The sequence below is a fragment of the Paenibacillus sp. LC231 genome, from assembly GCF_001860525.1.
GTDB lineage: Bacteria > Bacillota > Bacilli > Paenibacillales > Paenibacillaceae > Paenibacillus_AQ.
The window spans coordinates 1-115,343 of record NZ_JFOM01000037.1 but is presented as its reverse complement, the minus strand read 5'-3'; the positions used below and the strand labels follow the sequence as shown (position 1 = coordinate 115,343).

Below are 115,343 nucleotides of genomic sequence, written 5' to 3'. Positions count from 1 at the left end.
CGATACGTACGCGGTTTCGTAAGCTTGCCACGATGCGGTTCATGTAGCGCATCCACGATTTCCTCAAGTTTCTCGCGGGCATCGTTGAGCAATGTAATATCTGTAGGATAAGCAATATCCGCTGGCGCGCAGGTTGCATCAAGTAACAGCGTTCCTTGGTTTGGATCTTCCTTGGAGTTGTCCGACTGCGTTCGTTTTGCTGATTTACCGGAGCCCGCTGCGCTGTCGTCGTTATCATGATTGTGATCATGCTTCGTTGATTCGACCGCGATCCACTCATTAATCTCTTGAAGCACTTCCGCGGTTAGGCGTTTCCGAAAGTGAGTCATCAAGGAGTGATGAAACGGCGGCCGACGATCTTGGAATCCAGCAAGACCAATGAAGTATTGCAGATATGGATTCTCTGTCAATTGATCCAGCGTTTCGCGATCGGAAAGTTGTAGACGCTCCTGTATGATCAGAGCTCCAAGCGCCATACGAATGGAGACTGCGTGTTGGCCGCGAATCGACTTCTTGAACGACTTGGCATATTTATGATCGACCTTCGCCCAGGGGATCAATTGGGCTAACTTGCACCAGCGATTGTCGGGATTTAATTTCCCGCCAAAGGGAAGAAAGAAGTCGCCTGGCATCAATATTTGATTCACTTCTACATCGTATGGTTTATACAATTTGGCTCACTCCGCATGCAAGGAATTTTGCACTAAATATTCAATATCCTTGCATACTAATTCGACATAAACAGTCGAAATCCCTTGTCGTTACGCAGTTTTTTTATCATTCAGCAAGCCCTAAGTATTAAAACAAGAATATTAATGAAAATACGTAAGAGGTGAAGGTTGAAAACTAAATGGCGTAATTTGGTTTAGTTTAGGGAACCCTTTATTTCGAGCGATAAATCGTGTAGATACACTATAGCATAAGGAGTTGAAATCAATGGGACAAAAAAGCGTTTCACTTCAACAATCGAATCATGATGGCCACTCCCAAGAGGGGGGGCATTCACATAGTCATGGTAAAAACGTGAATAAACAAGCCTTAAGACTTTCTTTTATTCTCATTACAGCATATATGATTGTTGAAGCCATTGGCGGTTTCATGACGAACAGCCTTGCTTTAATTTCTGATGCAGGTCACATGCTGAGCGATGCTGCTGCACTTGGATTAAGTTATTTTGCCATGATATTTGGGGAGCGAAGAGCCAGTAAATATAAAACCTTCGGATACAAAAGGTTCGAGGTTTTAGCTGCATTTATTAATGGAATTACTTTAATCGTAATTTCTTTATACATATTCTGGGAAGCTTATAAACGATTTTCTGAGCCACCCGAAGTAATGAGTTCAGGAATGATCATTATCGCTTCCATTGGCTTGATTGTTAACTTAGCTGCGGCCTATATTCTGATGAAGGGTGACAGGTCCGAAAATCTTAACATAAGGAGTGCTTTTCTTCACGTAATTGGTGACTTGCTTGGCTCCATTGGAGCCATTATTGCTGCTTTACTGATTATGTTTTTCGGCTGGAACTTAGCGGATCCGATTGCCAGCGTATTGGTGTCCATTCTTATCATCGTGAGTGCTTTCAGGGTGACTCGAGATTCAATCCACATTCTCATGGAAGGGGCACCATCCAATATTAATGTCAACGAAGTTCGAGATCTGCTTAGTTCCATTCAACATGTGATCGAGGTACATGATCTACATGTCTGGACTATTTCTTCAGATTTTCCTTCACTTAGCTGTCATATCGTCGTGAATGATATACAAAATAGTGCCGTGGTCCTTAAAAAGGCTGAACGCATTCTAGAGGAACAATTTAAAATTAAACATACTACGATTCAAGTTGATGGTCCGGAAACACAGTGTGATATTGAGGAGCATTGAGGATAACACAACAAATATGGTTTCTCTATTTTCGAGAATAAATCAAACAAAAAAACAGTGAAGAAGTAAGCTTTGCTTTACTTTCTCTGTTTTTTGTTGTCTCCCATAATTTATCATAAGAAGGCGGCAGGGTCGTGGTCGAAGTACTACAATAGTTTAAAGCTGTTGTCGCCGGCTAAATATTCATCCCTACCCGAACTATCCATACCGTCTCCATGTGACCGATACCTTAATCGAGATGAATTGCCTTCCATCAACGTGTTGAGCAAGTTTCTAAAGAATCAGGTGTTTTCAAGTTCGTACGACTAGGGGAGAAACATATACTGCACGCAATGTGATCTGCGCTACCGGTTCTTTTAACAAGCCATATATCCCATCGATACAGGGTCAGGAAGATTTCAAAGGTACAATCGTACATTCCGCTTTTTATACGACACCGGATGCCTTTCGAGATCAATCCGTTATCGTCGTTGGTAGGGGGAACTCAGCCGTACAAATCGCGATGGAGTTAGCAGATATAGCCAATACCATGTTAGCTGTTCGTGAGCCGGTCTCGCTTGTTTCGCAGCGTTTTTTAGGAAAAGATATTCACTTTTGGTTTATCATCACCGGTATCGATTCCCGCTGGCGAATAGGGAGGGCGCTAGCCAACGCATCTTCCGTTATGGACCTGGATGGGTACAAACAAAGATTGAAGGATGGCAACCCAAAGCAAAAGATCATGTTTACTTCGTTTTATGAAGATGGGGTGATTTGGCCAGATGGTTCAAAAGAGAAGGTGGATAGCGTAATCTTTGCAACTGGGTTTCGTTCCAATCTTTCCTTTATTAAGGATCTAAGAGGACTTGATGCTAAGGGAGATCCATTACAAGACCGAGGCATAAGTGCGGTTGTACCTGGTCTATATTTTGTGGGGCTGTCCGGGCAGCGAACCTTTGCTTCGGCGACCCTACGTGGTGTTGGTCCTGATGCAAAGTATATCGTGAAACATATTCAGAAAAGTGCTAAGTGAGACGGATGGTTTCTTATGCGGAAAAGTTATTTTTGCTTTCGTCAATGTGACTTGTTTAGGTTCCTTCGACGCCACGCTAATGTTATATATATTTGTAATTGCAGACATTCTAATTTTAACTGGTAGGAATAAAAAACAGTGAGTAATCAATGGCTACTCACTGTTTATTGTATTGTTATAATTCCTAATTAACTTGTATAAAAAACTATTTATTATTTAGTTTTACTTCAATAAATGAAATGATTTCATTTTTATCCTTCGAGTCGAATGTCTGAGATACGATCATGGAGCTGCTGGGAAAATGAGGATCACTTTCTGGAATATTGGTAATCATCATGACATTATTTTAGAGAAGGCTACTTTTTCAGAAGAAAGTCAGCAAACGAATACCAAGAGAAAAGAAATTAACTCAGATAAAGGAAGTATGTAAGAAATATATTGCAACAGAAATGGATATAAGTTTGAAAAACGTAGCAAAAGAAGTAGGAGTCTCCACGAGAAAATGGAACGAAAAATTAGGGAATGGGACTCAAGTGAGGCGACCGATGTATCGGGTGCTAGATTAGCATATACATTGAGCCTGACAGAAGGTTGGGGATAGAGCACTTCAATATTCTTTGTAGAGGAGATACTCGGTTATCAAAAATAATACGTATTAGAAGATCTCTGGCAAACTAATGTCAGAGGTTTTTGTTATAATTAGGAATATCATGTGGAATCAGGTATCAGAGTATTAACAAACAAAAATTATGGGCCAGAGAATATGAAAATGAGACTTAAGAGGGTTAATTAATAATAAGCAATTTCCGTTGTTATGGGCGAACAGAGACAGTAATAACTTTTGAGGATATTACTACTTTATCGGAGCATAGCAGCGGAAAGAGCGCTGCGCTTCAATTATATTGAGGCGAATTTTTCTTTTATTGAAGAAGAGAACAGTAATGGAGAAATTAATTATGCCATACCTACATACTATGAACACTTTGTTGTTGATCAACCAGGCGAGCCTCCCTATTTAAGGATCCGATTGCAGGCTACATGGGAGCAAAGATACCGCAGATGGTATGATCGAAAATAAAATATACTATATGTCAATGTCAGAGGATGGAGAACAACATGATACAAGGGTGCCAACAAGTGACCTCTCTTAAATTAAAATATTTATGTGCCTGCAATTCGAAATCTTTAGACATTATTATAGAGGTTAGTGCAGTGGACAATCCCTTTTGGAGATGAAATCTTATGGATCTTATTGCTCACAATGATAGTGTTGCTCTAATGAAGCGTAAGCTTTGTGATTTTCAAGATTTATTTGGATCTGATAATATCCGGATTTATGAAGAATACTATTCCGCATTTTCTCACCGGAATCAGCAATGGTTGTTCTCCGCATTGCATTATGAATTGAATGGGCTGCTTCGCTATCTGTTTACGAAACTTCTAGGGAACCGCCACTATAATGCAGATGAAAGCCGGAAGCTTTTAGCCATAATTCAAATGATTGGATCTCTAAAAATGAATTTGAAAACTACCGAATTTGAATTTGAGTTAGACCCATCCTATGATGAGTTGTTAAAGAAATGCAGAACTTTTTTGAAACCGACCAATGGCAGCCCCATCCCGGATGATCTAGGAGAGATCGAACTAATCGATCATCGGAACATTTTCCATTTTAAACAGTCAGTCTCGGTACCGAACAATCCATCGAGAGCGTATCCGTTAATTTTCGTTGGGGAAGGTTCCTACTCACAAGTCTTTAAATATAGAGATGAAAGCTATGACCTGTGGATCGCTCAGAAACGAGCATTAAATAACTTGACTACTGCAGAACTCGTACGGTTCCGAAACGAATTTGACGACCTGAAGAAATTCGACTCTCCTTTCATTATCAAAGCATACGAGTACGATAATCAAAACAATTCGTACACAATGGAATTTGTCTCTCTAACACTCGATACATACATCTTCAAAAGGAATGATCGACTTTCCATAAATGAAAGAATTCGACTCATTACACAACTTTTCCGGGCATTTTCATATATCCATCATGAAGGTCTTTGGCATCGGGACATTTCATATACCAACATTCTTGTCAAGCAGCATATTGATGGCAGTGTATTCCTGAAGGTTGCTGATTTTGGCTTGGCGAAACACCCGCATATCCGACTGACACGTCCTGGAACCGAGTTTAAAGGTTCACTGAACGATTCAAATTTGAGAATTATCGGGTTTGAAAACTATGAAGTTCGTCACGAAGTCTTTGCACTTGCTTTCATCATCTGCTATATACTTACTGGAAAAAAAGAGCTCTCGGCTATAAAGGACGATACCGTATTCGAATTTTTTGAAACCGCAACAAGCCCTGATCTTAATCGTCGATTTAATTCCGTAAACGAGATGGCTCAAGCCTTTCAACGGTTAATACCTCATATACGGGAATTAAGTTCACGAAAACTCTAAAAGGTTGAAGGTGAAACCGCCAGGGACCTTAATTACGGCCATGTCGCCCTCGAATCTGTCTAAAAAACTTATAATTTCACCGGCGCCCGTCGAATGGCGTTCGTCGTTTTTTCTTCGTGAAAGGGTAGTTCCTCATTGCGGCCTCTCAAAAAACGGTTTAAGAAGAAAATCGTTAAATACTGATGTAACGACTATTTTCTTCAGTGTCTCAACGTAATCTTTTTACCGTCGCTGATCGTGTGATCGAGCCTTACAGGTCGGTCCGGTAGACCGTAACCTTGGCCGCTATGAGGAGGTCGATTATGTGGGGTACTATTTATATTATCGTACACAATCTTACTTTTCCCTCAATATGGGGGAGAATTGAAGGATTACGAGGAAAGGTCGTAAAAGTGAATTCGATGCTAAACGTCAAAATTGTGAAGGGCGTTTTTCACTTTTTATATTGTATGCAGGTTAGCTCTATAGTGACAGATTATAGTTATTGTGGGAAAATAGTCATGGTAACAGGGTCTCTAGCTTTGTGCTCATTAATTTGAGTGGACTCTTCGGGGTAAACCTAGTTAAAAGGCGTCAAAAAGCTTTTGTCTTTGCCTCATCCTGACCTGTTTACAGGTGTCATCCTTTATCCTCTAGAGACCCTGTTACTAATACATTAAGCAGGTGACGTTTTATGAGTAATTCGGATCTCTTATCTGAAAAACTTCAACTTAAGCATTTGAGAGATGTTTATAATTTGAAAATTTCACATAAAGCAAATCCTGGACTGGATAGGATGAATCGAAATGCATTTGAAAAAAATTTAGATGAACATTTGAATGTAATTAATTATAAAATACATAACGGCACATATAAATTTACTTATTTTAAGGAAAAGCTTCTTTCTAAGGGGAAGGGTAAGCTACCGAGGGTAATTTCTATTCCAACAATTCGGGACAAAATTACACTTAGCGTGCTAAATGAAATACTTACTGAAGTTTTCAAGGATGAAATTGAGGGGAAATTGACTCAAACAATTATCGATGAAATAAAAAATGCAGTAAATTCCGGAGAATACAATTACTTCATTAAAATAGATATTAAGAATTTTTACGGTAATATTAACCATCCAATAATCCTTAAGAAAATCCAAAGGAAGATTAAGGATAAAAGTGTCTTATCTCTGGTTGAAAAAGCTTTGATAAACCCTACAGTTACGGAAGGAAAGAGAAATGTTGAACCGGAAGTGCCTTCAGTTGGGGTTCCGCAAGGTGTTTCAATTTCGAATATCTTAGCTAACATTTATTTATTAGAAGTCGACAAGAGAATCGGCAGTTTTAAAGGTGTTAAGTATTTTCGCTACGTAGATGATATTTTGATCCTTTGTAAAACTAGCAATAAGAAAAGAACCTTTAAGTCTATTGAAAATGAGCTATGTATCAAACTAAAACTCGCTATAAATAGTAAGAAGGACGAGGGCCTACTTACAAAAGGTTTTGATTATCTTGGATATGCCTATAAAAAGTTAAATGAATACAAGTATGGTTTTAGCGTTAGACCAAACAATCTCTTGAAGTTAGAAACATCAATAATTGAAATTTTTTCGGAGTATAAAAAAAATAAAAGTAGTGAACAGTTTTTGTGGGATATAAACAATCGGATTACTGGTTTTGTACTTGAGGATAATAAGTACGGATGGTTGTTTTTTTACTCGCAGATTGACAACGTCGCGATATTGTATCATTTAGATTGGTTTGTAAATAAAATGTGTGGTGTGTACAAAGTTAAGCCAGCTTTACAGAAACAGATAAAAAGATTCGTCAAAGCGTACTTTGAAATTATTATGAAAAGAGGAAAATCAGCTTACATACCAAATTCAAAGGGATTTCCCCTAGATGAGAAAAAAAGAATTCTTCAAACAATATACAACATTAACAGATCAGAACTTGATAAAATGCCTAATAATGATGTAGACAAACTATTCAAAAGAAAAGTGTACATCTCGGTAAAAGAACTTGAGAAAGATGTGCAAAATATTTCGTAGATTGGGATGGAAACAATGGATGATATTTTAGATCAGATAAAGCGTTTTGCTGATGAACGAATCTGGAAAACAAAGAAAACCAGAATGGAGGCTGAGGCTAGATTAAAGTTTAATCACTTGATATCAAATTTATTAATCAATTATTACACTTTTACAGTGTTAACGTTCTCAATTTGGGCATTGTTCTTAGACCCAGAAAGCGAAACAGTTAGGTATGTCACACTTATGACACTTATAACTTCAGTTGGGCTATTTGGAGTTACTCTACTTATCTCAACTTTAGGTTATAGAGAGAGGGCCGTTCAATTTAAGGATTCATATATTAAACTAGATATTTTAGAAAGCGAGTTCAAACATTTAATTCGAACAGCATATAAACTTCAAAAAGAGGAAGTTATTGATCAGTTTCATAAACTTGAGAAAAAATATTTTGATGTATTAACTTTGTCAGATAATCATGACCAGGTTGATATAGAAAAAATGGCCATTGATAGAAAGTTGCCTGGATTTGAAAATATGATTGACAGTTATAGATGGAAAAAATGGCTGAAAAGAGTTGTGATCACCTTGCTGTTTGTTTTTCCGCTAGTCCTCGTATTTATAGTGACAAGAATTCAATAAAAGAAAAGGGATCAAACTGGATATATTCAGCCCCGTATGTATAGATACTAACCAGGAAGTCTCGTACACAAGAATACAATTCGGCATAGCAATAACAAGTTTAACACTAATATCTTAAAAACTATGGGCGAGTTGAGAAAGTCTCAGTTATAAACATGCAAATTATGGAATGTCTCAATTGAAATTATAAGAAGTCTTGTTTGTAACTATTAGAACGACAGATTTGATCGATTTCTAGTCTCATTTGTAACCATTACTCACAGATTTTCAATTTTAATGGATGTCTTTAAATCTGATACTGATCCTTAATAGCGAGGTTGTTAAAATGACCAAAAGTACTAGCTCGAAATTATTAATGTTTTTAAGCGCTGCTGCAGTCGTGATTTTGTTCGGCTTCATGTTCAACACGGAAGGTTCTGCGCTAAAGGATGCCATGCAAGAAGGATTAATGGGAGCAGTTGCCGTGATCGCTGTAGCAGGCTTATGGGCTGCTGGAGCAAAGAAGTAGAAGATATGGGGGGCGCCATACCGACAGCGGTATGGCGAACATAACCCCATAAAATAAGTAGTTTGGTGCACGGCTATTCTTCATCGCACCCGATTACACCAACATAAAGGAGATTACATAAATGAAAAATTGGAAAAAAGTGATATTGTCCCTCACGATTTCGGTAGGTTTGCTTGCTTCGGCAGTGCCTGCCATGGCTGCTCCACAGCAGCCAGCAGTAAAAGTGGATAACGAAGTGGTTAAGTACTCGCTTGGCACACCGGTTATTGATAAGGGCACAACGCTCGTTCCGCTCAGAACAACGCTCCAGGCGATGGATGTGAAACTGACGGATGCTGCAGATGACACGATCCATGTGGTTGTGGACGGCAAAACCATTACGCTGAAAAGCAAACTGAAACGAATCAATGGCGTGACGTATGCGCCAATTCGGGTTGTTGGGGACGCTGCGGGTTATAAGGTTAGCTGGGATGCGAAAACACGCACCGTTGTGTTGGTTTCCAAAGAAACGGAGGTCGCTCAAACAGGTGGCCGCGGCTTCATGTGGGAAGTGGAGAGCAATGGGAATACCGTTTATCTGGTAGGCTCCATGCACATCGCGGATGACAGCTTCTACCCGCTGCGTCCGGAGTTTGAAGAAGCATTTGCCGAGGCTGATTATCTGGGCGTCGAGATTGATATCAGCAAAGCGGCTGATGAGGAGCAGCAGAAGCTGATCATGGATCTGGGAATGTATCAGGATGGGACAACCTTGAAGGACCATGTATCCAGTGAGACCTATGCCAAGCTTGGGGAAATTCTGAAGCAAAGTGGCATGCAGCCGAACGCACTTGATGCATTCAAGCCTTGGGTTGCCGAAACCACGATTAGTAGTCTGAAATCCGTGAAAGCCGGGTACGACGCATCAGCTGGAATCGACCTGTATTTCATCCAGAAGGCCATTGAACGAAAAGTGCCGATTCTGGAACTGGAGACTTATGGATCTCAGCTGGGCATGTTTAATAGCTTCTCCAAGGAGCTACAGGAGAAAAACCTTAAGATCGCCCTCGATAACTTCGACGTGCTGGACGAGAGCGTGAACCAGATGGCCGAAATGTGGAAAACGGGGAATGACGAGCAGCTGCTCGAGTTCACCAACAGCATATCGGGTGACGAGGAATATAACAAAGCGATGCTGATCGATCGTAACATCGGCATGGCGGACAAAATCGACGGATATTTGAAAAATGGCAAAAACGAAGAGTATTTCATTGTGGTTGGGTCAGCCCATTATCTGGGCGAGCATGGCATCGTGAAGCTGCTGCAGGATAAAGGCTATACTGTCGTTCGCAAATAGATAGCCGCAGGGTTGTGGATAGGGCTGTCAAGAAGTGTGATGCCGACGATTCAGAAAAAAGTCATGGAAATTATCAAACGTTAATGCAAACTATCGCACCGTCCCGAAAGGGGCGGTGCTTTTGTTAAATTAGCTTCGCGGCCAGGCTCCGTACATGTATACTAGTGTTAAGTTAATGTAAACGTACGGAAAATATGCCGCAAGGAGTATAAACAATGAAGGTTAGTATATTTGACGTAGCCAAAAAATCAGGACTGTCCGTCGTGACGGTTTCACGTGTCTTAAACGGTGCCGAATCCGTTCGAGAGAAGAACAGACTAAAGGTTCTGGAAGCCATCAAGGAGCTTGATTACCGTCCCAATGCAGCTGCCCGGAGTTTAGCACGCGGTAAGACAGGAATCGTTGGGTTGATCGTAACTACCCTTCAGGACTCTTTCTTCGACGCTGTGGTCAAGGAGCTGAATGAGGTGCTGGCACTGCACGGTTATTTCCTGGCCATTTCGGTCTCTATGGGTATAGGCTCCGACGAGGCCCATTATCTGATTCAGGAAGACCGCGTGGACGGACTGATTCTGCTCTCGCCGCTAGAAGAAGACAACTATATCGTGGAAATGAAACGCCGAAATATCCCTTATGTCCTGATAGACAACCAGAAGCCGGATAATGACGCTTATTCTGTCACCATAGACAACTACAAAGGCGGCTATACCGCAACGAAGCACCTGCTCGATCTCGGCCATACCTCCATTGCGCATATCAGCGGCCAGGATATGTTCCGCAGCACGAGGGAGCGTCGCAGCGGCTTTCTGCAGGCGCTTGAGGAAAAGCGCCTGGCGCCGTTCGAAATGATTACGGGCGATTTCGAAATCGACTTTGGCTATGATGTCTGCCGCAAATGGCTGCGGGAGGGACGGCTTCCTGCCGCCGTATTCGCAGGCGATGACAATATCGCGCTCGGGGTCCTGAACGCTCTTTTGGAAGAAGGCATCCGGGTTCCGGAACAGGTAGCCATTGTCGGCTATGATGATCAGTATATCTCATCCAAGCTGCGCCCCCATTTGACAACGGTCCGGCAGCCTGCTGACCGGATTGGGCTTGCGGCAGCGGATATGCTGCTGAAGCGCATGGATGGAACGATGAAACGCGGGGGCAATGTTCGAATTGACCCTGAGCTCATCGTGAGAGAATCTACGGTTAGACCTGTGCAAGGTACGTCTGAATAAACAGAAATACATTTTTATATAGGAATAACTTAGAGTGCCTGGTCCCCGAATTAACGGGGACTTTTCTTTTTCTATGGACTGTATAAACAGATGAGCATGAATGGTTGACGACAAACCATAATGCATTCGCAAGCCGTAGGCCCGCTTTCGCCCCAGCAGCTTCAAATACCATACATCGGTTAATAGAACAATGACTCGATAGAGTGATTTTCTTGATTTTCACCGAGTTGTCGGAAAGATTCGATTGTTTATTGAACGAGAGGCTTTCGTGATTCATTTGAGATATTCCTTCGTTATAATAACGTTTAAATATCGGGTATGTACTTATTAGGATTAATCCCGATAAACGAATGAACAGGGTTTGAAAGGAGGCAGGATCTCGTGGTTATAGATACGGTGCTGTGGAGCAAATGGCTGACGGGGCTAACCTTGGCGTTTCACGTCATTTTTGCCACGGTCGGCGTCGGTGTTCCGTTAATGATTGCCATTGCCGAATTCGTTGGTATACGTAAGAAAGATCCTCATTACATGCTCATGGCCAAAAGGTGGACACGAGGATTCGTTATTTCGGTGGCGGTTGGCGTAGTGACTGGAACAGCGATTTCCCTGCTGCTTGCGCTTGTATGGCCGAACTTTATGCAAGTGGCGGGGAATGTCATCGCGCTCCCGTTATTTATGGAGGTTTTTGCATTCTTTTTTGAAGCCATATTCCTGGGGATTTATATGTACACCTGGGATCGGTTCCGCAATCCGTATACTCATTGGCTGCTGACGATTCCGATTGTTGCCGGGGCAGGCATGTCCGCAATTTTTATTACGACGGTGAACGGATTCATGAATCAGCCTGGAGGCTTTGTCATGGAGGCAGGCCACTTTACGGCGGTTAACCCGCTGCAAGCGATGATGAATACGGCGACGCCTTCAAAAGTATTCCATGTACTAACCTCGGCCTATTTAACGGGCGCTGCCCTGCTGGCGGGTATCGCAGCCTACGTTATTCTCAGAAAAGGGGCCTCGGCATATTACAAAAAAACATTGAAACTTATGATGGGGGTTGTTCTGGTGTTCAGCCTGCTGACAACCTTAGCCGGGGATATGTCGGCCAAGTTTCTGGCAGAGCATCAACCGGAGAAGCTGGCCGCCGCAGAATGGCATTTTGAAACGGAAAGCGGTGCAGTTCTGATATTACTGGGCTGGCTTAATGCGGAGCAGAAGGTCATGGGAGCCATTCACATTCCGAAAGCGCTCAGCTTCCTGGCCTTTGGAGACTTTGATGCCGAGGTAAAAGGGCTGGAGGAGTTTCCGCTGGATGAAAGGCCGCCGCTGCTTGTCCACTATTTGTTTGATTTCATGGCCGGGATCGGTTTTGTTCTGTTGGCCGTTGCGGTCCTGTATTTCCTGTTTTTGTTCTGGAAGAGACGCAATGAGCTCAACAAGTGGCTGCTTCGGGCCATTGTTTTTAGTGCGCCCCTTGCATTTTTGGGCGTTGAAATGGGCTGGTTCTATGCGGAGCTCGGGCGGCAGCCGTGGATAATCCGCGGATATATGCGCGTAGAGGAGGCAGCTACGACTTCACCGAATGTGAGGATTCTCTTTTTCCTCTTCCTGCTGCTGTATATTGTGCTGGGGACCATGTGTGTCTTTGTACTGAGACGGTTGTTCCGTAATAAACCGGCGGAAGCCGAGCTGGACGAGATTGTGAAAGAGAAACGCTCCACGGGAAAGGGTGAGCCAGTATGATCGATTACGAGTTGATAGGCATCTCCGTCCTTTGGCTGTTTTTATACGGCTATTTAATTATAGCCTCCATTGATTTCGGCGCTGGTTTTTTTGCCTTCTATGCCCGTTTGACGAAGCAGGACCACCTGATCAATCGATTGATATCCCGTTATTTATCGCCGGTCTGGGAAATTACCAATGTGTTTTTTGTCTTTTTCTTTATCGGCATCGTCGGGTTTTTCCCGGACACGGCCTATTATTATGGCTCTGCGCTGCTTATACCGGGAAGCATCGCCATTATTCTGCTGGCAATCCGCGGCTCCTTTTATGCGTTTGAAAATTACGGCTCCAAAGAAAACATTGTGTATCTGTTTTTATACGGGGCCACAGGTTTGCTGATTCCGGCTTCCTTGTCGGTCGCATTAACGCTTTCCGAAGGCGGTTTTATTGTGGATAGAGGGGGGTCTGTTTCTTTGGAATATGGGACGCTCATAACCAGTCCGTTGTCGTGGAGCATCGTTGCATTGGCCATCGTATCGGTGCTGTTTATAAGCGGATCGTTCCTGGCCTTCTACGCCTCCCGGGCGGACGATCAGCCAGCGCTAAAGCTGTTGCGCACATATGCCTTGTTTTGGAGTACGCCCACCATTATTGCCGCGCTCACGGCATTTATTTTCCTCAGTCAGCATAATGAGCGGCATTTTCAAAACATGATGGATTTATGGTGGCTGTTGGCGCTTTCCGTTGGTTTTTTCATGTCAGCCATATGGCTGCTGTACAAAGGACGCCGCTACGGACTGGCTTTTATTTGTGTCATGCTGCAATTTTTCTGTGCATTTTTTGCATACGGCATCGGGCAGTATCCTTATATTCTGGATCCGTACATTACCATTCAGAGCGGGGCCACGCATGAGTCGATGGGCGCTGCGCTTGTGGCAGCCTTTATCGGCGGCCTATGCCTGCTGATACCGTCCCTTATACTGGTCTTCAGGCTATTTCTGTTTGATGCGGATTATGTAAAAGGCAAAAAATAATCGGGGCTTGGGTATCTTCATGTAAGGGTACTTGCATCGGTTTAGTATAAAGGAGGGGAGTTTATTTGAAGGGGAAAACCAGTCTGTTGTCCCAGCAAATGTCCGCACAAAGGAAACGGTTGATACTCTTGGGGTTCATGTCGCTTGCGCTCGGTGCTGCCATGACAGGCCAGGCCGCACTGCTCGCCGAAGCGGTTCAGCGGATTTTTGTGCAGCGGGCTTCCTTTTCGTCGGTAGCTGCCATACTTGGCGCATTGCTGGCCGTGATGGCTGCAAGGACGCTGCTGTCTTATGGAAACGGGATCATCGGCTTGCACATGGCTGCCAGTGCCAAGACGGAGATGCGAGCAGCGGTGCTGCGTAGGCTGGCTAACGCTTCCGTAGCTTCAACGCTTCGTGGACAAACGGGCGGAAAAGTCAGTGTAGCACTGGATGCCGTGGACGAGGCGGACAGTTATTTCAGCCAATATATGCCGCGTATGATAGAAGCCGCCATCATTCCTGTCCTGATTCTGGTCATTGTTTTTACGGAGCATATGAATTCCGGCTTGATTATGCTGGTTACCGCTCCCTTTATCCCGATATTTATGGTGCTTGTGGGTCTGAAAACGAAGAACAAATCAGAGGAAAAATTCGCACAGCTGGCCGAATTTTCCGGTACGTTTCTCGACTCTCTTCAAGGGCTGGTTTCGCTGAAGCTGTATGGCCGGACAGATCATCAGCAGCAGGAAATTGAACGCAGCAGCCTTGGCTACCGGGATGCAACGATGGGCATTTTACGGATTGCATTTACCAACACCTTCATGCTGGAATCCATCGTCATGCTTAGCATTGGTGTTGTCGCGCTTGAGCTGGCGCTGCAGCTGCTGGTTTTCAAGTCGCTTTCCTTCCACACCGCCTTTTTGATCCTGCTGCTGGTGCCCGAGTTTTACAGCCTGTTAAAAAACACCGGAACTGCCTTTCACAGCGGTCGTACCAGCATGGGGGCTATCCGAAAAGTAGAGGAGATGCTCACGGAAACAAGGCAAGCAGGAGCAGTGACAGATGGGAAAGAGGAGGCCGGGAAAAAGGACAGAACACACCAGGCCGATCCGATAGATATGGCGGATAAGCCTGGGACAGCCGATTTGGGTTTGATTCGGATGCCGCCAACCATCGAACTGAGGGATGTCCGGTTTCGGTTTGGGACGGATTCGTTCGAGCTTGCTGCCGGCTCCATGTCGTTTGGGCCAGGGGAGCAAATCGCCATCGTCGGTAAAAGCGGATCCGGCAAAACCACCTTGCTGCAGCTCTTTGCCGGGCTGCTTGCGCCAACGTCGGGAGAAGTGCTGGTGAACGGACGTCCGCTCACAAAATACGATGAGGCTTCATGGTTTGAACATGTCAGCTACATTACCCAGCATCCGTATATTTTTGCCGGCACGTTTGCCGACAATATTGCGATTGGCGCGGGCAGGGACGTCACCAGGGAAGAAGTCGTGCAGGCGGCAGAGGCCGCCGGACTTGCTGCGGTTGCAGCCGCGTTGGAGCAGGGCTATGACACCTTTGTCGGCGAAGGAGGCCGGGGATTGTCAGGCGGAGAGAAGCAAAGGCTGGCGCTGGCCCGTGCTTTTTTGAAGCGGCCTTCTGTTATATTGTTTGATGAGCCCACCGTCGGATTGGACCTGCACACCGAACGTGTTCTGCAGCGGTCCATTGCCGAGCTTGCAAGCAAGGCGACCATGATTACTGTGGCGCACCGCTTGTACACGATACGGCATGCCGATCGGATATTGTTTATGGACAACGGAGCGCTGCTGGACAGCGGGCGCCATGATGAGCTGCTAGCGCGTCTGCCCCAATATGCTGACCTGGTGGATGCGCAGCGGAAAGGGGGACTCGCATGAATGAGCTGGCTATTTTAACCAAGGCGATGATTCAGGAACGGAAGGATATTGCCATCGCCATCCTCGGAGGATTCGTTGCCGGCATCGCAGGTGTATGCCTTTTTGCCGCAAGCGGGTATGTGATCTCCCAGACTGTATTTGCTCCGCCGCTTTATACCTTGATTGTGCTGACGTCCCTGGTAAAAATACTGGGTCTGCTGCGGGCGGCAAGCCGCTACGCGGAACGCTTGTATTCCCATCGGGCGACATTCTCTCTGCTCAGCCGTTTGCGGATATCCTTTTTTGCCAAGCTGGTTCCTTTGACGCCGGGGATATTGGGTAAAAAGCGGAGCGGAGAGCTGCTCGCACGGATCGTTGGGGATGTGGAGAGTTTACAGCATTACTTTCTGCGCGTCGCCTATCCGCCTGTCATTGTTGTTATGGTGTTTCTGGCTACGGTTTTGTTTACTTCCGTCTTTTCATTCTGGATTGCTTGTTTGTTTGTGCTGGGGATGCTGGCAACGGCTTTTGTGGTTCCCGGACTTGTTCTCCTTGGACAGAGAAGGATACATGGCCGCGTGCGTCAAGAACGAGCGGCGCTTTCCACAGAAGTGACCGAACTGCTGTACGGGTTCCGCGATTTGAAAGTATACGGGCAAATGAATAAGCGGGAGCGGCAGCTGCAGCGTACCTCCGCCGCATTGGCAGCGGAACAGCAAGCGGCAGCCCGGCATCTGCTGCGCGGGCAATCGCTGCATGTTTTTGTAACATATCTGATTTCGTGGGGCGTACTGATTCTTGGCGCCTATTTAATTATGGATGGTTCGCTTGCCGGCGTATTTCTAGCCATGCTGGTCATGGCTTCGCTTACGGTGTTTGAAGAAGCTGCGCCAATGGCCACATTGCCTGCTTATAAGCTGGATAGCGAACATGCGGCAGCTCGGCTTGCGGAAACGGTTCATGCCCTAGATAAGCAGCCGCCGCAGCCAAGTGGCGTCCTGCCTATCGAGAAAGCCGTTTCCATTAAGCTGAGCGGCGTTTCCTTTCAATATGAAGATGAATGGCGCCCAGCGCTGAAAGACATTTCCCTCTACTTACCGCCGGGATCTAAAACCGCCATTGTCGGTCCGAGCGGATCAGGGAAAACCACCCTCATCGAATTGCTGCTCAAGCTGCGCACGTCGACAGACGGCCAGATTCGTTTAAATGATACGTCGGTTATGGAACTGAATGAAACGAGCATTTGGCAAGCCTCAAAGGTTGTGCTGCAGCACAGTCATTTCTTTCGGGGCACCATTCGGGACAACCTGCTGCTGAACGAGGAACCTCATTCTGATCAAGTGTTGTCGGATATACTGGATAAAGTGCAGCTGCCGAACAAGTCCCTGGACGATAGGGTGTATGAAAAGGGGGAGAACTTGTCGGAGGGAGAGAAGCAGCGCTTAGCCTTGGCCCGGGCGATGCTCCGAGAAGGACGGTTATGGCTGCTGGACGAACCGACGTCTTCGCTGGATTACGTTACGGAGCAGCGTGTTTTTCGGCAGCTGCTGGCGCAAGCGGTTAACGATACGCTTGTTCTCATTTGCCATCGGCTGACCGGCTTGGAAGAGATGGACCGGATTCTGGTCATGGAACAAGGCAGGGTTATTGAAGCGGGAACGTATTCAGAGCTGATGGAGCAGCAGGGATATTTTTATGAAATGAAACAAATTGAGCTGCAAATGATCGGCGAAGACGGATAAAACGAATGTGTTCGCTGGAAACGCTGCGTTCAGGTCATGACTGGGAGATTGCGCGGCAATTCACATAGAGATCATATTTGCTCATTCCACTCCCTGACGGGTTGGGCAAACTCTAGAGCAATAGAATGGCGGCACCCATCATTGGGGTGAGGACCATGCAGGTTTTCAGCCAGACAACGGGTACCCGCTTCGTAAACTTTGCCCCCACATACGAGCCGGACATCGTACCGATCACAACAGCGGCGAGCAGTTGAACATCCAGGTACCCGATCGAGAAGTACCCGGCTCCTCCTGCCAGAGCGATTGGCATAATGACCAGCATGGTCGTGCCGGCGGCAACACGCATCGACATGCCGAGGATCAGCATAAGCCCTAACTGGATGAAAGGGGTGGAGCCGATTCCGAACAGCCCCGATAAGGAGCCGGTTATGAGTCCGATTAACAGCGCCTGCAGCCAGTATCGGAAGTCATGGGTGCCGCCGGGTGGCACAGAGTCCCCGGAAGCCTCCGACCGACGTGAAACGTACAGCATCCTGAACCATAAGGCTAGTCCAGAGGCGAACAGCATACCGGATGTCATGAAGCCCAGCTTATCCTCGGGAATAAGCGAGGACCAGCCCGAGCTGACCCATGCCCCTGCCGCACCGGCCAAGCCGACGACGGCCCCCGTCTTCAGTGCCATGTTCCCTTCCCGGTAATGGCTGACAGAACCGGAAAGCGACGAGAAGAACATCGCCGCCAGTGCCGTACCCAGCGCGGTATGAATGGGATAACCGAATACGACGGTTAGGATGGATATAATGAAACCTGAGCCGCCTGCACCTACAAAACCGAGAAGGAGTCCGAGCAGCACCATAACGAGGGCGATATCGACCAACTGCATCAGACTATCCTCCAAACCTGATGAGGAACGCCGATCCCGGCCGGAACCGGCAGGTCATCGCGAACGCAGCAAATCTTGTCCAGAACCATGGTGGCGTGCCCGCTTCCATAGACGGGCCAAGCCGGCAGCGCATGGATATTCGGATCTCCGCTTTGTATAAAGGCAACCCATGCTTCCCGCATGGCGGTTGCCAGTGCATAACTCTCAGCTGCTACAGCATATGGATCCTCGTTGCTGGGTATTTCGGACATGGGATTGCGGATTAACGCCGCATGGATGAGACTGCCTTCATAACCGTGTATCGCGCCGAGTGTGCCGCCGCATTGAAGCCGATACATCCACACCAATGTTCCGGACGATGCCACGGCTTCTGCGAACTGCATCGCTCCAATCGTATATAGATGCTCGGTTAACGCTTTGTTCCAAGCATCACTCGATGACATCGATTGGTTATAACGACCATAGGCATCTCGCACGACAGCGGCATTCGCTCCGAAGAATCGTTCAAGCGTCTCGAAGGCCGGTGATTGAAGCACGGGATCATCTTGAATGAAGATGGCTGCTTCATCCTCATTCGTGCCGATCAGCAGCGGCGGCAGACCGATGCTGCCGGTTAGGCTCGCCAGGGGATCTACGGGGATAACATGGTCATCGGATACCGGGCCGAACATATGCAGGCTGCGCGAGGTATCGGAACCGATCGTTGACTGCGCTTCGATTATTTTCTCCGCAGGAAGTTCAAGCAGCTGATGCGCCTGCGCTGGAGATAATCCCAGCTCTTCTAGCAGCCGGAGAGTCGTGACATTGGCGGTTTGGCAATCCCGTATCGACTGCGTTGCGCCGCTTTGGGCTATAGCCCGGTGAAATAAGCCCTGTGCCGCTTCCATCACGTAAAGTGCGGCCGTGCATTTGGCCCCGGCAGAATTGCCGATGACGGTTACGCGCGACGGGTCGCCGCCAAAAGCGGTAATATTCAACTGAACCCATTGGAGGGCGGCCGCGATATCCAGCATGCCATTGTTACCGGAGGTTGCATATTCTTTGCCCAGCAGGTCTACCAAATACAAGAAACCTAATGCGCCGAGCCTATAATTGATCGATACGTAGACGATTTCATCCTCGGCTGCATAGCGAAATCCGTCGCACTCCGCTCCATTGCCCGATATGAATCCCCCGCCATGGATATAGACCATGACAGGCTTTAACTTATCGCCTGCGCCTGGTGTCCACACATTCAAGTTTAGGCAATCTTCGGACTGTACAAGCTCCGGCATGAAGCCTTGCGGATTATGCTTCTGCGGTGCGATTGGGCCGGATTGGCTGCACGGCCTCACGCCCGGCCAGGGTTGCGGAGGGACCGGAGGCTTGAATCTGCGCTTGCCGACTGGCGGGGCCGCATAGGGGATGCCCCGGAATACATACGCACCGTTTAAATTTTCGCCTTCAACTGTTCCTGATAATGTCTGTACGATCAAGTCGATCGTCTCCTATCCTTACAAGATGAGATTATTATATCTTGTTTGTTTAATGAGCCCTAATATATATTAGATTATATTAATTATAACTTGGGAGTTATGTATTGTAGAAAGTGGGGATCAGTATGGAACTGTTGCAATTAAAGTATTTTCAGACTGCCGCCCGAATGCAGCATATGACAAAGGCAGCCCATAGCCTGCATATATCACAGCCGGCATTAAGCAAAATGATCGCGTCGCTTGAAGCCGAGCTGGGAACCAAGCTGTTCGAACGGGAACGTAAATCTATACGGCTGAACGAGCACGGCAAGCTGTTTCTTCGCCAAGTGGATATCGCGCTGCAAGCACTGGAAGACGGAAAGCTGCAGCTGCAGGATGCTAATGGCTGCGTCTCCGCCGTTATCACGCTTGATGTTCGCGTCTCCTCGCATTTACTGCCGGACCTATTGGCCGATTTCCGCAAAGAATGGCCGCATGCAGAGTTTCAATTGCAGCAGCATGTTTCGTCATTCGAAGGCATGCCGAGCTTCGATCTGTGCCTATCCGATGGCGCAACACCACCAAAGGGAACAGCGTCGGTCTGCTTGCTTGAAGAGGAGATCGTGGTTGCCGTTCCCGCCGAGCACCCGCTCGCGGATCGGAACCATGTCAGCTTGCAGGAGCTCAAGGAAGAGAGCTTCATTACCCTGCCTCCGGGTAAATCGCTGCGGGAAACAACCGATGCGTTCTGCCGCCTTGCCGGGTTTACTCCACGCATCCGATTCGAGAGCGACGACCCCGCCACCGTCCGCGGTCTCATTCGATCGGGTCAGGGCGTCGCCTTCCTGCCGGTGGTGACATAGGGCGGGTCAACCGGACCTGATGTCGTCCAGCTCCGGCTCGAAGAAAGCTGGTGCAAACGCTCCATCTCCTTGTCTTGGCCCAAGGACCGATACCTCATGCATACGGCGGTGCTGTTTCGGGATTTTGCCATTCGGTACTTTGCTCGGCTGGCCGAATCGCACCGGCAGGACATCGCTCGGAGCGGATTCTAGCCTGTTCGGCTTATCAATGAGGAAGTTAATGTGAATTCGAAAGCGAAAAGGAGCGTCTCAAGTGGAAACCAAGCAGCCTCCCAGGCTAACCAATGAAGAGTACCGATTACAGCCCCACGCGCCTGTTCAAGTATTTCACGGCGTTCATCCGGGGAGAATCCAACTGCACTGGCATGAATTTTACGAGCTGAGTTATGTGGTCTCCGGAAAAGGGGAGCATAGACTCAACGGCTCTTCGTATCCGCTCTCTTCCGGGACCATCTTCTTGCTGACGCCAGCCGATTTTCATGAGCTGGTTTCCTTGGAAGAGGAACCACTTGAAATATATAATCTCATTTTCACCGAAGCTATGATGGATGATAACGTCTACCATTGGTTATTCGGCGGGAAACTTCTGCTGCAAGCACAGCTTGATGAGAAGCGGCTCCCGGGGGTGTTCGCCGACTATGAACGGATGAAGGAGGAGAACGGAGTCTGGCGGGAAGGCAGCGAGATCGCGATCCGGGCTACGCTTCAGCGGCTGTTGGTGGATTTGTATCGTGGCAGCGCCGCAAATCGCCTCCTGCCCGCGAACGGGACGAGAGATCGGCAGCTCAACTTAAACCTGCAAAGGGCCCTAATCTATATTCATCATCATTTCCGTGAGGATTTGAGATTGGAAGATGCAGCTAGCCAGGCCCAATACTCGGCTACTTATTTCAGCGAGTGCTTCTCCAAATCCGTGGGGCAGTCTTTTCAACGTTATCTGCAAAACGTCAGAATGCAATTCGCCGAATCGCTGCTTCAGGCATCCTCGCTGCCCGTTACCGAAATTTGTTATGCTTCCGGCTTTAATACATTGGGGCATTTTGAAAGGGTGTTTCGTCAGCGAAAGGGAATGTCCCCCCGCCAGTACCGCAACAAGGCAGAGAAAGCCGAAGATATGCAGCATTTATCCTAACGAATGCGCAGTATGGCCCTGACCCTCCGGGATATAATGACCACAGTTAACGAAATCCTTAATTGACTGGAGGTTATGATGATGACAACGCAAGCCCTTTCGAAGCAGGAGGTTGAGTTTTATAAGGAACATGGGTACTACCTGTACAAGAAGCCGCTCTTTAGTGCCGAAAAAATGCAGGTTCTGACATCTATCTTTGAAGAGCAGCTGGAGGAGAAGGGCAGCAAATTATCCGACGAGCTGGATACGCCGCATTTCCGTGACGAAAGGCTGCTCGACTTTCTGTTATCCGATGAGGTACTGGATCTGGTTGAACCGATCATCGGCCCGAATATCGGGTTGTGGTCCAGCCACTTTATCTGTAAAGATCCGTATGTGGGACGTGCAACGCCATGGCATGAAGATTCGGCCTACTGGAACGGCAGATTAAGCAGCTTCGACAAGATTATCACCGTATGGCTGGCGATCGACCGCAGCTGGAAGGATAACGGATGCATGCGGGTCATTCCGGGTACGCACGATAGTGGTTTCTCGGATTATGAGGAAGTGGACCGGGCGAGCAATTTGTTCGACACCCAAATCAAGAGCGGTTCCATCGATGAGTCTCAAGCGGTTTACTTTGAGTTGGAAGCGGGAGAGTGCTCGCTTCACGATTCGCGGATCATTCATGGCGCGGAGCCGAATACAAGCCCGTACCGTCGCTGCGGGTACACCATGCGGTATTTCTCGACGGAAGCGCTGGTCTATCCGGATAAGAACCCCGGCTTTAAGGTATGGCTGGCCCGCGGTAAGAACATAGCCGGAACGAAATTCGTCAACGAATAACCTGGATGGGGATACGCCGGGCTGCCGATTTTGATCCGAAACTGATTGTGTCCCATAGTGCCCGGGTTAAACGAGTGGATGGCCAGGCGGATTTCGGAACGGATGATACCATAGAAAAAGAAACGAAAAGAAGCCGGACCATGAAGGTTCCGGCTTCTTATTCGTGCTTTGGAAAGCCAACCTTGTCCAATCCATCACATACGGCTGACAGCCATCCAACTTATTAGAATAAAACAATACCTGCAGCACCGGCCATGAGGAGAATCAACAGGGGGTGGAGTTTATATTTCAGCAAGAGAAATAAACAGGCTCCGCAAATGAGCAGCGTAGGAATCAGGCCCTGTAGGAGCCCTTCCCCGTCATCGGGATACCCAAAGTGAATAGCTGCATATACAATGAGTCCTGTCGTTACGGGACGCAGACCGTATAGAGAAGATTGGACCCATGGATTGCTCCGCATGCGGTAGAAGAGGGCGGAGAGCAGCACGATGACGACCAGCGACGGCAGGATGATGCCCGCGGTGGAGACGGCGGCTCCGATATAGCCGGCGGACTGATAGCCAATCAGCGTAGCGGCATTGGTGGCGATCGAACCGGGCGCCATCCCGGCCAGCGCCACGGTTTGCTGGAATTCTGCGGCAGTCAGCAGCCCTTTTTCCGTTACCTCCTTCTGAATGACCGGGATTACCGCATAACCGCCGCCAAAGGACACGAGGCCTACACTTATGAACATTATGAACAAGTCCCAATACATTTCCTATCGCCCCGATTCGTTTCTCTCAAATGTAATATTCCAATTCCGGGCGGCTGTTGGACGCAGCCTTCTTCTCCGTATTCGCTTGAAAGCCCAGCCGTTTTTTGATCGGAATGACGGCCATTCCGCATAGTAAGCTTAGAGCAATGAGATAGAGAGGGTGCACGCCTGTAAACAGCATCACCGATACGGTGGCAAGCGCGGTGATCGTTGTTGTCGCATCGAAGACGGCATGTTTGGCCATCCGGTAAGCAGCGAAGACAATTAACGCAATAACGGCGCCATGCATCCCCTTTAAAGCGGCTTCAACCTTGGGTTGATCCCGAAAAAAAACGGCGCCTACGCTGATCAGAATCACGATCAAAAACGTGGGGCATGTCACTCCGAGCACAGCCGAAACAGCCCCGGCAATACCGGCTTGCCGGTGGCCGATCATCGCGGCCGCATTCACGCCGACGCCGCCGGGAGCGGAACCGGCAAGCGAGATAAGCTCACCGATTTCCTCCTCGTTTACCCACTTTTTCTTGCTCACCACTTCGCGCTCAATAATAGGCAGCATTGCATACCCGCCCCCGAAGGTGGAGGGGCCGATGCAGCAGAAGGTCCAAAAAAGCCGGGCCAGCAGCGTCAATCTTTTTTTCAGACTGCTAAAATATGCGTTTGTCCTTTTCATCAGGCGTGATGAATTCTCGGCATCGGCATCGGCTCCTTGCCAAGCTCGGCCCAGATGTATTTGAGCAGAAGCTCCGCCTTTAGCTGCTCGTACCCCGGTTCATCCCATAAATTGCGCAGTTCGCCGGGATCCGCTTCTAGGTCAAAGAGCTCGCCGTAGGTTTGATTGTAATAAACGGTGATCTTATAACGCTGCTCGATGTACGTTTTTTGATGAATAGTCGAAGGCTCGTGCCGGAATTCGCAGAGAGCATGCTGCCGCGCTGCGTCCACGTTACCTAGCCACACATCCTTTTGGTCGATGCCCGTCATCGCTGGCGGTATCGGTATATTGCAGAAGGATAAGAAGGTAGGGGCCAGGTCGACCAGAGACTGCATCGCATCTGTTCTTTTTCCGGCAGGCACCCGTCCTGGATATCGTGCAATGAATGGAAGCTTGATTAAATCCTCGTAATGGAACCCGCCCTTCGCTTGAAGGCCGTGCTGGCCGAAGAAATGTCCGTGATCGGTGGTGAAAACAACGATCGTATCCTCGGACAGCCCCAGTTCATCCAGTTTATCGAGAATGCTGCCGATATATTTATCCATCATGCTGATCATGCCATAATACACGGCGACAAGCTTCTTCTTATCATACTCCGTTAACTTGGATTTCGAGCCGTATTCGTAATAATGATGGGAACGGTAGCCGTGAATGCCGAACCCGGTTTCAGCGAGATGCGAAAAATCCGGATTTTCTTCCTGCGTCAAGCGGAAGTGCGGCGGATTGCGGTCATGCTCACCAGGCGTTAAGGATGGGATCGTGAGTTTTTCCGGATCATACATCGAATCCCATGGTTTCGGAACCAGGTATTCCGGGTGCGGGTCGAAGAAGCTCGCCCACATAAAGAAGGGGTCATCCGCCCTTTTATATTGCTCCAACAGAGAGTTGGTTCGCTCGGCGATCCAGGTATTGTAGTGGTATTGTTCCGGTATGGGCCAGGTGTACGTTTGGGTAGGATCCATAGTTCCCGTAGGGGGCAGGAAGTACTCCCGCCAATTGGCACACCCTTGCTCCTCCAGCCATAGGGCATAATGTTGTCCGACATGGGCCTCATTCGTATGGTTTCGGGCCAGCTCGACGTGATCGAATCCGTAAAAAGGTCCGTTAAAATTCCGCCAATACTCCAAATCCTGAAGAATCGGGTAGGCCTCTACGGATGGGTAATCTTCCGTGGATTTTAACGGCTGGAAGTGCGCTTTTCCCACCAGTGCGGTTCGATAGCCTGCGTCTTGGAAGCTCTCTCCTACGGTATGGCGGTCTTCCAGCAGCTTTGTCCCCAGGGTCCATGCTCCATGCTGACTTGGGTACTGCCCCGTAATGATGGAAGCCCGGCTCGGCGTACAGGTGGGATTGGGGCAATACGCCCGATCGAACGTCGTTCCTTGACGCGCAAGGCGGTCCAGGTTGGGCGTAGAGATTTCAGGCTGAAATGCTCCGATGGTATTCCAATGCTGCTGATCGCTTGTGATTAGCAAAATGTTAGGTCTTCTCGACAAGTGTAATCGCCTCCTAGTATGATGATATTGAAAATATCAGGTTATAAAAATAGCGGGGTGTTATATTTTTGTTGTCATTTTGTTATTCTGGATAGAAAAATGAAGAAAAGAGGAGGGAGCCATCATGCAGGAATATGAATATGAGTATGCGGAGTTCATCTATTACACGCCTGGATATTTGGATAAAGAGGAACAGATCTGGCCTGTCCGGGCGGGACGAAGCATAGCCAAGCCCAATTACAGGGTCGGACCGAAACGAATCGAGTGTTACAGCCTGCATTTTGTACATGAAGGCATGGTGAGGCTGGAGTTCGACGGCAAACGAGTGGATCTGCAAAAGAATGATCTGTTCTGCCTGTTTCCGGGCCGGACCTATTATTATCACATGCTGCCTGCGGATACCTCACTTCAGATGAGCTGGTTAGCAGTGGACGGGAACAGGGTCAAGCCATTGCTGGAGCTGGCTGGCTTATTTCCGGACAACCCGTTTGGCAAACAAATGATATCCTCCAAGGTCAAGGAATCCTCCGAACGCGTGATTGATGCCCTGGCCGGAGCCGAGCGCTGGAAACCGGCGGTATCGCTGGAGCTGCACGGCTTGATTTATGGACTGCTCGCCGGCATGGTCCCGGATATGGCCTCCGCGCAGCCGACGGAACTTGCGGGATGGATTCACGAGTGTTTGGATTATATGGAACTGCATGCCACCGAGGGGATTTCCGTACAGCAGGTTGCCGAATTCGCGGGGGTGCATCGGTCATACTTCTCCAATATGTTCACCCATCAGGTAGGAATGCCGCCGTTAAAATACCTTCAGCGCATTCGAATGGAAAAGGCGAAACGGTTGTTACAAGAAACAGACGCAACAATTACCGAAATTGCCTTGTCTCTCGGCTATCCGAATTTATATTCGTTCACCAGAGCTTTCAAGATCTATTATAAGGTGCCTCCCATAACGATGCGCGGAGCTCGATGCTGACCGTACGGACGGCATTTGCTTTTTTGTAAACGTTTACGATCTGGTTCTTCTGATCTGGAAAAAGGAGAGGCGCCATGAAATTCTCTACGATTCAAAGGTGGATATCACCGAGGCGAAGTATTCAGGGGAAAATCTTTATTGCGTTCAGTGTGGTAACGCTTGTGTCCATCGTCTCCATTACGGTCATCGTGTATATGAGCATGCGCGAGACGATCATGCAAAATGCGATCACCTCGGTTTCGGACAGCATCAGGCAGGCGGATGAATCGCTGAATATGATGCTGGAAGAGATCGACCGGCTGAACACCGTCGTGGTGACCAACAAAAACACGGTGATCGACACCCTGCTGAGCCCTCATGAAGAAATTAGTTATGAATGGTTTCAAGAGCAGAAACGGATCGATGAGTTTCTATCCGTTCTGATCGATTACAAGCCTTACATTTCTCGGATTGCCGTAGTCGGTTTAAACGGCAAGGTGTTTTTCTCAGGTGGTCCGTGGCTGGATAAGACGGTCTTGGGGACCGGAATGATGGATTATATGCTCCAGAATGGATCGCGTCACGCGTACTTCAAGCAAACCGGGGTGTCCGATGCCATCACGGTCGGGCGGGAGATTCGATATAACCGTGAACCGATCGGGGTTGTCATGGTGGATTTGAATTATGATTTCATCCAAAAAACATACGGCGTGAAGCCGACCACCGATAGCATGATCTACGTGCTGGACAAGCAGGGCGGGTTTGTCTATGAGGCTGAATCGGCGCCGTCCTTTGCCCCTTCGTTCGAGAAGATCCTCAACATTCATGGGGAACTCGCAGGGGATGGGGACGCCGTCAAGCAAGCCATTGACGGCAGAGACTATATCGTAGTCAGCCGCCAATCCGGTTATACGGGCTGGACCACCCTGGCTTTGATACCGATGGATTCGCTGCTTAGCGAATCAACAAAACTCCGTAAACTGTTGGCGGAGGTATCGGTTATCGTCTTCATTGTAGTCCTGATCGGTTCGCTGCAGGTATCTTCCCGAATTACCCTCAACATCCGGAGGTTGAAATCCTTAATGATGTTCGTGAAGGAAGGGAATCTGACGTTTCCGAGAAAGGAGATAACCAGCGAGGACGAGACCGGACAGCTATACCGCGTCTTTGTCAGCATGGTGGAGGAATTGAAGCGACTGCTCGAAGGGATTCGGGTCAGCGAGAAGGAGAAGCGGGAGGCCGAATTGACGGCGCTACAGGCGCAAATTCATCCGCATTTTTTATACAACTCGCTTAACACCATTAAGTATTTGGCCAAGATGAACGGCGTGCCGAATATCGAAGAGGTGTCCGGATCGCTGATTGAGCTCATGCGCGGCGTTCTGGGCAATTCGAGCGAATTTCTGACGGTGAGGGAGGAACTGGATTATGTTGAACGTTATATCTCGATCGTGAAGTACAGGTATATGGAGCCGATCCGGATGGTCACCCAGGTTGAGGACGATGCTTTGCTGGAATACCGGGTGCTGAAGCTGATGCTGCAGCCCCTTGTGGAGAATGCCGTCATTCATGGTATCGGCGCGATGGAGCAGGAAGGGCTCGTGCTGATACGCGTATGCGATGAGGGCAGCGACCTGAAGATTGAAGTGATCGACAATGGCAAGGGCATAACGGAAGGGCAAAGGGCGCGCCTGCTGGGCGAGACGGGCAAGAAGGGGGAAACCTCCCGTTTTAGCGGTATGGGCGTGCGGAGTGTGCATGAGCGGATCGTTCATATGTACGGCGATTCGTACGGCGTCAAGCTGTACAGTGAGCCGGGGCTATATACGAAGGCCGAGGTCCGGCTGCCGAAAAAAATGGAGAGTGCGGACAAATCCAGTGCGGATAAATCCCGACAAGAGGTGATATAAAGCCATGTTTCAAGTGCTGCTCGTTGATGATGAGCCATTGGTACGGCATGATCTGCGCACGTTATTGGACTGGAATGAGCATGGATTCGAATTATGCGGCCAAGCGCATAATGGATTGATGGCCTTGGCCATGATTGAGCAGTCTCCTCCGCATATTGCAATTATTGACGTAAATATGCCCGAAATGAACGGCGTAGAGCTCAATCGGGCGATCCAGGAACGGTTTCCGTTCATTCAGACGATTATGCTCAGCAGCTATGATGATTATGATTACGTCAGGGAGTGCCTGAAGAACGGCTCCATCGATTATCTGTTGAAGCATCGGCTGGACGGTGCAGCGCTGGTTGCCTTGTTAAACAAAGCAGTTCTGGAAATACGGCAGCAGGATCGGCTGGAAGAACGCAAAACTCATGAGGCCGTGGCCGAAAGGCTGAATCCCGCGCTGATCCGCGATTATATCGTGTACCTGGTTAGCGGACGGAGGGATGCAACCACGGAGGTTAAGGCTTTCTCACAAAAAAACAGCCTGTACACCCACGCGTTAAGCTATGCGGCAGCCGCCGTGCAGATTGTTCCGTTCCTGCTGCTGACGGAGTCATACAGCGACGTGCAAACGAACCGCCTGGTTCAGCAGGCGGTCGATATGATGCAGCAGAGCTTGGGGGATATTCAGGAGCGGACGGCGGCTTACGTGGAGGATGGGCGGTTTGTTGTCGTGTTCGCGTTCAAGGAGCGGAGCGAACATGCCATAAAGAACGAGATCGCCGGACGGATGAGGAAGCTTCAACATGCGCTCGAGCTTTTCCTTAATTTAAAATGCGTGGTCTCCGTCGGACATGTATGCACCAGCTTGTCACAACTCGGCTCCAGTTATAGCTCCGCTGAGCGGGTGCTCGACGCTTCCACCATGGAGCCGTCCGGAAGCAATGCGGTTTCAAGGATGCCGGGCCGGGCCGGGGGACTTGCCAGCGGAAACGATCAGCGTGTATCTTTGACGATCGAGGAACACAAGCAGCTTCTGCTTTCAATTGAAAGGCTGGATATCGATGACGTGCACGGGTTAATCTCCTCCATCTTTGCTTCGATCCGCCATCTGCCGGTCCATTCGTATGCAATCCAGATGATCGTCAGCGAGCTTATGTTAACCGGGGATAAGGCATGGAAGACATGGATGCCATCTGCGGAAGCCGTGAAGGAGAAGCTTCCTTCAAGAAGCGAGCTCGGAAGAATCGGCAGTGTCGGGGAGCTGGTGCAATGGCTGCAATTCTACTATGCGGGTTTGCTCGGCCTGCTGAAGCAGCACCGTGCGGCGGGACCGTATTCACGGCATGTCACGCAGGCCGTTCATTTTATTCTGGAGAGGTATCCGGGTTATGTCACGCTGGAGCTGGCCGCGGGTGCCATCGGCCTGAACTCTTCTTATTTAAGCAGGATTTTCAAGGAAGAGACACAGCGGACGTTCTCGGAGTATCTGAATCAGGTTCGGATTGACGCAGGGCGGAAGCTGCTGGAAAGCGGCAAATACTCGATCAAGGAAATCAGCAATCAAGTGGGTTTCACGACCCATAACTATTTTTTTAAAGTATTCAAGGAAATAACGGGGGTAACCCCGCAAGAGTATTTGAACCGTTTGGGAAGAGGCTAGGCAAAAACCCTAGTATTCGGATCGGCAGGTGAAGCATGCAGCGAAGCTTCCCTTCACAGATTCGTAAAATATGTGGAGTAAAAGGTCATATTTTTGTAATGGGCCGTCTTAAAGGGTGAATTATAATAATCACACACCAGGTGGTAAACGCTTACAAGTTACGCCTGGTGAATGAAGAGATATGGGGGTCGCTTATTTATGCGTAAACGCTGGGGAAGAAATGCGGTCATCACGATGATCGCTTCCAGCTTGATGCTGGCCGGATGCAGTTCCGATGGAGGTTCGAAGAAAGAAGCTGCACCCGAAGGTACAGAGAATGTCGTTCATACTACAGGGTTTCCAATCGTAGATCAGACCGTAGATCTCAAGATGTTCACCCGGATTGCGCCCGTGAACGGTCCGTTCAAGGAGATGCCGGTGTTCCAGGATTACGAGAAACTGAGCAATGTGAAGGTCGAGTTCATCGAAGCGCCGACGGACGGCTTCCAGGAGAAGAAAAACCTGTTGTTCGCCTCCAATGAGCTGCCTGATGCCTTGTTCCGCTCCGGTCTGTCGCCGCTTGAGGCCGTTCGTTACGGATCGGCAGGACAGCTGATTCCGCTGGAAGGCCTTATCGATGAATATGCGCCGAACCTGAAAAAATTGATGGAGGAATATCCGGAAATTCGCGCGGGCATCACGACTCCGGAGGGGCATATCTATGCGATTCCTGGCATTGTAACGCTTGGTGCGGCGCGGACGGATAAGAAATGGATCAACCAGATGTGGCTGGAGAAGCTGAATCTGGAGGTGCCGGAGACGACGGACGAACTGTATGATGTGCTGATTGCCTTCCGCGACGGTGACCCGAACGGCAACGGGAAGCAGGATGAAATTCCGATGACGGCCCGTGTCGGATTGGCGATCGTGGCTGCGATGAGCGGTTCATTCGGACTGGATACGCAGCTCGGATATAACATCAACATCGACAACGACAAAGTAAGCATCTGGATGGGCAGCGACAAGAATAAAGAGATGCTCATGTACTTAAACAAGCTTTACAAGGAGAAGCTTCTGGATCCCGAAATCTTCTCCCACACCGAAGCGCAATATTTGGCCAAGCAGGGCTCGGGAAATACGGGATTCTTCTTTGACCAGACCAACAATAACTTCTTGTCGATCCAGGACCAGTATACCGGAATCGCGCCTCCGGCTGGCCCGGGCGGAGATCGGATGCAAAGCCAGGCTTTGCCGATTGCGCGGGATTTTGGAGCTTTTGCGATTACGTCCATTAATAAATACCCGGAAGTCACGATGCGCTGGATCGATTATTTCTATAGTGACGAAGGTTCGACGCTTCTGAGGTTCGGCAGGGAAGGGGAGCACTACGAGCTCAAGGACGGAATTCCGTACTACACGGAGGATTTCCTGAAGGATATTACCAATCAGGCCAAAATCACGCCTTATGCGGGAGGAGGGGCACCTCATCTCATCAGCGAACAGGTTGCCTCGTTCATCAACCCACCGCAGGTACAGGAGGCGCAGCAGCAGCTGGATCCGTTCATGCCGAAGGTTCGTTATGCGGCTCCGTTGTTTGACGAGCAAACCGCGCAGCAGGTCAACATTCTTCGCAACGATATCGACAAATACTACGAAGAGCAAAGCACGAAGTTCATTGTTGGCGCGCTTAGCTTCGACAAGTGGGGAGAATTCCAATCCACGCTCCAGAAGATGAAAATCGGCGAGCTGGAGAAATTGTATCAGGATGCCTATGACAAAATGCAGAAATAATGCTGCTACATCATGGATAAGGAGTGGATGCCCATGAAGCGTGTCAAAGCCGATTCATCGATGGTTCTGCCTCGAAGCGATTTGAGGCGGGGTTCCCGCCTATTAAGGCAAATGGCCAAGCGATATGACCTGTATCTCATGCTGCTTCTGCCGGTCGTCTGGTATCTGGTCTTTCACTATGGTCCGCTATACGGGCTGCAAATCGCGTTTAAAAATTTCAATCCGGCAAAAGGTATCCTCGGCAGCAGCTGGGAGGGCTTCGGGCATTTCGAACGCTTCTTTGATTCGTATTATTTCTGGCGGCTGCTGTGGAATACGCTGTCCATCAATTTGTTTTCCTTGTTGATTGCCTTCCCGATTCCGATCCTGCTGGCGTTGATCATCAATGAAATACGCAGCAAGACCTTCAGCAAATGGCTGCAGAACATTACGTACATACCGCATTTTATTTCGGTGGTCGTGATCGTTGGCATTCTAAACGTGTTCCTCTCGCCCAATAGCGGTCCGATCAATCTGTTAATCGAGGCCGTCGGCGGTACGCCGATCCGTTTTCTTGAGGAAGCCGGCTGGTTCAAGACCATCTTTATCGGCTCTAACATCTGGCAGAACATGGGGTGGCAATCCATTATCTATATTGCGGCGCTGAGCGGGGTGAACCCGCAGCTCTACGAGGCGGCCAAGATGGACGGAGCATCGAGGCTGCGGCGCATCTGGCACATCTCTTTGCCAGGAATCGCGCCTGTCGTTATCATTTTGCTCATTTTGGATATCGGTCATTTCATGAACATTGGCTTTGAAAAAATATTGTTGATGCAGAACAACCTGAATCTGGAATCAAGCGACGTCATCTCCACGTTTGTCTACACGACAGGCATTTTAAAGGGAGAATACAGTTACACGGCAGCGATCGGACTGTTTAATTCGGTCATCAATCTGTTCCTGCTGCTGTTCGTAAACCGGATTGCGCGCAAGACGTCAGAGACAAGCTTATGGTAAAGGGGGGACGCGCCATGTCCAAGCCGTCGACAGTAAAAGAGGCCGCGAATGAACGGGTATTCGATGTCATCATATACGTGATCGCCGCGATCATTATCGTCATTGTGCTGTACCCGTTGATCTTTATTGTCAGCGCTTCGTTCAGTGATCCGACCAGGGTATTGAACGGCGAAGTCTGGCTGCTGCCGAAAGGCGTAACGCTGGATGCCTACACCAATATTTTGCAAAACGAAAAGATTTGGACGGGATATCGCAACACGATTATCTATACGGTCGTCGGCACAGTGATCAATATCATTATGACGATTTTGGCGGCCTACCCGCTATCAAGGCCTGACCTTCCGGGGCGAAATGCGATCATGGTGTTTATCACGCTGACGATGTTCTTCAGCGGAGGGTTGATTCCAACATATCTGCTGGTCAAGGATTTGGGAATGGTCGATTCGATGTGGGCGCTGATTGTTCCCGGCGCGATTGCCACTTACAATCTGATCGTGATGAGGACCTATTTCCAATCGAGCATTCCCTGGGAGCTGCAGGAGGCCGCCCATATCGACGGCTGTTCCAACTGGAGGCTGCTTTTCAGTATCATTCTCCCTCTATCCAAGCCGATCCTGGCGGTGATGGTGTTGTTTTATGCGGTCGGCCACTGGAATTCATTCTTTAATGCGCTCATCTATATTCGTAACGAGAATTTGCATCCGCTTCAGCTGGTGCTGCGCGAAATTTTGCTGATTAGCCAATCAGATGCCGTGGACGGCAGCGTGGGACTGGAAGAAAGCATCCTGCTTGCCGAAAGCATCAAATACGCGGTCATTATCGTCTCCAGTTTACCTGTACTGCTGATGTATCCGTTCGTGCAGCGGCATTTCGTTAAAGGCGTCATGATTGGCTCGATTAAAGGTTAATTTCCGATACCGATCGCACGGGCCAGCCTAAAATTGCTTGGGGAGGTTATATGTTGAATAAGAACGCACCGATTACCATTGATTGCAGCCGCAAGAGCGAGCATACGATCAATCCTTACCTGTTCGGTCATTTTGTGGAGGATATTCGGGATCATATGGAGGCGATGCTTGCGTTTCCACTGAGGGACATGGATTTTGAAAGCGAGGCGGAGACCAAGACGCCGGTGTCGGGAAGCTGGCGCGCCTATACCAACGGGCGCAACACCGGGTACGCCATGGAAGCCCCGGCGCCCCGGCATTCGGGACGCGCCCAGCGCATCCGGATCCTGAGCGATGACGAAGCCTATGCCGGCATCGCGCAGAAAGCGGCATTAAAGGGTCCGATGAAGTATACGGTCCGGCTTGTTGCCCGCGCTTCCATCGAGCTTCAATACGCGATGGTCGAAGCCGTGGACCGGCGTACGGAAGAAACGCTTGGACAGCTTCGCGTGGAGCTCGGCAGCCACAACTGGCATGAATACGTGGGTGAGCTGTCGATCACACGCGCTTGCAGTGATGCCGAGATCCGGGTGTATGTTCCGGCCGAGCATCCAAGGTGGATCGATCACGTTTCCACCGGCATGCTCTGGATCGATCACGCGTCCCTGCTGCCGATCGATAGCATCGCGATGGTGAAGCGTGAAGTGATCGAGATGACGAGAGCGCTGAATGCGGGCATGATGAGGCTCGCGGGCAATTACATCAGCGCTTACCACTGGGAGCATGGCATCGGTCCGGTTCTGGAGAGACCGGTCATGTACAACGAAGCCTGGGGAGGATGGACCAGCAAATATTTCGGCACGGACGAATTCATCCGCTTTTGCCGCGAGCTGCAGGTGGAGCCCCTGATTTGCGTGAACGATGGATCGGGTACCCCTGAAGAAGCTGCGCAGTGGATCGAATACTGCAATGGGAGCGTGGATACACCCATGGGCGCTTTACGTGCCCGAAACGGTTTCCCTGAGCCATACAACGTCAAGTATTGGGAGATCGGCAACGAGGTATGGGGCCAATGGCAGGTCGGCACTTGTACGGCAGAACAGTTTGCGAAGCGGACCATATCGTTTGCCAAGGCCATGAAGGAGGCGGACGCTTCTATCGTGCTGCTGGCCTGCGGGCATTACGAGCAGGAATGGAACAAGGCCGTGCTGGATCTGGCAGGCGAGTATATGGACTACTTGACGCTGCATTTATATCACGGCTACGGCCCTTTCGGCATGAACCGGGATACGCCGGCAGAGGAACGTTATAAAGCGATTGCCTCTTATCCCGAGTGGACCCGGCACCATGTCCGGAAGACAACGGAGTTGATCCGATCCCAGTCGAAGCATAGTCACGTGAAGCTGGCGATCACCGAATACAACACGATGTACTATCCGAATACGGTGCGAAAAGGGCTGCCGAACGAGCATACATTAGGTGCCGCGGTGGCCAATGCCGCCAACCTGAACGAAATGATTCGCTGCAGCGACATGGTGCATATCGGCAGCTTCTCCGATCTTGTGAATGGCTGGCTCGGAGGATGCATACGGGTCGGGGATTACTACGCGGATCAGTATTGCGGCAAGGAGCCCGGATGGAGCGGGCTTCCGCTCACGATATACGGGACGCCAACCTATGAAGTGTTAAAGCTTTACGCGAATCGCGACGTCCGTCGTCTTCTCCCCGTCCAAGCGGAATGCGGCACTTTCTCCGTGGCATCAAACAAGGAAACGCCTATGGAGCTTGATGCGCTTCCGGAGCTGGACATTGTGGCCGGGACGAATGACGACGGCAGCCAAGTCACCGTATTTATTGTTAACCGCAGCCTGGAGGAGGTAACGGCCGTACTGGATTTGCAGGCCTTCGAGGCTTCCGGGGAAACGACCCTTTATGAAATTACCGGCAATTCTTACGATGATGTGAACTCCGTGTTCCAGCCGGATTATATCGTGTGCCAGGAACGCAAAGTGCCGGCAGAGGCATGGCAGCGGGGGCACCTGTTACGACCTTCATCTGTTTACGCGCTTGAATTCAAAGCGCGCTCATAGTGTGGCGCAAGGTACAAAGGAATGAAGTAAGCTTCTAAATGAATCGATCCGCTAAAAAAGTCGGGCTGCGCTGGCAGCTTCCGGCTTTTTTTGGTGCAAGCGACGGTTAAAACTTTGTCTAATCATAATGGATGACTCAGCAAAGGAAAACGGAGTTATAAAGGATTCATCGTTTAACTTATTTATGGGAAGTGTAATTAGAGACTAAATACATGGATGGGGTGATTGAGATGTCAAACGGAACCGTAGTGAACCGGGAAGCGGTCGAGACCGTGAAGGATATTATCAAGGATATTGAAACGGCGATGTTCTCCACGATATCGGAGGGCGGGATCAACTCCAGACCGATGCAAACGCAGGATATCGAATTCGACGGCGATTTGTGGTTTTTGACGAAAAGGGACACCAGCAAATATCAAGAAATTATGGCTAATCCCAACGTCAATATTGCTTATGTCGGCAAATCCTATGTATCGATTCGGGGAACGGCCCAAGCCGTGGACGACCTAGAACGGAAAAAGGCGCTCTGGAACGCGGCATATGAGAAGTTTCTGCAGACGTCCTACGACGATCCCAACATTATTCTGATCAAGGTGGATACGGACACCGCAGAGTATTGGGAAACCGGAAACAAAACCAAAACGGTAAAAGCCTTCTTCAAGAAAATGGTGGGCCAAGAGCCGGATGGCGACTCGGATATTAACAAAACCGTTGATCTCCATTGATTACGAGGTACGATAATTAGCAGAGGGAAAACCGCAGGGTCCAGCCATGATCCTGCGTTTTTTTATAGTATGTTAAATCCGCATGCGCATATCCTTCAAGACGGCGACCTTTTGGTTTGTTTGGATAAGCACCGATATTGTGAGCATTTTAATACATAACAGGACAGATTTAACATATAAAAGAATATACCTCATCAAACAAGTGAGAATTATGTGAATTCGTATTGAAATCCGCTCCCAAACCATAACGTGCAACTGGATGGTTTGGCATCCGTTATGATATACTTTTTTCATAAATATGAAAAATAGATTCCAGGAGAGGAGGGAGTTCATTGGGAAGGCGTTATTGCAAATGGATCCAAATGCGGAATTAGGCTGTAATACTCTCATCTGCGAACTACCTCTTTTTTATGGAAATATCGTATATAGACATGACCTGTTCTGATGCCCAAACATAGGGCCTTAATTCAATCTGGAGGTGAATCCCTCTGAAGAGGGAAATTATTGGACATTATTACCATCACTAATTTAATCATTCTTGCCATACTGATTGCGTTGACCGCTTTTTTCGTGGCGTCCGAGTTCGCCGTTGTTAAAATCCGCATGTCGCGGATCGATCAATTGATTGTGGAAGGAAACAAGAAGGCGGTTGTTGCCAAAAAGGTAGCCGGCGATCTCGATTACTATCTCTCGGCCTGCCAGCTCGGCATTACGGTGACGGCGCTGGGGCTTGGGGCCATCGGCAAGCCTGCCGTTGAACGTTTCATGTACCCCGTATTCGATTGGTTTGACGTATCGGCTTCAACGGCCTCGATTGCCTCTTACGCCATTGCGTTCATTCTCGTTACATTTTTGCATGTCGTGGTGGGGGAGATGGCGCCCAAGACCTTGGCTATTCAATTCTCGGAAAAGACGACGCTGCTCCTTGCAGCCCCGCTGTATTGGTTCGGAAAGTTGATGTATCCGTTCATTTGGGCGTTGAATGGGGCCTCGCGCGTGCTGCTTCGTTCGTTCGGCGTGAAACCTGCGCCGCATGAGCAGGCTTATTCGGAAGAGGAACTCCGCATCGTCATGGCGCAGAGCTTTCAGGGCGGCGAGATCAATGGGACCAAGCTGGCTTACATGGAAAACGTGTTTTCGTTTGATGAGCGGGTGGCCAAAGACATTATGGTACCGAGAACGGATCTGATCACCCTGGATAAAGGAATGAAATACCCGGACATCGTCCGTATTCTGGATGAGCACAACTATACGAGGTACCCTGTCATCGAGGATGGGAGCAAGGACCGGGTGGTTGGCGTCGTCAACGTGAAAAAGATGCTGCCCCACATCGTGGCCGGACGAGAACGCAAGCTGGAGGAATTCGTTCGGGACCTCCCGGTCGTGCTTGAAAATACACCGATCCAGGATGCCATGTTAAAAATGCAGCAGGAGCGGATGCATATGGCTCTGGTGATTGATGAATACGGCGGTACGGCCGGGATTCTGACCCTGGAGGATGTGCTGGAAGAGATCGTAGGGGAAATTCGCGACGAATTCGACGAAGATGAAGTAGCGGATATCCGGAAGATTGGGGAACGCGAATACCTGATTAGCGGACGGGTTCTCTTGGAGGAGCTTGAGAAGCGCTTCGGCTTGGTATTCGAGGATAACGAGGAGATGGATACGATCGGCGGCTGGATACAGTACCAGAAAGGCACAACAGCTCAAGACGGCGATGAGATTCAGCATGGCGAGCATATATGGGCCGTAGCGGAAACGGATAATTTTCAGATCAAACACGTCATTCTCAGACACGGATGATCCAGGGCGGGCATGATCTCCTGTACATTCATACCATAACTTTTTTGGAGGTGAATCCCTCGCAAGAGGGAAATTATTGGACGGAATAATCGCGTTAAACTTATTTTTGGTTGCCGTGTTCATAGGACTGACTGCATTTTTCGTTGGCGCCGAATTCGCCATCTTGAAGGTGCGGCTGTCCCGGATCGATCAATTGATCGCAGAAGGGAATAAACGGGCGGTTACGGCCAGAAAGGTAGCCCATGAGCTGGATTACTACTTGTCCGCCTGCCAGCTTGGAATTACGATTACGGCCCTCGTGCTGGGCGCGCTGGGCGAGCCGACCGTCGAAAGGATGCTCCATCCGCTGTTTGAACGATTCGACGTGCCGGCGGCCGCTGCAACGGTACTTTCTTATGCCATTGCTCTTGGGATCATCACATTCCTGCACGTCGTCATCGGGGAACTGGCACCTAAGACATTGGCGATCCAATTTGCCGAGAAAATGACGCTGCTGCTGGCATCTCCCCTGTATTGGTTCGGGAAGATCATGTATCCGTTCATCTATGCACTGAATGGAGCTTCGCGTCTTCTGCTTCGACTATTCGGTGTAAAGCCGGCAGGGCATGAAACGGTCCATTCCGAAGAGGAATTGAAGTGGATCGTGGATCAGAGCTACGAGAGCGGCGAAATTAACCAGACCGAGATGGGGTATTTGACCAATATATTTGCTTTTGAAGAACGCACTTTGCGGGAAATCATGGTCCCGAAAGATCGCATCGTCACGGTAGAACGAGGGTGGCCCCTTGCCAATATCCTGGAAGTTCTCGGCGATTACGACTACACCCGTTATCCGGTGACGGAAGCGGGACCCGCGGAGGATTTCATCGGGTTTATCCATACGAAAGAGATGCTGACGGGCATAGCGGCCGGAAGAAACTGCAGCGTGAATGACTTTATTCATGACATGCCGCGTTTTCCGGAGTCGTCTTCGATTAAGGATGTCCTGATCAAGATGCAGCAAATCCGCGTTCATATGGCCGTCGTCACGAACGAATCCGGCGAGGTGATCGGTCTGGTGACGATGGAGGATATTCTGGAGGAAATCGTGGGTGACATCCGGGACGAATCGGATCGCCGCGAGCTGCAGGGTGCACAGGCCTAAGCGATGGCGAATAGCATCGGGGACGTTCTAAGAGATAATGCCTTTTGCTACCCGTTCGGTGGTGAGAGGGCATGTTCTTGCGGAATCATGAAAAGAGCAGCTTCAATACGAAGCTGCTCTTTTTTGTATTTTTCCTATTGATTAGGTTCAGCGTGCTACCCCCATCGTAAAGCCGAAGCTGTACGTACGGTTCGCAGGCAGCGTGAATTCTTCATGGATTGGCGCTCCCCAGCTGTCGTCGCCGCCTACGCCCATTTGTTTGTAGTTTATGCGCAGGACGGTTTTATCGCTTGGCGGGAGCTTGTACGCATGGTCGCTGCCCTCGAGTTCCTCTGGCGTCCACGGCAGGGCGCACAACTCCATGAGGGAGGAGCTTTCGAACCGCAGACCTTCCCCGCTGCTACTTTCGGTGAGGCTCGCGAAGCGGACATCCGTTTTGTTTCCGCATTCTTGAGGTCTCAAATAAGGAACGAACTGATCGGCGACTCTTCCCGTGTATCGACCGATTTTGGCTCCCGTCTTTCGGTCCCAATAACTATCATGAGGCCCCCGGCCGTACCAGCTGAGTATATCGAGGCCTTCATCCAGCAAGAACAGCATGCCGATTTCCGGAACGTCAGGCAGACCGCTGCCCGGGACAAAGGTTTCTTGCACGCGGATGGTTCCATCCGGGAAGATTCGATACTCCAAGGTCAGTCCGGATATAGGAGTCGTCTCGATCTGGTAGTGACTGGAGACCACGACGGCAGGACCTTCCGTATGCCAGCGCAGGGACAGCAGTTTCCGCCGGTCGTGGGCCGTTCTCCACACGCCGCAGCGTTCAGGGAGCCGGTTGCCCAGATCGTTATCAGTCACGGCTCGCCAGAAATTCGGTCTGGCCGGTGCCAGCAGGTACTCCTTGCCGGATCGCGCGTAAGATGTCAGATCGCCGGTGCCCAGGTGGAAGCGTAACGAAACGGCTGAACCCGCGATGAGAAGCTCTTCATCCGATTCGGTAACTTCCAGAGTCTTCGCGTTTGAAAGAGCGTCCGTTTCCGATCTATTCGCTATATAGGGCGTTAGCTCAAACTGTTCCCAAGCCTCTTCATGTCCTGCGGGTGCCCACTTTGCGCTCTCCCTACGAACCAGGGAGACGGTGAGCACCGCTTCCTTTCCACCGTCCTCTATAGGGGAATACGGAATCTCGATTTCGGTATGGTCACCGGGCTGGAGCGAAAGCTGGAGCGTGCCGGATTGGCTTTCTTCTCCGTTCAGCTGAATGTTCCATCTCACAAGATACTGATCGAGATTGGTGAATAAGAAACGGTTGCTGACCCGAATCCGACCAGCAGCAATGTCCAAACATTCGAACTTGACGTTCTGGTAGCATTTTTTCACTTCGTCCAGCTTGGGGGTTTTGCTGCGGTCCGCGAAGATCAGGCCGTTTCCGCTGAAATTGCCGTCATGCGGCTTTTCGTTGAAATCCCCGCCATACGCTAAATATTCGATACCGTCGGCCGTTTGGGTACGGATCGCTTGGTCAATCCAGTCCCATATAAAGGCTCCCTGTAAAATGTCATACTTCTCAAACAGCTCCCAATACAGGTGAAGACCGCCGCAGGAATTGCCCATGGCGTGACTGTATTCGCAAATGATGTAAGGCTTGCCCGGGTTGCTGGTTGCATACTTCTCCACTTCCTGAGGTTTTGCATACATGGTGGATTCCATATCGCTAGCCGCCTCGGACGCCCTGTAATGAAAGATCCCTTCATAGTGAACGAGCCGCGATGGATCGGCCTCCTTCAGGAAATCGTGCATCGCAATGAAGTTGTCGCCTCCAAAGGATTCATTGCCAAGCGACCAGATGATGACGGAGGGGTGGTTCTTGTCTCGTTGAAACATCGAATTGCAGCGATCCAAAACATTGTCGCGCCACTCGAGCTTGCTGCCGGGGACCGTATCTTTCAGTTCCTGCTGCCCATACTCCCATGTTCCGTGCGTCTCCAGATTCGTCTCATCGATCACGTATAAGCCATATTCATCGCAGAGATCATACCATGCGGATTGATTCGGGTAATGGGAGGTCCGTACCGCATTAATGTTATGCGTCTTCATCAGCTCAATATCGGTGATCATGTCTTCGCGGCTAAGCGCCCGTCCGGTATCCGGGGAGAATTCATGCCGGTTCACGCCTTTGAACAGAATGCGCTGACCATTAATCCGCATCAATCCGTCCTTCAGCTCGAAGCGGCGGAAGCCGGTGCGGCAGCTTACGGCTCCAAGGCATGCTCCGTCCGTATCCTTTAATGCCAAAACGACGGTATACAGATAAGGCGATTCCGAGCTCCATTTTCTTGGTTCGGGGACGTTCATGCTCAGGGTGAAGGTACTCTCCTCCAGAATGTAATCCGCTATGGCGAGCGTTTGTTTCCGAACCAACTGACGGTCCTGGTCGTATAGAAGCGCCTCAAGCTGAAGCTTGTCCTTATCGATGGTTTCATTAAAGTAATTCATAACGGTTGCATCGATCTCGAGCTCGGCATCCCGGTATTCGTCATCAAGAATCGGCCGCACGAAGAAATCGGAGATATGGATGGCCGGGGCGGAATAGAGGTAGACCTCGCGGAAAATCCCGCTAAGCCTCCAGAAATCCTGATCCTCCAGCCAACTGGCGTCACACCAGCGATACACTTCTACAGCCAATTTATTCTCGCCATCGATCAGATAGGGCGTAATATCGAACTCGGCCGGCGTAAACGTATCTTCGCTGTATCCGACCATCTCGCCGTTCACCCATACATAGAAAGCGGATTCAACACCTTGGAAGCTAATATACACGGGCTGTTCCTTCCAAGTGTCCGGCACCGTAAATTCACGGATGTAGGAGCCTACGGGATTGTATCGCGTTGGCGCGAAGGGGGCTTTCAATTCAGGCTCCGATTCGGACCAGGGGTATCTAACATTTGTATATTGAGGATAGTCATACCCTTGAAGCTGCCAATGGGAAGGGACGGGCATGTCGGCCCAACTGCCGGAATCATAATCGATCTCATAGAAATTCTGGATGCGCTTGTCAGGGGTTTCGGCAAACGCAAACTTCCACATCCCGTTCAATGACTGATACCAGGGGGACATGGAGTGGGCACGGTTCAGCGCCTCAGACTCCGACGGGAACGTCATCATGTATGCATGGGCTTTGTGACGGTTCAGCTGGAAAATATTAGGATTATTATTCCATTCGGGATAACCGTTTGCAGGTGCCTGGTAAATGAATTTGGTACGCAATGTGCTCAGCTCCTCCTAGATTATGGTTTCCTTCTACTGTCAGTATAGAGGTTAATTCGCTCCAAGAGTATAAAGAAGTTGCGTTTTTCTATTAAAAAAGACAGCTTGATTACTCACCAGAGTGGTCAGCGGAGGGGGACTGAGTTTTTTTGGCTGCAGGCCGTATGTTGATGTGCGAGTTCATCTCCAGGCATTTCACGGTTTACACTCGAGAAAGTTTATGAAACAATAGTTAGTAAATGACCATTCACTAACTATGGAGAGGAGATTACGCATGGTAAGACCTCGTGAATTTCGAGATGAGGCTATCTTCTACGGTGTCTACCGGGCACTGTCCAAAAAAGGATACGGACAAGCAGCATTAACCGACATCACACATGAAGTGAATATTTCACCGGCAGCCTTAATGAAGCGATTCGGTTCGAAGAAAAATTTGTTTCTGGCCTATAGCGATTATGTTATTGAACTAACCAGGCATGCCTTCCAGGAGGCTGACCTATCCGATCAATCGAGACTTGATGCACTAAAGGCCGTATTTAAGCATGCGGTTTCCCATATGAAAGATCCTGTTGAATTGGCGAACCATACTTCCTTCTATTTAGAAGGGACGAATGACCCCGATTTGTTGGAGAAAACCCGGTATCGACTGCAGCTGATTGATGCGTTTACCCGGCAGATGCTGAGCCAGGCGATCACGAACAAAGAAATCGCAGAATGCGACGTGGCTATGGTTAGCCGGGTACTGCAAGCTGCCATCAGCGGGGCTATGATGATCTGGATTAAAGAGTCAAACCGAACGTTGGAGGAACTGTTTGATGAGTGCTTTCAGGTGATATTTGCTCCGTTACGGAATGTCGGTACGCAATCTTTTTAAATATAGCAAGGAGGATGGTTATATGCCGATTTTCAAAGGAAGGGAAGTCGATCTGTACTATGAAGTAAAGGGAGAAGGAAAGCCGCTTGTTTTTACGCATGGTGCCTCATGGAATCATGAACAATGGCGGCCGCAAGTCGATTATTTCTCACGTCAGTATCAGACCTTGGTATGGGATATCCGGGGACATGGTTCCTCTTCCTTGCCGGACGGAAAGGTGGATTCGGAGGATTTCAGCAGGGATTTGGCGGATCTGCTAAGCGGACTGGACATTGAAAAAGCGATTCTTTGCGGGCTGTCCCTGGGCGGGCATATTTCGCTGCAGACGGCCGTTCGCTATCCTGAGAAGGTTGCAGCCCTGGTACTGATCGGCACGCCGTTCACGAATGCGTTCAATTGGTATGAGCGAATGTTCGTGCCGCTGAATCGCTGGTCAAATTACTTGATGCCGATGTCCTTATCGGGAAAATGGCAAGCGAAAATGCTGTCCAAGTACAACAAGAGCAACCAAGCTTATATAGAGAAGGCCTTTCGTTCCATCCCGCATTCCAACTGGGTTCGGATATGGGATGCGGTGACCCGGATGGACAGCACGCAGGATCTGCATAAGATCGATTGTCCAACCTTGCTTCTACAGGGAGAGAGCGACACAATGATCCGAAGGCAGCAGGCGTACATGCAGGAGAGATTGGCGGATTCGCGATTAAGAATCATCCGGAACGCTCACCATGCAACGAATATGGATAATCCCGATGAATTGAATGAAGCCATCACTTCATTTCTGAAGGAGAACGCGATGTAGACTTATGTCCAGAAGGGGGCTTTACAGCTTGACGCGCTCATCTGGTAATAGGTACAATATGTAAAACCTACTTTAAGGAGAGATTTATTGTTCTTAACTTTGTTTGAACCTATAGGTTCTGAGGAACGCCTGACATAGCCGCCATTGGCTAGGTTTAGTTCAAGGTGCATTCTTCAGCCGGATATGGAGGAGTTAAGAACTGCGGAGATCAAGGAAGCCTTGGGTAGGCTATCCTATTTGCGTCTTGAATCCGCGTTGCTTCTGCAGCGCGGATTTTTTATTAGATTATTGAATTTGTAAGTTTTCAGCTAAGCTGAACCATTCGATAATCGCAAGAAAACTTCATCTAAACGCGGTCTGTCATCTATGAAGTGCGTTGATTGATGTTTTTCTTATGGATGCAATTAGCATATAGACTTCATATAAAGGCGGAGAATGACTCAAGTTCATTTTCCGCCTTTTTATGTTTTCTAATAAAAATAATGTTAAGAAGGACAGGTGAACACATCATGGAACTGGAAACAAAACGTTTGCTGCTTAAAACATTGGATTTGGATTTGATTGACGCGGCATCGCGCCGGGATCCGAAGGCATTCGAGGATTTAGGATACCACAGTAACGGCGAATGGCCGGGCACCGACTTTTATGAGGCATTGCCTTTTTTCCGGGAGTTGTTGGTCAAGAATAAGGGTACGCGGGGGTTTGATTCATGGATTATGGTAGACAAGGCCACGCGCGATATTGTCGGCGGCATCGGATTCTTGGGAGATCCTGATCCGGAGGGCAGAATCGAAATCGGCTTTGCGACCAATCCAAGCCATCAGCGGCAAGGTTACTGTCATGAAGCGGCGCAGAAACTATTGGATTGGGCTTCGGGGCAGCGGGACGTCAAATCCATCATCGCTAGATGCGAACCCGGAAATGCGGCTTCCCAGCATGTTTTGCTTAAACTGGGATTCCAGAAGAGTCACGAGGATTCGGAAATCATACACTGGATATATCCGAACTAAAGGGGGGAGCGGCGATCGGTGATCCCTTCATTGACACCCCCAAATAGGGTTGCTACAATTTTAAGTATATATCCATCGGAATACAAGGGTTAGCAAGGAGGGGACGAACTTGAATCGATCCGGTTCCACAGATCCATTCATACGTAATGAACGCGAAGCCATGATCGCAGCTCGGTCCGATAAGCTTGGGGCGAAATTCGCGGAAAGAGCTCCACGGCACGATTTGGAGGGTTCGTTTCCGTTCGGAAATTTTGATGATCTAAAGGAGTCGGGTTATCTGAAGCTGACCGTCCCGGCATCTTATGGAGGAGAAGAAGCTTCCGTATACGAAATGGTGCTTGCCCAGGAACGACTCGCCAGAGGCGACGGCTCTACGGCGCTGGCGGTTGGTTGGCATATCGGGCAAATACTCCAGCTGCGCCTATCCAAGGCTTGGCCGGAACCTTTATTTGAGAGGCTGTGCAAGGACGTTGTAGCTGAAGGCGTGCTCATTAATGAACTGGCAAGCGAACCTGCGACAGGAAGTCCCAGCCGGGGTGGGAGGCCGGAGACCACGGCACGGCGAGTTTCGGGCGGCTGGCGCATTACCGGACGCAAAACCTTCAGCACATTAAGCCCGATCTTGAAGCAGTTTGTGGTTACGGCCGGTATCGAGCATAGCGAGAAGGTTGGTGCATTCCTCGTTCGAAGTGGACCCGGGGTCAAGGTCGAGGAAACCTGGAATACGATGGGCATGCGCGCTACGGGAAGCCATGACATGATTTTGGAGGACGTCTTCGTGCCGGAGGCGGAAGTGATTCGGGGACTCGATTATGAGAAGCCTGAATTTCCCGTGCCGACGGAAGGCATTCTGCTTCACATACCGGCATGTTATATGGGGATTGCTTATGCCGCGCGCAATTTTGCCATCGATTTTGCCCGTCATCATAAACCGAACTCCTTGACGGTCCCCATTGCCGAATTGCCGAATATCCAAAGACATATCGCCGAAATCGAAGTGGACCTGCTTACGGCCCGCAGTTATTTATATCAAACCGCCGACCGCTGGGACAAGGAAGTGGAGAACCGCGCTGCGCTTAAGCCTGAGTTGGGTCTTGCCAAATATGTTGTGACCAATGCAGCGGTCCGGATTGTCGATCATGCGATGCGGATCGTTGGAGGATTGAGTCTCTCCCGGCAGCTCCCGTTGGAACGAATGTACAGGGATGTCCGGGCGGGTCTTCATAATCCGCCCATGGACGATGTCGTGCTGACGAATCTGGCCAACCGGGCTATTTCGGAAGTTGAGGAGAAGGGGAAGTAAGACGCTTGATCCGATTGAATGGGAAGCATGGATTGCATATGAATTCGTGAAGGATCTATGGATAGAGAAACCGCTGGAGAGGGATGTCTCCGGCGGTTTTTTGCGCTGGATAGAGGATCTTCTTCGTGACATCTCCACATCGTTAGTCTCCCTTGCTTCATATACATACACTTGGGTTAGAATGGCGGGCTAACGGGTATAAAACCTATCAGTACGTGCTGCAACAGGGTCAATCAAGATCCGATCGTCAGGCGTTAAGATGAAAGGAGATACGGACCATGGATTCTGTACTGTATTTGGGCTTGGCCGTTGTATATGCTGCGCTGCTTCTGTATGGGTGCGTGCTGTTGAAGCGTGATTCTTCGCCGGGTCTTCGGTATTTGCTGCTGATCGTGACGGCCGGACTGGTCTGGGATAATTGCGTGATCGGCATCGGGAAATACATCGGGGAGGGGGATCTGCTGGAGGGGCTGAACGTTACGCGTTTCTGGGTGCATGCGTTGGCAACGCCGCTGCTTGTGCTTGTGTCGTTCGATCTGATCCGCAAGGCAGGAAGCCCTTGGGCCAGCAAGCTGGCCGCCGCATGGGGAGCCTGGCTTCTCACTGCAGCTCTAATCGCGCTTGAGGTGATGACGGAGACGCTGCCGCTTAAGCTCCAGCCTTCCATGGAATACGGAGCGCTTCGTTATGTTCCGACCAAATCCGGGGGGCCGCCGCTCATGGTCATCCTGATCCTGATTCCTCTGCTGATGGCAGGCGTTATCGTATGGCGGAGAGAAAGACGCCGCTGTTGTTTATCGGTACGGTGCTGATGGCTGCCGGGAGCGCCATTTCGATTCCGATCGAAAGTTCGGCTGCCACGAACGTATTTGAGCTGCTTCTCCTCTTATCCTTGTGGCTGACGGTTCGCAAGCTGGCCTCCTACCGTACGTTGTCTTTTCGGTAGTTGCTTTTTATGATGTGCTGAGGCCCGTTGGCATACCGTCACATTCAGCAAACCTTCAGCTGAGCCTAAGCCTGGCATAACGTTGCCCTAAGTTTACTTTCAGATTCCCTCTCTATACTTCAAATTGTAAGACAAACCATGAACCTACAAGGAGAGATGACGATGAATCCGATTAGTAAAAAAGTATTAGTAAGCAGTATGGCAGCAGCGATTGTGCTAGGGGGAGCCGGGTATCTTCAGAGCAAGGCTTTTGCCGCGACGAGCACAGACGCTTCCGCCTCGGTATCCGAGGATGGACAGACGGGGACAGGCTCATCAGCTGCCGATGCAGGCAAGAACCGAGATGGAAAGTGGATGGAACGTAAGGGTGGCGGTCCTCGCGGCGCAAACATCGTCAAAGAGACGGCCGAAGTTCTTGGGCTCACGGAGGCAGAGATTCGCACAGCGCTTGAAGCAGGCAGCACATTTGTTGAAATTGCTGAAGGCAAAGGAATGACCCAATCCGTGTTTGTGCAGAAGCTGATCGAGCTGGAAACCGCCAAGATCGATGAGCGCCTGAGTGAAGGCAGCATTACGGAAACCGAAGCAGCCGCGTGGAAAGAAGGGCTGAGCGACCACCTTACTCAAATCGTGGAGAGCAGCGAAGCCGGTTTTGGAAAAGGCCATGGCAAAGGCGGCCGAGGCTTCGGCAAATTCGGTAATCCGGAGGAACTCGCAGCTCTGCTTGGATTGTCTGAGGACGAATTGAAGGCAGAAATGAAGGAAGGGCAGTCGCTAGCCGAGATCGCGGCCGCGAAGGGAATTACGGAGGATCAATTGATTCAGAAGCTGAAGGATCAAATGACCGAGCCGTTGAAGCAGTGGGTGAACGAGAAGCATACGAACGCTGATGAAGCAGCCGATCCTGCGGCAGACACGGAAGCGGACGCAGACGCGGAGTAACATACTGAAGTAGATCGTTGGGGAGACTGGATGATATTCTGTTAAGAATACATTCAGTTTCTTTTTTATTTAAGAAGTTTATAATTTTTTTCACAGTGTGTTGACCTTAACGTTACGTAAAGGTGTACATTGATGTTGTCAGGAGGTGAGAAACCATGGAATACACGGTGCAGAAGCTTGGAAGGCTGGCAGGAATAAGTACCCGGACGCTCCGTTATTACGATGAAATCGGTATTCTGAAGCCGGCCAGAATCAATTCGTCGGGATATCGGATCTATGGGCAGGAGGAGGTCAATCAATTGCAGCAGATTTTGTTTTACCGGGAGCTCGGACTTCAATTGGACGATATCAAAGAGATTATGACCTCACCATCCTTCAACCGGACCAAGGCGCTCCAAGAACACCATGCCCAGCTCCTAGACAAAAGAAGGCAATTGGATTTGCTGATTACCAATGTGGAGAACACGATCGCCTCCGCCGAAGGGAGAATAACCATGAGTGACCAAGAGAAATTTGAAGGATTCAAGCAGAAGCTGATTGATGATAATGAGAAGAAATACGGTAAGGAAATTCGCGAGAAGTATGGCGATGAGATTGTAAATAAATCCAATGCCCAGCTGAAAAATATGACGCAAGAACAGCATGAGGAAGTAACGCGCCTGGCTGATGAGCTGTACGAGACGCTGGCCGAAGCGTTTAAGCAAGGCGATCCTGCCAGTGAGCTGGCCCAGAAGGCGGCTGATCTTCACAAGCGTTGGCTCACTTATTATTGGAACGATTACAGCAAAGAGGCTCACGCAGGCCTCGCCCAGATGTATGTTGACGATGAGCGCTTTACCGCTCATTACGATGAGAAGCAGCCTGGAACGGCGGTATTCCTCCGCGATGCGATTCTGGTCTATACGGGCATGAACTCTTCATCATAAACAGGCTGGTAGGGTAGGCAGCCTGACATGATGACAGGACCCTTTCCCTGTGCTTTAACACGCAGAGGAGAGGGTCTTTTTTAATTATGAATGTCCGAAAATCCCGCCCTGAGATCAACAAAGAATCGCCGCGAATAAGAAATGACGCAACCGCCCAGGTTAGGTGCAGCATTTTCCACAATTAACCTCTTGTGTTGGATGGGGAAGTAATGGTTAGATGAAACGTGGACTATTGTACACAAAACCTACACACCATGGGTGATGACTTATATAGCGAGGGTAGAATATGGATCAAATTGTACAGCATGTAGTGAATATCTTTAATGATTTTTTATGGTCTAAGCTGCTCATCGTATTGCTGATTGCCGTTGGCCTGTATTTCACGGTGGGGACCAAATTTCTGCAGTTTCGCCTGATCGGCGAGATGTTTCGGGTCATCCGCGAACCCAAGAGTAAAGCGAAGGGAAGCATTTCGCCCTTTCAGGCGTTTGCCATCAGTATGGCAGCCCGTGTCGGGACAGGGAATATAACCGGGGTGGCTCTGGCCATCTCGCTTGGAGGACCCGGGGCCGTATTTTGGATGTGGATTATTGCGCTTATCGGTTCGGCATCCAGTTTTATCGAGAGTACGCTGGCCCAGATCTATAAAGTAAAAGATGGGGCGGGTGGTTATCGCGGCGGTCCCGCTTATTACATGCAGCAAGGATTAAAGAAACGGTGGATGGGCGTGTTGTTTGCGATCCTGATCACTTTGTCCTTCGGTCTTGTCTTTAATGCGGTCCAATCCAATACGATTACGATTGCCTTTGAGAATTCATTCGGAACCGACCGATTAACCATCGGCATTATTATGGCGGTTATCTTCGCGGTTATCATCTTTGGCGGCGTGAAGCGGATTGCCAAAATGTCGGAGCTGATCGTTGTGGTATTGGCTGTCCTGTATGTCGGTGCCGCGCTGTTTATCGTATTGGCGAACATCACCAAGCTGCCGGAAGTTTTTGCTCTTATCGTCAAAAGCGCGTTCGGTTATGAGCAGGTTGTTGGCGGGTCGATCGGTGCCGCTCTCATGAACGGGATCAAAAGAGGGCTGTTCTCCAACGAAGCCGGCATGGGGAGCGCGCCTAACGCAGCGGCTACCGCAACGACAAGCCATCCAGCCAAGCAAGGGCTGGTGCAGGCGCTGGGCGTATTGATCGATACGCTGGTCATATGTACAAGCACCGCCTTCATCATTCTGTTTACCGGTGCCTATCAGCAGACCGGACTTGATGGAATCGCCCTTACGCAGGCCGCGCTGGGGATGGAGATGGGGGCATGGGCGTCCGACTTCCTGGCCGTTATGGTCTTCCTGTTTGCGTTCAGCACGCTGATTGGCAATTATTATTACGGGGAAACCAATATCGAGTTTTTGAAGTCGAATCGGGCATGGATATGGGTCTATCGGGCTTCTGTGCTGGCCATGGTTATCTTCGGTTCCGTTACCAGCGTGAAGCTGGTGTGGGATTTGGCTGACCTGTTCATGGGATTGATGGTGATTGTGAATCTTGTGGCTATCACGCTGCTATCCCGTACGGCCTTTGCCGCGCTTCAAGATTACATGAAGCAGAAGCGGGCAGGCCTGAATCCTGTCTTCACCAAGGATAGCATCAAAGGGCTTGATGATGTGGAGTGCTGGGACGGACAGAACGCCCCATTCACTGAAGGGAAATAATATACAATATTCGTCATATGGAATCGTTACGGTAGCTGCTTGTTTTTAGCTGCTGTAGCGATTTTTCTTATTTTACCGTAACATTAGCGCGATTAAACCGTTGTCTACATGAGAAGGTAGAGAGGAGATGGATACGGAAGTGATGAATCGGATAACCTGGCAGATAAGGGTGAAGCAGCTTATAAATGCTTTGTTAGCTGCGTTTCTTATTTATGGCGTGTATTATGCAGCCGTCTACATCTACCATGAAGAATCCGGCCTGAACGATAAATTCTTAAGGTCTGTCATGACAACGGTTGAATTGCATGAGAGTGGACTTATGGTAGATAAGCGCGGCTTGTATTCGGTAGAAGTGACGCCCTTCCTCACCCAGAAGAAAACGCTGAAAGTGTACAGGGATGTGGGGGAATGGCAGGTAATCGTTGGAGAGCTTCACGCGAAGAAGAGGTTATGGGGAGAATTGACCTATTCCATTGAAGAACTGGGGCCGTATCTGAACGGGGATGAAAGAAATCCCTTTTACCTGCACTCTGCCCTGCTGGAGGGTGGGAAGATTACAGACTCCCTTCATCAGAATGGTGCAATGAATCAGTTAGAAAAGCTTGAGGACGGCAACGTGGCGGAAATATTTTTCTCGCTTCGAACGTTGAAGTCGCCGGAGCAGGTCTTAAAGCTCTTGTCGGACTACGATGTTAGAGTAGCTAATATGGCTGTATATGCAGGTGAACTCAAGGTATTTAAGCCGGGTAATTACAGCTCTAGCAGTGCTGGTCACACAATCCCCCATTTTACATTGAGGCCCAAGGTTCAGTTTAGCGATAACCACTTTCTTTCTGCCTGGCATACTTACTTCTCATTGGATGCCGGGATCACGGATCATGTGCAGCAACTGATCGCCGACGTTGAATGGATGACGGACAATATCAAATATAACGGTGTGGATGAAGATAAACAGCGGCTGGCTTACCTAAAGAAAAATGGGGTTCAAGTTTACGGCGCGACCGTTACGGGACCTGTGCGTGAGCTGGAGAAGCTGAAGGAGGAGTCGGAATTCTGGGGATTCCGTTTGGGCCGCATCGAGGTATGGAATTGGAGTTAAGACAGCCAGGCTGTGCTAAACCATTACATAATATGGATGGAAAAAAGGCCTCAGCTTGAGGCCTTTTTTAAATTTAAGGAAGTGAAGGCAGACGATGTGGATCGGCAGCATGCCAAGGGGCATCTCTTCAGACCAAATGCCATGTAAGGATGCCCCTTATAAACTATGTTAAATATTTATCCCGTAGAATATTCAGGTGATGAAGCTCATGACCGGCAATGACATAGGCGGCTGCCCGGGCGGAGAGCGGGTAATTGTTGAACGTGCCCTGGCGAAGCAGCGCTTCCTCCGTCAAGCTTCCAACCAGCGTAATGGTAGACTGCCGGACGGCAGCATAATCCTTGAGGGCTTCCCGTAACGGAAGATGGCTGAAGGGAGAATTTTGGACAAAAATCTCCCGGTCGTACCCCGAGAATTCACGGGCATCTCCACGCGCGATGTAGAGAATGCGGTAGTTCCATAAGCGCTCTACATCGGCGATATGTCCGACCACCTGTTTTAGACTCCATTTCCCTGCCGCATAGCGAACATTCGCTTGTTCTTCCGTCAGATCGCTGAGCGATCGTAACGTTTCATCATGCTGCAACTGCAAAACTTCAGCAATATGGCCTTCGGGGACAAGAGAGACGTATTTTTCGGCGAGGGGCAAATATTCATTAGAATCAGGCCTTGTGTTCATAACAAGTTCCTCCAGATCAATTAATAAGAGCTTCGTTAAAATTTATGCCGACAGGTCAAAATGAATGAATGGATCAGGTTGCTTGCGCCCAGATCAGATGAACGATGCCGTTCCAATAGCGTTCTGTCTTTACGATGTTCAGTTCCGAGGCTTTCGCAATCTGGATCATGTCCCTGTTATAATGACAGCCGGATATCCGCCGTGCTGCCGGGTTGATCAGATGCTGAATAGAACCAAGGAGCCGGTTCGTGCTCATGCCATGCTCCAGTAAATAAACGCGGCCGCCGGGTTTGGCCCAGCGATTGATTTTATTCAGAGCTTTGACCGGATCCTCATAGCCGCATAGTGACAGGGTAGATACAACACAATCATAGGAACGTTCCGGCAGCTCCAGCGTCTCGATATCCCGTTCCAGGAAATGGGCCCGAATGCCAAGTTCGGAGGCCATCCGCCGTGCACGGGTTAACATCTCGGGACTGAAATCGACAGCTGTTACGTTCACCTTGTCACGATGATAGAAGGGGAAGTTCGCGCCGGCGCCGACAGCTACTTCAAGCACGCTACCCTCTACATCCTGAAGCAGCCGCTGTCTCCATTCACCGAGCCTGCGCTGTCTGGTATTCCTTTCATATATCGCTGCCTGCTTATTGAACTTCCGAATGAGGGATTGCTTATTCACGCGGGATTCTCCGGGCGACGCCGGTTTTGATCGCCGCTTTCACGACAAGCTCGCGAATGGCTTTCACGACGTTCTGGTTAAATACGCTTGGAATAATATACGACGGGTTGCGTTCCTCATCCGATACGGCGGATGCGATGGCTTCGGCTGCAGCCAGCTTCATCTCCTCATTAATCGTGGTTGCTCTGCAATCCAGGGCTGCACGGAAAATACCCGGGAAGCAGAGGACGTTGTTAATTTGGTTCGGATAATCCGAACGTCCAGTTGCAATGACGCCTACAATATCCTCGACTTCTTCCGGTTTAATCTCCGGCGTAGGATTTGCCATTGCGAACACGATCGGATCTTTTGCCATGGCTTGTACGTCTTCGCGGCGAAGCAGGCCGCCGGCGGATAGACCGATAAACACGTCGGCACCTTGGATCACTTCACGCAGGGAACCTTCAACTTTATTCGGATTCGTATGCTCTGCGTACCATTGCCACATACTATTACTGTACTCTTTTCCAGCAACCAGCGCACCCTCGCGGTCTACGCCAATGATGTCCTTGACACCGGCCGACAGGAGGATTTTGCTGCATGCCACACCCGCAGCGCCGATTCCGCACACAACGATCCTGACTTTATCGATTGATTTTCCGACAATTTTCAGGGCATTGATCAGTGCCGCATACAGAACGACCGCTGTGCCGTGCTGGTCATCGTGGAACACGGGAATATCCAGCTCATCCCGCAGTCGTTGTTCGATCTCAAAGCAGCGCGGGGAGGAGATATCCTCCAGGTTAATGCCGCCAAAAGCCGGTGCCATGGCTTTGATGCAAGAAATGATCTCTTCCGTATCCTGGGTATCCAGGCAGATGGGGAAGGAGTCTACACCTGCAAATTGTTTGAAGAGCATCGATTTACCTTCCATCACCGGCATGGCCGCATAAGGGCCGATATTGCCCAAACCGAGCACGGCGCTTCCATCCGAGATGACGGCCACCGTATTTCTTTTAATCGTAAGCGTAAAGGCTTTTTTCGGGTCCTCCTGAATGGCTGCACACACCCGGGCAACATCTGGCGTATAGACGCGCGACAGATCATCGCGGTTTTGGATCGGAATTTTGGGCTGGGTTTCGATCTTGCCGCCAAGATGCAGCAGGAAGGTGCGATCCGAAACGTTGACGAGGCGGACGCCTTTCAGATTTTTCACGGCATCTGTAATTTTTCCGATATCGACGCTGTCCGTGACCGTAATGGTAATATCGCGTACGGTAATGTGGCCGCTCGCCTGAATGACGTCGATGGCGACCATGTCTCCCCCGGCTTCAAATATGGCGGATGCTACCTGGCCGAATTTGATTTCTTGTGTATTCATTTCTAGTCTGAGGATAATGCTCTTTCCTCCGAGTCCGTTGTTTTCCATTGCTACCTCCAAATGTTTGATCGATTTCGTTATGCTAAGTGTATGTTACTGTGCAAAATGTTAACGTTATCATAGTTCGCTGAGCAGTGGTCAATTTCCTGTTTCAGTATAAAGAAACCGTGATATATATAAGAAGATTTTATTGGAAATACAAATGCTAAGGAGTATAATCGAAAGCATCTTATTGTGAAGGAGAGAGCGCCATGAATGCCAGAATCGAGGAACTTGAAAAGCGTTTGACGACCCAGCATCATAGGGATCTGTTCCTTCAGATGAAGCATACGTTGAAAGCCGTTGACGATTTGGCCGAACAGCACCGGATCTACCAGGCCGTTCAGGCACTCAGCGGCACACGCATTGTAGGATCGGAGGAGAACGTGTATTTTGACACGTTGAATCAGGTCAAGGAGCAGATCATTCATACGCTGGAGCTTACGATCGAGGACTTGGAGCATAAAGGGGATAAGCATTATCAGAAGCACTTTAAGGACGGCGTGGAATAGGAGTTGCTGCGCGGTCAAAACGGAAAGAACAGCATGGAATGAAAGCATGGTTCCCAGGGGAGGCATGCTTTTTTTGTGATTTTTTTCTGCAATTTCCGTGTGTTTTCATAACATTTCAGGTTACATATTTATCCAATTTCATTGAAATGTGTAACAAATCGTTGATTAGTGTTATGGGATAGGGCTTCCAGATGCTTTAAAATAATTATAGTACTGGTAAAGCTTGGACGATGGTTGTGGAAGATTTCCAAGTTTAGTCAAGTTATCAGTCAAATTAAGAGGGTGACTACTGTATCAAAGAAAGGGAGGTGGGCCGAGCAGCCGGAGGTTGTGTAAACGCTTTATTTATTATCTTTTATATTAAAGGAGGATTAATTGTATGACTTTAAGTTTGCCGAACAAAACTTGGCTCAAGAATCTGATCATTGCCGGTTCCACGATGTTGTTGATGACCTTGTTCATGGTATTATTTGCTGATAAAGCTTCTGCCCACGGATATGTCGATTCCCCAGGCAGCCGCGCCATTCTGTGTAAGCAGGGGCAAAATACCGATTGCGGCGCAGTTGTGTATGAGCCTCAAAGCTTGGAAGCTCCTAAAGGCTGGCCAAACGCAGGCCCTGCCGATGGCAAAATCGCCAGTGCAGGCGGCGTGTTCCCTAAACTTGACGAGCAATCCGCAACTCGTTGGAGCAAAGTAAGCATTTCCCCGGGAACCACAACGTTCCAATGGCATTTGACAGCCAACCATGCGACGGCAAGCTGGAAATACTACATTACAAAAGACGGCTGGAATCAAAATGCTCCGCTCAGCAGAGCTTCGTTTGATCTGACGCCTTTCTGCTCCATTAACTACGGCGGTGTAAAACCTCCGACAAACTATGCATCCACTTGTAACGTTCCTGCAAAGTCCGGTTACCATGTCATTCTGGCGGTATGGGAAGTAGCTGACACAGCTAACGCTTTCTATAACGTTATCGATGTGGACTTTGGAGGTGGTGGAACGCCGAACCCAGGCGTACCGGCACCGACAGGACTTACTTCCCCAGCCCAAACCAACAACAGTGTTTCCTTGGCATGGGCAGCTTCCACAGGTGCTTCCAGTTACGAAATCTACCGTGACGGATCCCTTGTAGGTACTTCCACTACAACCTCCTATACCAATACGGGGTTAGCCGAAGGAACGTCTTATACGTATACTGTGGTCGCCGTAAGCAGTACGGGCAGCAAATCATCCGCATCCGCTCCGCTTACCGTATCAACATCCGGAAGCGCAGCGACCTATCCGGCATGGAGCGCAACAGCCGTGTATTTAGGTGGCAGCAAAGTCAGCCACAACGGCGTGAACTATGAAGCAAGATGGTGGACTCAAGGCGAAACTCCTGGATCTGCCGAAGTTTGGAAGGTCATTCCTTAAATCGATCGTTTGACCGGATCCGGCGTCTAATGACTGCCGGATTTTTTTAGGCTTTAGCCAGTTGAGTGCGTGAACCGCGCGAAACAAAGACCCACCGCTATGCGGGTGGAGGTATATTTGCTTTTTTTACTTCCATTAAAAAGTGTAAAGGAAATAGCTTCTTATAAACGTAGAGGAAATAGCTTCCGTCGGCTACGCATTGTCCCTGGTGGCTCTTGGAATTACCTATCGAAATGTTGCGGGTTCACTGACTGTCGATGTTCTTCATTCGAGGATTTCAAGGCTTTCGTCAACTTTAACGGACCCTAGTTCCGTTATTTAAGATCATAACCCGATTTTTCACAATGTTCCGGACTCCAGATCCGCTATTATGAGAAATACGGGAGCAAATACCGACTAAAACCGCAAATAAGGTCCGCTGGGTCCGCTAAAGTTACTTAAAGGGCTGTTTTCTATGAAATAAGGTATTCTGAGTCCGTTAGGAATTTCTTATACCAAAGAACAAGTACATCGTCCGCACTACTCCCTGAGCGCACGGTGCGTGGTCCGGGGCATGCTTGGATTGACTGTCGACCGTTGAGTTTTGGACATATTGAATGATATGGCGATCGTATTTTTGGGCGTTCAGTGAATTTTCTGTTTATTGCTTTTGGTCTAAGCGGGGGGATCGCGAAAAAAGAGCGAGTAATGGATGGTAAACATAACAGTGGAATATAAATAAACAAGCTGCTGGCAAGCAGCAGCTTGATCAGGCACCCCTAGGGGTGCCTTTTGTGTTTTCTGCAGGAAGGATATTCAGATATGCCGAGGTACGCCAAGGTATGCATTTATGAAAAGTATGCCAAGGTACGCAAGGTGTGCAAGGTACGCAAGGTATGCCAAGGTATGCTAGGTATGCTAGGTGTGCAAGGTATGCAAGGTACGCAAAGGTGTATACAAGGTACGCAAATTGTGCAAGCCTCAAACCCTGTACACGGTAATGCCCCGTTCCTGAAACGGCTTGATATCCGAGTCGGAAGCCTCAGTGCCGGTGACAAGGGTATGTATCGCGCTGTTAGGGGCGACCGTGTGCAGAGACAGCTTGCCGATCTTGCTGTGGTCGGTGACAACGACAATTTCACCGGCGGCCTGAATCATGTTCTGCTTGGCTGGGACGAGCAGCGCTTCCGGGTGCATGAGGCCATGTTGAGGATGCAGGGCAGGGGTACCGATGAATGCTTTCTCGACATGCAGGGATTTCAGCACATGGTCGGTAAACATGCCGTTTAGCATGTAACTCGAGGGGTACAGCTCCCCGCCGGTCAGGATGACTTTGATGCCCGGAGCATCGCGAAGTTCGACGGCGACGTTCATATCGTTCGTAATGACCGTAATGTCCGAGCGGTGCACAAGATGCGTTGCAATATGAAGGGTGGTTGTTCCCGAATCAATGATGATGTTCTCCCCGTCTTCCACGAGTGAAGCCGCGAGCTGACCGATGCGTATTTTCTCGTCCCGATGAAAGTTGGTTCGCTCATTAAAGGACGGCTCGTTATGCGTCCATTGCTCCATGATGACCCCGCCATGCGTTCGCTTTAAAGCGCCTTCCTGTTCGATCTCCGCCAGATCGCGGCGGATGGTTGCCGTGTGAACACCGAATTCAGATGCCAGCGCAGCAACCGTTGCTGTTCGGTATTGCCTTACGTAATCAATAATCCTTTTCTTTCGTTCATGTGCTAGCAATCGATAATTTCTCCCTTCCTAAATAGACCATGGGCTGTGCAGGTACGTTTGTACATACAATGCGCACTTTTGCTCTTTTATGCTTAAGGATTCCATGTCTATCTAGTGTACTCCCATTATGTTAATGCCATGTTAAATCCCTTGATGCGAAGCGAATTTACAAAATCCGTACGAAGGTCTAACACTCTCCTAATATTGCACATCTACAATCGAATTAAATAAAAATGAACAAAAGTGATCATTACATGTGCATTTGATGCGTACTTATTATCAGATGCATGTAAGGGATTTCATTTCTATGGATTCATTTATTATTCGCTTGTCATGACAGCATCATTACACTTTCGTGAGGGGGATCGCTCTTGGCATCCATTGAATTTGTGAAAGTAAGCAAGTCGTTTGATCGTCAAACCGTGATACAGGACCTGGACCTTACCATAGAGGACGGAAAATTCACCGTGCTGGTCGGTCCGTCAGGCTGCGGGAAAACAACGCTCCTAAGGATGATCGCGGGCATTGACCCTCAAACCTCCGGTTCCGTACTAATCGATGGCAAGGATGTTACGCGCATTGCGCCGGGTAAACGCGGCGTGGCCATGGTATTCCAGAATTACGCGATCTACCCGACCATGTCGGTCCGCGAGAATATCGAGTTTGGTCTCGTGAACAACAAGGTTCCCAAAGCCGAGCGTACACGTTTGGTGGAGACCATAGGGGCAACCGTTGGACTGAACGATTACTTGGATCGCAAGCCATCCACCTTGTCCGGCGGACAACGGCAGCGGGTGGCTTTGGCTCGGGCGATGGTTAAGAATCCGTCCGTTTTCCTGATGGATGAGCCGTTGTCCAATCTGGATGCCAAGCTCAGGGTTCAGATGCGGATCGAGCTGATTGAGCTGCACAAGAAGCTGGGAACGACCTTTGTTTATGTGACCCATGACCAAATCGAGGCCATGTCGATGGCAGACACCATCGTGCTTATGAACAAAGGCGTCATTCAGCAGGAAGCGCCGCCTGAAGTGGTGTACCGGGAGCCCAGCAATCTGTTTGCGGCCCAGTTTATCGGGGTTCCCCCCATGAATATTGCGCCGCTTGGGGACGATCGCACGACATTCGGATTCCGTCCGGAGAGCGTCGTGATCGGCACAGAACCGGAGTCGTTTCATTATACGACCAAGGGGGAGGTCATCACGCGCGAAATGCTGGGATCCGAGACGATTTATCAGGTGAGGACAACGGAGGGCCAGGCATTCATGGTGAAGTGTCAGGATGACCAGTTCCATGTCGATCAGGAGGTACATCTCGGCGTACCGGCGGATAAATTGTTTTTCTTCGGAGCGGATGAGAACCGGATCGAAGCGCAGGACGTCCGCTATAGGGAGTTCATGGAGCGGCTGAGAGGGCTGGCTCATGGATAAGAAGCGGATCTGGGAAGGGATCAGGCCCTATGTGCTGATCGCGCCGGCCATGGCCGGTATCATACTGTTTGTGATGTATCCGGTAGGTTATCTGATTTACTTAAGCCTGTTCAAATACAACCTGATGAACAAGGACAAGAGCAAGTTTGTCGGACTGGACAATTTCACCCAGATTCTGGGCCGCGGGGACTTCTACAAAGCGCTCTGGAACACGTCCATCTATACAGTCGGCGTCGTTATTCTAACCATGCTGCTATCCTTGCTGATTGCGGTATGGCTTAACAAGAAAGGGCGTTTCAATTCGGTCGTTCAGGCCGGGATTTTTACGCCGCACGTCGTTTCGATTGTGTCGATCTCGCTGGTCTGGCTGTGGCTGATGGAGCCGAATCAAGGACTTCTCAACTATCTCTTCAAGCTGGTGGGACTCCCGCCGTCCGCATGGCTGCAGAGCTCCAAGACCGCATTGATTTCCGTCATTATCGTATCGGTCTGGCAGGCTATCGGCTATTACACCCTGATTATCGTGGCAGCCCTGCAGAGCATATCGCCAAGCATTTATGAAGCGGCGGCGCTGGATAATGCCAGCAGATTCAAGGTGTTTTATAAAATCACATTGCCGATGATTTCGCCGCAGCTGTTTTTTATCCTGATCATCATGACGATCGGTTCCTTCAAAGTATTCGATACCGTTCAGGTGATGACAGGCGGAGGACCGAATAATGCAACGACTACGCTTGTGTATTACATATACGGCTTCCGAACGACCAATATCGGTTATTCGGCCGCGACAGGCGTTGTGCTTATGGCCATTATCGGTTTGCTCACGTTCATTTATTTCCGGCTGCTGTCCAAGAAGGTCCATTATCAATAAGGCTTTGGCCATGCAGAAAGGAGGCACAGTTTGAAGACCTTTGACTTAAAAATCGTATGGACAATGCTAGGTTATTTGCTGAAAGCCGCGGTGCTCATGATATTTATCTTCCCGTTTCTGTGGATGATCTCCACCTCGCTCCAGACATTCCGGGAAACGATGACGTTTCCGCCAACGTGGATTCCAGCCTCACCGCAGTGGGGAAACTTCGCGGAGGCGATGCAGGCAGGTCCTTTTCTGACCTATTTCAGGAACTCGGTTGTTGTCACGGGATCCATCATCATTCTGCAGTTCCTGATCATGATCCCGGCCGCGTATGCATTTGCCAAGTATAAGTTTCCGGGAAAAACGCTGCTGTTCGGCATGATCCTGCTGGCCTTCATGATCCCGGGCCAGGTGACGTTCATTCCGGTCTATCTGATGATGGCCGATTGGGGATTGGTCAAAACCCTGCTGCCGCAAATTATCCCGTTCATCTCGAATGCCTTCGGCATTTTCCTGCTGCGGCAATATTTCATGCAGATTCCGGAGGAAATCATTGAAGCGGCCCGCCTTGATAATGCGAGTGAATTCAAAATCATTCGAAAAATCATGATTCCCATGTCGAAGCCGGCACTGGCTACCATTGCGCTGTTCAGCTTTGTCAGCCACTGGAATGACTATTTCTGGCCGCTCGTCATGACCGATTCTGCTGCTGTCCGGCCGCTGACCCTGGGGATCGCCATGCTAAGGGAGACTGAGGGCATCAGCAACTGGCATATCATTATGGCCGGGAATGTGATTCTGGTGGTGCCGATCCTGCTTGTGTATGTATTCTGCTCGAAACACATCGTGAAGGCTTTTGTTTATTCAGGCATTAAATAATTACAGGAAATGACAGGGTTCAGCAATTCATAATCGAATAATTAATGGAGGAATGAGTCATATGAAATCCAAATGGTACACACTGCTATCCGTCATCATGCTGTTCAGTTTGCTTGCCGCATGCGGTGGCGGGGGAACGTCCAGTGATCCTGGCGAAGCCCCGGGCAGCGGGGGAACCGAAGCCCCGTCCGGAGACAAAGGGAAAACCACGGTTCAGTTCTGGCACTCGCTGGGCGGCAAGAACGGGGAATACATGGATGCGCTCATCCAGCGTTTTAATGCATCCCATGAGGACATCGAAGTGATAGGCACCTTCCAGGGGAGTTATGACGAGACGGTAACCAAGCTGCAGCAAGCGATAGCATCCGATACCGGTCCGGACGTCAGTATGCTGGAGCGAGCCTACGTTCAGATGTTCGCCGATTCGGAAGTGCTTGAAGATCTGACGCCTTATCTAGAAGGCTCTGGCATCAGCGTCGATGATTTTACGCCGGGACTGATGGGACACTCCACCTTCAATGATCAATTGGTATCGCTGCCGCTGAACCGTTCCACCCCGATTCTGCATGTGAACAAAACATTGCTGGATGAGCAGGGTCTTCAAATTCCGACCACATGGGAGGAGCTGAAGGAGGTCGCCAATGCGCTGGTGGTTAAGGAAGGCAGCGAGTATAAGCGCTACGGCGTTACGATGCCTTATGACACTTGGTATCCGATTGCCATGATCTCGCAGGCGGGCGGCACTTTCTTCAACGAAGATAATACGTCGATCGGCTTCGGGGATAACGGCGCAGGCGCCAAGATGTTCACTTACCTTAAAGACTTGCAAAGCACAGGCGCCTTGTATTATCCGCCGGCTCAGGATTCCGGCAACATTGTGAACAGCATGTTTGTGGAAGGCAAGGTCGGAATGATGTATCAATCGACGGGATCGATTGGCGGGCTGTCCAGCGCGGTGGATTTCGATTACGTGACGGCATTCCTGCCTAAGGACGAAGTATATGCGAATCCGACCGGAGGCGCGAATGTGACGATGCTGTCCTCTTCCAAGAACAAGGAAGCGGCATGGGAGTTCATCCGGTGGATGGAGATGGAAGAGGAAGGCGGCCTTGAATTTATTTTGCAATCCGGTTATCTGCCTTTCACGAAGAAGATGGTGGAGTCGGAGAAGATTCAAGAGCTGTGGGCCAAGGAACCGAACCGCAAAGTCGCCTATGATCAGCTGGAATTTGCGACCGATACCAATAAGGATGTGGCATGGCCGGAGATTATGCATGAGTTCTTCTCAGCCATGGAAGCGATCATGTACGACAGCAAGGATATTCCGGCTACGCTGGATACCTTCAAGAAAGAGACGGAACGGATTTTGGCCCAATAACAACTGGTAAAGGAGTGGCAGGACATATGATCGAACGACTACGGGAACCATCCTGTACGATGGTGGCTGCACATCGCGGGTATAAATCAGCTTATCCGGAAAATACGCTGCTGGCCTTTCGCAAGGCGCTGGAGTTAGGGGTAGATATGCTGGAGTTTGATCTTCGGCTGACGCGGGATAAGGAAGTAGTGGTTATCCATGATGCAACGGTTCAGCGCACGACGAGCGGCGCTGGCGAGGTGAGGGATTATACGCTTGCAGAGCTGAAATCCCTCGATGCGGGCGGCTGGTTCGCTCGGGAGTTTGAGGGATTGAAGATCCCGACGCTTGCGGAGCTATGCGAACTGCTCCGGGAATATCCTGATGTTCTGTGCAACGTGGAGATTAAGCCAAGCCCTGATGCTATAGAGGCCGCAGACCTGGCGATTGATGTGCTGAACCGATACGGGTACCTGCCGCGCTGTGTATTCACCTGCTTCGATGCAGAAGTTCTGACCCATATTCATGATACGCATGGTCTGAAGACCCAGGGTTTTCCTGGCGAGAAAATGTCCCGATTTGTCCTCGGCGAGGATGGAACCTACTCCAAGATGTGGGCAATCGGTGTGGAGATGTCGCTGCTTACGCCGGAGCTCGTTGCCCGGTTTCAGGAGCAGGGGCTGCTGGTCTGGAGCTATTGTCCGGACGATGAGGAGGGTGTCCGCTATTCGCTGGAATGCGGGGTTACCGGCATGACCTGCAATGACCCGCTGCCGGCGATGGCTGTGATCGGAAAGAAGGGCACGCCGATATGACCTCCATTTTATCGAAAGTCCGAAGTTTGGCTGCGGACTTACCTCCTAGGCAGCTTTCGAATCTGGATGAAGTGGAGCTGGTTCAGATCCAGTCCGGAGCTCTGCGCGAGGTCGCGGGTTACCTTGAGACGAAATGGTGGACCTCGGTGGTGATGGTCGTCGACGGGAATACCTATGACGTAGCGGGCCAGCCGCTTGCGAGCCTGCTCACGAAATCCTCGATTCAGGTCCAAGTCACCAGCCTTCACCCGGACCGGAAGGGAGATGTTATTGCGGATGAGATTTCCCTGATTCAGGTCATACTGGATATCCAGCAAAGCGGGGCGAAGGCGGTGCTGGCGGTAGGCGGGGGAACGATTCACGATATTAGCCGGTATGCTGCCTATACCGCGGGTATTCCGTTCATCTCCATACCCACGGCCGCTTCGGTGGATGGATTTAATTCCAAGGGAGCACCCATCATTATACGAGGGGAGAAAAAGACGATTCCGGCCATTGGACCGAGCGCGATTTTTGCGGACGTCGATATTCTCATGTCGGCTCCTCCACAGCTTACCGCAGCCGGGTTCGGGGATATGCTGGGTAAGTATACATCCCTGTTCGACTGGAAATTCGGAAGCCTGGTGGCCGATGAACCCTATTTGCAAATTTCGGCGGATATTACGCGATCTGCGCTTAACCAGTGCGTGAAAGGGATGAAACAGATTGCGGAGCGAACCGAGGAGGGGGTGCGCCTCTTAATGGGTGCGCTCGTCGAATCCGGCTTAGCCATGCTGCTGTTCGGTCAATCCCATCCGGCTTCAGGCTCGGAGCATCATCTGTCCCACTATTGGGAGATGGAGTTTATCCGGCTGGGGGAGAAGCAGCTGCTGCACGGTGCCAAGGTAGGTGCCGCTTGCGTGGAAATCTCGAAGCTGTATCACCGTCTCGGGGAACAGGGGCTTGAGTTGAACAAAGGCGCCCCCCAGGGTGCGGATGACGCTGCACTTCGGATCACGCAGCACTGGAATGAAATCCGGTTGCATATAACGCAAATCCCGGAGCCGGCAGAGCTGGCTGATATGATGCGAACGGTCGGCGGACCGGCTGGGGTGTCGGAGCTTCCGATCAAGAGCGAATTGTTGAAGCGGAGCCTGGGTGAGGCTCACAAGGTTCGAAACAGCCGGTACACGCTGCTCCATGCTTACAATGAACAAGGATATCTGTTCGTAAATTAAGAATCCTCATGCAATGAAATAAGGCTGTTCCCTAAAAGCGGATTATTCTGCTTGATAGGGGACAGCCTTATTTGCTTTTATCCAGCCGTGCTTCTATTCATCCGATTCATATAAACTCAGGGAATTCCTGCAATCTGTTGTCAGGGACTAAAGATGTATGAAAGTATTTATATATATTTAAATCTTTTGAACTAGATAGACTCATGGATTTTCGCTTTCTTACGTTAATGTCGAATTGTGTAAAATGTCTCATTAACCTCTCAAAAAACGAACATACCCTACCGATAACTAATAAAGTGGAGTCTTATTTCACCATTTTATACCATGATTTTTCGACGTAATTTGTTCATTTTTGTTTGTAGAGAGAAAGTCCTTACAGAAAAAAGAGCACTTGCAAAAATTTTGGACGAATGATCGGATAGGACCCAGGCACTATTTTTGGGGAGGGTTTACAGCATGCTAAAGAGTCTCAAGCAAAAAATGATTACAATGATTTGTTTGCTCTTGCTCGTCAGTCTTGGATCCGTCTTTGCCGTAACTTACAACCGGTCCTCCGTATTGCTTCAGGAGAGCCTGGACAAAGAAGCGCAGCTTAGCGCGGAGAAGCTTGCGCTTCAGATCGACCAATTTCTTGACGTGGAAATTGCCAAGGTTGAAAGCGTGGGGAAATTCGTCACGGGGAATAAAGCGCAAGACTTGCAATTGATACAAGCGGCGCAGGAAGTGAACCCGGAATTTGAAACCTTTTTCTTCTCGTACGATTTGAGCGGGAAGAATGTCATTAACTTTCTGGGTGAAGTGACCGATGTATCCGATCGCGTTCACTACCAGGAGGCCGGGAAGGGCGAAGGCAAGCTGGTTGTATCGGAGCCGGTGCTTTCCAAGCGTACGGGCAACAACATCGTAACGATGATCATTCCGTTAATGAAGGATGGAAAACAGTACGGTTATATGGGCTCTACGCTTCCGATCAACGAGGTGCAGAAAAAAGTATCCTCCCAAACCTTCGGAGATACCGGATACGCATTTCTTCTAAGCAAAGCGGGAACGTTCATGTGGCATCCATCAGAGGATTTCGTCCTTCAAAAGAAGGTCGAAGACGTGGAGAGCACGGAATTATCCCAAGCTTTTGACAAGGTGCGTCAAGGAGAGATGGGGGAATTCGAATATGTTCTGGATAACGTCGAATACACGGCGGCTTTCGCTCCATCCAATTTGAATTGGGGCATATTCGTAACGGCACCGACCAAGGAGCTGAATGCTCCGATCACGGAGATGTCGGTTACGTTAGTCATTATTTCGGTTGCCGCGCTGGTCGTTTCCGCCGGTGCAGCGGTCTGGTTCACGGCACAGATCGTCCGGCCGATCCGCAGGCTCAACACGGCAGTTAAGGAAGTTGCGGCAGGCGATTTGACCAAGACCATTCAGGTTAGCGGCAAGGATGAAGTTGCCGTCCTTTCCGGCGATTTTAACCAGACGGTATCACATCTGAAGCATCTGGTCCTCGGTGTGAACGATTCTTCTCGACAAGTTATGTCGGTAACGGAGACCGTTTCGAGCGGGGTGGAGACGGCTATGGACAGCGTGGATCGTATCGGCGCCTCCATTCGTCAAATTGCCAGCGGCGCGAATGCTCACGCCTCAAGCTCCAACGAAATCGCCGTATCGATGAGTGACATGGCTAGCGGGATCGTCAAAATAGCCGAAACGTCCTCCATGGTATCCGAAGCTGCACAAGAGGCAGCAAGTCAAGCGGAGACCGGATCGGTTGTCGTTGAACAAGCCGTGAAGCAGATCGGCAACATCGGCGCGGGTACGACCAAGGTCGGCACGGCAATTGAGCGCTTGAATGAGCGTTCTTCCGAAATCGAGCAGATTCTGAGCTTCATCACGGAAGTGACCTCCCGGATTCGCTTGCTGTCCTTGAATGCTTCGATTGAAGCAGCCAGAGCAGGCGAGCATGGACGCGGCTTTGCAGTCGTGGCTGAGGAAGTCAAGAAACTGGCTGGACAGTCCGAGGTATCGACCGATCAGATCGCGAAGCTGATTACGGAAATCCGCGAGGACACAATTAACGCCGTACAGGTGATGGACGTAAGCCGGAAGGATGTACAGGATGGAATTGCGCTGATTGAAGAGGTGCGCGAGAAATTCGATAACATTTTGAGTGCGACACGCAACGTGGCTGACCACATTCTGGAGGTATCGGCTGCTTCCGAGGAAATGTCGGCGGGATCCGAACAGGTCAGCGCTTCGGTGGAAGAGCTGAAATCCATCGCAGATCTGACTTCAAGCGACGCCCAAAATGTGTCTGCCGCTGTGGAAGATCAAATCTCAACCATCAAGGAAATTTCGAACTCCGTTAAACATCTGGAGACGGTCGCTCAGGAGCTTAGCAAAGAGCTTGCCAAATTCAGGCTTTAACATTCCGTTCTTATGGACCGCACGATGGGTACTTGAGAGGGGGGATGCCTGGAAGAAAAGAGGCTCAAATCGTAACGTGCAAGGCAGTAAGTCACGGAAAGTACCAGCAAGAGGATGACCAGAGTGTTTCAGGCAGATCGATGCCGCTGCCAACCAAGGGGCATCAAGATGTACAACTAGATGAAAACTGGAGGAAACGAAGACATGGCTAAGAATTGGAAAAAGGTATTACTAGCAGGGGTAGTCAGCTTATCATTGGTGGCAACGGGTTTTGCTGCAAACGAAGTACTCACATCACCGGAGGTATCCGCTAAATCGGCTTCGACCAATGCACCCGGACAACTAAAGAAACAATCGGCTTCCCAGCTCGACGAAATTATCGAAAGAGGCTACATCCGGGTTGGTATGACAGGGGATTACAAACCGTTTACATATTTGAATCCTGCTACAAAAGAGTATGAAGGTTATGACGTTGACGCTATGGAAGAGCTCGGTAAAGATCTAGGCGTGGAAGTTCGTTACGTCAACACCACATGGTCCAACATGATGAAGGACCTGCAGGCTGATAAATTCGACATTGCAGTGGGCGGCGTTACCCGCAACACGGCAAGACAAAAAACGGCTTATGTATCCCAAGGGTACATTTCCTTCGGTAAAGCCCCATTGATTCGTGCTGAAGACAAGGACAAATACCTGACGATTGAAGACATTAACAAACCTTCGGTTCGCATTGGCGTGAATCCGGGCGGAACGAACGAGGTGTTCGTACGCGAGCATCTGACGAAAGCTAATGTGACTGTCGTTCCAAATAATCTGGATATCCCGCATTTGGTAGCGGACGGTACGTATGATGTGATGATTACCGATACGATCGAAGCGATTACGTATGCAAAAGCAGATTCCAGACTGTATGCTGCATTGACGGATAAGCCGTTCACGAACAGTGAAAAGGGCTACATGATTCCTCGCGGCGACTTTGAATATGCAAGCTATCTGGAAATGTGGATTGACGAAATGAAGCTGCAAGGCAAGTTTGCGGACATTCATAAAAAATGGTTGGAGTAGGTTGAATCAGGCTATGAACAGATAGCCAATCCCTGCCAGCAGATCAGGTTGAAGAACCTGATCTGCTGGCTTTTTTGATTTGTCCAATATAGTGAAGAGGGCGCCGCCTCGGCGTCCGGGAGGTTTACCAACCAAGCAAAAAGGGTAGTAAATAAACATGGACTTTGACCAAAACTACATCAGGATATGAAACGGGGGGCAGACCATGAAGCTTGGTACAAGGATCGCGGCGTGTTTGGTGATGGTATTGATGCTGGCCGCGTGCGGTGCAAAAGAGGAATCGGGACGCGTGCAGATTGAATTTTTTCAGAATAAGCCTGAGGCTAAGGGCTCCTTTGACGCACTAATTGAGAAATTTAATCAATCCCAATCCGAGATCAAGGTTGTTCAGGTAAATCCGCCGGATGCGGAGACCGTACTCAAGACAAGAGTTGTCAAGAATGATATTCCTGACATTATCGGCATGGGTGCAACCGATACGTATTCATTGCTGGCGCAAAGCGGCATATTTATGGATTTGACGAATAACCCGCTGCTGAGTCAGGTGGATGAGACCTATGTTCAGATGCTGAAAGACGTAGCCGGGATGGACGAGGTTACGGGCATTCCTTATTCAACGAACGCTAATGGCGTAATGTACAATACGGAAATTTTCAAGGAATTGGGGCTCAGCGTTCCCCAGACCTGGGACGAGCTGTTAGCTACGGCGCAGAAGGCCAAGGATGCGGGGAAAATTCCGTTCTATTTCACTTATAAAGACGATTGGCAGACGGTGCTGCCGTTTAACGCGTTGGCATCCAATCTGGAAGGCATAGAGTTTTACATGGATCGCCGGGAAGGCACGGTAACGTTTGCCGAGAAGTATCGAGAGATTGCGGAGAAGCAGCTCGCGTTGATGGACTATGGCCATGGGGATAACTTCGGCAAGAACTACGCGGACGGCAACCGGGGGTTTGCGAGGGGCGAATCGGCGATGTATATCCAGGGAACCTGGGCGATTCCGGAAATCCGGAAGGCCAATCCGGATGCGCCGATCGGCTTCTTTCCGCTGCCAACCGGCGAGCATCCTGAGGAGAATAAACTGATTTCAGGCGTGGATACTCTGCTGGCTATTTCCGAGGACTCGAAGCATAAAGAGGAGGCTCAGCGTTTCATTCAGTTTCTGCTGGAGCCTGAGAATAGCAAGCAATACATTACGGAGCAAACGTTGTTCTCGACCGTTGAGGGCGTGACGCAGGATGATCCTGCCGTTGCAGAGCTGCTGCCTTATCTGGAGCGGGGCCAAGTTATCGACTTTGCCGATCACTATATTCCTGCCGCTGTGCAGCTGAACTCGTTGATCCAATCCTTCCTCCAGAACAGGGATATTGACGGGTATCTAAAGAAGCTGGACACCGAATGGGACAAGGTAGCGGACAGACGCTAACGGAGCGACCAACGCTGTGACACGATATCCATGAGCATTGAGGAGGACCCAACATGAACAAGCGTCTTATGCCTTATTATTTGATGACCGTGCCAGCGGTCGTGCTGTTCTTCGTATTTCTGACACTGCCGGCCTTGCAGGGGGTGTATTACTCCTTCACGAACTGGAATGGATTCGGCGATAACTTCGATTTCATCGGATTCAAGAATTATGTCAATCTGTTCAAGGACGGTAACGTGGGCAATGCGTATTGGTTCACATTCAAATTCGCGGTCGTGGTAACCATCCTGATCAACATCTTCAGTCTGCTGATTGCCATGGGGCTGAATGCCAGAATCAAAGCGAGGAATTTCTTCAGAGGCATCTACTTTCTTCCGAATATTCTGAGTGTGCTGATCGTTGGTTACATATTCAACTATCTGTTCTCGAATGTGTTCACGATCTGGGGCCAAAATCTGGGGATCGAATGGCTGTCCACCAATATTCTGGGCAGTGAACAGCATGCCTGGATCGGGATCGTGGTGGTAGCGGTATGGCAGGGCATAGCTTATAACACGATCCTGTATCTCGCGGGGCTCCAGACTATCCCTCAAACACTGTACGAGGCGTCCAACCTCGATGGGGCGAACCGTTGGCAGGAATTTTGGAAAATAACGTTTCCGCTGATCGCGCCATTCTTTACGATCAACATGGTGCTTGCGATGAAGAATTCCCTGATGGTCTTTGACCAGATCGTCGCTCTTACCAACGGCGGTCCAGGTCGGGCGACGCAGTCCATCTCCCATCTGATTTACACCGGCGGCTTCGAGGGAGGGGAGTTTGCCTATCAATCCGCGAACTCCGTGATCTACTTCATCCTGATTGCCACGATATCGATTGTGCAGATTCGGTTCCTGCAGAGAAGAGAGGGGGACATGTAATGCGGACGAAAACCAACTGGACGGTGATGATTCTCATCACATTGGGGACGATACTGATCCTGTTCCCGCTGTATATGACAATCACGATTGCGCTCAAAACGCCGGAGGACATGCTGGCTTCCGTGTTCGGACTGCCAAAGGAGCTTCATTTCGAGAATTTTACGAATGCCATAAAAATGACGAATTTCTTCAACGCGCTGGGCAATAGTGCGATGGTAACGACGGCAACGGTGGTACTCACCCTGCTGACCAATTCGCTTGTCGCTTATGCCATTGCCCGCAATATGAACCGAAAGTTCTTCAAGGGTTTATACTTCTATTTCATCAGCGCTATGTTCATTCCGTTCCCGATTATTATGCTGCCGCTGGTGAAGCTGACAGCCGGTTTCAATATGACGAACCTGGTCGGGCTTACCATCCTGCATACCGTGTATGCATTGGCATTTAATGTATTTGTGTATGTTGGATATATTAAATCCATTCCGGTAGCGCTGGAGGAAGCGGCACGGGTGGACGGTACGTCGACTTGGGGAACCTTTTGGAGAATCATATTCCCGATTATGGCACCGATCAATGCGACGGTAGGCATTCTGATCTGCCTCTCGACTTACAATGACTTCCTGCTGCCGCTCATCATTATCAGCGATACGGATTCCTACACGCTGCCGCTTGTGCAGTATATTTTCCAGGGGCAATTCAATACAGATTTCAATCTGGCCTTTGCTTCATATCTGATGGCAATGCTGCCGATGATCATCATTTATCTGTTCGCGCAGAAGTGGATCATCAATGGCATTACGCAGGGAGCTGTGAAATAAGGAGCGGCTCGGTCCCATCCAAGTTTCCGTCGACGGACGGAGCCTGAATCGGATGCTGTAGGATAGAGGTACGCCAGAGGTTAGTCGTGTATGTGCATGTGCGGCCTGCTAAAATTAACAAAAAGCTGTATTCCGGCATGATATCCATGATGTCATGCCAGGAGATACAGCTTTTTTGCTGTTATAAGGATCCCCTCCGCGAAAGGGCCCTTGCTTATGGCTTGTTCATTTTATAATTGCAGCATTTTCCGTTTCCCCGCATCCGGGTCCTCGATGATCCTGCTGTCGTTGTTGAATATCATCGTTGAACGCGATGCTGGATCATAAGCTGGCCACGGCATCGCCTCGGTATCCGGCGAGCCACTCCGCGCAAATGATATCCAAGCATCCTGCATCCGGTCGGACAGGGCTTGCGTGGCACCATCGACTTGAACACCGATGTTCTGAAACAGCGCCAGCGTGTTAAATACAAACGGTATTTCCAGGGCATGCATCGCTTTGCCGAGAACCGGATGATTCGGCAGCGTCCAATCGAACCGGTACATCCACACCGGCGCGTGCTTGCTCTGAGCGGAAGCGAATTGAAGGGCCGAACGCCAGAAATACAGGTCAGTCATAATCTGGGCATGTCCGTCGATGCTGTACGGGTATTCCTTGGTGATAGGCGCGGCATCCTGGATACCGGTCATCATTTCAATGGTGCGTACAAGATCGTCTTCCTTCACAAGCGGCATGTCCGGCCGGAAGAACAAGGCGCCTTCATCGAGATTTGTGCCGATCAGGATCGGCACGTCCTTGGCCCATCCCGATTGAACAGCCTGCAGCGGATCATGAGGCAAAGTGCCCGGTTCCAGCACCGGCTGGAAGATCATGCTGACGCCGGGGCCAAATCGTTTCTTCAATCGTTCCCCGGCTTCGAATATTAACTCACCTGTGAGCGTTTCAAGCTCATGGACCTTGTCAGGCGAGATGTCCAGCTCTTTAAGCAAACCAGCCGTTACCATCTTTGCCTGTTCCGGAGCCATGACTTGGGCAGCGCCGCTTTGCATGATGGCCCGGTGAAACAACCCTTTGGCTGCCGGCATTGCAAGTAAGGCCGCGATGCTCATGCTGCCGGCCGATTCTCCGAATACGGTAACCCGTTCGGGGTCGCCGCCGAAGCCCGCAATATGATCCCGCACCCATTGTAGGGCCGCTATTTGGTCCAATAAACCAGTATTGGAGGAATAGGCTTCGCCGTATGGGGAGAGATGGAGAAAGCCGAGCGGACCCAGCCGGTAATTGATTGTTACCACAATCACGTCGCCCCGGAGTACGAAAGGCGTGCCGTTATAGCTTGGCAAGCTGCCGGCGCCTGTGACGAAAGTGCCCCCGTGAATCCATACCATGACCGGCAGCGGCTCCGCTGGCGTGTTCAGGGGTGACCACACATTGAGATAGAGGCAATCCTCGGACACGGTTTTGGTCACTCCTCCGCCTAGCATGCTTGAGGTGGATTCAAGCGGTTGAAGGCACATGGGGCTGAAGGCAGTGGTATCCTTTATCCCGTCCCATGGATCGGGGGGCACAGGAGCACGGAATCGAAGCGGGCCAACCGGGGGCTTCGCATAAGGAATTCCCTTCCATACGCGTACTCCGTTTTCCGAACTGCCTTGAATACGCCCGGCTTTCGTTTGAACGACAAGTTCTGACATGTTCACTCTACACCCTTTCTCTCTGTGGATCTTTCCTGTCGACCCTATTCGAATGTTATTCATAAATGGCTGAACCGTCATATAGAAGATTTTTACTACTCTATATATACACTTTACCAAGTTAGCGGCATAAGTTCAAAAAAGCACGAATCATGCGAAATAGAGGCAGGAATGTCATGTCACATGAAGAATGTAACAGGGTGGGTCGTATTCGTGGCAACGAAACGAATACGGTATCACCTTTTGGTTCAAGTCATTATAGGTATACTGGAGGGATAAGCATGAACATAGCGATTTTGGGCTGCGGAACGATGGGGACAGCCTATGCGCACAATTTGGCGAAAATGCCGGGAGTAACGGTGACAGGCGTGGTTGATATTAACGCCGGGCGGGCTGAGCGGGCAGCAGCTTTGACTGGGGCGAAGGCATACACGGATGTAGAGTCGCTGTTTGAACAAAAAGATTTGGAAACGGTTGCGGTGTGTCTGCCCACCTATCTCCATAAACCATTTGTGCTGAAGTTAGCTGAAAGAGGGCTGCACGTCATCTGCGAAAAACCGGCTGCATTGACCCTGGAGGATGCACTGGAAATGAAGGCAGCCTGCGAAAAGCATGGAGTCCGCTTGTTTATCGGACATGTCGTTCGATTCTTCCCGAACTATCATGATGCCTATCGGCAGGCCAACTCCGGGAGCATCGGAACACCAAAGATGGCTCACTTTAAGCGGTACGGTTCGTATCCGCAGGGCATGGATGGATGGTATAACGATCCGGGCAAGAGCGGCGGTGTTATCATGGACCTCTTGATTCACGATATCGATTTTGCCTGCTGGCTGTTCGGGGAAGTGGAGTCGGTATATGCTTCCACCGTTAAGCGGGATGAGCCTGAGATGGAGTATGCTCAGCTTACGCTTCATTTTAAAAATAAAGCAATTGCGAGTCTGACCGGCTATTGGGGATATTCCGGACCGTTTACGACGCAGTTCGAAATTTCGGGAAACCAAGGAATCATAAGATTTGATAGCAATCAGGTGCAGTCTCTGGATATTAAATTGGTGAATGCGGAGGCAGGAGAGGGAGCAGCCGTACAGGTTCCTTCAAGCCCAAGCTTGTATGACCCATATTATTACGAGGTGCAGCATTTTATCGAGTGCATCCGGAACGGCAGCGAGCCGCTCGTCAGTATCAAGGATGCTTGTTATGCCGTTGAAATCGCTCAGGCAGCGGAGCAATCGGCTCAGACTGGACAGCCCGTGATGATCGGAGGGACAGTTTCATGAAAAAAGTTAAAGTAGGCTTTATTAGCTTTGCCCATATGCATACGGCGAGTTATCTCTTAGGCATGCTGAAGCGGGAGGATGTCGAGGTGGTCGGAGTCGCGGATGAGAACGCGGAGCGCGTGCGTCCTTACTCTGTGGACCGGGGAATCCCGTATTATGCAGACTATAATGAATTGCTGGCACAGGAACTGGATGCGGTTGTCATCTGTTCGGAAAATGCGCGACATGCGGAATTTACCAAGCTTGCCGCTGCGGCGGGTAAGCATGTGCTGTGCGAGAAGCCGTTAGGCTTGTCCGAGTCCGAGATGCTGGAGATGATTCAAGTGTGCAAGGATCATGGCGTTCAGCTCATGACGGCTTTTCCTTGCCGGTATATTACCTCCGTGCGTCAGGCGAAGGAAGCGATTGACGCGGGACAAATCGGTGAGATTTTGGCCATGAAGGGAACCAACCGGGGAAGCATGCCTGGCGGCTGGTTTATCGAACGGGAAAAATCGGGCGGCGGAGCCGTATTGGACCATACCGTCCATGTGATGGACCTGATGCACTGGTTTACCGGCAGCAAGGCAGAGGAAGTGTACGCCCATGCGGAAACACTCTTCAATGACACGGAGATTGACGATGCCGGCATGGTCCACGTCAAATTCGCGAATGGCGTTGTTGCTGTACTGGACCCAAGCTGGTCCCGTAATCGCACCTTCCCGACCTGGGGAGATGTAACGCTTGAGATCATCGGCACCAAGGGTGTGCTGAATATTGATTCTTTTGCCCAGAAGAACGATGTCTACAGCGATGTAACTGGTAAAGCTGCGTGGAGCTTCTGGGGCGATGATATGGATGCAGGTCTTGTCAACAGCTTTATCGACAGCATTCGCGACGGCAAGCCGGTCGAAATAACAGGGGAAGACGGGTACTATTCTGCCCGTGTAGCCATTGCAGCGTATGAATCCGCTAGCACCAAGCGTACCATTCAGCTGAAACCGCTGGGGTAAATGCGATTTTTCCGGCTTTAGCCGTACAGCAGAATGCACGCACAGTTATGTGTCTCCGTCGACGACACGGAGGAAGCCTTTCCCGGGATCCATAATGAGAATCGTATCATGGCAAAAGCCTCTTCGATCATTGCAATCGAAGGGGCTTTTTGATGTTGGCAAAAAAGATCAAAAACGTGCTTCTTCCATTTGGTATTCTTAATAACAAAGGAGGGCCTGACCTTGAGTACCCAGCGTATCATCCAAAATAGCATAGCATACATGGAGCAGCATCTGGAGGAGCAGCTGACCCTCGCGGAGATTGCAGCCCATGCCGGTTTTTCGCCATATCACTTCCACCGCTTGTTTCGGAAGGAGGTCGGTATGAACATCGCGGATTACCTTAGAAAACGAAGACTCTGTTATGCAGCACAGCTTCTGCTGCATTCCGAGGCTCCGATTATCGACATTTCCCTGCACTGCCACTTCGAGAGTCAGGAGTCGTTTACGAGAGCATTCAAAAAATTATACGGCATGCCGCCGGGGCGTTACCGGAAAATCTTTGCGGTTCACGCTCATCACTCAAGCCACTATAAAGGAGAGGATCACATGCAGCAGCAATCTCAACCCGAATTAAAAGGCTGGTTTCTGAGCGGAAGCCACCCGCATGATTATGAAATCGGCGTCGACCGTTCCACCGTCCACCAAGGAAGCACTTCCGGTTACCTAAAAGCCCTTACCCCCATGGAGGCTGGCGCTTTTGCGACCATGATGCAGCAGTTCAAAGCCGATAAGTATGCGGGCAAGCGGATGCGGTTCTCCGGATTTGTCAAAACCGAGAACGTCAAAGAATACTGCGGGCTGTGGATGCGCGTTGATAATCGTGCGGAAGACGTGCTTCAGTTCGATAATATGAACGATCGGCGCATTGTGGGTAGTACGCACTGGAATCACTACGCCATCGTGCTCGACGTACCCGAGGAGAGCGCGACGATCTCGATCGGTGTTCTGCTGATGGGGGCAGGCAAGGTGTGGCTGGACAGCCTCCGTTTTGAAGAGGTGGATCTTAGCGTACCGACGACGAACCTCGATCTTCACTATGAGCTGCTGGAGGAGCCTGCCAATTTATCGTTTGAAGAGTGAGGCGAAGAGTTTCACGCTGCCTTGGAAATGAATGAAACTTGGATCGTCGATGGATAGGGGATTCCCCGTACAACCATTAGGCAGAAGTCCTTCCTTATCGGAGGGCTTTTTCTTTTTTTCTCCATGGATGAATGGTTGCGCTGCATCATATTTACTCCTATGATGGTCTTGAGCAATTATCCCTAGCATTGACAATCATAGATAGCTTCAGCGCATTAGAAACAACTCTTATCATCCGCATCTTTTCTTGTCCACGATATTTTGAAGAAAACGAGCATCTATTTGCCAAAAGGAAGGTGTACCATGCACGTAATAACGCTATGCGGATCGACCAAGTTTAAAGCACAGTTTCGGGAAGTCGAAGCTGCGCTCACGTTAAGCGGACATATCGTTCTTAGTGTCGGTTTTTTTGAGCAGAGCGACGGGATCGAGATCACGGAGGAGCAGGAGCGCAAGCTTAAAGAGCTGCACTTCCGCAAAATCGGTATGTCGGACGAAATCTTCGTAATCGATGTGAATGGCTATATTGGAGACAGCACTCGGGCCGAGATCGAATACGCCAGCAGTCATGGTAAGAAGGTACGGTATTATTCAAAGGAGCAACTGTAGTAGTCTGCTCCTCGAAGTCCCCGCATTTATGATATTCGTTGACGGACAGAGCGGACGTTGTTTACTAAATCCGAACGAGCTCGATATCATTCTCTGCATACCCGTTTTACGAACCAGGATTCAGGATGGGCACTAGCATTCACGCCCATAGCCATAATATTGAATCCATATGCTTTTTTTGTTATAATTCCCAAATGGCGGTGGTGGATTCAATGGATATTTATATGGTTATTCAGCAGTTATATCCGACTTTCTCGAAGAAAGAACAGTTGGTAGCGAATTATATTCTTCAAGAAGGTCAATCAATTAATAACATGAATATATCTGTGCTGGCGAACCATGTCGGTGTCTCGAATGGGACAATCACGCATTTTTGCAAGAAGATTGGTTGCAATAATTTTGCCGAATTGAAGGTTCAGTTGGGCAGGCTTCGTACTGCGACGGCTCCTTCGGCGGAGGACAATATTCTCATTCAAGTATCTAAATTCTATCAGACGGTCATTGAGCGTTCGAATCAATTACTGGACATTACATATTTGCATCGACTTGCTGAAGCGATTAAGAGCGCAGCACGAATTTACATATACGGAATCGGGAGCTCGGGACTTTCAGCGAAGGAAATGATGCTTCGCTTGCTGCGTATGGGCTTCAATGTGCAGAGTATTACGGATTCTCATTTAATGCTGATCAATAGTTCGATAGTGAATGAGAATGATTTCGTTATCGCGATTTCCAGTTCAGGGGAAACGTCCGTCATTGTCGACGCAACCAGAATTGCAAAGAATAATGGGTGTAAAGTCATCTGTCTGACCAGCTTCTCCGAAAGTACGCTGGCGCAACAAGTGGACTCTTTTATTTTGGTCTCCAATACATTGTTTGTTGATAAAGAAAGGTTTGTAAACAGTCAATTTTCCGTCATGTATGCGATAGATATTTTATGCATGATCTTACTTGCGGATCCGGATTTAAATAGTCGGATGCAAATTACAGTTAATACGATTCTTGAACATAATCGAATGGATTAATAATAAAGCTTTCATTGTACCTGTGAACCTCAGAAGTTGACGTATTTTTCGTCTACTGGAGGGGCACAGGTTTTTTTATTGTCATTGTTCATACTAAGTGTCATAGATTAATTGCCAATTAATAAAATTATTTTAATGAAATTTTATTTACTAAAATAATTTCATGATGTAGAATTGACATATCGCGATGGAATACAATGATTGATCCAATAGGAGGAAAATCCATGTTTAAACAGTTGCAAAAGCTTGGTAAGTCATTTATGTTACCGATTGCAATCCTACCTGCTGCGGGTTTGCTGCTTGGGATTGGGGGAGCCTTATCGAATGCGAATACGATTGCTGCATATCCGATTCTGAATACGCGGTTTTTACAAGCTGTTTTTCAAATTATGTCGGCAGCCGGTAATGTTGTGTTTGCCAACTTAGCGCTAATCATGTGTATTGGTCTTGCCGTGGGGTTAGCGAAAAAAGATAAAGGTACCGCTGCGCTGGCGGCGGCCGTCTCGTTCCTGGTTATGAATGCATCGATTGGTGCAATGATCACTGTATTTAATCCAAGCGTTGAATCCATTGACACCGGAGTTGTAGGGGCTATTGTCATTGGTATCCTGGTTACTTATTTGAACAATCGATACCGAGGGATTCAATTACCTTCCTTTCTTGGATTTTTTGGAGGCTCGCGGTTTATTCCGATCGTCTCATCGTTCAGTGCTATTTTTGTAGGCGGGATCTTCTTCTTAATCTGGCCCACATTTCAAGGCTGGCTGGTAGCGGCAGGGACTGCTATAGCCGGAATGGGATATTTCGGTACCTATTTATACGGATTCTTGCTTCGTCTTACAGGTGCTGTCGGTCTACACCATATGATTTATCCGATGTTCTGGTTCACAGAGCTGGGCGGAGTCGCCACGGTTGCAGGTCAGCAAGTGGTGGGTGCGCAGAAAATCTTTTTTGCCGAACTGGCTGATCCGAATCATGTTGGAATGTTCTCCGAAGGAACCCGTTTTTTTGCAGGACGTTTTGCTACGATGATGTTTGGTCTTCCTGCGGCATGTCTAGCGATGTATCATTGCGTTCCGAAGCACCGTCGCAAGCTTGTGTTTGGTCTGTTCTTTAGTGCAGCGCTGACATCGTTCCTGACAGGGATTACGGAGCCGATTGAGTTTATGTTCTTATTCGTCGCTCCTTGGTTATACGTGATTCATGCGGCTCTAGATGGTCTATCCTTTATGATTGCGGATATGTTATCCGTTCGTATCGGAAATACCTTCTCTGGCGGGGCCATCGACTTCATGCTCTTTGGGGTTCTGCAGGGGAATGCCAAAACGAATTGGATCTATGTCATTATTGTGGGGCTCTTCTGGGCTATCATCTATTACCTTGTGTTCCGCTTCTTAATTACGAAATTCAATGTGGCGACACCTGGACGTGAAAGCGATGGGGAGAGCGTATCGGTTGAAACCAAGGACAGCATTGGAGAGACCGCGATGAAAGTGCTGAATGCGCTTGGTGGCAAGGAGAACCTGGAAGATGTCGATGCATGTATTACAAGACTTCGTGTTGCAGTCAAAGATGTATCGAAAGTAGATAAGGATACAATTAAAGAACTGGGTGCTACTGCAGTATTGGAAGTAAAAGGCGGGATTCAGGCTGTATTTGGCGCAAAAGCCGACTTAATTAAACAAAAGATAAATGAGGCTATTGGAGAAGAATAAAAGAGGATATGGCATGGAGGGAACATATTGTGAAACGAGGATTAATTGTATCATGTCAGGCTTTGCCAGGCGAACCGTTGCATAGTTCGTTTATTATGGGACGTATGGCCATTGCGGCAGCCGAATCCGGTGCGGTGGGGATCCGTGCGAATAGCGTTGAAGACATTGAAGAAATAAAGAAGCAAGTTGAGCTGCCCATTATTGGCATTATCAAAAAAGACTATCCGGGCATGCAATCGTTCATTACAGCGACCATGACCGAAGTGGATGCGCTTGTTGGTACGGGGGTTGAGATTATTGCTGTACAAGCAACGATGGATCAGGATGAGGCATTCCTGCAATCGATCTTTACAAAATATCCTTCGCAGAAGTTCATGGCGGATATCTCCACAACGGAAGAGGGGTTGCGAGCAGATCGATTGGGGTTCCACTACATTGGAACGACGCTTATTGGTTATACACCGCAGTCTCAGCATGTGGAGAAGTTCACCGTGCTGGAAGAACTGATTAAGCAGTGTAAGAAGCCAGTCATTGCAGAAGGCAACTTCAACACACCGGAGCAGGCTGCAAAAGCGATCGAAATGGGAGCTTATTGTGTGGTTGTAGGCAGCGCCATAACAAGGCCGCAAATCATCACGAAATGGTTCTCGAACGCGGTAAACGAAATTCTATAACAAAAGAGATACAGTTGTACGAAAGCTATCCGCGCACCCTTAATAAAAGGCGGGGCTGTCCCCAAAGTCATTGAAGATGACTTAGGGACAGCCCCGCCTTTTACCAATCTTGTGCATTCAATATACATGAATGAACGGTTTTACAGATAAAGCACCAACGCAATAACAGCAGCGAGCACGATCCGATAGATCGCAAACGGCACCAGCTTGATCCGGTTAATCAGCTTCAGGAAGAAGCGGATGGAGATCAAGGCGAAGACGAAGGCTGCCACGAAACCGGCGATGAAGAACGGAAGAGCCTCCAGCGTGAAGTATTCCCAGTTTTTCAGCAGCGACAGTAAGCTGGCTCCGAACATGATCGGCACAGCCATAATGAAGGTGAAGTCAGCCGCCGCGCGGTGACTCATACCGAGCATGACGCCTCCGGAGATGGTGGAGCCGGAGCGGGAGAAGCCCGGCCAGAGCGACAGACACTGAATCAGTCCGACGCTGAATGCCTGTCTGTACGTAATTTGGTCGACAGTGACCACTTTCGGCTCTTTTTTCGAGCTGACTTTATCGGCAACGATCATGAAGATGGCTCCGATCACAAGTCCGATAAGCACCGTTTCGGTGGAAAATAAATGCTCGTCAATAAGGTCTTCGAACAAGACGCCCAGAACACCGGCCGGAATCAAACCGACGATAACCTGGCTGAGCTTCAATCTGCCTGTACCCGCCGGTACGCCTGCTTCAGGCTTTTTGCGTTTGAGTCCCAAGAGATCCAGGAAGCGGTCCTTAAACACAACGAGGACGGCGAGAATGGAGCCAAGCTGAATGACAACCTTGAAGGTGTTGGCTACGTATTTCGTCAGAAACTCCTCGGATTTCAGCCACATATCATCAACGATGATCATATGTCCGGTAGAGGATACAGGAGCGAACTCGGTCAGTCCCTCGACGATTCCCAGAATAATTGCTTTCAGGATGGTTAAAAAATCCATGACCTATAGTCTCTCCCTTACAAAAAATATTAAATGGTAATGATACGAATGATGAATGGCATGAAATGCATGATTCACTTTTCAACTTTCCAGTGGGCACCCGATTTTAAGCTGTCTTTCTCCGCTTGCGGAAGAAAAAGAACAGAAACGCAATCACGGCCACAGCTATTACAGCATAAGCGATATTGGAATAGACGTCCATGAAAGCCACGATTTTTTCCCATGAATCGCCGACGGCGGCTCCCACGCATACCAGAATAATGTTCCAGATCAGTGTACCGATCGTCGTGAAGAGGAGGAACATGCCGAACTTCATGTTGGACATCCCCGCCGGGATGGAGATCAGGCTTCGGATCAGCGGAATCATGCGGCAGAACAGCACGGTCCAGTAGCCGTATTTATCAAACCACGCATCCGCCTTGCGGATGTCTTCTTTTTTAACGCGGAGGATATGCCCCCAACGATCCACGATTTTTTCAAGCCGCTCGACATCGAGCAGGCGACCAATCCCGTACAGAATAACAGCGCCGACTACAGATCCGATCGTAGCTGCAATAATTACGCCTGGTACCGTCAATTTCGTGTAGGTGGTCATGAATCCGCCGAAGGTAAGAATGACCTCGGAGGGGATTGGAGGAAACACGTTCTCCAGGGCAATCATCAGCAGGATGCCGATATAGCCGAACTGCTCCATAATATCCGTAATCCAGTTTTCCAAAAGTTACACCTCTTTCAAAGTAAGAATGCTGCTTACATCCTTTATATAAGGGTCTGCTTCAGCTTGCGCAGATACTGACTGCGGATGAAGAAGAAATACATAACCTGCATCATCAGGAAGCTGATCAGCACGATGCCCATTTCTGCCGCAATGGATAAATAGAAGTAGCTCTGCAGCGCGACAAAAGCAAAGATGCTGTGCACAATCGCAAGGCCGATCGGTACAAAAAACAGCAGCGCCAGCTGTCCGGTGACGATCCGCCGGAACTCCTTATCGGTCATGCCAAGCCGGGATATCGTGGCATAATGCCTGCGGTCATAATCCAGATCGGCATAGAGGCGGAAGTACAGGAAGCTTCCTGCCGCGATAAAAAACACCGTACCCACAAGCAGTGCCGCGAAGAGCAGCATATTGTACAGGCTGTCCCGGAGGGCAAACAGCGTGCCGCTGACCGCCAGCGCATAAGGCTGGCCCATCTCATAACGCACCGCCCCGCGTGGGGCCAGATGAGGGACGATGCCCTCAGTCTTCGTGAAGTCATCCACATAGAAGCCGGTGTACCGCTCTAGCCGGACCGGATTCGTGATGGCGGCGAAGGCTTCGTCACTGACCACAAGCCCGCCGAAACGGGAATCGTTGTCCATTTCCGGCAGCAAATATTCCGGTACGCCGACATGATCGGAATAACCGGTTTCATGCAGGAGGATTTCGGAATCATGGATCCGGTATGAAGCGTGCTCCCGATGGCGAATATAAGCTCTGTCATTTTGCGAGGCAATGAGAACAAGAGCATCCTCACCGCTCAGCGGCTGTTCATCAAATGGCAGCCCCGCCATCAGCACCGCCGCCTTATAGTCGGAGAAGGAGATCAGTGCCAACGGATTTTGCAACTGCCCGACCTGCGCGGAAACCGGCTGGACTTCCGTATATTTCACGCGAAACGATAGCGTTTCAAACGGTATTTTTTTCGATTCAAGCTCCTGTCGGATTTCATGTAAATGCTGTTTCTCGGAGATGTCTCCCGTTTTGGCAAGATAGCCGATGGCGGCAGGGAAATCCTCATTGAATTGCTTTGTGAGCACCGGGATGGAGGCAAATACGCCTACCGAGCAAAAGGAAACAGCCAGCACGATGGTTACCATCGAGAACATCTGTGCATGATCCCGAAGCCGGTAATGCAGGCTGGATAGCGAGATCAGCTTGGTCCGTCTCCAGGCTAACCGGCGGCTCTGTTTCATCCTTCGCACAAGAGCAACGCCTAGCTGCGTATACAACAGATAGGTGCCGATCATCGTCATGAAGGTAACCGGAAACATGCGCAGCGCGAGGGTTGACGCGCTTGTTGTGGCCGCCAAGCTGTAGCTGACCACCAGCAGCACGGTTGCCAATATGGCTAACCAGGGCGATGTCCTGGGCGCCGTTTTCGGCCGCTGTCCGGACTGAAACAGATCGATCAACGCTTTAGGACGCAGCAGCCAGGATGTGCACAGCGAGATAATGATAAACAGCAGCACGTAACTTGCGACCGTCAGTCCAAGCGCACGCAGGGGCAGTCGAAACGGCAGGGGCGGGATTCCAAGAAAGGCCGAACCAGCCATCAGAAACAGCTTGCCTGTAATGACGCCGAATAGGATGCCCGTTGCAATGGCACTAACGCCGATGATCATATTTTCGAGAAAAACCATCTTGTTAAACTGGCGATCCGTCATGCCATGCATGAACAGAATGCCGAACTCGCGCTTGCGCGTCTTTAGAAAGGCCCCGACGGAATACAGCACGAAGAAAAACGAGAATACATACATGATCAGCTCGGCGCCGAGCATCGCTTGGATAACAACCGGATAGAACATCTCGCCCGCTATCGAAGGATGGAACAGGAACAGCGCGCACACAAAGAATATCATGACGGAGAATGCGCTGCTTAAGAAATAGGCTGCATAGGTCCGCTTATTCCTCAGGACATTCCTAAAAGCGAATTGTCGAAAGGTCATGACTGCCTCCTCCCAGTAAAGCCAGCATGTCGATGATTTTCTGGAAAAAGGCTTGGCGGTTGTCACCGCAATACATTTCATTATATAGTTGTCCGTCCTTGATGAACAAGACGCGGTCACAGTAGCTGGCTGCCACCGGATCATGAGTGACCATGAGAATCGTTGCGAAAGCCTCTTTACTCGATGCGGAAAGCGTCTGCATCACCTCTTTGGAGGCTTTGGAGTCCAGGTTGCCTGTGGGCTCGTCAGCGAGAATCAGGGAGGGCTCCTGAATGAGTGCCCTGGCTATGGCAGTGCGCTGCATCTGTCCGCCGGAAATCTCATAGGTATGCTTATGCAGAATGGATCCGATGGCGAGTCGATCCGCGATCCGGCTCAGCCGGCTGCCCATTTCGTCCAGCGGCATGCCTTCCAGCGTTAACGGGAGAACGATATTTTCCTCAACGGTGAGCGTATCCAGCAGATTGAAGTGCTGGAAGACGAAGCCCAGCTCCCGGCGCCGAAACAGAGCAGTGTCGCTTCTGCTGAGCAGATGAGGATTGCGCCCATTGATGATCACTTCCCCGGCCGTGGGCTGATCAATGGTTGCAATCAGATTGAGGAGCGTGGTTTTTCCGCTGCCGGATGGACCCATAATACCGACGAACTCTCCTTTGGCGACGTTGAAGTGAATATTGTTCAGCGCTTGAAACGCCACTTTACCCTCGTAGATTTTGGATAGATGCTTGACGCTCAGGATGGGCATATCTTCACTCCTCTATAACGATGATCTCATTGTAAAAGATTCGGTCGCCTCCATGCCATATTCGTAACTTACAGTTACCTTACAACCTTGTAAGGTTTCTTGAACGGCCGTAAGTTAGATGTTAGATCAGGGACTGCCACTGCCATAGTATCCGAATGGGCACTAAGCAGAGGCGCTGCTTGCCATGAAGCTATTGAGCAATGTGGCCTGAAGAATCCATGAAAATGATACGGACCGTCGTTCCTTCATCCACTTTGGATTCGATCTCGAAGGCATGTCCAAGCTTATCGCATATTTGTTTGACAAGAAAAAGCCCCATGCCTGTCGATTCTTGGAACCTGCGACCGTTCTCTCCGGTGAAATAGGGGTCGAATACCCGCGGCAGGTCGCTTTGGGGAATGCCGATGCCTTCGTCCCGGATCTCAAGCACAACTTGATTCTCCCGGGTGTAGCCGTTAAAAAAGAGGGTGCCATGTTCCTTCAGCGTATACCGAACCGCATTGGTCAGCAGCTGCGTCAGCACAAAAGAGAGCCATTTCTCGTCCGTGGCCACCGTTAGTCCGGAATCGATCCGGATGGACGGGTAAATTCTCCGCCGGATAAACAAACGCTTTTGCTCGGAAGTGACATGACGGACGATTCGCTGAAGCGGCAGGTTCTCCACGTGAAAATCATGCTCGAACGTATCAAGCCTTGCGGTATACAGCACCAGATCAAGCCCTTTTTTGAGTCGGTCCAGCTCGTCGCCGATTGCAGCGAAACGGGGATCATCGTCATCTTGAAGAATCAGGTGAATGACCGAAATCGGCGTTTTCATCTGGTGGGCCCATTGGTTGATGAACTGAAGATGTCCTTCAATTTTATGTTTATAGTTATGCAGATCCGTGGTGTAATGCCGGAACTGGGTTTTTAGCAGCTGATGAAGCGCTTCAGCGAGCGGAGTGTGAGAGGATTCTGCCGAGGATTCGCCGGTGAGGGATTCTCCCGGGAGTGGCTGCTCTAATCGTTTATAGAACGAACGGTTGGCAATAAAGCGAAAGGCCAGATAGCCGAGAAGCAGCAGTAAGCTGATGATGCTCGCGTACAGACTGACCGTCAAATTGCGATAACCATCCAGTCTGTAAATGAGCGTTATCAACATAAGCTGGGCAATGTATACCATTATTAAGGGACGCTGTTCTTGCAGGAATAGCTTCATGCTTTGTCCCTCCAGTTCGGTACCAGTCGATAGCCGCGACCGCGCACGGTTTGAAGGCCATCCTCGATTCCGAGGGCAGTGAGTTTCTTGCGGACGCGGGTGATGTATACGTTCAGTGTATTATCGTCCACAAAGCCCTGATCATCCCATATTTTCTCGAGAAGCCGGTCTCTGCTGACGATCTGCTCGGGCTTCTTCATTAACTCGTCCAATATTTTGGCTTCGGTATGGCTGATTTCCGTCTGGGTCTGCTCAAGCGACAGGGAGAGACGCTCAACGTCGAGCGTAAGCCCGGCGACGCTCAGAACCCGCTCATTCTGTGCGACAGCATAGGAGCCGTAGGCACGCCGGAGCTGACTCTTGATTTTGGCCATGGCAATCTCGTAGTCAAAAGGTTTGGTTATATAATCGTCGGCGCCGTTTTCTAAGGCCATCACCTGATCCATTTTCCCGTCACGGGCGGAGATGAAGATAATCGGACAGGTGGAGAGGCTGCGGAACTGGCGGCACCAATAATAGCCGTCGTATTTTGGCAGATTGATATCCAGAAGCACAAGGTGGGGGCCATACGATTCAAATTGATCGCGTACCGTCTCGAAGTCATGAACGGACTGCGTCATGTAACCGAATTTATGAAGATACTCTTTCAGCAGGTTAACCAGTCCGGTATCGTCTTCGACAATAAAGATTTTGAACATATCGATCATAGTCCCTTCATTCGACATTCTAGTACCGACTGTATTGTACCAAATTGTAAAGATTTAAGGAAAAAAATATGTTAGCAAAGACAACGGAAATCGCTGCTGAAACGAAAAATTTCCTACAGACCGCCGCTTCGTGAACGAACGGTGCATGAAGGGGATTACAGGCTAGGGACTGATGCCCGGCCACTCGGCACGAAAAACCGTTCCTTGGTTGACCTTGCTGTCCATGTTAATCTGCCCCCCATGCGCGGAAATGATGGATTGGGTAATGGATAATCCAAGACCCGCACCGCCATACTGTCTGGTCCGGGATTCGTCGATACGGTAGAAGCGCTCGAACAGATGGGGGAGATGCTCCTTCGGAATCCCGGCTCCATTATCGGCAACCAGCAGTACGACCTGGTCGTTGGTTTTATTAACCGTTACGGTAATCTGCCCTGTAGTTGAGTCAGTATGCTGTACCGCATTATGAAAGAGGTTGTAGATGACCTGTTTGATTTTATCGGGATCACATCGGCACAGCACCGGTACCGCTCGAATCGCTACACTCCTGCCTTGGGCAAGCATCTGTAGATGAGGCTCCATTTCAAGCAACAGCTGATCCAGCCGGGTTTCCTGCAGATGGAGCTCCGGCTTGCGATCAAGCTTGGCTAACAGAAGCAAATCTTCAACCAATTTCTTCATGCGCTTGGATTCCCCGTGCATGCTGGATAGTGCAGCATGCAGCTGCTCCGGGTTGTCGGCGGCGCCGCGGCCCAGCACTTCCAGAAAACCGTGAATCGAAGTCAGCGGCGTTCGCAGCTCATGCGAAGCATCGGCAATAAACCTCCGCATCTGCTCTTTGGCTTCGCGTTCGGCATCAAACGCATCCTCGAGCCGTTCCAGCATGCCGTTAAACGATTCGGCCAAGCGGTCAATCTCCCGTTGACCCTGCACGGCAGGAAATCGCTCCGCCAAGTTTCCGGCATCCGTGCGTTCGACCGTTTTGACCATTTGGTTCAGCGGGTGGAGCGTCCGGCGCAGCAAAGGCAGGTACAATGCAATCCCCGCAGCCATGGCAAGTAAAGCCAGTACGGCAAAAATCAGCAGCTGCCGCAATAGAACGGCATGCAGCGGCTGCGTATCCAATCCAAGCTGCAGCACACCTGAGGGGCTGTTTGGGTTGCCGTAAGGACGAAAGACAATGATCTGCTCGATGCCTTCGGCATTGTCGATCACTACATACGAAATAGGCTGACGTCCCTGGAATTTTTCCAGAATCGCTGAATAAACCTCTGCTGTCAGCTGTGGTGCGGACAGACCGTTGCCAGCGGCGAGGTCGGTATACCCTCCGTCAACTTCTATCTTGGCAAGCGACATGTTTGGCAGAAAAAACATAGGTCTGTCTCCCTGACGCGGATTTTCCGGAAGGGCTTCGTTATTTCGCCCTGCAGACCGGTTACGCGGCTCCCGATCAGGCTCCCATATCTCCACGGGGATAGAGCGAGCCTGAAGGGAAAGAGCCTCGGCTTGATTGCGGAACAGGGCATTTTTCATTAACACATATTGCAATGCGCCGATCAGCACGAGCAGAAGCGCCAAGACGATGAGGGATCGTGACAGGAGCTGCGTACGTAGAGACGTAGGTCCGGATGAACGTATTCGCAAACTCATGGCAAATCAACCCGGTAGCCGGCTCCGCGAAGCGTGCGAATGACCCGGTGTTCCTTATCGCCGAGCTTCTCGCGCAGGGATCGGATATAAACCTCCACGATGTTGTCCTCTCCGCCAAAGTCATAATCCCACACAATATTCAAAATGTTTGGTTTACTCAAAACGCTGCCGTGTTTGGTCACAAGCAATTTAAGCAGCTTATACTCCGTGGGGGACAGCTCAAGTGCCTCCCCTTGGTATGCAATTTCTTTCTTGCGGTCATCGATGGTGAATGGGCCAAGCTGGAGTTCACCCAGCAGGCTCGGGAACTGATTGCGCAGCCTTGCTTGAATTCGGGCAAGCAGCTCTTCGAAACTGAAGGGCTTGGCCATGTAATCATCCGCGCCGATCATGAGGCCCTTCACACGGTCATCAATCTCGTCCTTTGCGGTAAGCATGATGATCGCGACATCCCGGCCCTCCTCCTTCAAGCGTCGGCATGCCGCAAGTCCGTCCATTCCCGGCATCATCACATCGAGAACGATGATATGCGGCTCGAAGCGGCTTGCTTCCATTATTGCAGATTCCCCATCGGGGGCCGTCCGCACCACAAACCCTTCATTATGGAGACCAAGCTCCAGAAACTGCAGGATATGCGGCTCGTCATCCACGAGCAAAATGCGAATACGATGCATTGATTCCATAACACAAAACTCCCCTTATCTCATTCCTTCAACTTTATCATACGTGCTCCAGCTGAATGAAAACTGAACATAAACTGAAAATAAACTGAAAAGTGATTCGCAAATATGCATCCTCAATAAGGGAATTTAAGGATGTTGATATATATTCTGTTATCGTGGATACTATCTTAAAGCCGAGACAATCAATGCAGCACCTGTTCAAGGTCATCATGGATGGGTGAAAGGAGGAGACTGGACATGATAGGAAATGTATATCCACCCGAGGATCAGAGCAAGGGCTCTCTCGATGGAGGAAGGATAACGGAGCAGAAGCCGATCGGTTTCTCCGGAGAAGGGTCTGCCGTGACCCGGGTGGGACCGCTTTTCTATTGGTCCTGGTTTCGTTCGCCCGTCGAAGGTTATATCGCGCCTCATCCCCATCAGGGTTTTGAAATCGTAACTTATATGATTCAGGGGAAGGGCGTTCATAAGGATTCGCATGGTACGCACAATGAGTTGGGGGCTGGAGGCCTGCAATTGATGAGGGCGGGTTCCGGACTAACGCACGAGGAACGTCTCACTGGGCCGGATGCAGAAGGATTTCAGATTTGGTTCGAGCCGTATCTTCGCGATTCATTGAAACAGAATCCTGCCTGTCGTCAGTATCGACCGGATTCCTTTCCGGTAACCCGCATACAGGGTGGGCTGGTTAAAACGATGATTGGCGGTTCTGCGCCAACTGATTTATCCGTTGATGTGAGGATGCTGGATATTCAGATTCTGGCCGGGAACGAAGCTCAGTATGAATTGAAGTCCGGCAGGAGAGCGGCTGTGCTTGCCGTGAGGGGAGCGGGCAGCTTTTGTGCCGAAGAGGAAAGCCTCCAATTTCGTCAGCGGGACTTTATGGTAATGGATACGAAGCATGGCGAGACGCTGAGCCTTAAGGCGCAAGAGAATGTCAGGGTCATCCTGATTGACGTACCGGAAAACCCTGGGTATCCGCTCTATTCCAAGAGGCCATAAGGTTAAATGTTTACAAAATTGTAGTGGAATGAAATTTAGGATGTACGATAAACTAGAGTCTGTCAGATGGGGATGCCCGTCTGGACAGGCTTTTTTAGCTGTCGGAGTGATTCAAATATATTCTCTCATGCAACAATAACAACAAAAAATACGTATATATGGTAAGTAGAAAGACCCAACAGAGAATTCCGGAGTTCGTTATACCGGGATGGTTGGGTTATTTTGGCATGTATTATTTCTAAAATAATCTATTTATACTAAATTAAAGTATAAAAAGAGACTAAAGTCCCCCTCTTTACCAATAGTTGGCATACGTTTTTGTGAGGATGGTAGCATGCGTCCCAAGACATAGCCTGTCTATAATGATTGCGGGATCACGAAAATGACAATTTCGTCATTCCACAATCTAACGAGATGGGGGAGATCATTATTTTCTCGAAAAAAAGCTTTAAACAATTGATGGCCGGAGCGCTTCTATCAGCAGCTGTTCTTGGTTCTTACGGATATGGGTCTGTGAATGAAGTGGCTGCTGCCAGCGTGCAGTCAGTAACCAAAGGTGTAGCAAGCTCGAATGTGTATATGCGCAATCAGCCTTCGACTTCGGGTAAAGTCTTGGATCGTGTGTATAAAGGTGACAGCGTTCAAATTCTGGGCAGCAGCTCAGGGTGGTATAAGATTAAAACTTCGGAGGGTAAGCAAGGATATGCTTCCTCTAAATATATTAACCAAAGTAACGGCTCTTCTAACAATTCCGGCAGTAATTCCGGCAATTCGGGAAGCACTGCGCCTTCTGCAAGCGCAAGCGTTGAAAAAGTAATCAGTGCAGGCATGAAGTATCTGGGCACGCCATATGAATTCGGTTCTAACCGCAATTCAACGAAAACCTTTGACTGCTCGGCCTTTGTCCGCCGCGCATTTATGGACGGCGCTAACATTACGCTGCCAAGCGATTCCCGCAAGCAAGGGCAGTACATCAAGGACAAAGGAACTGCTGTATATAACGTGAATCAATTAAAACGCGGGGATCTGGTATTCTTTATGAGTTACAGAGGTTCATCGGCATCCGCCTATGCCGGATTGGACAAGTCCAAACAGCGGATCACGCATGTAGCTATTTATCTGGGAGATAATAAACTGCTGCATACGTATTCGAAACAATCCGGTGGTGTCCTGGTAGGCACCTTCGGTGATTCCTGGAAAAATCGCTTCGTGCATGGCGGAAGCGTCCTGTAACGTATCTGTGTCATTTTTTCATTAAGTATATATTCATACTTAGTATGAGATAGAAGGACTGTCCGAATCGATCTGAACGATCTTTAACGGGCAGTCCTTTGTTATTTGGGATTTGCTTTTCGCCTTTGATTTTTAGTAAGGTGGACCATAGAGAACGGACAGCATCAAGAAATGGACAGGAGGGACGACGATGAATGGTGGACAGCGTTCCAATATCAAACCGGGACTCGAGGTTGATATCGTATTGAAGCAGGATCAGCGAACGGGCAAATTAACCCGTGGCGTTGTTAAAGATATTCTGACCAATTCCCCGAACCATCCGTATGGCATTAAAGTACGACTTCAAGATGGCCAGGTGGGACGGGTAAAGAACATTTACGAGTCTTGAAAATTCAATGTATCCTGCGGCCATCATAATTCAGGCTGCCATTATATAGTACAGTTTGAGTATAAGTCGATCCAAAACTTCGCAAATTTGAGGGGGGTTGGATGCGGCTTTTTTGCATTTCTATGCAACATTGCCTTCAGATCATCCGTCTGGAAGTTGAGGTGAAAGTAAAGATGAAAAGATACCTTTATATCGGGTTTATCTTGTTGCTTATTATGCTAACAGGTTGTGTGAAGCAGGAGACGCAGGGGGCGGCTCCGTCTGATCCTACATTGAATAAAGCTGCCAGGGGAAGTCAGGCGGAAATGACCGACGGCGTCTTCGTGTATCGACTCGTTAGCGAGAAAGAGAAGTATGAACGGGGAGATCAGGTTCAAGTATACGGGGAGCTGGAATATATCGGCGAAAAGGATGAGATTACGATCGGCCATGCGGCTTCCGCCTTTTATTTCCCGATGAAAGAGCTCACAAGGGACTACAACATCAGTTACGCCATGAATGAGCCTTATATCACCACCAAGCTGAAAAAGGGCGAGCCACTGCGGGAATATTACAAAATCGGCGGCGGTTACGATAGCAGGGACGACAAAAGGTACAAGGATTTCATCCATTCGCTGAAGGATGGTTTTCCGGGCGGGCACTACGTCGTCTACGGATCTGCGGATTTCGTGATTGATTTACAGTCGCACGGGGCGGACCAGGGCGGTTCGAATGGGGAAGAGCCGAAGAGGTATAAGATACAAGCCGAGATCGAATTCAGCGTAAGTGAAGATACGAAGTAAATAACGATGGAAGGGGTATCTCGCAGGTCTTATCGACCTATGAGATACCCCTTTTAACATTCTTATGCTTATTGGAAGCCTTGGCCTTGATGTGTGTTAGGAAAACCCTGTTGGCCAAACGAAGGCTGAATGTGCTGTGTTTGGTTGTGAGCTTGCACGGAATTCTCGACTTGCCTAACGATTTGGGAGATTTGCTGATACTGCTGCATCGCTTGTTGGTGGCCTTGAAGGGCAGACTGGATCATCTGTGCCGCTTGGCGCTCTCGCTGAGCGAGCTCCTCCAGGCGGGCTGTATTTTGCTGCTCCTGCTGCATCAACTGCTGGTACATAGCCGAAGCCTGCTGCGTTTGTTGGGTTAACTGCTGAAGAATTTGCTCGCACTGACGAATTTGCTGCGAAATTTGCGAGTTATTGTTATTCATTTGATACATAGCGTGTATTCCTCCTAAGAATTGTGGTTTCAAATCCTTGGTTAGTGTACGGAAGAATACGTGAAAACATCCTGATTATAAAGTGAGCTGTCCCTCCAATATATGGACAAACTCCTCCAGAAAAGCCTGGTCCTCCTGGTCGAAACGGTTCTTTAGCGGACTATCGATATCGAGAACGCCATATAATGCCCCGTCCACCATTATCGGAACGACAATTTCGCTGTTCGAAGCTGCATCACAGGCAATGTGCCCGGGGAATTCATGTACATCGGGAACAAGCAGTGTCGTCTGTTCAGACGCAGCCGTGCCGCAAACGCCACGATTCATCGGAATCCGAATGCAAGCGGGCAGACCTTGGAACGGTCCAAGCACCAGTTCTTTACCATCATAGAGATAGAAGCCGACCCAGTTCGTATCCGATAGAAACTGCTTGAGGAGCGCAGAGGCATTGGACAAATTGGCAATGGCATTGGGCTCATCGTGTATAAGTGCTTTTAATTGGTTCAGGACCTGTACGTATTGCTCGCTCCGGGTGCCTTCATAGGGTGTGTTTTGAAACATGTGGATTTCCGTCCTTCCTTTATTCGCGTTGGTTTAATGACCTTAGTATAAGTATATGATATTCGTCAAGGGACAAGCCACGGAGAAGAGAAGCATCAAGAGGATCCGGCTGATTCCTCTTCCAGGCGCAAGGGTAATGTATGACATGACCAGGTATTAATTTTAATCAGATGGAGGGAGAGACCTTAATGCGGGCAGACGTACAGAATTTGTTTATCGGTATTCATATGCTCTATCACGCCCATGAGCGGGACCTAACGATCAGCGAGATGCAGCCCGAGTTGGAGCGCCATGGATATAAGGTTGGCGACCGGGAGGTTAAGCATGAGCTCGAACGCTTGACCGAGGAGAACTTCCTGACGGCGCACGGGGAAGGATACAGTCTCACGGGAGCCGGGATCGAGGAATTCAAGGAAATCCAGAGCAGGCTTAAGGAGCTTTGTGATGAAGTGCTTAAACCGGTGAATCCGAAGAAGGCAGACTCCATGGCGTAGGTAGATAATAGGTATAACATTAGAAGAAGCCCCCGACTCACGCTGGTTCTTACGCGTGCAGGCGGGGGCTTTTTTGAAGAGATATGAAGTATCAACTCCGGTCTATATCGTTTCAAGTGAGCCGTCCAACTCCAACTGGAAAGAATGCGGGGCAGGCGCAGCTTCCGTATCCGGCTGTGATACTCGTTCAGCGTCCACCTGCGGTGCTCTTACGGGTTGATCTATATGTTCACGAAGGAAAGAGTGCACGCTTTCCCGATATTGCTTGGGATCAACGTGATAAGCGTTTGCATGGATAGCGCCTTCGATAAGAAGAAGTTTTTTCGGTTCCGGTTTGGCCTCAAACATCTCGATACTCATTCGGGTAGGCACGTAATTATCCTTGGTACCATGAATAAACATAACCGGCAGTGTACTGTTCCGAACAGCACGGATCGGACTGACTTGATCGAGGCTGAACCCGGCTTTGCGCCGTATTCTGGCATTGACCCAAGACAGGAACGGCACCGAAGGGATTTTGTTAATGCGCGTAAGCTGATGCCGCATTAAATCCGTCAAATCGGAATACGGACAATCGGCAATGACAAGCTTGACCTGCGGCTCGGCAATGGACAAATATTCAAGCACGGTCCCGCCTCCCAGCGATTGACCATGAAGCCCGATGGCCACATCCTGGCCATACTTCTGAATAAGCCAGCGTACCCACGCTTGCACATCGTGTTTCTCATAATAGCCGTATGTGGTATAACGTCCTTCGCTTCGCCCATGCCGGCGTTGGTCGATAAGAAGGACATTGCAGCCCTCTTCTGTGAACAAATCGATGAATTGGGTGGATACGGCTCGGGATCCGGTATAGCCGTGTGCGAGAAGCATCCAATGCTTGGAGCCGGGATTGTTCTCAATGGCTGCGCCGCACAGCTTTAAACCGTCAAAACTTGTGATGACCACTTCGTTCTTCTGAAGCGACTCATATTGCTCTCTGCTGTACAGTCCGGCTTTTTCCAGCACGGTGAACAGCCTGAGATCGTTCTTTACTCTCATCCTTGTAATCTGCAGATATCCGATTTGCGTAATGGCAGCGGGAATGATAACGACGGTGAACAGCAAGATAATCGCGATATTCATACTCAGATGACTTTCCTCCTTCTTCGGTACTGTTCAACGGGGCTGTAACATGCATATTGACGGAAGCCTTCCGAATCCATCAATATAGATACATCCAGCTTCTAGAGATACTGAAGGATGACCAGGACACGGGTTAAATATTCGCTATACTCTTTTATACACGACATAGTATCACCGGAAACAGTCGATACAAGTCGGATTTTTTGCAAGGAGGTGCAAAAACCATGTATGTCTGCAAGGGAATCATTCCGGAAATGAATGGCCGGCGAATACGGCTGCGCAGGATGGAGACGGATGATGCGGAAGCGATGTTCCGCTGCTGGTCCGATCCGAATACGACCGCTTTTCTGGATTTGCCCGCCATGCATTCGGCTGAGGACGCAAAGGCTTTGATTCATTGGCTGCATCTGCTTGCCGAGCAGGACGAGGCCATCCGCTGGGGCATCGAAGCCATCGACACAGGCCAATTGATCGGCAGCTGCGGGTTTAATATTTGGCAGCTGGATGGCGCATTCAAGGGCGAGTTCGGCTGTGAGCTCACAAGCGCTTTATGGGGGCAGGGCTTCATGTCGGAGGCAGCCGAAATGGTTGCGGCATTTGGGTACACTTCCATGGGACTGAACCGGATTGAAGCTTTTGTTGATTCGAGAAATGAACGGGCATGCCGTTGGTTTACAAGGATCGGCTATACGCGCGAAGGCGTCTTAAGAGATTATCGCCATACGCCAAGCGGTTACGTGGATGCCGTCGTTTTTTCACGTTTAAGAAAAGATTGGGCAAGGTCGATAGAAAGGCAGGAGTTGTAATATGCTGATTCAATATGAGAAGGGTAACACGCTTCTTCATCGATATGATCCATTAAGCAAGCTGGTGATATTATTTTGCACCGCTGTGATAGCCATGCTGCTTGATCAGGCCTGGCAGCAGGCGTTATTCCTTCTGTTATGCATTGGACAAGCCCGGTTTGCAGGCCAGGTGTCAGGCAAGCGGCTGCTGGGAGGGATCCGGCTGATTGCGATCGTTGCTGTACCCTATTTCATTCTGACCAGCCTGACGGTCAAGGGAGAGACCATATGGCTGCAGTGGGGACCCATCTCCTTAACAGAGGAGGCGCTTAACGCTGCGGGTGCCATGACGCTCCGGATGTTTACCTTGTTTCTAACCTCGATGGCTTATATTTTGACGACAGATCCGAGAGAACTGGTAGCCGAATTGACCAGACGTCTTCGAATCCCTTACCGGTTTGCGTTTGGCATATCCGCTGCGCTAACCTTTATCCCGCTGTTGGAGGAAGAGGGAACCCATATTTTGGCTGCCCAGCAGGTAAGGGGCCATCGGCCACCAAGGGGCCTAGGTAACCGAATCAGCTATGGCTTGAAGTTTGTCTCGGCTGTTCTGCTCAATGCGCTGCGGCGCGTGCAGCAAACGGCGGGTGCCATGGAGTCCAAAGGCTTTGGCGCGTATCCGGAACGAACGTACCGTACGGAGGTTAACATTCCTTTATGGGCGGTCATATCGGCTGTCATGTATGTGTTAGCAACGGTTTTTGTGTGGTGGATTGTTTAAATTGTTAACCTTTTATATTAAAAATTAGGTTGACGGTTGGGGAAGAAGTATGCAAAATATGAAATGAAGCATCCGAAAGTGCTAGTACAGCCAGTCATGGCTGGAATTAAGGAGGACTACATTTGAATTCATCATCATCTTCAAAAAAATGGTTTGCTTTTACGACCCAGGAAATTATCCTGATGGCGATGCTCGCTGCCGTCAATGCCGTTCTAACGGTGTACATAGGGCCGGTTAACAAACTGCTGAGCAGTCTTGGCGGGCCCATCGCAACTTCGACGACCACAGGCATCTACATGGTGTATGGGCTCTTGGCCTATTACATCATTCGTAAACCGGGGACGGCGGTTGTCACCTTTGCGATTGGCGGCACGATTCAAGCTCTGACGGGTACGGTATACGGCATCGCTTCGTGTTTTGTGGCCGCAGGCTGTTATATGATCGTAGCCGAGACGATTTTTGCCATCTACCGCCACAAAAAGTGGAGTGCCGGCGTGCTCATGCTGGTTGGCGGCGCGATGGTACCGCTGTGGTTTCTGTTCGCGGCCAACATGTTCGGATATACGTCTTGGCCGCTTGAAGTGCTTGGTATTGCGCTGGTCGTGCGCATTCTGAGCGGTGTGCTCCTCTGCGGTCTGTTAACCAAAGTGTTAGGAGAGGCGTTAGTGAAGACAGGCCTGCTTCGCCGGTTTGCCGTCGCCGTAAAGGGATAGTTCCATGTCGGGATCAACGGTAACATGCTGGGACCTCGGATTTCTTTACGATGGAGAAGAGCGCCCGGTTATACAGGATCTCCATCTGGAGATCGAGCAGAACGGGTGGGTCGCGATCCTCGGGGCAAGCGGGAGCGGGAAGTCAACGCTGTGCCAGCTGCTGTGCGGTCTTCTTCCGCGGAGCGGCGGAGGCACAAGAACCGGGGAAGTGCTGCTTAATGGTTTCGATCCCGCCACGGCGCCGATTGCCGAGGTGGCCGAAGCGATAGGGGTATTGTTTCAGGATCCGGATGCACAGCTCGTTCAGGGAATCGTAGAGGACGAGGCGGCCTTCGGTCCTGAAAATATGCGGGTTTCACCCGCTGAGATTGAGGAGCGGGTGGTGCAGTCCCTTACGGCGGTCGAGCTGCTGGAGCGCCGGATGGATCCGGTGCGCAGCCTGTCCGGCGGACAACGGCAGCGCACGGCCATTGCCGCGGTGCTGGCGCTGCGCCCGCGGCTCTTCGTCTTCGACGACGCCTGCGCCAGCCTGGATGCCGCGGCGCAGGCGAACTTCCTGCAGCTGTGCCGCAAGCTGCAGGCGGAGGGCCGGACGCTGATCACCGCGTCCGGCCGCTTTGACGATGTCGCGCGCGCCGCAGGGCGCGTCATCGTCCTGGACGGCGGCACCGTCGTGCTCGACGGGCCGCCGGAGGAGCTACTGCACCGCTGCGGGAAGCAGCTGGTGCAGCTGGGCTTGCTGCCTCGGCCTGCAGGCGAGGCAGCGGGTGCCGCCGCCGGGGACAAGCCTGTCCCGGCGGCAACTTCCCCGCATTCGGCTGAACCCCACGCGGAAATGCCGATCCTCGCAGGCTCCCTGCCTGCATCGGTATCCCGTGCGGAAGCGTCGAACCCCGCAGGTTCCCTGCCTGCATCGGTATCCCGTGCTGAAGTGCAGATCCCCGCATGTTCCCTGCCTGCGGCGGTAACCCATGCGGAAGGCGCGCGGCTGTCTGCCGTCTCCCCGCTGCTCCATATCGATTCGCTGACGTTTGCGTATCCCGGCGGCCGGGAGGCGCTGCGCGATATCGATGCGAAGATTGATCCCGGCGACTGGGTGCTGCTGACCGGGGAGAACGGGTCCGGCAAAACGACCCTCAGCCGCCTGATCATGGGCCTGCTGCCGGCTCCGGCAGGCAGCATACGCTGGCAAGGGGAAGATACGAAGGGAATGGCCGTTTACCGCAGAGCCGAGATGATCGGCTATGTGTTCCAGCAGCCGGAATATATGTTTACCGCCCCGAATGTGTGGGAGGAGCTGATTTACAGTCTTCATGGAGGGGTGTCCGTGAAGAAGCGTCCGGAGCTGTCTGCTGGCCAGCAGCAGCGCGCTAGGTTTCTTTTGGAGAAGGCGGGGCTTACGGGTCGGCTTCAAATGTCTCCCTACCTGCTCAGTCAGGGGGAGAAGCGCCTTCTGAGCATCATCAGCCAATTGATGCTGCAAAGAGCGCTGTACATCCTGGACGAACCGACGTCGGGGATGGACTATGCCGCCATCGATAAGGTGATCGAGCTGTGCCGTTTTGTCATTGGGGAAGGTTCGGCCATATTGATGATTACGCACGATCCCGAGCTCATGAAGAGACATGCCACTTCCTTTATTCATCTGCGAAGCGGGAAAATGACTGTGCAACCTTCGTTGTAACCCTTATAATAGAAATGTTACATGATGTGAAAGCGCTCCTGGTATCGGGAGGCGCTTTTATGCTGTTGGCCCCGGTTTTTTATCCTTATCAGAAGGACATATATCGGAAACCTGATACAGCAGGGACTGGAATCATGCCGGGGCTGTCTAGAGTAAAGGGGACGAAGGAACGTGGGTGTATTAAAACAAGACAAACGCAGTTATATCCTGGTCGGTATTTTGTTATCCACCTTCATGGCTGCGATCGAAGGAACGGTAGTCGGCCCGGCGGGACCGGCCATTATCAGCAGTTTCGGCAGCGTAAGCCTCATGAGCTGGATTTTTACGGCCTACCTGCTGACGATGGCGGTAACAACGCCGATCTTCGGTAAAATAAGCGATTTATATGGACGCAAGCCCGTATTTTTATACGGCTCGCTGATCTTTCTCGTAGGCTCATTGCTGTGCGGCCTGTCGCAGAACATGACGCAGCTGATCATATTCAGGGCAATCCAAGGAATTGGGGCCGGTGCGGTTATTCCGGTGACCTTTACGATTGTCGGAGACATTTACAATCTGGAGGAACGAGGGAAGATTCAGGGGATGATCAGCTCCGTATGGGGAATCTCCTCTCTGATCGGACCGCTGCTTGGCGGGTATTTCGTGGATTACCTGTCCTGGCACTGGATCTTTGTTTTTAATGTACCGTTTGCGCTGTTATCGATATGGCTGATTTTCCGTTATTTCAAAGAGGAGCGCACCACCCGCGAAGTATCGATCGATTACGGGGGAGCGGCCCTGTTTACCGTGGGAATGACGGCGCTGCTGTTTGCGCTCGCGGTAGGCGGCGGAGAGAGCTATTCCTGGACTTCTCCGTTCATGCTCGGTTTGATGATCGGTTCCGTGGTGCTGCTCGCTGCGTTTCTGGTGGTGGAGAGCAGAGTGAAGGAGCCGATGCTGCCGCTCCATCTGTTCAAGATCCGGGATATTACGGTATCGACGGTAGCCAATATTCTGGTAAGCGCGCTTATTATCGGGCTGACCACGTATTTGCCACTGTGGATTCAAGGGGTTCGGGGCGGCAACGCGACCTTGTCGGGCCTGACATTAGCCCCGATGTCGATCGGATGGCTGATCGGTTCGATTATCAGCGGGCGCCTGATCATTAAATCCGGTTCCCGGAAAACGGCGATTATCGGCGTCGTATTTCTAATCATCGGAGCGGTGGGATTGGCGTTCATGCATAAGGATACGGCGCTGGGCGTGCTGCTGGTCTTTACGTTCATTTATGGGGTCGGCTTTGGATATATCTCCACCTTGTTTCAGATTATCGCGCAATCCTCGGTGGGTTATGAGGTCCGGGGAGCTTCCACGGCGCTGAACTCCTTCATCCGCACGTTCGGTCAGACCGTGGGCGTAGCGGTGTTCGGATTATGGGTCAATGCGGGAATTGCGGGCAGACTTGCGGCGGAGCCGGATGCGGCAGGCATTACCAGCGACGACATTAATAAGCTGCTCTCTCCGCATGGCATGGCTGAACTGCCCGAAGGGTCAGGCAGCCTGCTGAGCGGAATACTGGAGGGCAGCCTGAATTCCCTGTTTGTGGTGATGGCCGTTATGGCGGTGATCTGTATGCTGATCGTGGCCGCCTTCCGCAATGCGCCTCCTGAACCCGAGACGGGAACGGAAGAGACACAGCCGTCAGGCCATTGATGGATGGACTCATGTAAGGCATATATTTTTTCATAGCATAATTTAACAGGATCCCGCTCTCTTTGAGGCCGGGATCCTTTTTTTGTTTAGTGCTGCTCTATGCGGACAGCAAACGGCCATCTCGCAACAATCCCCTTCGAAAGTGTCTGAAATCTTGCTAATATGCCCTACACGGCACAGGGTGAACTCCGATATAATAAACATATTTCGCTCTATAAATGAACTTCTCATACTACATAACCCAAGGGGCTGCCGACGTATGTCCAAATTTAATCTGTTCCGAAAAATCATGCTGTTTATTTTCCTGATGTTGATTCCGATTGTCGGCCTCTATTTCTATTCGAACCAAACCACGACGAACGTACTCAGCAAGGAGCTCAGCCAATCGAATACGAACCAGCTCGTCTTCTTTCAGAATCAGGTGAATACCAATATTGATATTTTGGCATCGTGGCCGAATTTGCTGCTGCATGACCCGGACATTTCAAGCTTTCGGGATATTTATTTGCAGGATAAATATCTGAACCTGGACGCGATTAACCTGGTGAAGCAGATTCAGACGAAGCTGAGCATACAGGAGAGCTCTTCGAACTGGCGCAGCCACCTGGCCATTTATTCCCCGTCCCTTGGGCGGGTGGTCACCGAAAGCGATGCCGGGTTTTACTCGCCAAAGGAGCTTGCGGAGGACGTGAAGCCGGGCTGGCAGGTCACTCCTTATGATGAGGGGAGCGATCGGCGTTTCCTGTTTGTCTGGTATTCGGTGGCACCGTATTCCACCCAGCATCATACAGGCAAGTCAAATACCGTGATCAAGGTAGAATTCGACAGCACCAACATTCAGGATATGCTGGACCGCTTTAAAAGCGACGGAAGGAGCGATCCGTTCTACTATAAACCGGATACCGGCGTTATTTACAACCGTACCGCGGACCAGGAACTGATTAACCATATGATTGCGGAGCTGGGTCGGGAGCCGCTCCAAGACGTGGAGAACCGCGTGAAGGAAGTGGGCGGCAAAACCTATTCGGTCAGCATCGTATTATCGGAAACGACCGGATGGTATTTGATAGACTATATTCCGCTATCGGACATTATGAAGCCGATCCATACGTCCAACAGGCTCTTTTATATATCGATCGCCGCATTGCTCTTGATGAGCTGCCTCGCCGCATACCTGCTGTACTCCCAGGTTCAGGTTCCGATCAAGCAGCTGGTTTATGTGTTCCGCAGGCTGCAGGCCGGGGATTACGCGGTGAGGATGAAGGTATCGGGCCGAAACGAGTTCAGTTTTCTGGCTACGAGATTCAACTCAATGGTGGAGCAGATCCAGGAACTGTTCGAGCATGTATACATGGAGAAGATCCATGTCAGGGAAGCGAAGCTGAAGCAGCTGCAGTCCCAGATCAATCCCCATTTCTTCTACAACTGCTTCTCGTTTATCACCAGTATGGCGAAGCTTCGGAAATACGAAGCCGTCGTGGCGATGTCGCACAGCTTGTCCCGGTATTTCCGCTATACCACGCGTCAGGAACGGGAACTGGTTCCCTTGCCCGATGAGATGGAGTTCGTTACGCATTATTTGGAAATTCAGCAGATGCGGATGAGGCGTCTTAAATATCATCTCGATTTGACGGAGGAAGCCGAAGGCATGGAGATCCCGCCGCTGGTCATCCAGCCCCTCGTGGAGAATGCCGTCCTCCATGGCATTGAACCTCACTCGGGCGACGGTGAAATCAGGATAACCTTCCGAGTTCTGGACGGCATGGCCTGCATCCAAGTGGATGATAACGGAATAGGTATGAACGGGCAGAAGCTGGCCGAGCTGGAGGCTCGGTTGAACAAGCCGATGGATCAGGAGATGGGCTGCGGCGTCTGGAATGTTCACCAGCGCATGCGGCTGCGTTATGGCGAAGAGGCGGGCCTGCGGTTTGCGGCATCTCCGCAGGGCGGCGTACGGGCTGTGCTCTATTGGCCGCTGCCGGATCGCTTGGAAGGAATCAATCAAAGTCAGGGCAGGGGGCAGGGAATGAATGAATATCTTATTGGTTGATGACGAGAGTTATGTCACGGAAAGTTTATATCAGACGATACCATGGCGTGAGCTGGATATTGAAGAAGTGTATCAGGCTTCTTCCGCCTTGGAGGCGATCGACCTGCTGGAGGAGGAGGACATCGATGTGGTGGTCACGGATGTTCGGATGCCGGTCATGACCGGCCTTGAGCTGATGGAGACCATAACCGAGCGCTGGACGCATATCCGCTGCATTTTACTTACGGGTTATTCGGATTTTGAATATGCCAAGCAGGCGATTCGGCTGCAGGCATCCGATTACATTTTGAAGCCGGTGGACGATGATGAATTCATACGCAGCGTGAGCTCCGCCTTGGCGTCAATCAAGGAGGAGCGGAAGGAGCTTGGGCAGTACCATCAGTTGATGTACAGCCGCAAATCGGATCTCGGCATTCTGCGAAACAGCCTCATGCATGATCTCTTGCTTGGACGCGAGATACCGCGCCCTTCGCTCGAACACAAGCTGCATGAATACGAGATCCCGCTCCGAACAGACCGGCGGACGGTCATGCTGCTGATCCAGCTCGGGCAGAAATTTACAAGGATGGACGACCATTCGGTCGGCCTGATGGAATATGCCATCGGTAATATTGCGGAGGAGGTATTTGCCGAGCTGCTCCATGTGTGGTCCAGCAAAACGCCGCATAACGGCTTGATTCTGTTGGCTCAGTCCAAGAGCGAGTACAAGGCAGAGGAAATGAATCCATTTGCGGATTCCCGCGCATTGAAACAGTATGTATACCAGTTTCAACAGGATGTGGACAGCTATCTGAAGGGGAGCATTTCTGTTCTCGTATCGGCCTCCTTTGATTTTCCGGAGGAATTGGCATCCGTTTACCGGTCGGGATTAAGCTCGCTTTACCTCTGGGGAAACGGAGATCATGAAGCCATCCGGTTTGCTGAAGACCATGATGGCCGGCTGCGTGAGCCTGTATGGGACGTTACCCAGGCTTTTGCCAAACCGCCTAGTCTGCTGCATCTGCTGGAGACAAGGCAGTGGGATGCCGCCCGGGACAAAATAGAACAAGTTTTTGCAGAGCTTGAAACCGCATTCATTGGGCAGACGGCGTTGTATGAAATGTTTTTATCGGTTGCGAATGCCTTTATGTACCTGGCTCATAAGCAGGGCCATTACGTTCATCAGCTGGACCAGGCCGGCTGGGATCCCCTGTATATTCAGCAGGTGGTTCAGTCGGCTGCGAAGCTGCGTTCCTGGTCGCTTGATATGCTGAACAAACTTCATGATATCTCCTCCGAGCAGGAGATAACGAGCAAAAGCCATATCATCAAACAGGTTCAGGAGATGGTGACTGCCGATTCGGGTCATGACCTGTCCGTCAAGACGATTGCGGACCGGGTATTCCTGCATCCGGTGTATTTATCCAAGATTTATAAGAGTGAAACCGGAGAGGGACTTGGCGATTATATCATCCGCAAGCGAATGGAGCGGGCGTTATACCTGCTGAAGCATACAAACAAGAAGATTTATGAAATTACCGCTGAGCTTGGCTACCAGAACCCGCAGTATTTTAGCAAGATGTTCCGGAAGCACTACGGGATGACGCCGAACGAATACAGAGACCAAGGATGTTGCTAAAGGTGCAGAAATCTTCGATTCGTGACATAGGATGCGGCTGCCGGCCCCTCTATAATTAAACATGTAATCCATAAGGTGGTAGAAGGGGGATTTAGATATGAACGCTAGAAGAAAGAAATGGTTCCCGATCCTGGCCGCGTCCTTGTTGCTGGCCGGATCCTTGGCCGGATGCTCCGGGAGCGAGCCGAAGCCGGAATCGGCACAGCAGCCAGCCGAATCCAAAACTGAAAACGTCTACAAAGACAAATACGATCCGGAAGTTACGATTACGACGGTGTGGGGCGTCGATCCAACGCTGCAATTCAAGAATGGGGAAACGATCGAGAACAACGTGGCTACGAAGTGGGCCAAGGAGAAGTTCGGCATCAACATCAAATCGCTGTGGTCCATTACGGATACCAACGGCGCTTTTGCAACCAAGCTGCGTCTGGCTATGTCCTCCGGACAGGAGATGCCGGATATCGTCACGCTCGGTACCGAAAATCAGCAGCTGGCCCAGGATTTAATCGATTCCGGCATGTTTGCCGAGGTAGGCACGCTGTTTGACCAGTATGCATCGGAAACGTGGAAGAACGCGATGAATCTGGATTCCAATGTGTGGAATCAGTACAGCCGGGACGGTAAGCGAATGGGGCTTCCGGTACTGGATTTTGCCTATAATCACGACTATGTATTATGGATCCGGCAGGATTGGCTGGACAAGCTGGGGATGAGCGCACCGAAGACGATGGATGAGCTTGAACAGGTGATGGAGGCCTTCAAGAACCAGAACCCGTCCGGTCTAGCCCCGGACAAAGTCACCCCGCTCAGCATTGGCTTCAAAACGTCCATGAGCACCTGGATGGGCGATCCGTCCTGGATATTCGGCGCTCACGGAACGCTGCCGCAGCAGTGGAACGTGGCTGAGGACGGAAGCCTGGAATATGGCTCGGTTCATCCTGGCATGAAGGAAGGCTTGGCGAAGCTGAACGAGTGGATGAATAAAGGGTATATTCCGAAGGAAGCCGCACTGTGGGATGAGAATAAGACTGCCGAGCCGGCTGTAGCCGGAACGGCCGGGATCATTCCGGGGCCCTATTGGATGAGCGGCTGGCCGCTGATCGATACCGTGAAGAATGCGCCGGAAGCCGTCTGGAAGCCTGTGCAAATTCCGGCTGGTCCTGATGGCACTGCGATGCGGCATGGAACGCAGTATACAAATGGCGTTACCCTGATCCATAAAGACATGGAGCATCCTGAAGCTTTCTTCACGTATCAGAACTACCTGTTTGATAACTTTGCCGTGTCCAAGGAAGGCGGCGAATTTGCAAATGGACTGTTTGAAGGTTATGACTTCGAGCTCGATGCCAATGGCGAAATGGTTCCGAACGATCAAATCGAAGGCGGTTATGTCAATGTCGTCCGTTATTTGCTGGTCCGCGACGGCGCCCGGATTCCGGACGAGCAGATGAAAGCGCTGCTGAAGCTGGCAAAAGGGGAAAAGCCGGAGAGCCGTCTCGAAAAAGATGTCGCGGTCAACTATGGCAAGGATACGCCGGCCGCTGCCGAGGTGCTCCTCTCCCAAGAGGAGATCTCCAAGAAGAACATGTTTACGGGACCGGTTACCGCCACCATGAAATCGAAGTGGGATTATCTGCTGAAGATCGAGAATCAAACCCTGAACGAGATCATTTACGGCAAGCAGCCGGTTGAATCGTTTGATAAATTTGTAGAGACGTGGAAAGCCGGAGGCGGTGAACAGATCACCAAAGAGGTTAACGAATGGTATCAAAGCGTGAAATAGTTATGGTTACCGATTAATGAAGGGCGGCCTACCAAAGGCCGTCCTTTTTGTGCCATTGGAGCCGCCGCAAATTGATTGCTATCGTGCCATGAATATTGGTTTTGTGGGCTACTGCGTCCCGTGGGACGGGTCCTATAATCAAGAGGTAGATTGATTTAACGGGAGGATCTTGGATGAAGAGGATAAAAAAAACATGGCCTTTCCACGTCATGCTGCTGCCGGCCCTTATCTGTCTGTTCTTATTCAGTTATTTGCCGATGGGCGGCATCATTATGGCTTTTCAGGACTATAAGCCGTGGGATGGCGTTGGCGGCTCCGCATGGGTGGGCTTGGACAATTTCCGTTATTTGTTTGAAAGGCAGGACAGCATGCAGGTCATATGGAACACGTTGGTCATCGCGGTGATGAAAATCGTGTTCAATCTGCTGATTCCGTTCGTGTTTGCCATCCTGCTGAATGAAATCCGGAAAACGGCGCTTCAGCGGAGCATCCAGACGATGGTGTATTTGCCCCACTTTTTGTCCTGGGTCATTCTGGGCGGAATTTTGATCGAAATGCTCGCCGTGGACGGCTTTGCCAATCGGATTCTGGCGGCAGTCGGCATCGATCCGATCTTTTTTCTCGGAGACAATAACTGGTTCCGGTTCACGGTGATCGTGTCCGACGTATGGAAGGAGTTTGGCTACAATACAATTGTATTCCTGGCTGCGCTGGCCGGCGTTAGCCCGACCTTGTACGAAGCTGCGGAGATGGATGGAGCGGGACGCCTGAAGCAAACGCTTCATATCACGATCCCTGCCATGATTCCCATTACGATCGTTGTCGGAACATTGGCGCTGGGCAACATCCTGAATGCCGGGTTTGACCAAATCTTCAACCTGTACAATCCGCTGGTATACGAGAAAGGCGATATTATCGATACCTTTGTATACCGTACAGCAATCCTGAATGGCGAGATGGGGTTCGGAACGGCCATCGGCTTGTTTAAATCGGTGATCAGCATGGCCCTTATTCTCGTATCCTATCGGCTGGCCTACAAGTGGGCGGGCTACCGTATATTCTAGCAGAGCGAAAGAGGGAGAGCCATGTACCATAAAACGATGGAATACCGCATATTTAACGTGTTTAATACCTGCTTGCTTGTCTCACTGGCCATTCTCTGCATCATTCCGCTGCTTCATGTGCTGGCGATTTCGTTCAGTTCCAAAGCCGCTGCCGACGCCAGTCTGGTGGGATTATGGCCGGTCGATTTTTCGCTGGAGGCTTACAAGAAAACGATCAATAACCCGGCGTTTTTGCACTCGATCTGGATCTCCATTGCGCGTACCGTATTAGGAACGGCTCTAACGCTTGCCGTAACGTTCCTGGCCGCATACCCGCTGTCCAAGGAGAACCGCGTCTTCCGCAGCCGCAGTATTTATTCCTGGCTGTTTGTGTTCAGCATGGTGTTTAATGGCGGCCTGGTGCCATTCTATATCGTGATTCAGAAGCTCGGCTTGATCAACTCCTTCTGGGTGCTGGTCATTCCCGGCACGGTGAATACCTTTCTGGTCATCCTGATGCTGAACTTCTTCAGGGGGATTCCGAAAGAACTGGAGGAAGCGGCTTTCATCGATGGAGCCGGCCATTTCAAAACGCTGTTTAAGATTTATTTGCCGATCTCGCTGCCCTCGATTGCCACGATTGCGCTGTTCAGCATGGTGTTCCATTGGAACTCATGGTTTGACGGGCTGCTGTATCTGAACAATGCCAAGGACTTCCCGCTGGCGACCTTCCTGCAGACGGTTATTATCCAGCGGGATATGAGCTCGATGAGCATGAGCCCGAAAGAGATGGAGCTGTTGTCCCAGACGACGGTGAATGCCGCACAGATCTTTATCGGCGCGGCGCCCATCCTGCTGGTCTATCCTTTTTTGCAGCGTTTTTTCGTTAAAGGGATGACGCTGGGCTCTGTCAAAGAATAAGAGATGCAAACATAACAGGAAACAGGAGGTTTAACCTACTATGAAACGAACGTTTAATCCGATTAGCTCGCGCGTTCCGCACATGCTGCATGGCGCCGATTATAATCCGGAGCAATGGCTCCGTTATCCCGAAGTCCTCGAAGAAGACATCCGGCTGATGAAGCTGGCGAATTGCAATGTGATGTCCATCGGCATTTTTTCATGGGTTTCATTGGAGCCCGAGGAAGGGGTATTCACGTTTGATTGGCTTGACGGCGTATTTGACCGCTTTGCCGCCAATGGAATTTATGCCTTTTTGGCTACGCCAAGCGGCGCAAGACCGGCCTGGATGTCGGAGAAGTATCCCGAGGTGCTGCGCGTAAGCGAGAGACGGGTCCGTAACCTGCACGGCTTCCGGCATAACCACTGTTATACTTCGCCGGTCTATCGGGAGAAGGTCCATACGATCAACAGGAAGCTTGCGGAGCGGTACGGCAACCATCCAGCCGTGATCGGCTGGCATATCTCGAACGAGTTTGGCGGCGATTGCCATTGCGACTACTGTCAGGACGCATTCCGGTCTTGGCTGCAGGCGAAGTACGCCACGCTGGATGACCTCAACCATGCCTGGTGGACCGCATTCTGGAGTCACACGATTACGACATGGAGCCAGGTTGAATCCCCGGCACCACACGGAGAGACGCAGGTCCATGGAATGAACCTGGATTGGAGACGGTTTGTAACCGATCAGACGGCGGATTTCATCCGGCACGAAATGGAACCCCTCCGCAGGGTCAATCCGTCCCTTCCGGTTACGACGAACCTGATGGAATATTTTGAAGGACTGAATTACTGGAAGTTTGCCGATCTGCTGGACGTGATATCCTGGGACAGCTATCCGACCTGGCATGACCAGGGCGGGGATGATGCTGTGCAGGCAGCCCGCGTTGCCATGATGCATGATATCATTCGTTCGATCAAAGGCGGACAGCCTTGGATGCTGATGGAGAGCACGCCAAGTCTGACCAACTGGCAGCCGGTGAGCAAGCTGAAGCGTCCGGGTATGCATTTGCTGTCTTCCATGCAAGCCGTTGCCCATGGTTCGGATACGGTGCAATATTTTCAATGGCGAAAGAGCAGGGGATCGAGCGAGAAGCTGCACGGCGCCGTCGTCGATCATGTCGGTCATGAACACACCCGGGTGTTCAGCGATGTGGCCAAGGTCGGGGACTATCTCAAGAAGATGGATGCCGTTGTAGGAACAGGCATTCCGGCGGAAGCGGCGGTCATTTTTGACTGGGAGAACCGCTGGGCCATCAACGATGCCCAGGGTCCGCGGAACAAGGGAATCAAGTATGAGGAGACCGTGCAAAATCATTACCGGGCTTTATGGGAGTTGGGAGTCCCGATCGACGTCATCGATATGGAGCAGGACTTCTCCAGATATAAACTTTTGGTAGCGCCCATGCTGTATATGGTACGCCCAGGCGTGGGCGAGCGGATTCAACAATTTGTGGAAGCGGGCGGCACGTTTGTTGCAACGTATTGGTCGGGAATCGTCGACGAGTTTGACCTTTGCTTCCTTGGCGGATTTCCGGGGCCCCTCCGTAAGACGCTCGGCGTATGGTCGGAGGAAATCGATGCTCTCCATGATCACGATGTCAATGGGATCGTAACGAATGACGGAGGGGGGCTTGGCTTGGCCAAAGCTTATGAAGCCATTGAGCTCTGCGACCTCATTCATCTGGAGACGGCGGAGGCACTGGCCGTTTACTCATCCGATTTTTATGCGGGACGGCCTGCTTTGACGGTCAATCAGCTGGGGAAGGGCCGGGCTTATTATATTGCCTCCCGGAACAAGGAGCCGTTTCATTCCGATTTTTACAGGAAACTCGTTGAACAGACTGGTGTCCGCCGGGCGCTGCCGGTGGAGCTGCCTCCGGGCGTTAGCACATCCATTCGTACGGATGGAGAGTCGGACTACATTTTCGTGATGAATTTCTCTGGCGAAGCGAAGCGGGTCACGCTGGACGGAACCCGGTACAGCGATTTTATCTCAGGCGAAGCCATAGGGGCTGAACTTGTGTTGGCTCCTTATGGAGTGAAGGTGATCATGAAAGGCGGGAGTTCGTAAGCCGTCTTAGCTTTCGATGCTCCGATTCGTTTCACAACATGCCTCCTCCAGGGACAGGTGCCTTCGTACGGTGTCTGTCCTTTCTTCATATACCGCGCAGCTTTTGTCTATACCATATGATCGTCTTATCCGCACCGGATCTGACATTTCACCCCTTTGCGCACGGGGTTCATTTTGCTTGGAAAAGGACCGGAAATGTTGGCATTATGCCCTGTGGCTTCATTTGGAGAGCGCTTACAATAGGGATGTCACTTGCGCAGTGAACGAAAACCAAGGAGGTATCATGATGACTGAAGTTGCGAAAGGAGTTTGGTTCAGGATGTTTCTATGCGTATCGATGCTTGCGTTATCGTTTGGCTTTACGGGTAACGGCTCAGCCGAGGCGGCGCCTGCTTTTGCAAAAGGAGCGGACATCAGCTGGGTTCCCGGTATGGAAGCTCAAGGATATAAGTGGAAGGACAAGACAGGGGTTCAGCGCGATATTCTGGACATTCTGAAGAATGATTACCAGATCAATTCCGCCAGGATTCGAGTCTGGGTAAATCCCAATATGAATGATTACATGAACGGCTATCTGAATGCGGAAAAAGCCGCCGAGCTGGCCCAGCGTGCCAAGAATAAAGGCATGAGCATTATGCTTACGCTGCATTACAGCGATTCCTGGGCGGACCCGGGACAGCAGAACAAGCCCTATGCCTGGCGTAATTTTACCTTTCAGCAGCTGATGGATGCGGTCTATTCCCATACCGTCTATGTGATGAACACCATGAAGAATAAGGGCGTGACGCCGGATTGGGTACAGGTCGGCAACGAAACCAACAACGGGATGCTGTGGGAGGACGGCAAAGCTTCGGCGAACATGAAGAATTACGCCTGGCTCGTCAATACGGGGCATAATGCAGTGAAGTCCGTCAGCAGCCAGACCAAGACGATCGTTCATTTATCGAATGGCTACGACAATGAATTGTTCAAGTGGAACATTGGTGGCTTGATCAGCAACGGCGCGAACTTTGATATTATCGGCATGTCGCTGTACCCGGAAGCAGGCGATTGGTCTTCGAAGGTCGATCAAACGATTGCCAATGCCAAAGACATGACCGCCAGATATGGAAAAAGCATCATGATCAGCGAAATCGGCATGGATTACAATCAACCGGAGGCAGCCAAGAGCTTTATCCAGAGCATCAAGACCAAGGTGAGAGGCTTAGCGGGAGGTACGGGGCTGGGCGTGTTCTACTGGGAGCCTGAAGCCACGCCGGGATACAATGCGGGATACAACAAGGGAGCCTGGCAGGCGGACGGGAAGCCGACTATTGCCTTGGAAGGCTTTAAAGACTGAGCGTTTCTAACCAGTACATTGAGCTAGAAGAACCCTGTTTCCGAGAAATAGAAAGGGTTCTTCTCTTTGTTTTTTCAGCCCTGCTGGCGCACGATTTGTACCTGTTCCGCATGTTTCCCCATTTTACTCAGAAGCCCAATGAGTTGATGTTTCTCTTCCTCATCCAATCCACCCAGGGCATGCTCGATGTGACGTTCATGCAGGGGGTAAAGCTTCTGCATTAATTGCTCTCCGGGTGGAGTCAGCTCGGCGTAAATGACCCTTCTGTCCTCGGGACAGGGTTTGCGGCGCACATAACCTTTTTCAACGAGCTTATCAACCACATAGGTTACGTTTCCGCTCTGCAGGAGCAGCTGTGCCCCGATCTGCTGGATGGGCTGGCGGCCTTTATAGTACAGTACTTCCATTACGGCAAATGAAGTTGGATTAAAGCCTTCGATTTTACTGTTATTCACGACATGTTCGTTGACGCTCTTGAATGACTTGGCAAACACCCGATACAGGTGCATAGCAAGCTGTGTATCGCGTTCATGTGACACCTTCATACATTCTCCCGCCTTTGATATGGACTCATGTCCTGAATTACTTCAAATCTAAGATTACGCTGAAATGAGTAAATTCAACATGTGATTTGTCACAATCCGGCCGAAACATTTTCATTCTCCGCTCGTATCAACTACACCTCCAGCCTGATAAGCCGGAATCAGAGGGATTTCAACCGCTGCTGCTGTTGTGTAAAACGCAGAAATGAACAGAAGGATAAAGCTTTTGGCGCAGGGAGAAAGGGCCACATGGTCCCTGAAACTTTTACAGTATAATGTAAGAATGTTTTGCTAAATGCAACGAATCCTTGTCTATCTGCGTAATACTGAGATAAGGATTAACGGATGGGGTGTTAGGATGCATAAGATTCAAGAGAATGAATGGGATACCGAACCGGTACTGAAGGTGGATATTCAGCAGGCGGGTTACGAACCAGGCCGCCCGCGCATACGGGATATATCCTTTCAAGTGGCACCCGGCGAACTGCTGGGGTTGATCGGACCGAATGGAGCCGGAAAGAGCACGACCATTAAGACGGTGCTGGGGCTGCTTAAAGATAGTAAAGCCGACGTCTTTATTGCAGGTCAGCCGCCCCGATATGCTTATGTTCCCGAGCAGCCGGTGTTTTATGAGGATTTGACGCTGTGGGAGCATCTGGATTTGGCGGCTGCTGCATTTGGAATGGATGATGAACATTTCGAGAGACAGGCCGATCAGCTTCTCCGTCAGTTTGGAATGGAGCCGGTGCGCAATGAACTGCCGGGAGGCTTCTCCAAAGGAATGAAGCAGAAGATGATGCTGATGATCGGATTTCTCTCCAAGCCGGACGTCTATATTGTAGATGAACCGTTTATTGGATTGGATCCCCGGGCCACCCGAGATTTCTTGAATTTGCTGCTTGAGGAGAGAAGTCGGGGAGCCGGCGTATTGATGTCCACCCATGTGCTGGATACCGCAGAGAAAATTTGCGATCGCTTTGTGCTCATATCCGCAGGCCGGATTGCCTCGGAGGGCACGTTGGATCAAATTCGCCAGGCCGCTGATCTTCCCGGCGCATCGTTGTTTGATTGCTTCGATGCGCTGACATGAGGGAGGGAATGGACATGGATCGATCCTATCATTTTAGCCATCCGGGCGCCCTCTTTTGGCGAAGGGTGACCGCTCATTGGAAGAATCAACGCGACAATCTGGCAACCGTGGTCGATTGGATCGTAATGCTGTACATCATTGTTCCGGGTCTGCTGCTGGGAGGCGGGCTCTACCGAGAGTTATGGACGAGCCCGCTTCCCGGATGGGCCCAGTTCTTTCCGCTGCAGGCGGTGGTAGGCCTTCTGCTCTTTATGTTCTCAGGTAGAGTGCTGCTGTTCCTGGAAGAGGCTGACGTATTGTTTCTTCGCCAGCAGCGAGGCTGGATGAAGGGGTTAATGATCAGGGGCATGGCATACAGTCATACGGTCTCAGCGATAAAGGGATTGGTCGTTACAGTGCTTGCGCTGCCAATTCTGGTCAGGGAACATGAGATAACCGGCATTGCCCTGGTGACCTTGCTGATGATGACGGCTGTATGCGCCTGGTGCGCGAATTTATTAACCGCCATGATTCGCTCCAGTTATAAAGGCTGGCGGAAACATGGAATGACTTATCTCGTACGCTGGCTCTCATTCGGACTGTTAGCGCTGCTTGTTACATTTTGGCTGGAGTCCTATGCTGTATTGTGGACAGCTGCCTTGATTCTGCTTATGGTTCTGTTTCTTCTTAGCCGCAAGCGGCTTGCCATGCAAGGAACCTTCATCGCAGATGCGCGTGAGGATGCGAAGACAAGGGTCCAGCTGACGGAGAAGCTGCTCGTTCAAGCCGTCGGCAAACCACCAAGTGTACGAAGCAAGACCTGGTTTATGCGCAAGTCCGGCCGATTGTTCAAAGGTACAGCGGAGAAGAGGCTGGCCGATGCGGGGGTAAAGGCGATTGTGCGCCACCCTGAGAGCTTGTTATTGTACATTCAGATTACGCTGGTCGGCATTCCGGCTGTCTGGCTGCCGCCGCCGATCATCAAAATCATCGTATACCTTGCTCTGGTATTGATGATGTCGTATTGGCTGAATACAAGATGGGCGGTGTTCGCCAAAGCCGAGTTTATGCAGGTGCTCCCGTTTACGAATCAGCAGCATCGTTCGGCTGGTGTCCTCGCTGTCCGGACCTTGCTCGCTCTTCCCGCATTTCTTTATTCCCTCGTGGCTGGGCTAACGCTTTTGCAAGGGGGAATGGGATGGCTCGCCGTGCTTGCACTGACTGTGCTGGCAGTCATGGTAGCGCCATCGCTCATGTCTTGGCCAGTCTACAAAGAGGAGAGACACCCGCAACAATAATAAAAAGCGTGCTGGAATGCTCCAAGGGATGGTCATAGCCCCGTCAAGTAGACAATAAAAAAAGAGAAATTTTATTAAGCGGCGACTTTCTCCCGAAACTCAATCGGGGAGAGGTCGCCCAGTTTGTTTTGGAAACGTTCCTTGTTGTAAAACAAA

General features: G+C 50.1%; 99 protein-coding genes (1 of these 99 running past the window's edge). 75 read left to right on the top strand and 24 right to left on the bottom strand.

What is annotated here, in order from left to right:
- On the bottom strand, positions 1 to 632 hold the 5' portion of the coding sequence (locus AK95_RS21645) for an IS5 family transposase (protein WP_162487633.1). It extends 811 nt beyond the left edge of the window; the window shows 632 of its 1,443 coding nt (coding positions 1-632); its start codon is at positions 630 to 632; its stop codon lies off the left edge, out of view.
- A 304-nt stretch (positions 633 to 936) separates the two neighbouring features.
- Between AK95_RS21645 and AK95_RS21640 the strand changes: the two genes are divergently transcribed.
- From AK95_RS21640 to cydC, 12 genes are all read left to right on the top strand, one after another.
- Positions 937 to 1,884: a cation diffusion facilitator family transporter gene (locus AK95_RS21640; protein WP_071221972.1), complete on the top strand. Its 948-nt coding sequence runs from the start codon at positions 937 to 939 to the stop codon at positions 1,882 to 1,884.
- Positions 1,885 to 2,164: 280 nt separating this feature from the next.
- Positions 2,165 to 2,896 carry a flavin-containing monooxygenase gene (locus AK95_RS21635; protein WP_083397702.1) on the top strand — a complete coding sequence of 244 codons (732 nt, stop codon included), beginning with the start codon at positions 2,165 to 2,167 and terminating at the stop codon, positions 2,894 to 2,896.
- Between the two features lie 1,242 nt (positions 2,897 to 4,138).
- Complete coding sequence (locus tag AK95_RS21630) at positions 4,139 to 5,356, top strand: serine/threonine protein kinase (RefSeq protein ID WP_071221970.1); 1,218 nt, start codon at positions 4,139 to 4,141, stop codon at positions 5,354 to 5,356.
- A gap of 673 nt (positions 5,357 to 6,029) precedes the next feature.
- Positions 6,030 to 7,379, top strand: coding sequence for a reverse transcriptase domain-containing protein (locus AK95_RS21620; RefSeq protein WP_071221968.1), 1,350 nt, complete (start codon positions 6,030 to 6,032; stop codon positions 7,377 to 7,379).
- 15 nt (positions 7,380 to 7,394) lie between these two features.
- The gene (locus AK95_RS21615; protein WP_036638612.1) at positions 7,395 to 8,000 is read left to right on the top strand and encodes an SLATT domain-containing protein; all 606 of its coding nucleotides are present in this window, start codon (positions 7,395 to 7,397) and stop codon (positions 7,998 to 8,000) included.
- A gap of 325 nt (positions 8,001 to 8,325) precedes the next feature.
- The gene (locus tag AK95_RS21610) at positions 8,326 to 8,508 is read left to right on the top strand and encodes a hypothetical protein (protein ID WP_071221967.1); all 183 of its coding nucleotides are present in this window, start codon (positions 8,326 to 8,328) and stop codon (positions 8,506 to 8,508) included.
- A 121-nt stretch (positions 8,509 to 8,629) separates the two neighbouring features.
- Positions 8,630 to 9,844: a TraB/GumN family protein gene (locus AK95_RS21605; protein ID WP_071221966.1), complete on the top strand. Its 1,215-nt coding sequence runs from the start codon at positions 8,630 to 8,632 to the stop codon at positions 9,842 to 9,844.
- 215 nt (positions 9,845 to 10,059) lie between these two features.
- On the top strand, positions 10,060 to 11,067 hold the full coding sequence (locus tag AK95_RS21600) for a LacI family DNA-binding transcriptional regulator (RefSeq protein WP_071221965.1): 1,008 nt from the start codon (positions 10,060 to 10,062) through the stop codon (positions 11,065 to 11,067).
- A 381-nt stretch (positions 11,068 to 11,448) separates the two neighbouring features.
- Positions 11,449 to 12,807 carry a cytochrome ubiquinol oxidase subunit I gene (locus AK95_RS21595; RefSeq protein WP_071221964.1) on the top strand — a complete coding sequence of 453 codons (1,359 nt, stop codon included), beginning with the start codon at positions 11,449 to 11,451 and terminating at the stop codon, positions 12,805 to 12,807.
- Positions 12,804 to 13,820 (top strand): cytochrome d ubiquinol oxidase subunit II, encoded by a 1,017-nt coding sequence (locus tag AK95_RS21590; RefSeq protein ID WP_071221963.1) that lies wholly within the window; start codon positions 12,804 to 12,806, stop codon positions 13,818 to 13,820. The genes AK95_RS21595 and AK95_RS21590 overlap by 4 nt, the downstream gene beginning before the upstream one ends.
- 65 nt (positions 13,821 to 13,885) lie before the next feature.
- Positions 13,886 to 15,706: a thiol reductant ABC exporter subunit CydD gene (gene cydD, locus AK95_RS21585; protein ID WP_071221962.1), complete on the top strand. Its 1,821-nt coding sequence runs from the start codon at positions 13,886 to 13,888 to the stop codon at positions 15,704 to 15,706.
- Positions 15,703 to 17,427 (top strand): thiol reductant ABC exporter subunit CydC, encoded by a 1,725-nt coding sequence (gene cydC, locus AK95_RS21580; RefSeq protein WP_071221961.1) that lies wholly within the window; start codon positions 15,703 to 15,705, stop codon positions 17,425 to 17,427. Before cydD ends, cydC begins: the two co-directional genes overlap by 4 nt.
- Positions 17,428 to 17,539: 112 nt before the next feature.
- On the opposite strand, the gene AK95_RS21575 is transcribed toward cydC, so the two are convergent.
- Positions 17,540 to 18,310, bottom strand: coding sequence for a sulfite exporter TauE/SafE family protein (locus AK95_RS21575; protein ID WP_071221960.1), 771 nt, complete (start codon positions 18,308 to 18,310; stop codon positions 17,540 to 17,542).
- On the bottom strand, positions 18,310 to 19,785 hold the full coding sequence (locus AK95_RS21570) for a carboxylesterase/lipase family protein (RefSeq protein WP_071221959.1): 1,476 nt from the start codon (positions 19,783 to 19,785) through the stop codon (positions 18,310 to 18,312). The genes AK95_RS21575 and AK95_RS21570 overlap by 1 nt, the downstream gene beginning before the upstream one ends.
- Before the next feature lie 125 nt (positions 19,786 to 19,910).
- Between AK95_RS21570 and AK95_RS21565 the strand changes: the two genes are divergently transcribed.
- The 4 genes from AK95_RS21565 (at position 19,911) to AK95_RS21550 (ending at position 22,811) form a co-directional block, all read left to right on the top strand.
- Positions 19,911 to 20,627: a LysR family transcriptional regulator gene (locus AK95_RS21565; protein WP_235613199.1), complete on the top strand. Its 717-nt coding sequence runs from the start codon at positions 19,911 to 19,913 to the stop codon at positions 20,625 to 20,627.
- 253 nt (positions 20,628 to 20,880) lie between these two features.
- Positions 20,881 to 21,759 (top strand): helix-turn-helix transcriptional regulator, encoded by an 879-nt coding sequence (locus tag AK95_RS21560; protein WP_071221958.1) that lies wholly within the window; start codon positions 20,881 to 20,883, stop codon positions 21,757 to 21,759.
- Positions 21,760 to 21,837: 78 nt separating this feature from the next.
- Positions 21,838 to 22,584 carry a phytanoyl-CoA dioxygenase family protein gene (locus AK95_RS21555; protein WP_071221957.1) on the top strand — a complete coding sequence of 249 codons (747 nt, stop codon included), beginning with the start codon at positions 21,838 to 21,840 and terminating at the stop codon, positions 22,582 to 22,584.
- Between the two features lie 5 nt (positions 22,585 to 22,589).
- Positions 22,590 to 22,811 (top strand): hypothetical protein, encoded by a 222-nt coding sequence (locus AK95_RS21550; protein WP_071221956.1) that lies wholly within the window; start codon positions 22,590 to 22,592, stop codon positions 22,809 to 22,811.
- Here the strand turns inward: AK95_RS21550 and AK95_RS21545 are convergent.
- From AK95_RS21545 to AK95_RS21535, 3 genes are read right to left on the bottom strand one after another with little or no spacing between them, the layout of a single operon-like run.
- Positions 22,808 to 23,338: a chromate transporter gene (locus AK95_RS21545; protein ID WP_071221955.1), complete on the bottom strand. Its 531-nt coding sequence runs from the start codon at positions 23,336 to 23,338 to the stop codon at positions 22,808 to 22,810. The genes AK95_RS21550 and AK95_RS21545 overlap by 4 nt on opposite strands.
- Positions 23,339 to 23,363: 25 nt before the next feature.
- Entirely contained in the window at positions 23,364 to 24,011 is a 648-nt protein-coding gene (locus AK95_RS21540; RefSeq protein ID WP_071221954.1) for a chromate transporter, read from the bottom strand.
- Positions 24,011 to 25,549, bottom strand: a complete 1,539-nt coding sequence (locus AK95_RS21535; protein WP_071221953.1) for a sulfatase family protein — start codon at positions 25,547 to 25,549, stop codon at positions 24,011 to 24,013. Before AK95_RS21535 ends, AK95_RS21540 begins: the two co-directional genes overlap by 1 nt.
- A 124-nt stretch (positions 25,550 to 25,673) precedes the next feature.
- On the opposite strand from AK95_RS21535, the gene AK95_RS21530 reads away from it, so the two are divergent.
- The 10 genes from AK95_RS21530 (at position 25,674) to AK95_RS21480 (ending at position 39,477) form a co-directional block, all read left to right on the top strand.
- The gene (locus AK95_RS21530) at positions 25,674 to 26,528 is read left to right on the top strand and encodes an AraC family transcriptional regulator (RefSeq protein ID WP_071221952.1); all 855 of its coding nucleotides are present in this window, start codon (positions 25,674 to 25,676) and stop codon (positions 26,526 to 26,528) included.
- A 74-nt stretch (positions 26,529 to 26,602) separates the two neighbouring features.
- Positions 26,603 to 28,417, top strand: coding sequence for a sensor histidine kinase (locus AK95_RS21525; RefSeq protein WP_071221951.1), 1,815 nt, complete (start codon positions 26,603 to 26,605; stop codon positions 28,415 to 28,417).
- Positions 28,418 to 28,421: 4 nt separating this feature from the next.
- Complete coding sequence (locus AK95_RS21520; protein WP_071221950.1) at positions 28,422 to 30,062, top strand: response regulator; 1,641 nt, start codon at positions 28,422 to 28,424, stop codon at positions 30,060 to 30,062.
- A 198-nt stretch (positions 30,063 to 30,260) separates the two neighbouring features.
- Positions 30,261 to 31,832, top strand: a complete 1,572-nt coding sequence (locus AK95_RS21515) for an extracellular solute-binding protein (RefSeq protein ID WP_071221949.1) — start codon at positions 30,261 to 30,263, stop codon at positions 31,830 to 31,832.
- Between the two features lie 33 nt (positions 31,833 to 31,865).
- Positions 31,866 to 32,828 carry an ABC transporter permease gene (locus AK95_RS21510; RefSeq protein ID WP_071221948.1) on the top strand — a complete coding sequence of 321 codons (963 nt, stop codon included), beginning with the start codon at positions 31,866 to 31,868 and terminating at the stop codon, positions 32,826 to 32,828.
- 14 nt (positions 32,829 to 32,842) lie between these two features.
- The gene (locus AK95_RS21505; RefSeq protein ID WP_071221947.1) at positions 32,843 to 33,736 is read left to right on the top strand and encodes a carbohydrate ABC transporter permease; all 894 of its coding nucleotides are present in this window, start codon (positions 32,843 to 32,845) and stop codon (positions 33,734 to 33,736) included.
- 53 nt (positions 33,737 to 33,789) lie between these two features.
- Positions 33,790 to 35,805: an alpha-L-arabinofuranosidase C-terminal domain-containing protein gene (locus AK95_RS21500; protein ID WP_071222305.1), complete on the top strand. Its 2,016-nt coding sequence runs from the start codon at positions 33,790 to 33,792 to the stop codon at positions 35,803 to 35,805.
- Positions 35,806 to 36,035: 230 nt separating this feature from the next.
- Positions 36,036 to 36,530: a pyridoxamine 5'-phosphate oxidase family protein gene (locus tag AK95_RS21495; RefSeq protein ID WP_071222304.1), complete on the top strand. Its 495-nt coding sequence runs from the start codon at positions 36,036 to 36,038 to the stop codon at positions 36,528 to 36,530.
- A gap of 504 nt (positions 36,531 to 37,034) precedes the next feature.
- On the top strand, positions 37,035 to 38,333 hold the full coding sequence (locus AK95_RS21485; protein ID WP_071221945.1) for a hemolysin family protein: 1,299 nt from the start codon (positions 37,035 to 37,037) through the stop codon (positions 38,331 to 38,333).
- A gap of 76 nt (positions 38,334 to 38,409) precedes the next feature.
- Positions 38,410 to 39,477, top strand: a complete 1,068-nt coding sequence (locus AK95_RS21480) for a hemolysin family protein (protein WP_071221944.1) — start codon at positions 38,410 to 38,412, stop codon at positions 39,475 to 39,477.
- Positions 39,478 to 39,624: 147 nt separating this feature from the next.
- Here the strand turns inward: AK95_RS21480 and lacZ are convergent, their stop codons facing one another.
- Positions 39,625 to 42,741 carry a beta-galactosidase, LacZ type gene (gene lacZ / locus AK95_RS21475; protein ID WP_071221943.1) on the bottom strand — a complete coding sequence of 1,039 codons (3,117 nt, stop codon included), beginning with the start codon at positions 42,739 to 42,741 and terminating at the stop codon, positions 39,625 to 39,627.
- 274 nt (positions 42,742 to 43,015) lie between these two features.
- Here lacZ and AK95_RS21470 point away from each other — a divergent pair, with 274 nt between their 5' ends.
- The 10 genes from AK95_RS21470 (at position 43,016) to AK95_RS21430 (ending at position 52,354) form a co-directional block, all read left to right on the top strand.
- Positions 43,016 to 43,615: a TetR/AcrR family transcriptional regulator gene (locus AK95_RS21470; RefSeq protein ID WP_071221942.1), complete on the top strand. Its 600-nt coding sequence runs from the start codon at positions 43,016 to 43,018 to the stop codon at positions 43,613 to 43,615.
- A 22-nt stretch (positions 43,616 to 43,637) separates the two neighbouring features.
- Positions 43,638 to 44,417 (top strand): alpha/beta fold hydrolase, encoded by a 780-nt coding sequence (locus tag AK95_RS21465; RefSeq protein WP_071221941.1) that lies wholly within the window; start codon positions 43,638 to 43,640, stop codon positions 44,415 to 44,417.
- Positions 44,418 to 44,923: 506 nt separating this feature from the next.
- The gene (locus AK95_RS21460; RefSeq protein ID WP_194545043.1) at positions 44,924 to 45,427 is read left to right on the top strand and encodes a GNAT family N-acetyltransferase; all 504 of its coding nucleotides are present in this window, start codon (positions 44,924 to 44,926) and stop codon (positions 45,425 to 45,427) included.
- Positions 45,428 to 45,536: 109 nt separating this feature from the next.
- Positions 45,537 to 46,730: an acyl-CoA dehydrogenase family protein gene (locus AK95_RS21455; protein ID WP_201259418.1), complete on the top strand. Its 1,194-nt coding sequence runs from the start codon at positions 45,537 to 45,539 to the stop codon at positions 46,728 to 46,730.
- A 278-nt stretch (positions 46,731 to 47,008) separates the two neighbouring features.
- The gene (locus tag AK95_RS21450; protein WP_235613196.1) at positions 47,009 to 47,542 is read left to right on the top strand and encodes a hypothetical protein; all 534 of its coding nucleotides are present in this window, start codon (positions 47,009 to 47,011) and stop codon (positions 47,540 to 47,542) included.
- Complete coding sequence (locus AK95_RS34950; protein WP_235613195.1) at positions 47,497 to 47,676, top strand: hypothetical protein; 180 nt, start codon at positions 47,497 to 47,499, stop codon at positions 47,674 to 47,676. The genes AK95_RS21450 and AK95_RS34950 overlap by 46 nt, the downstream gene beginning before the upstream one ends.
- Before the next feature lie 162 nt (positions 47,677 to 47,838).
- The gene (locus tag AK95_RS21445) at positions 47,839 to 48,618 is read left to right on the top strand and encodes a hypothetical protein (protein WP_071221939.1); all 780 of its coding nucleotides are present in this window, start codon (positions 47,839 to 47,841) and stop codon (positions 48,616 to 48,618) included.
- 155 nt (positions 48,619 to 48,773) lie between these two features.
- A complete protein-coding gene (locus AK95_RS21440; RefSeq protein WP_071221938.1) occupies positions 48,774 to 49,544 on the top strand; it encodes a MerR family transcriptional regulator in 771 nt (256 codons plus the stop codon).
- 286 nt (positions 49,545 to 49,830) lie between these two features.
- The gene (locus AK95_RS21435) at positions 49,831 to 51,255 is read left to right on the top strand and encodes an alanine/glycine:cation symporter family protein (RefSeq protein WP_071221937.1); all 1,425 of its coding nucleotides are present in this window, start codon (positions 49,831 to 49,833) and stop codon (positions 51,253 to 51,255) included.
- A gap of 127 nt (positions 51,256 to 51,382) precedes the next feature.
- Positions 51,383 to 52,354, top strand: coding sequence for an anti sigma factor C-terminal domain-containing protein (locus tag AK95_RS21430; protein WP_235613194.1), 972 nt, complete (start codon positions 51,383 to 51,385; stop codon positions 52,352 to 52,354).
- A gap of 163 nt (positions 52,355 to 52,517) precedes the next feature.
- Here AK95_RS21430 and AK95_RS21425 read toward each other — a convergent pair whose 3' ends face one another.
- The 3 genes from AK95_RS21425 to AK95_RS21415 all read right to left on the bottom strand — a co-directional run bounded on the left by AK95_RS21425 (position 52,518) and on the right by AK95_RS21415 (position 55,120).
- Complete coding sequence (locus AK95_RS21425) at positions 52,518 to 53,033, bottom strand: DinB family protein (RefSeq protein ID WP_071221936.1); 516 nt, start codon at positions 53,031 to 53,033, stop codon at positions 52,518 to 52,520.
- A 73-nt stretch (positions 53,034 to 53,106) separates the two neighbouring features.
- Positions 53,107 to 53,712, bottom strand: coding sequence for a class I SAM-dependent methyltransferase (locus AK95_RS21420; RefSeq protein ID WP_071221935.1), 606 nt, complete (start codon positions 53,710 to 53,712; stop codon positions 53,107 to 53,109).
- Positions 53,705 to 55,120 (bottom strand): NAD-dependent malic enzyme, encoded by a 1,416-nt coding sequence (locus AK95_RS21415; protein WP_071221934.1) that lies wholly within the window; start codon positions 55,118 to 55,120, stop codon positions 53,705 to 53,707. The genes AK95_RS21420 and AK95_RS21415 overlap by 8 nt, the downstream gene beginning before the upstream one ends.
- Positions 55,121 to 55,323: 203 nt before the next feature.
- On the opposite strand from AK95_RS21415, the gene AK95_RS21410 reads away from it, so the two are divergent.
- Together AK95_RS21410 and AK95_RS21405 are read left to right on the top strand one after the other, a co-directional pair.
- Complete coding sequence (locus AK95_RS21410; RefSeq protein ID WP_071221933.1) at positions 55,324 to 55,623, top strand: hypothetical protein; 300 nt, start codon at positions 55,324 to 55,326, stop codon at positions 55,621 to 55,623.
- 379 nt (positions 55,624 to 56,002) lie between these two features.
- A complete protein-coding gene (locus tag AK95_RS21405; RefSeq protein WP_071221932.1) occupies positions 56,003 to 57,037 on the top strand; it encodes a lytic polysaccharide monooxygenase in 1,035 nt (344 codons plus the stop codon).
- Between the two features lie 960 nt (positions 57,038 to 57,997).
- Here the strand turns inward: AK95_RS21405 and AK95_RS21400 are convergent.
- Positions 57,998 to 58,759, bottom strand: a complete 762-nt coding sequence (locus tag AK95_RS21400; RefSeq protein WP_071221931.1) for a DeoR/GlpR family DNA-binding transcription regulator — start codon at positions 58,757 to 58,759, stop codon at positions 57,998 to 58,000.
- Between the two features lie 362 nt (positions 58,760 to 59,121).
- Between AK95_RS21400 and AK95_RS21395 the strand changes: the two genes are divergently transcribed.
- From AK95_RS21395 to AK95_RS21345, 11 genes are all read left to right on the top strand, one after another.
- Positions 59,122 to 60,177, top strand: coding sequence for an ABC transporter ATP-binding protein (locus AK95_RS21395; protein WP_071221930.1), 1,056 nt, complete (start codon positions 59,122 to 59,124; stop codon positions 60,175 to 60,177).
- Entirely contained in the window at positions 60,170 to 61,048 is an 879-nt protein-coding gene (locus tag AK95_RS21390; protein WP_071221929.1) for a carbohydrate ABC transporter permease, read from the top strand. Before AK95_RS21395 ends, AK95_RS21390 begins: the two co-directional genes overlap by 8 nt.
- A 30-nt stretch (positions 61,049 to 61,078) precedes the next feature.
- Positions 61,079 to 61,912: a carbohydrate ABC transporter permease gene (locus AK95_RS21385; RefSeq protein WP_071221928.1), complete on the top strand. Its 834-nt coding sequence runs from the start codon at positions 61,079 to 61,081 to the stop codon at positions 61,910 to 61,912.
- A 61-nt stretch (positions 61,913 to 61,973) separates the two neighbouring features.
- Entirely contained in the window at positions 61,974 to 63,290 is a 1,317-nt protein-coding gene (locus tag AK95_RS21380; RefSeq protein WP_071221927.1) for an ABC transporter substrate-binding protein, read from the top strand.
- Between the two features lie 26 nt (positions 63,291 to 63,316).
- Complete coding sequence (locus AK95_RS21375) at positions 63,317 to 64,084, top strand: glycerophosphodiester phosphodiesterase family protein (protein ID WP_071221926.1); 768 nt, start codon at positions 63,317 to 63,319, stop codon at positions 64,082 to 64,084.
- The gene (locus AK95_RS21370) at positions 64,081 to 65,301 is read left to right on the top strand and encodes a sn-glycerol-1-phosphate dehydrogenase (RefSeq protein WP_071221925.1); all 1,221 of its coding nucleotides are present in this window, start codon (positions 64,081 to 64,083) and stop codon (positions 65,299 to 65,301) included. Before AK95_RS21375 ends, AK95_RS21370 begins: the two co-directional genes overlap by 4 nt.
- 456 nt (positions 65,302 to 65,757) lie before the next feature.
- Positions 65,758 to 67,725, top strand: a complete 1,968-nt coding sequence (locus AK95_RS21365; RefSeq protein ID WP_071221924.1) for a methyl-accepting chemotaxis protein — start codon at positions 65,758 to 65,760, stop codon at positions 67,723 to 67,725.
- 204 nt (positions 67,726 to 67,929) lie between these two features.
- Positions 67,930 to 68,790 carry a transporter substrate-binding domain-containing protein gene (locus AK95_RS21360; protein WP_071221923.1) on the top strand — a complete coding sequence of 287 codons (861 nt, stop codon included), beginning with the start codon at positions 67,930 to 67,932 and terminating at the stop codon, positions 68,788 to 68,790.
- A 205-nt stretch (positions 68,791 to 68,995) separates the two neighbouring features.
- On the top strand, positions 68,996 to 70,216 hold the full coding sequence (locus AK95_RS21355; protein WP_071221922.1) for an ABC transporter substrate-binding protein: 1,221 nt from the start codon (positions 68,996 to 68,998) through the stop codon (positions 70,214 to 70,216).
- Positions 70,217 to 70,269: 53 nt separating this feature from the next.
- Complete coding sequence (locus tag AK95_RS21350; protein WP_071221921.1) at positions 70,270 to 71,136, top strand: carbohydrate ABC transporter permease; 867 nt, start codon at positions 70,270 to 70,272, stop codon at positions 71,134 to 71,136.
- Positions 71,136 to 71,954 (top strand): carbohydrate ABC transporter permease, encoded by an 819-nt coding sequence (locus tag AK95_RS21345; RefSeq protein ID WP_071221920.1) that lies wholly within the window; start codon positions 71,136 to 71,138, stop codon positions 71,952 to 71,954. The genes AK95_RS21350 and AK95_RS21345 overlap by 1 nt, the downstream gene beginning before the upstream one ends.
- Before the next feature lie 230 nt (positions 71,955 to 72,184).
- On the opposite strand, the gene AK95_RS21340 is transcribed toward AK95_RS21345, so the two are convergent.
- Positions 72,185 to 73,648 carry a carboxylesterase/lipase family protein gene (locus tag AK95_RS21340; protein WP_071221919.1) on the bottom strand — a complete coding sequence of 488 codons (1,464 nt, stop codon included), beginning with the start codon at positions 73,646 to 73,648 and terminating at the stop codon, positions 72,185 to 72,187.
- 281 nt (positions 73,649 to 73,929) lie between these two features.
- On the opposite strand from AK95_RS21340, the gene AK95_RS21335 reads away from it, so the two are divergent.
- The 7 genes from AK95_RS21335 (at position 73,930) to AK95_RS21305 (ending at position 81,065) form a co-directional block, all read left to right on the top strand.
- A complete protein-coding gene (locus tag AK95_RS21335; protein ID WP_071221918.1) occupies positions 73,930 to 74,928 on the top strand; it encodes a Gfo/Idh/MocA family protein in 999 nt (332 codons plus the stop codon).
- A complete protein-coding gene (locus tag AK95_RS21330) occupies positions 74,925 to 75,920 on the top strand; it encodes a Gfo/Idh/MocA family protein (RefSeq protein ID WP_071221917.1) in 996 nt (331 codons plus the stop codon). The genes AK95_RS21335 and AK95_RS21330 overlap by 4 nt, the downstream gene beginning before the upstream one ends.
- A gap of 222 nt (positions 75,921 to 76,142) precedes the next feature.
- Complete coding sequence (locus tag AK95_RS21325) at positions 76,143 to 77,042, top strand: helix-turn-helix domain-containing protein (protein WP_071221916.1); 900 nt, start codon at positions 76,143 to 76,145, stop codon at positions 77,040 to 77,042.
- A 303-nt stretch (positions 77,043 to 77,345) separates the two neighbouring features.
- On the top strand, positions 77,346 to 77,651 hold the full coding sequence (locus tag AK95_RS21320) for a hypothetical protein (RefSeq protein ID WP_071221915.1): 306 nt from the start codon (positions 77,346 to 77,348) through the stop codon (positions 77,649 to 77,651).
- A gap of 212 nt (positions 77,652 to 77,863) precedes the next feature.
- Positions 77,864 to 78,676 carry a MurR/RpiR family transcriptional regulator gene (locus tag AK95_RS21315; protein WP_071221914.1) on the top strand — a complete coding sequence of 271 codons (813 nt, stop codon included), beginning with the start codon at positions 77,864 to 77,866 and terminating at the stop codon, positions 78,674 to 78,676.
- Between the two features lie 224 nt (positions 78,677 to 78,900).
- Positions 78,901 to 80,391, top strand: a complete 1,491-nt coding sequence (locus AK95_RS21310) for a PTS transporter subunit EIIC (protein ID WP_071221913.1) — start codon at positions 78,901 to 78,903, stop codon at positions 80,389 to 80,391.
- 29 nt (positions 80,392 to 80,420) lie between these two features.
- A complete protein-coding gene (locus AK95_RS21305; RefSeq protein WP_397376777.1) occupies positions 80,421 to 81,065 on the top strand; it encodes an N-acetylmannosamine-6-phosphate 2-epimerase in 645 nt (214 codons plus the stop codon).
- Positions 81,066 to 81,205: 140 nt separating this feature from the next.
- Here the strand turns inward: AK95_RS21305 and AK95_RS21300 are convergent, their stop codons facing one another.
- The 8 genes from AK95_RS21300 to AK95_RS21265 all read right to left on the bottom strand — a co-directional run bounded on the left by AK95_RS21300 (position 81,206) and on the right by AK95_RS21265 (position 89,740).
- Positions 81,206 to 82,048 (bottom strand): undecaprenyl-diphosphate phosphatase, encoded by an 843-nt coding sequence (locus AK95_RS21300; protein WP_071221911.1) that lies wholly within the window; start codon positions 82,046 to 82,048, stop codon positions 81,206 to 81,208.
- A 106-nt stretch (positions 82,049 to 82,154) separates the two neighbouring features.
- On the bottom strand, positions 82,155 to 82,766 hold the full coding sequence (locus AK95_RS21295) for a DedA family protein (RefSeq protein WP_071221910.1): 612 nt from the start codon (positions 82,764 to 82,766) through the stop codon (positions 82,155 to 82,157).
- A gap of 41 nt (positions 82,767 to 82,807) precedes the next feature.
- Positions 82,808 to 84,757, bottom strand: a complete 1,950-nt coding sequence (locus AK95_RS21290; protein WP_071221909.1) for an ABC transporter permease — start codon at positions 84,755 to 84,757, stop codon at positions 82,808 to 82,810.
- Positions 84,732 to 85,502 carry an ABC transporter ATP-binding protein gene (locus AK95_RS21285; RefSeq protein WP_071221908.1) on the bottom strand — a complete coding sequence of 257 codons (771 nt, stop codon included), beginning with the start codon at positions 85,500 to 85,502 and terminating at the stop codon, positions 84,732 to 84,734. The genes AK95_RS21290 and AK95_RS21285 overlap by 26 nt, the downstream gene beginning before the upstream one ends.
- Positions 85,503 to 85,692: 190 nt before the next feature.
- Positions 85,693 to 86,700, bottom strand: a complete 1,008-nt coding sequence (locus tag AK95_RS21280; protein ID WP_071221907.1) for a HAMP domain-containing histidine kinase — start codon at positions 86,698 to 86,700, stop codon at positions 85,693 to 85,695.
- Positions 86,697 to 87,398 carry a response regulator transcription factor gene (locus AK95_RS21275; protein WP_071222301.1) on the bottom strand — a complete coding sequence of 234 codons (702 nt, stop codon included), beginning with the start codon at positions 87,396 to 87,398 and terminating at the stop codon, positions 86,697 to 86,699. Before AK95_RS21275 ends, AK95_RS21280 begins: the two co-directional genes overlap by 4 nt.
- A 171-nt stretch (positions 87,399 to 87,569) precedes the next feature.
- Entirely contained in the window at positions 87,570 to 89,057 is a 1,488-nt protein-coding gene (locus tag AK95_RS21270; RefSeq protein WP_071221906.1) for a sensor histidine kinase, read from the bottom strand.
- A complete protein-coding gene (locus tag AK95_RS21265; RefSeq protein ID WP_071221905.1) occupies positions 89,054 to 89,740 on the bottom strand; it encodes a response regulator transcription factor in 687 nt (228 codons plus the stop codon). The genes AK95_RS21270 and AK95_RS21265 overlap by 4 nt, the downstream gene beginning before the upstream one ends.
- 237 nt (positions 89,741 to 89,977) lie before the next feature.
- Here AK95_RS21265 and AK95_RS21260 point away from each other — a divergent pair, with 237 nt between their 5' ends.
- The 4 genes from AK95_RS21260 to AK95_RS21245 all read left to right on the top strand — a co-directional run bounded on the left by AK95_RS21260 (position 89,978) and on the right by AK95_RS21245 (position 93,145).
- Complete coding sequence (locus AK95_RS21260; protein WP_071221904.1) at positions 89,978 to 90,742, top strand: pirin family protein; 765 nt, start codon at positions 89,978 to 89,980, stop codon at positions 90,740 to 90,742.
- A gap of 414 nt (positions 90,743 to 91,156) precedes the next feature.
- Entirely contained in the window at positions 91,157 to 91,975 is an 819-nt protein-coding gene (locus tag AK95_RS21255; protein WP_071222300.1) for a C40 family peptidase, read from the top strand.
- Positions 91,976 to 92,165: 190 nt separating this feature from the next.
- Complete coding sequence (locus AK95_RS21250; protein WP_071221903.1) at positions 92,166 to 92,363, top strand: YwbE family protein; 198 nt, start codon at positions 92,166 to 92,168, stop codon at positions 92,361 to 92,363.
- Between the two features lie 173 nt (positions 92,364 to 92,536).
- Positions 92,537 to 93,145: a hypothetical protein gene (locus tag AK95_RS21245; RefSeq protein ID WP_071222299.1), complete on the top strand. Its 609-nt coding sequence runs from the start codon at positions 92,537 to 92,539 to the stop codon at positions 93,143 to 93,145.
- A 68-nt stretch (positions 93,146 to 93,213) separates the two neighbouring features.
- On the opposite strand, the gene AK95_RS21240 is transcribed toward AK95_RS21245, so the two are convergent.
- Positions 93,214 to 93,576, bottom strand: coding sequence for an AMP-dependent synthetase and ligase (locus AK95_RS21240; RefSeq protein WP_071221902.1), 363 nt, complete (start codon positions 93,574 to 93,576; stop codon positions 93,214 to 93,216).
- Between the two features lie 75 nt (positions 93,577 to 93,651).
- On the bottom strand, positions 93,652 to 94,137 hold the full coding sequence (locus tag AK95_RS21235; RefSeq protein WP_071221901.1) for a GAF domain-containing protein: 486 nt from the start codon (positions 94,135 to 94,137) through the stop codon (positions 93,652 to 93,654).
- A gap of 188 nt (positions 94,138 to 94,325) precedes the next feature.
- Between AK95_RS21235 and AK95_RS21230 the strand changes: the two genes are divergently transcribed.
- Entirely contained in the window at positions 94,326 to 94,631 is a 306-nt protein-coding gene (locus tag AK95_RS21230) for a hypothetical protein (RefSeq protein ID WP_071221900.1), read from the top strand.
- A gap of 102 nt (positions 94,632 to 94,733) precedes the next feature.
- Here the strand turns inward: AK95_RS21230 and AK95_RS21225 are convergent, their stop codons facing one another.
- Entirely contained in the window at positions 94,734 to 95,756 is a 1,023-nt protein-coding gene (locus tag AK95_RS21225) for an alpha/beta hydrolase (RefSeq protein WP_071221899.1), read from the bottom strand.
- A 224-nt stretch (positions 95,757 to 95,980) separates the two neighbouring features.
- On the opposite strand from AK95_RS21225, the gene AK95_RS21220 reads away from it, so the two are divergent.
- The 12 genes from AK95_RS21220 to AK95_RS21165 all read left to right on the top strand — a co-directional run bounded on the left by AK95_RS21220 (position 95,981) and on the right by AK95_RS21165 (position 112,278).
- Positions 95,981 to 96,562 carry a GNAT family N-acetyltransferase gene (locus tag AK95_RS21220; protein ID WP_071221898.1) on the top strand — a complete coding sequence of 194 codons (582 nt, stop codon included), beginning with the start codon at positions 95,981 to 95,983 and terminating at the stop codon, positions 96,560 to 96,562.
- 1 nt (position 96,563) lies between these two features.
- Positions 96,564 to 97,322, top strand: a complete 759-nt coding sequence (locus tag AK95_RS21215; protein ID WP_071221897.1) for an energy-coupling factor transporter transmembrane component T family protein — start codon at positions 96,564 to 96,566, stop codon at positions 97,320 to 97,322.
- A 122-nt stretch (positions 97,323 to 97,444) separates the two neighbouring features.
- A complete protein-coding gene (locus AK95_RS21210) occupies positions 97,445 to 98,035 on the top strand; it encodes an ECF transporter S component (protein ID WP_397376776.1) in 591 nt (196 codons plus the stop codon).
- A 4-nt stretch (positions 98,036 to 98,039) separates the two neighbouring features.
- Complete coding sequence (locus AK95_RS21205) at positions 98,040 to 99,719, top strand: ABC transporter ATP-binding protein (RefSeq protein ID WP_071221896.1); 1,680 nt, start codon at positions 98,040 to 98,042, stop codon at positions 99,717 to 99,719.
- Between the two features lie 171 nt (positions 99,720 to 99,890).
- Positions 99,891 to 101,411, top strand: a complete 1,521-nt coding sequence (locus tag AK95_RS21200) for an MDR family MFS transporter (RefSeq protein ID WP_071221895.1) — start codon at positions 99,891 to 99,893, stop codon at positions 101,409 to 101,411.
- Between the two features lie 259 nt (positions 101,412 to 101,670).
- On the top strand, positions 101,671 to 103,461 hold the full coding sequence (locus AK95_RS21195) for a sensor histidine kinase (RefSeq protein ID WP_071221894.1): 1,791 nt from the start codon (positions 101,671 to 101,673) through the stop codon (positions 103,459 to 103,461).
- Positions 103,442 to 105,079 carry a response regulator gene (locus tag AK95_RS21190; RefSeq protein ID WP_071221893.1) on the top strand — a complete coding sequence of 546 codons (1,638 nt, stop codon included), beginning with the start codon at positions 103,442 to 103,444 and terminating at the stop codon, positions 105,077 to 105,079. The genes AK95_RS21195 and AK95_RS21190 overlap by 20 nt, the downstream gene beginning before the upstream one ends.
- 97 nt (positions 105,080 to 105,176) lie before the next feature.
- Positions 105,177 to 106,862 carry a type 2 periplasmic-binding domain-containing protein gene (locus AK95_RS21185; RefSeq protein WP_071221892.1) on the top strand — a complete coding sequence of 562 codons (1,686 nt, stop codon included), beginning with the start codon at positions 105,177 to 105,179 and terminating at the stop codon, positions 106,860 to 106,862.
- Between the two features lie 173 nt (positions 106,863 to 107,035).
- Positions 107,036 to 107,926, top strand: a complete 891-nt coding sequence (locus tag AK95_RS21180; protein WP_071221891.1) for an ABC transporter permease — start codon at positions 107,036 to 107,038, stop codon at positions 107,924 to 107,926.
- A 21-nt stretch (positions 107,927 to 107,947) separates the two neighbouring features.
- Complete coding sequence (locus AK95_RS21175; RefSeq protein WP_071221890.1) at positions 107,948 to 108,826, top strand: carbohydrate ABC transporter permease; 879 nt, start codon at positions 107,948 to 107,950, stop codon at positions 108,824 to 108,826.
- A 40-nt stretch (positions 108,827 to 108,866) separates the two neighbouring features.
- Complete coding sequence (locus AK95_RS21170) at positions 108,867 to 110,939, top strand: beta-galactosidase (RefSeq protein ID WP_071221889.1); 2,073 nt, start codon at positions 108,867 to 108,869, stop codon at positions 110,937 to 110,939.
- Between the two features lie 319 nt (positions 110,940 to 111,258).
- Complete coding sequence (locus AK95_RS21165; RefSeq protein WP_235613214.1) at positions 111,259 to 112,278, top strand: glycoside hydrolase family 53 protein; 1,020 nt, start codon at positions 111,259 to 111,261, stop codon at positions 112,276 to 112,278.
- Positions 112,279 to 112,352: 74 nt separating this feature from the next.
- Here the strand turns inward: AK95_RS21165 and AK95_RS21160 are convergent, their stop codons facing one another.
- Positions 112,353 to 112,823, bottom strand: coding sequence for a MarR family winged helix-turn-helix transcriptional regulator (locus tag AK95_RS21160; RefSeq protein ID WP_071221887.1), 471 nt, complete (start codon positions 112,821 to 112,823; stop codon positions 112,353 to 112,355).
- A 355-nt stretch (positions 112,824 to 113,178) separates the two neighbouring features.
- Between AK95_RS21160 and AK95_RS21155 the strand changes: the two genes are divergently transcribed.
- Both AK95_RS21155 and AK95_RS21150 read left to right on the top strand, forming a co-directional pair.
- The gene (locus tag AK95_RS21155) at positions 113,179 to 113,910 is read left to right on the top strand and encodes an ABC transporter ATP-binding protein (RefSeq protein WP_071221886.1); all 732 of its coding nucleotides are present in this window, start codon (positions 113,179 to 113,181) and stop codon (positions 113,908 to 113,910) included.
- Positions 113,911 to 113,924: 14 nt separating this feature from the next.
- The gene (locus AK95_RS21150; protein ID WP_071221885.1) at positions 113,925 to 115,187 is read left to right on the top strand and encodes an ABC transporter permease; all 1,263 of its coding nucleotides are present in this window, start codon (positions 113,925 to 113,927) and stop codon (positions 115,185 to 115,187) included.
- Positions 115,188 to 115,343 lie beyond the last annotated feature (156 nt).

Excerpts from the sequence above, each read along its gene's own strand:
- AK95_RS21640 (WP_071221972.1), top strand. The coding sequence starts at position 937 with ATGGGACAAAAAAGCGTTTCACTTCAACAATCGAATCATGATGGCCAC.
- AK95_RS21630 (WP_071221970.1), top strand. The coding sequence starts at position 4,139 with ATGGATCTTATTGCTCACAATGATAGTGTTGCTCTAATGAAGCGTAAG.
- AK95_RS21620 (WP_071221968.1), top strand. The coding sequence starts at position 6,030 with ATGAGTAATTCGGATCTCTTATCTGAAAAACTTCAACTTAAGCATTTG.
- AK95_RS21615 (WP_036638612.1), top strand. The coding sequence starts at position 7,395 with ATGGATGATATTTTAGATCAGATAAAGCGTTTTGCTGATGAACGAATC.
- AK95_RS21610 (WP_071221967.1), top strand. The coding sequence starts at position 8,326 with ATGACCAAAAGTACTAGCTCGAAATTATTAATGTTTTTAAGCGCTGCT.
- AK95_RS21605 (WP_071221966.1), top strand. The coding sequence starts at position 8,630 with ATGAAAAATTGGAAAAAAGTGATATTGTCCCTCACGATTTCGGTAGGT.
- AK95_RS21600 (WP_071221965.1), top strand. The coding sequence starts at position 10,060 with ATGAAGGTTAGTATATTTGACGTAGCCAAAAAATCAGGACTGTCCGTC.
- AK95_RS21590 (WP_071221963.1), top strand. The coding sequence starts at position 12,804 with ATGATCGATTACGAGTTGATAGGCATCTCCGTCCTTTGGCTGTTTTTA.
- cydC (WP_071221961.1), top strand. The coding sequence starts at position 15,703 with ATGAATGAGCTGGCTATTTTAACCAAGGCGATGATTCAGGAACGGAAG.
- AK95_RS21575 (WP_071221960.1), bottom strand. The coding sequence starts at position 18,310 with ATGCAGTTGGTCGATATCGCCCTCGTTATGGTGCTGCTCGGACTCCTT.
- AK95_RS21565 (WP_235613199.1), top strand. The coding sequence starts at position 19,911 with ATGGAACTGTTGCAATTAAAGTATTTTCAGACTGCCGCCCGAATGCAG.
- AK95_RS21555 (WP_071221957.1), top strand. The coding sequence starts at position 21,838 with ATGATGACAACGCAAGCCCTTTCGAAGCAGGAGGTTGAGTTTTATAAG.
- AK95_RS21550 (WP_071221956.1), top strand. The coding sequence starts at position 22,590 with ATGGGGATACGCCGGGCTGCCGATTTTGATCCGAAACTGATTGTGTCC.
- AK95_RS21545 (WP_071221955.1), bottom strand. The coding sequence starts at position 23,338 with ATGTATTGGGACTTGTTCATAATGTTCATAAGTGTAGGCCTCGTGTCC.
- AK95_RS21540 (WP_071221954.1), bottom strand. The coding sequence starts at position 24,011 with ATGAAAAGGACAAACGCATATTTTAGCAGTCTGAAAAAAAGATTGACG.
- AK95_RS21530 (WP_071221952.1), top strand. The coding sequence starts at position 25,674 with ATGCAGGAATATGAATATGAGTATGCGGAGTTCATCTATTACACGCCT.
- AK95_RS21525 (WP_071221951.1), top strand. The coding sequence starts at position 26,603 with ATGAAATTCTCTACGATTCAAAGGTGGATATCACCGAGGCGAAGTATT.
- AK95_RS21520 (WP_071221950.1), top strand. The coding sequence starts at position 28,422 with ATGTTTCAAGTGCTGCTCGTTGATGATGAGCCATTGGTACGGCATGAT.
- AK95_RS21515 (WP_071221949.1), top strand. The coding sequence starts at position 30,261 with ATGCGTAAACGCTGGGGAAGAAATGCGGTCATCACGATGATCGCTTCC.
- AK95_RS21510 (WP_071221948.1), top strand. The coding sequence starts at position 31,866 with ATGAAGCGTGTCAAAGCCGATTCATCGATGGTTCTGCCTCGAAGCGAT.
- AK95_RS21505 (WP_071221947.1), top strand. The coding sequence starts at position 32,843 with ATGTCCAAGCCGTCGACAGTAAAAGAGGCCGCGAATGAACGGGTATTC.
- AK95_RS21495 (WP_071222304.1), top strand. The coding sequence starts at position 36,036 with ATGTCAAACGGAACCGTAGTGAACCGGGAAGCGGTCGAGACCGTGAAG.
- AK95_RS21470 (WP_071221942.1), top strand. The coding sequence starts at position 43,016 with ATGGTAAGACCTCGTGAATTTCGAGATGAGGCTATCTTCTACGGTGTC.
- AK95_RS21465 (WP_071221941.1), top strand. The coding sequence starts at position 43,638 with ATGCCGATTTTCAAAGGAAGGGAAGTCGATCTGTACTATGAAGTAAAG.
- AK95_RS21450 (WP_235613196.1), top strand. The coding sequence starts at position 47,009 with ATGGATTCTGTACTGTATTTGGGCTTGGCCGTTGTATATGCTGCGCTG.
- AK95_RS34950 (WP_235613195.1), top strand. The coding sequence starts at position 47,497 with ATGGCGGAGAGAAAGACGCCGCTGTTGTTTATCGGTACGGTGCTGATG.
- AK95_RS21445 (WP_071221939.1), top strand. The coding sequence starts at position 47,839 with ATGAATCCGATTAGTAAAAAAGTATTAGTAAGCAGTATGGCAGCAGCG.
- AK95_RS21440 (WP_071221938.1), top strand. The coding sequence starts at position 48,774 with ATGGAATACACGGTGCAGAAGCTTGGAAGGCTGGCAGGAATAAGTACC.
- AK95_RS21435 (WP_071221937.1), top strand. The coding sequence starts at position 49,831 with ATGGATCAAATTGTACAGCATGTAGTGAATATCTTTAATGATTTTTTA.
- AK95_RS21430 (WP_235613194.1), top strand. The coding sequence starts at position 51,383 with ATGGATACGGAAGTGATGAATCGGATAACCTGGCAGATAAGGGTGAAG.
- AK95_RS21425 (WP_071221936.1), bottom strand. The coding sequence starts at position 53,033 with ATGAACACAAGGCCTGATTCTAATGAATATTTGCCCCTCGCCGAAAAA.
- AK95_RS21415 (WP_071221934.1), bottom strand. The coding sequence starts at position 55,120 with ATGGAAAACAACGGACTCGGAGGAAAGAGCATTATCCTCAGACTAGAA.
- AK95_RS21410 (WP_071221933.1), top strand. The coding sequence starts at position 55,324 with ATGAATGCCAGAATCGAGGAACTTGAAAAGCGTTTGACGACCCAGCAT.
- AK95_RS21405 (WP_071221932.1), top strand. The coding sequence starts at position 56,003 with ATGACTTTAAGTTTGCCGAACAAAACTTGGCTCAAGAATCTGATCATT.
- AK95_RS21390 (WP_071221929.1), top strand. The coding sequence starts at position 60,170 with ATGGATAAGAAGCGGATCTGGGAAGGGATCAGGCCCTATGTGCTGATC.
- AK95_RS21380 (WP_071221927.1), top strand. The coding sequence starts at position 61,974 with ATGAAATCCAAATGGTACACACTGCTATCCGTCATCATGCTGTTCAGT.
- AK95_RS21375 (WP_071221926.1), top strand. The coding sequence starts at position 63,317 with ATGATCGAACGACTACGGGAACCATCCTGTACGATGGTGGCTGCACAT.
- AK95_RS21370 (WP_071221925.1), top strand. The coding sequence starts at position 64,081 with ATGACCTCCATTTTATCGAAAGTCCGAAGTTTGGCTGCGGACTTACCT.
- AK95_RS21365 (WP_071221924.1), top strand. The coding sequence starts at position 65,758 with ATGCTAAAGAGTCTCAAGCAAAAAATGATTACAATGATTTGTTTGCTC.
- AK95_RS21360 (WP_071221923.1), top strand. The coding sequence starts at position 67,930 with ATGGCTAAGAATTGGAAAAAGGTATTACTAGCAGGGGTAGTCAGCTTA.
- AK95_RS21355 (WP_071221922.1), top strand. The coding sequence starts at position 68,996 with ATGAAGCTTGGTACAAGGATCGCGGCGTGTTTGGTGATGGTATTGATG.
- AK95_RS21350 (WP_071221921.1), top strand. The coding sequence starts at position 70,270 with ATGAACAAGCGTCTTATGCCTTATTATTTGATGACCGTGCCAGCGGTC.
- AK95_RS21345 (WP_071221920.1), top strand. The coding sequence starts at position 71,136 with ATGCGGACGAAAACCAACTGGACGGTGATGATTCTCATCACATTGGGG.
- AK95_RS21340 (WP_071221919.1), bottom strand. The coding sequence starts at position 73,648 with ATGTCAGAACTTGTCGTTCAAACGAAAGCCGGGCGTATTCAAGGCAGT.
- AK95_RS21335 (WP_071221918.1), top strand. The coding sequence starts at position 73,930 with ATGAACATAGCGATTTTGGGCTGCGGAACGATGGGGACAGCCTATGCG.
- AK95_RS21330 (WP_071221917.1), top strand. The coding sequence starts at position 74,925 with ATGAAAAAAGTTAAAGTAGGCTTTATTAGCTTTGCCCATATGCATACG.
- AK95_RS21320 (WP_071221915.1), top strand. The coding sequence starts at position 77,346 with ATGCACGTAATAACGCTATGCGGATCGACCAAGTTTAAAGCACAGTTT.
- AK95_RS21315 (WP_071221914.1), top strand. The coding sequence starts at position 77,864 with ATGGATATTTATATGGTTATTCAGCAGTTATATCCGACTTTCTCGAAG.
- AK95_RS21310 (WP_071221913.1), top strand. The coding sequence starts at position 78,901 with ATGTTTAAACAGTTGCAAAAGCTTGGTAAGTCATTTATGTTACCGATT.
- AK95_RS21300 (WP_071221911.1), bottom strand. The coding sequence starts at position 82,048 with ATGGATTTTTTAACCATCCTGAAAGCAATTATTCTGGGAATCGTCGAG.
- AK95_RS21290 (WP_071221909.1), bottom strand. The coding sequence starts at position 84,757 with ATGACCTTTCGACAATTCGCTTTTAGGAATGTCCTGAGGAATAAGCGG.
- AK95_RS21285 (WP_071221908.1), bottom strand. The coding sequence starts at position 85,502 with ATGCCCATCCTGAGCGTCAAGCATCTATCCAAAATCTACGAGGGTAAA.
- AK95_RS21280 (WP_071221907.1), bottom strand. The coding sequence starts at position 86,700 with ATGAAGCTATTCCTGCAAGAACAGCGTCCCTTAATAATGGTATACATT.
- AK95_RS21275 (WP_071222301.1), bottom strand. The coding sequence starts at position 87,398 with ATGTTCAAAATCTTTATTGTCGAAGACGATACCGGACTGGTTAACCTG.
- AK95_RS21270 (WP_071221906.1), bottom strand. The coding sequence starts at position 89,057 with ATGAGTTTGCGAATACGTTCATCCGGACCTACGTCTCTACGTACGCAG.
- AK95_RS21265 (WP_071221905.1), bottom strand. The coding sequence starts at position 89,740 with ATGGAATCAATGCATCGTATTCGCATTTTGCTCGTGGATGACGAGCCG.
- AK95_RS21260 (WP_071221904.1), top strand. The coding sequence starts at position 89,978 with ATGATAGGAAATGTATATCCACCCGAGGATCAGAGCAAGGGCTCTCTC.
- AK95_RS21255 (WP_071222300.1), top strand. The coding sequence starts at position 91,157 with ATGGGGGAGATCATTATTTTCTCGAAAAAAAGCTTTAAACAATTGATG.
- AK95_RS21250 (WP_071221903.1), top strand. The coding sequence starts at position 92,166 with ATGAATGGTGGACAGCGTTCCAATATCAAACCGGGACTCGAGGTTGAT.
- AK95_RS21245 (WP_071222299.1), top strand. The coding sequence starts at position 92,537 with ATGAAAAGATACCTTTATATCGGGTTTATCTTGTTGCTTATTATGCTA.
- AK95_RS21240 (WP_071221902.1), bottom strand. The coding sequence starts at position 93,576 with ATGTATCAAATGAATAACAATAACTCGCAAATTTCGCAGCAAATTCGT.
- AK95_RS21235 (WP_071221901.1), bottom strand. The coding sequence starts at position 94,137 with ATGTTTCAAAACACACCCTATGAAGGCACCCGGAGCGAGCAATACGTA.
- AK95_RS21230 (WP_071221900.1), top strand. The coding sequence starts at position 94,326 with ATGCGGGCAGACGTACAGAATTTGTTTATCGGTATTCATATGCTCTAT.
- AK95_RS21225 (WP_071221899.1), bottom strand. The coding sequence starts at position 95,756 with ATGAATATCGCGATTATCTTGCTGTTCACCGTCGTTATCATTCCCGCT.
- AK95_RS21220 (WP_071221898.1), top strand. The coding sequence starts at position 95,981 with ATGTATGTCTGCAAGGGAATCATTCCGGAAATGAATGGCCGGCGAATA.
- AK95_RS21215 (WP_071221897.1), top strand. The coding sequence starts at position 96,564 with ATGCTGATTCAATATGAGAAGGGTAACACGCTTCTTCATCGATATGAT.
- AK95_RS21205 (WP_071221896.1), top strand. The coding sequence starts at position 98,040 with ATGTCGGGATCAACGGTAACATGCTGGGACCTCGGATTTCTTTACGAT.
- AK95_RS21195 (WP_071221894.1), top strand. The coding sequence starts at position 101,671 with ATGTCCAAATTTAATCTGTTCCGAAAAATCATGCTGTTTATTTTCCTG.
- AK95_RS21190 (WP_071221893.1), top strand. The coding sequence starts at position 103,442 with ATGAATATCTTATTGGTTGATGACGAGAGTTATGTCACGGAAAGTTTA.
- AK95_RS21185 (WP_071221892.1), top strand. The coding sequence starts at position 105,177 with ATGAACGCTAGAAGAAAGAAATGGTTCCCGATCCTGGCCGCGTCCTTG.
- AK95_RS21180 (WP_071221891.1), top strand. The coding sequence starts at position 107,036 with ATGAAGAGGATAAAAAAAACATGGCCTTTCCACGTCATGCTGCTGCCG.
- AK95_RS21175 (WP_071221890.1), top strand. The coding sequence starts at position 107,948 with ATGTACCATAAAACGATGGAATACCGCATATTTAACGTGTTTAATACC.
- AK95_RS21170 (WP_071221889.1), top strand. The coding sequence starts at position 108,867 with ATGAAACGAACGTTTAATCCGATTAGCTCGCGCGTTCCGCACATGCTG.
- AK95_RS21165 (WP_235613214.1), top strand. The coding sequence starts at position 111,259 with ATGTTTCTATGCGTATCGATGCTTGCGTTATCGTTTGGCTTTACGGGT.
- AK95_RS21160 (WP_071221887.1), bottom strand. The coding sequence starts at position 112,823 with ATGAAGGTGTCACATGAACGCGATACACAGCTTGCTATGCACCTGTAT.
- AK95_RS21155 (WP_071221886.1), top strand. The coding sequence starts at position 113,179 with ATGCATAAGATTCAAGAGAATGAATGGGATACCGAACCGGTACTGAAG.
- AK95_RS21150 (WP_071221885.1), top strand. The coding sequence starts at position 113,925 with ATGGATCGATCCTATCATTTTAGCCATCCGGGCGCCCTCTTTTGGCGA.